At 63.9% G+C, this 110,681-nt stretch carries 106 protein-coding genes and 4 pseudogenes (2 of these 110 only partly in view); 48 read left to right on the forward strand and 62 right to left on the reverse strand.

Annotation, left to right across the window (positions count from 1 at the left end; genetic code table 11):
- Nucleotides 1-477, forward strand: partial view of an SGNH/GDSL hydrolase family protein gene (locus ACSQ3Q_RS20085; RefSeq protein ID WP_436136090.1) — the 3' portion only. Its footprint begins 321 nt before the window's first position; only the last 477 of its 798 coding nucleotides appear in the window; its start codon lies beyond the left edge, outside the window; it ends in the stop codon at nt 475-477.
- Between the two features lie 32 nt (nt 478-509).
- Here the strand turns inward: ACSQ3Q_RS20085 and ACSQ3Q_RS20090 are convergent, their stop codons facing one another.
- Together ACSQ3Q_RS20090 and ACSQ3Q_RS20095 are read right to left on the reverse strand one after the other, a co-directional pair.
- Entirely contained in the window at nt 510-1,274 is a 765-nt protein-coding gene (locus ACSQ3Q_RS20090) for an alpha/beta fold hydrolase (RefSeq protein ID WP_436136091.1), read from the reverse strand.
- A gap of 17 nt (nt 1,275-1,291) precedes the next feature.
- Nucleotides 1,292-2,305 (reverse strand): M14 family zinc carboxypeptidase, encoded by a 1,014-nt coding sequence (locus ACSQ3Q_RS20095; RefSeq protein WP_436136092.1) that lies wholly within the window; start codon nt 2,303-2,305, stop codon nt 1,292-1,294.
- A gap of 334 nt (nt 2,306-2,639) precedes the next feature.
- On the opposite strand from ACSQ3Q_RS20095, the gene ACSQ3Q_RS20100 reads away from it, so the two are divergent.
- Complete coding sequence (locus tag ACSQ3Q_RS20100; RefSeq protein WP_436136093.1) at nt 2,640-2,792, forward strand: hypothetical protein; 153 nt, start codon at nt 2,640-2,642, stop codon at nt 2,790-2,792.
- Between the two features lie 295 nt (nt 2,793-3,087).
- The gene (locus ACSQ3Q_RS20105; RefSeq protein ID WP_436136094.1) at nt 3,088-3,588 is read left to right on the forward strand and encodes an HU family DNA-binding protein; all 501 of its coding nucleotides are present in this window, start codon (nt 3,088-3,090) and stop codon (nt 3,586-3,588) included.
- 130 nt (nt 3,589-3,718) lie between these two features.
- Here the strand turns inward: ACSQ3Q_RS20105 and ACSQ3Q_RS20110 are convergent, their stop codons facing one another.
- The 3 genes from ACSQ3Q_RS20110 to ACSQ3Q_RS20120 all read right to left on the reverse strand — a co-directional run bounded on the left by ACSQ3Q_RS20110 (nt 3,719) and on the right by ACSQ3Q_RS20120 (nt 7,556).
- A complete protein-coding gene (locus ACSQ3Q_RS20110; protein ID WP_436136095.1) occupies nt 3,719-5,521 on the reverse strand; it encodes a feruloyl-CoA synthase in 1,803 nt (600 codons plus the stop codon).
- Between the two features lie 68 nt (nt 5,522-5,589).
- A complete protein-coding gene (locus ACSQ3Q_RS20115; protein WP_436136096.1) occupies nt 5,590-6,552 on the reverse strand; it encodes a 3-hydroxyacyl-CoA dehydrogenase NAD-binding domain-containing protein in 963 nt (320 codons plus the stop codon).
- Between the two features lie 11 nt (nt 6,553-6,563).
- Nucleotides 6,564-7,556 (reverse strand): Bug family tripartite tricarboxylate transporter substrate binding protein, encoded by a 993-nt coding sequence (locus tag ACSQ3Q_RS20120; RefSeq protein WP_436137043.1) that lies wholly within the window; start codon nt 7,554-7,556, stop codon nt 6,564-6,566.
- Between the two features lie 441 nt (nt 7,557-7,997).
- Between ACSQ3Q_RS20120 and ACSQ3Q_RS20125 the strand changes: the two genes are divergently transcribed.
- Entirely contained in the window at nt 7,998-8,690 is a 693-nt protein-coding gene (locus ACSQ3Q_RS20125; protein ID WP_436136097.1) for a Crp/Fnr family transcriptional regulator, read from the forward strand.
- A gap of 80 nt (nt 8,691-8,770) precedes the next feature.
- Here ACSQ3Q_RS20125 and ACSQ3Q_RS20130 read toward each other — a convergent pair whose 3' ends face one another.
- From ACSQ3Q_RS20130 to ACSQ3Q_RS20145, 4 genes are all read right to left on the reverse strand, one after another.
- Nucleotides 8,771-9,577, reverse strand: coding sequence for an alpha/beta fold hydrolase (locus ACSQ3Q_RS20130; protein ID WP_436136098.1), 807 nt, complete (start codon nt 9,575-9,577; stop codon nt 8,771-8,773).
- Nucleotides 9,574-11,124 carry a benzoate-CoA ligase family protein gene (locus tag ACSQ3Q_RS20135; protein ID WP_436136099.1) on the reverse strand — a complete coding sequence of 517 codons (1,551 nt, stop codon included), beginning with the start codon at nt 11,122-11,124 and terminating at the stop codon, nt 9,574-9,576. The genes ACSQ3Q_RS20130 and ACSQ3Q_RS20135 overlap by 4 nt, the downstream gene beginning before the upstream one ends.
- Nucleotides 11,125-11,190: 66 nt before the next feature.
- Entirely contained in the window at nt 11,191-12,741 is a 1,551-nt protein-coding gene (locus ACSQ3Q_RS20140) for a 3,4-dehydroadipyl-CoA semialdehyde dehydrogenase (RefSeq protein ID WP_436136100.1), read from the reverse strand.
- Between the two features lie 68 nt (nt 12,742-12,809).
- Nucleotides 12,810-13,277, reverse strand: coding sequence for a 4-hydroxylaminobenzoate lyase (locus tag ACSQ3Q_RS20145; protein ID WP_436136101.1), 468 nt, complete (start codon nt 13,275-13,277; stop codon nt 12,810-12,812).
- A 214-nt stretch (nt 13,278-13,491) separates the two neighbouring features.
- Here ACSQ3Q_RS20145 and ACSQ3Q_RS20150 point away from each other — a divergent pair, with 214 nt between their 5' ends.
- The 10 genes from ACSQ3Q_RS20150 to ACSQ3Q_RS20195 all read left to right on the forward strand — a co-directional run bounded on the left by ACSQ3Q_RS20150 (nt 13,492) and on the right by ACSQ3Q_RS20195 (nt 24,306).
- Nucleotides 13,492-14,424: a helix-turn-helix transcriptional regulator gene (locus tag ACSQ3Q_RS20150; RefSeq protein ID WP_436136102.1), complete on the forward strand. Its 933-nt coding sequence runs from the start codon at nt 13,492-13,494 to the stop codon at nt 14,422-14,424.
- A 195-nt stretch (nt 14,425-14,619) separates the two neighbouring features.
- Nucleotides 14,620-16,290 carry a 2,3-epoxybenzoyl-CoA dihydrolase gene (gene boxC, locus ACSQ3Q_RS20155; RefSeq protein ID WP_436136103.1) on the forward strand — a complete coding sequence of 557 codons (1,671 nt, stop codon included), beginning with the start codon at nt 14,620-14,622 and terminating at the stop codon, nt 16,288-16,290.
- 122 nt (nt 16,291-16,412) lie between these two features.
- Complete coding sequence (gene boxB / locus ACSQ3Q_RS20160; RefSeq protein WP_436136104.1) at nt 16,413-17,840, forward strand: benzoyl-CoA 2,3-epoxidase subunit BoxB; 1,428 nt, start codon at nt 16,413-16,415, stop codon at nt 17,838-17,840.
- Between the two features lie 194 nt (nt 17,841-18,034).
- On the forward strand, nt 18,035-19,330 hold the full coding sequence (gene boxA, locus ACSQ3Q_RS20165) for a benzoyl-CoA 2,3-epoxidase subunit BoxA (RefSeq protein ID WP_436136105.1): 1,296 nt from the start codon (nt 18,035-18,037) through the stop codon (nt 19,328-19,330).
- A 356-nt stretch (nt 19,331-19,686) separates the two neighbouring features.
- Nucleotides 19,687-19,920, forward strand: a complete 234-nt coding sequence (locus tag ACSQ3Q_RS20170; RefSeq protein ID WP_436136106.1) for a hypothetical protein — start codon at nt 19,687-19,689, stop codon at nt 19,918-19,920.
- Nucleotides 19,921-19,990: 70 nt separating this feature from the next.
- Nucleotides 19,991-20,710 carry a hypothetical protein gene (locus tag ACSQ3Q_RS20175; protein WP_436136107.1) on the forward strand — a complete coding sequence of 240 codons (720 nt, stop codon included), beginning with the start codon at nt 19,991-19,993 and terminating at the stop codon, nt 20,708-20,710.
- A gap of 391 nt (nt 20,711-21,101) precedes the next feature.
- On the forward strand, nt 21,102-22,190 hold the full coding sequence (locus ACSQ3Q_RS20180) for a DUF3182 family protein (RefSeq protein ID WP_436136108.1): 1,089 nt from the start codon (nt 21,102-21,104) through the stop codon (nt 22,188-22,190).
- Nucleotides 22,174-22,986, forward strand: a complete 813-nt coding sequence (locus ACSQ3Q_RS20185; RefSeq protein WP_436136109.1) for an alpha/beta hydrolase family protein — start codon at nt 22,174-22,176, stop codon at nt 22,984-22,986. Before ACSQ3Q_RS20180 ends, ACSQ3Q_RS20185 begins: the two co-directional genes overlap by 17 nt.
- Before the next feature lie 59 nt (nt 22,987-23,045).
- On the forward strand, nt 23,046-23,192 hold the full coding sequence (locus ACSQ3Q_RS20190; RefSeq protein ID WP_436136110.1) for a hypothetical protein: 147 nt from the start codon (nt 23,046-23,048) through the stop codon (nt 23,190-23,192).
- Nucleotides 23,193-23,292: 100 nt separating this feature from the next.
- A complete protein-coding gene (locus tag ACSQ3Q_RS20195) occupies nt 23,293-24,306 on the forward strand; it encodes an SDR family oxidoreductase (protein ID WP_436136111.1) in 1,014 nt (337 codons plus the stop codon).
- A gap of 158 nt (nt 24,307-24,464) precedes the next feature.
- Here the strand turns inward: ACSQ3Q_RS20195 and ACSQ3Q_RS20200 are convergent, their stop codons facing one another.
- Nucleotides 24,465-24,674 (reverse strand): hypothetical protein, encoded by a 210-nt coding sequence (locus ACSQ3Q_RS20200; protein ID WP_436136112.1) that lies wholly within the window; start codon nt 24,672-24,674, stop codon nt 24,465-24,467.
- Nucleotides 24,675-24,894: 220 nt separating this feature from the next.
- On the opposite strand from ACSQ3Q_RS20200, the gene ligD (ACSQ3Q_RS20205) reads away from it, so the two are divergent.
- A complete protein-coding gene (ligD, locus tag ACSQ3Q_RS20205; RefSeq protein WP_436136113.1) occupies nt 24,895-27,429 on the forward strand; it encodes a DNA ligase D in 2,535 nt (844 codons plus the stop codon).
- 39 nt (nt 27,430-27,468) lie between these two features.
- Here the strand turns inward: ligD (ACSQ3Q_RS20205) and ACSQ3Q_RS20210 are convergent, their stop codons facing one another.
- Nucleotides 27,469-29,055, reverse strand: a complete 1,587-nt coding sequence (locus tag ACSQ3Q_RS20210) for a methyl-accepting chemotaxis protein (protein ID WP_436136114.1) — start codon at nt 29,053-29,055, stop codon at nt 27,469-27,471.
- Between the two features lie 269 nt (nt 29,056-29,324).
- On the opposite strand from ACSQ3Q_RS20210, the gene ACSQ3Q_RS20215 reads away from it, so the two are divergent.
- On the forward strand, nt 29,325-29,825 hold the full coding sequence (locus ACSQ3Q_RS20215) for a flavodoxin family protein (protein WP_436136115.1): 501 nt from the start codon (nt 29,325-29,327) through the stop codon (nt 29,823-29,825).
- 40 nt (nt 29,826-29,865) lie between these two features.
- Here ACSQ3Q_RS20215 and ACSQ3Q_RS20220 read toward each other — a convergent pair whose 3' ends face one another.
- Entirely contained in the window at nt 29,866-30,729 is an 864-nt protein-coding gene (locus tag ACSQ3Q_RS20220) for a c-type cytochrome (RefSeq protein WP_436136116.1), read from the reverse strand.
- Between the two features lie 50 nt (nt 30,730-30,779).
- Here ACSQ3Q_RS20220 and ACSQ3Q_RS20225 point away from each other — a divergent pair, with 50 nt between their 5' ends.
- The 5 genes from ACSQ3Q_RS20225 (at nt 30,780) to ACSQ3Q_RS20245 (ending at nt 38,424) form a co-directional block, all read left to right on the forward strand.
- Nucleotides 30,780-31,193 carry a c-type cytochrome gene (locus ACSQ3Q_RS20225; RefSeq protein ID WP_436136117.1) on the forward strand — a complete coding sequence of 138 codons (414 nt, stop codon included), beginning with the start codon at nt 30,780-30,782 and terminating at the stop codon, nt 31,191-31,193.
- Complete coding sequence (locus tag ACSQ3Q_RS20230) at nt 31,190-32,113, forward strand: cytochrome c oxidase subunit II (protein ID WP_436136118.1); 924 nt, start codon at nt 31,190-31,192, stop codon at nt 32,111-32,113. Before ACSQ3Q_RS20225 ends, ACSQ3Q_RS20230 begins: the two co-directional genes overlap by 4 nt.
- Complete coding sequence (locus ACSQ3Q_RS20235; RefSeq protein WP_436136119.1) at nt 32,110-34,671, forward strand: cbb3-type cytochrome c oxidase subunit I; 2,562 nt, start codon at nt 32,110-32,112, stop codon at nt 34,669-34,671. Before ACSQ3Q_RS20230 ends, ACSQ3Q_RS20235 begins: the two co-directional genes overlap by 4 nt.
- An 83-nt stretch (nt 34,672-34,754) precedes the next feature.
- Nucleotides 34,755-36,098, forward strand: coding sequence for a PQQ-dependent sugar dehydrogenase (locus ACSQ3Q_RS20240; protein ID WP_436136120.1), 1,344 nt, complete (start codon nt 34,755-34,757; stop codon nt 36,096-36,098).
- A 190-nt stretch (nt 36,099-36,288) separates the two neighbouring features.
- Nucleotides 36,289-38,424 carry a TonB-dependent receptor family protein gene (locus ACSQ3Q_RS20245; RefSeq protein ID WP_436136121.1) on the forward strand — a complete coding sequence of 712 codons (2,136 nt, stop codon included), beginning with the start codon at nt 36,289-36,291 and terminating at the stop codon, nt 38,422-38,424.
- A gap of 75 nt (nt 38,425-38,499) precedes the next feature.
- On the opposite strand, the gene ACSQ3Q_RS20250 is transcribed toward ACSQ3Q_RS20245, so the two are convergent.
- Nucleotides 38,500-39,291, reverse strand: a complete 792-nt coding sequence (locus ACSQ3Q_RS20250) for a DUF2243 domain-containing protein (RefSeq protein WP_436136122.1) — start codon at nt 39,289-39,291, stop codon at nt 38,500-38,502.
- Nucleotides 39,292-39,491: 200 nt separating this feature from the next.
- Here ACSQ3Q_RS20250 and ACSQ3Q_RS20255 point away from each other — a divergent pair, with 200 nt between their 5' ends.
- Nucleotides 39,492-40,541 carry a patatin-like phospholipase family protein gene (locus ACSQ3Q_RS20255; protein WP_436136123.1) on the forward strand — a complete coding sequence of 350 codons (1,050 nt, stop codon included), beginning with the start codon at nt 39,492-39,494 and terminating at the stop codon, nt 40,539-40,541.
- Nucleotides 40,542-40,698: 157 nt separating this feature from the next.
- Nucleotides 40,699-41,301, forward strand: a complete 603-nt coding sequence (locus ACSQ3Q_RS20260) for an alpha-ketoglutarate-dependent dioxygenase AlkB (RefSeq protein WP_436136124.1) — start codon at nt 40,699-40,701, stop codon at nt 41,299-41,301.
- A 33-nt stretch (nt 41,302-41,334) separates the two neighbouring features.
- On the opposite strand, the gene ACSQ3Q_RS20265 is transcribed toward ACSQ3Q_RS20260, so the two are convergent.
- Nucleotides 41,335-41,751, reverse strand: coding sequence for a surface-adhesin E family protein (locus ACSQ3Q_RS20265; protein ID WP_436136125.1), 417 nt, complete (start codon nt 41,749-41,751; stop codon nt 41,335-41,337).
- A 248-nt stretch (nt 41,752-41,999) separates the two neighbouring features.
- On the opposite strand from ACSQ3Q_RS20265, the gene ACSQ3Q_RS20270 reads away from it, so the two are divergent.
- Entirely contained in the window at nt 42,000-42,182 is a 183-nt protein-coding gene (locus tag ACSQ3Q_RS20270; RefSeq protein WP_436136126.1) for a hypothetical protein, read from the forward strand.
- Nucleotides 42,183-42,251: 69 nt separating this feature from the next.
- Here ACSQ3Q_RS20270 and ACSQ3Q_RS20275 read toward each other — a convergent pair whose 3' ends face one another.
- On the reverse strand, nt 42,252-42,587 hold the full coding sequence (locus ACSQ3Q_RS20275; RefSeq protein ID WP_436136127.1) for a hypothetical protein: 336 nt from the start codon (nt 42,585-42,587) through the stop codon (nt 42,252-42,254).
- Between the two features lie 139 nt (nt 42,588-42,726).
- Here ACSQ3Q_RS20275 and ACSQ3Q_RS20280 point away from each other — a divergent pair, with 139 nt between their 5' ends.
- From ACSQ3Q_RS20280 to ACSQ3Q_RS20310, 7 genes are all read left to right on the forward strand, one after another.
- Nucleotides 42,727-43,626: a Ku protein gene (locus ACSQ3Q_RS20280; protein ID WP_436136128.1), complete on the forward strand. Its 900-nt coding sequence runs from the start codon at nt 42,727-42,729 to the stop codon at nt 43,624-43,626.
- Between the two features lie 29 nt (nt 43,627-43,655).
- Complete coding sequence (locus ACSQ3Q_RS20285) at nt 43,656-43,838, forward strand: DUF3606 domain-containing protein (RefSeq protein WP_436136129.1); 183 nt, start codon at nt 43,656-43,658, stop codon at nt 43,836-43,838.
- Between the two features lie 7 nt (nt 43,839-43,845).
- On the forward strand, nt 43,846-47,274 hold the full coding sequence (gene ligD / locus ACSQ3Q_RS20290) for a DNA ligase D (protein WP_436136130.1): 3,429 nt from the start codon (nt 43,846-43,848) through the stop codon (nt 47,272-47,274).
- A gap of 243 nt (nt 47,275-47,517) precedes the next feature.
- Nucleotides 47,518-50,016, forward strand: coding sequence for a diguanylate cyclase domain-containing protein (locus ACSQ3Q_RS20295; protein WP_436136131.1), 2,499 nt, complete (start codon nt 47,518-47,520; stop codon nt 50,014-50,016).
- A gap of 269 nt (nt 50,017-50,285) precedes the next feature.
- A complete protein-coding gene (locus ACSQ3Q_RS20300) occupies nt 50,286-52,442 on the forward strand; it encodes a hybrid sensor histidine kinase/response regulator (protein ID WP_436136132.1) in 2,157 nt (718 codons plus the stop codon).
- 293 nt (nt 52,443-52,735) lie between these two features.
- Nucleotides 52,736-53,539 (forward strand): alpha/beta fold hydrolase, encoded by an 804-nt coding sequence (locus ACSQ3Q_RS20305; protein ID WP_436136133.1) that lies wholly within the window; start codon nt 52,736-52,738, stop codon nt 53,537-53,539.
- A 1-nt stretch (nt 53,540) separates the two neighbouring features.
- Nucleotides 53,541-54,680 carry a PAS domain-containing sensor histidine kinase gene (locus ACSQ3Q_RS20310; protein ID WP_436136134.1) on the forward strand — a complete coding sequence of 380 codons (1,140 nt, stop codon included), beginning with the start codon at nt 53,541-53,543 and terminating at the stop codon, nt 54,678-54,680.
- A gap of 77 nt (nt 54,681-54,757) precedes the next feature.
- Here ACSQ3Q_RS20310 and ACSQ3Q_RS20315 read toward each other — a convergent pair whose 3' ends face one another.
- On the reverse strand, nt 54,758-55,861 hold the full coding sequence (locus ACSQ3Q_RS20315; protein WP_436136135.1) for a YihY/virulence factor BrkB family protein: 1,104 nt from the start codon (nt 55,859-55,861) through the stop codon (nt 54,758-54,760).
- Nucleotides 55,862-56,246: 385 nt separating this feature from the next.
- Here ACSQ3Q_RS20315 and ACSQ3Q_RS20320 point away from each other — a divergent pair, with 385 nt between their 5' ends.
- From ACSQ3Q_RS20320 to ACSQ3Q_RS20330, 3 genes are all read left to right on the forward strand, one after another.
- Nucleotides 56,247-58,070, forward strand: coding sequence for a RecQ family ATP-dependent DNA helicase (locus tag ACSQ3Q_RS20320; RefSeq protein WP_436136136.1), 1,824 nt, complete (start codon nt 56,247-56,249; stop codon nt 58,068-58,070).
- A gap of 249 nt (nt 58,071-58,319) precedes the next feature.
- The gene (locus ACSQ3Q_RS20325; RefSeq protein ID WP_436136137.1) at nt 58,320-61,277 is read left to right on the forward strand and encodes an MASE4 domain-containing protein; all 2,958 of its coding nucleotides are present in this window, start codon (nt 58,320-58,322) and stop codon (nt 61,275-61,277) included.
- Nucleotides 61,274-62,500, forward strand: a complete 1,227-nt coding sequence (locus ACSQ3Q_RS20330; protein WP_436136138.1) for an EAL domain-containing response regulator — start codon at nt 61,274-61,276, stop codon at nt 62,498-62,500. The genes ACSQ3Q_RS20325 and ACSQ3Q_RS20330 overlap by 4 nt, the downstream gene beginning before the upstream one ends.
- Before the next feature lie 73 nt (nt 62,501-62,573).
- Here the strand turns inward: ACSQ3Q_RS20330 and ACSQ3Q_RS20335 are convergent, their stop codons facing one another.
- Nucleotides 62,574-62,792 (reverse strand): hypothetical protein, encoded by a 219-nt coding sequence (locus ACSQ3Q_RS20335; RefSeq protein WP_436136139.1) that lies wholly within the window; start codon nt 62,790-62,792, stop codon nt 62,574-62,576.
- Nucleotides 62,793-63,186: 394 nt separating this feature from the next.
- On the opposite strand from ACSQ3Q_RS20335, the gene ACSQ3Q_RS20340 reads away from it, so the two are divergent.
- Nucleotides 63,187-64,002 (forward strand): alpha/beta hydrolase, encoded by an 816-nt coding sequence (locus tag ACSQ3Q_RS20340; protein ID WP_436136140.1) that lies wholly within the window; start codon nt 63,187-63,189, stop codon nt 64,000-64,002.
- Nucleotides 64,003-64,148: 146 nt separating this feature from the next.
- The gene (locus tag ACSQ3Q_RS20345; RefSeq protein WP_436136141.1) at nt 64,149-66,359 is read left to right on the forward strand and encodes an ATP-binding protein; all 2,211 of its coding nucleotides are present in this window, start codon (nt 64,149-64,151) and stop codon (nt 66,357-66,359) included.
- Between the two features lie 142 nt (nt 66,360-66,501).
- On the opposite strand, the gene trhA is transcribed toward ACSQ3Q_RS20345, so the two are convergent.
- The gene (gene trhA / locus ACSQ3Q_RS20350) at nt 66,502-67,113 is read right to left on the reverse strand and encodes a PAQR family membrane homeostasis protein TrhA (RefSeq protein ID WP_436136142.1); all 612 of its coding nucleotides are present in this window, start codon (nt 67,111-67,113) and stop codon (nt 66,502-66,504) included.
- Between the two features lie 318 nt (nt 67,114-67,431).
- Here trhA and ACSQ3Q_RS20355 point away from each other — a divergent pair, with 318 nt between their 5' ends.
- The 6 genes from ACSQ3Q_RS20355 to ACSQ3Q_RS20380 are packed head-to-tail and all read left to right on the forward strand — an operon-like array spanning nt 67,432 to nt 72,898.
- A complete protein-coding gene (locus ACSQ3Q_RS20355) occupies nt 67,432-68,283 on the forward strand; it encodes an STAS domain-containing protein (protein WP_436136143.1) in 852 nt (283 codons plus the stop codon).
- A 14-nt stretch (nt 68,284-68,297) separates the two neighbouring features.
- Nucleotides 68,298-68,672 carry an STAS domain-containing protein gene (locus tag ACSQ3Q_RS20360; RefSeq protein WP_436136144.1) on the forward strand — a complete coding sequence of 125 codons (375 nt, stop codon included), beginning with the start codon at nt 68,298-68,300 and terminating at the stop codon, nt 68,670-68,672.
- Complete coding sequence (locus ACSQ3Q_RS20365) at nt 68,662-69,066, forward strand: anti-sigma regulatory factor (protein WP_436136145.1); 405 nt, start codon at nt 68,662-68,664, stop codon at nt 69,064-69,066. Before ACSQ3Q_RS20360 ends, ACSQ3Q_RS20365 begins: the two co-directional genes overlap by 11 nt.
- Nucleotides 69,067-69,095: 29 nt before the next feature.
- On the forward strand, nt 69,096-70,070 hold the full coding sequence (locus ACSQ3Q_RS20370) for an ATP-binding protein (RefSeq protein ID WP_436136146.1): 975 nt from the start codon (nt 69,096-69,098) through the stop codon (nt 70,068-70,070).
- The gene (locus tag ACSQ3Q_RS20375; protein ID WP_436136147.1) at nt 70,063-70,923 is read left to right on the forward strand and encodes a sensor histidine kinase; all 861 of its coding nucleotides are present in this window, start codon (nt 70,063-70,065) and stop codon (nt 70,921-70,923) included. Before ACSQ3Q_RS20370 ends, ACSQ3Q_RS20375 begins: the two co-directional genes overlap by 8 nt.
- Nucleotides 70,924-70,933: 10 nt before the next feature.
- On the forward strand, nt 70,934-72,898 hold the full coding sequence (locus ACSQ3Q_RS20380) for a response regulator (RefSeq protein WP_436136148.1): 1,965 nt from the start codon (nt 70,934-70,936) through the stop codon (nt 72,896-72,898).
- A 42-nt stretch (nt 72,899-72,940) separates the two neighbouring features.
- On the opposite strand, the gene ACSQ3Q_RS20385 is transcribed toward ACSQ3Q_RS20380, so the two are convergent.
- From ACSQ3Q_RS20385 to ACSQ3Q_RS20400, 4 genes and pseudogenes are all read right to left on the reverse strand, one after another.
- The gene (locus ACSQ3Q_RS20385) at nt 72,941-73,153 is read right to left on the reverse strand and encodes a DUF3606 domain-containing protein (RefSeq protein ID WP_436136149.1); all 213 of its coding nucleotides are present in this window, start codon (nt 73,151-73,153) and stop codon (nt 72,941-72,943) included.
- 282 nt (nt 73,154-73,435) lie between these two features.
- Nucleotides 73,436-73,984: pseudogene (locus tag ACSQ3Q_RS20390) on the reverse strand (aldehyde dehydrogenase family protein); the annotation flags it as partial.
- A 9-nt stretch (nt 73,985-73,993) separates the two neighbouring features.
- Nucleotides 73,994-74,185 (reverse strand): annotated as a pseudogene (locus ACSQ3Q_RS20395) (succinate-semialdehyde dehydrogenase (NADP(+))); the annotation flags it as partial.
- A gap of 143 nt (nt 74,186-74,328) precedes the next feature.
- A pseudogene (locus ACSQ3Q_RS20400) lies at nt 74,329-74,565 on the reverse strand (ABC transporter); the annotation flags it as partial.
- On the opposite strand from ACSQ3Q_RS20400, the pseudogene ACSQ3Q_RS20405 reads away from it, so the two are divergent.
- Nucleotides 74,553-74,729: pseudogene (locus ACSQ3Q_RS20405) on the forward strand (Lrp/AsnC ligand binding domain-containing protein); the annotation flags it as partial. The pseudogenes ACSQ3Q_RS20400 and ACSQ3Q_RS20405 sit on opposite strands and share 13 nt — an antisense overlap.
- 82 nt (nt 74,730-74,811) lie before the next feature.
- Here the strand turns inward: ACSQ3Q_RS20405 and maiA are convergent.
- The 12 genes from maiA to ACSQ3Q_RS20465 are packed head-to-tail and all read right to left on the reverse strand — an operon-like array spanning nt 74,812 to nt 84,970.
- A complete protein-coding gene (gene maiA / locus ACSQ3Q_RS20410) occupies nt 74,812-75,462 on the reverse strand; it encodes a maleylacetoacetate isomerase (protein ID WP_436136150.1) in 651 nt (216 codons plus the stop codon).
- A 1-nt stretch (nt 75,463) separates the two neighbouring features.
- Nucleotides 75,464-76,177, reverse strand: coding sequence for an ABC transporter ATP-binding protein (locus ACSQ3Q_RS20415; RefSeq protein WP_436136151.1), 714 nt, complete (start codon nt 76,175-76,177; stop codon nt 75,464-75,466).
- A 13-nt stretch (nt 76,178-76,190) separates the two neighbouring features.
- Nucleotides 76,191-76,940 (reverse strand): ABC transporter ATP-binding protein, encoded by a 750-nt coding sequence (locus ACSQ3Q_RS20420; protein WP_436136152.1) that lies wholly within the window; start codon nt 76,938-76,940, stop codon nt 76,191-76,193.
- Entirely contained in the window at nt 76,940-77,962 is a 1,023-nt protein-coding gene (locus ACSQ3Q_RS20425) for a branched-chain amino acid ABC transporter permease (RefSeq protein ID WP_436136153.1), read from the reverse strand. Before ACSQ3Q_RS20425 ends, ACSQ3Q_RS20420 begins: the two co-directional genes overlap by 1 nt.
- 3 nt (nt 77,963-77,965) lie before the next feature.
- Nucleotides 77,966-78,886 carry a branched-chain amino acid ABC transporter permease gene (locus ACSQ3Q_RS20430; protein ID WP_436136154.1) on the reverse strand — a complete coding sequence of 307 codons (921 nt, stop codon included), beginning with the start codon at nt 78,884-78,886 and terminating at the stop codon, nt 77,966-77,968.
- Between the two features lie 3 nt (nt 78,887-78,889).
- On the reverse strand, nt 78,890-80,059 hold the full coding sequence (locus tag ACSQ3Q_RS20435) for an ABC transporter substrate-binding protein (protein WP_436136155.1): 1,170 nt from the start codon (nt 80,057-80,059) through the stop codon (nt 78,890-78,892).
- Between the two features lie 50 nt (nt 80,060-80,109).
- Complete coding sequence (locus ACSQ3Q_RS20440; protein WP_436136156.1) at nt 80,110-80,427, reverse strand: non-heme iron oxygenase ferredoxin subunit; 318 nt, start codon at nt 80,425-80,427, stop codon at nt 80,110-80,112.
- A gap of 11 nt (nt 80,428-80,438) precedes the next feature.
- On the reverse strand, nt 80,439-80,909 hold the full coding sequence (locus tag ACSQ3Q_RS20445) for an aromatic-ring-hydroxylating dioxygenase subunit beta (RefSeq protein ID WP_436136157.1): 471 nt from the start codon (nt 80,907-80,909) through the stop codon (nt 80,439-80,441).
- A gap of 1 nt (nt 80,910) precedes the next feature.
- Complete coding sequence (locus ACSQ3Q_RS20450) at nt 80,911-82,176, reverse strand: aromatic ring-hydroxylating dioxygenase subunit alpha (RefSeq protein ID WP_436136158.1); 1,266 nt, start codon at nt 82,174-82,176, stop codon at nt 80,911-80,913.
- Between the two features lie 27 nt (nt 82,177-82,203).
- On the reverse strand, nt 82,204-82,896 hold the full coding sequence (locus tag ACSQ3Q_RS20455; protein WP_436136159.1) for a fumarylacetoacetate hydrolase family protein: 693 nt from the start codon (nt 82,894-82,896) through the stop codon (nt 82,204-82,206).
- A 19-nt stretch (nt 82,897-82,915) separates the two neighbouring features.
- Nucleotides 82,916-83,962 carry a gentisate 1,2-dioxygenase gene (gene gtdA, locus ACSQ3Q_RS20460; protein ID WP_436136160.1) on the reverse strand — a complete coding sequence of 349 codons (1,047 nt, stop codon included), beginning with the start codon at nt 83,960-83,962 and terminating at the stop codon, nt 82,916-82,918.
- 15 nt (nt 83,963-83,977) lie between these two features.
- Nucleotides 83,978-84,970: a 2Fe-2S iron-sulfur cluster-binding protein gene (locus ACSQ3Q_RS20465; RefSeq protein WP_436136161.1), complete on the reverse strand. Its 993-nt coding sequence runs from the start codon at nt 84,968-84,970 to the stop codon at nt 83,978-83,980.
- Between the two features lie 109 nt (nt 84,971-85,079).
- Between ACSQ3Q_RS20465 and ACSQ3Q_RS20470 the strand changes: the two genes are divergently transcribed.
- Nucleotides 85,080-85,982: a LysR family transcriptional regulator gene (locus ACSQ3Q_RS20470; RefSeq protein WP_436136162.1), complete on the forward strand. Its 903-nt coding sequence runs from the start codon at nt 85,080-85,082 to the stop codon at nt 85,980-85,982.
- Nucleotides 85,983-86,057: 75 nt separating this feature from the next.
- On the opposite strand, the gene ACSQ3Q_RS20475 is transcribed toward ACSQ3Q_RS20470, so the two are convergent.
- Nucleotides 86,058-86,537: a guanylate cyclase gene (locus ACSQ3Q_RS20475; protein ID WP_436136163.1), complete on the reverse strand. Its 480-nt coding sequence runs from the start codon at nt 86,535-86,537 to the stop codon at nt 86,058-86,060.
- Between the two features lie 170 nt (nt 86,538-86,707).
- Between ACSQ3Q_RS20475 and ACSQ3Q_RS20480 the strand changes: the two genes are divergently transcribed.
- Together ACSQ3Q_RS20480 and ACSQ3Q_RS20485 are read left to right on the forward strand one after the other, a co-directional pair.
- Nucleotides 86,708-86,953, forward strand: coding sequence for a hypothetical protein (locus ACSQ3Q_RS20480; RefSeq protein ID WP_436136164.1), 246 nt, complete (start codon nt 86,708-86,710; stop codon nt 86,951-86,953).
- Between the two features lie 113 nt (nt 86,954-87,066).
- Complete coding sequence (locus tag ACSQ3Q_RS20485) at nt 87,067-87,312, forward strand: hypothetical protein (protein ID WP_436136165.1); 246 nt, start codon at nt 87,067-87,069, stop codon at nt 87,310-87,312.
- On the opposite strand, the gene ACSQ3Q_RS20490 is transcribed toward ACSQ3Q_RS20485, so the two are convergent.
- Nucleotides 87,301-88,176 carry a YihY/virulence factor BrkB family protein gene (locus tag ACSQ3Q_RS20490; RefSeq protein WP_436136166.1) on the reverse strand — a complete coding sequence of 292 codons (876 nt, stop codon included), beginning with the start codon at nt 88,174-88,176 and terminating at the stop codon, nt 87,301-87,303. The genes ACSQ3Q_RS20485 and ACSQ3Q_RS20490 overlap by 12 nt on opposite strands.
- Nucleotides 88,173-88,709 (reverse strand): pyridoxamine 5'-phosphate oxidase family protein, encoded by a 537-nt coding sequence (locus ACSQ3Q_RS20495; RefSeq protein WP_436136167.1) that lies wholly within the window; start codon nt 88,707-88,709, stop codon nt 88,173-88,175. Before ACSQ3Q_RS20495 ends, ACSQ3Q_RS20490 begins: the two co-directional genes overlap by 4 nt.
- Before the next feature lie 233 nt (nt 88,710-88,942).
- On the opposite strand from ACSQ3Q_RS20495, the gene ACSQ3Q_RS20500 reads away from it, so the two are divergent.
- A complete protein-coding gene (locus tag ACSQ3Q_RS20500; RefSeq protein ID WP_436136168.1) occupies nt 88,943-89,497 on the forward strand; it encodes an ATP-dependent Clp protease proteolytic subunit in 555 nt (184 codons plus the stop codon).
- A gap of 21 nt (nt 89,498-89,518) precedes the next feature.
- Nucleotides 89,519-89,758, forward strand: coding sequence for a hypothetical protein (locus ACSQ3Q_RS20505; protein ID WP_436136169.1), 240 nt, complete (start codon nt 89,519-89,521; stop codon nt 89,756-89,758).
- A gap of 363 nt (nt 89,759-90,121) precedes the next feature.
- Here ACSQ3Q_RS20505 and ACSQ3Q_RS20510 read toward each other — a convergent pair whose 3' ends face one another.
- The 25 genes from ACSQ3Q_RS20510 to ACSQ3Q_RS20630 form a co-directional block, all read right to left on the reverse strand.
- Nucleotides 90,122-90,526 (reverse strand): hypothetical protein, encoded by a 405-nt coding sequence (locus ACSQ3Q_RS20510; RefSeq protein WP_436136170.1) that lies wholly within the window; start codon nt 90,524-90,526, stop codon nt 90,122-90,124.
- Nucleotides 90,527-90,567: 41 nt separating this feature from the next.
- Entirely contained in the window at nt 90,568-91,164 is a 597-nt protein-coding gene (locus tag ACSQ3Q_RS20515) for a tetratricopeptide repeat protein (RefSeq protein ID WP_436136171.1), read from the reverse strand.
- A 107-nt stretch (nt 91,165-91,271) separates the two neighbouring features.
- Nucleotides 91,272-92,078 (reverse strand): sigma-70 family RNA polymerase sigma factor, encoded by an 807-nt coding sequence (locus tag ACSQ3Q_RS20520; RefSeq protein WP_436136172.1) that lies wholly within the window; start codon nt 92,076-92,078, stop codon nt 91,272-91,274.
- 26 nt (nt 92,079-92,104) lie between these two features.
- Nucleotides 92,105-92,869: a flagellar type III secretion system pore protein FliP gene (gene fliP / locus ACSQ3Q_RS20525; protein ID WP_436136173.1), complete on the reverse strand. Its 765-nt coding sequence runs from the start codon at nt 92,867-92,869 to the stop codon at nt 92,105-92,107.
- Nucleotides 92,866-93,216: a flagellar biosynthetic protein FliO gene (locus tag ACSQ3Q_RS20530; RefSeq protein ID WP_436136174.1), complete on the reverse strand. Its 351-nt coding sequence runs from the start codon at nt 93,214-93,216 to the stop codon at nt 92,866-92,868. Before ACSQ3Q_RS20530 ends, fliP begins: the two co-directional genes overlap by 4 nt.
- 47 nt (nt 93,217-93,263) lie before the next feature.
- Entirely contained in the window at nt 93,264-93,707 is a 444-nt protein-coding gene (locus tag ACSQ3Q_RS20535) for a FliM/FliN family flagellar motor switch protein (protein ID WP_436136175.1), read from the reverse strand.
- Between the two features lie 18 nt (nt 93,708-93,725).
- Nucleotides 93,726-94,247: a FliM/FliN family flagellar motor switch protein gene (locus ACSQ3Q_RS20540; RefSeq protein ID WP_436137044.1), complete on the reverse strand. Its 522-nt coding sequence runs from the start codon at nt 94,245-94,247 to the stop codon at nt 93,726-93,728.
- Between the two features lie 351 nt (nt 94,248-94,598).
- Entirely contained in the window at nt 94,599-95,774 is a 1,176-nt protein-coding gene (locus tag ACSQ3Q_RS20545) for a flagellar hook protein FlgE (RefSeq protein ID WP_436136176.1), read from the reverse strand.
- Between the two features lie 31 nt (nt 95,775-95,805).
- Nucleotides 95,806-96,204, reverse strand: coding sequence for a flagellar hook assembly protein FlgD (locus tag ACSQ3Q_RS20550; RefSeq protein ID WP_436136177.1), 399 nt, complete (start codon nt 96,202-96,204; stop codon nt 95,806-95,808).
- Nucleotides 96,201-97,301 (reverse strand): hypothetical protein, encoded by a 1,101-nt coding sequence (locus tag ACSQ3Q_RS20555; RefSeq protein WP_436136178.1) that lies wholly within the window; start codon nt 97,299-97,301, stop codon nt 96,201-96,203. The genes ACSQ3Q_RS20550 and ACSQ3Q_RS20555 overlap by 4 nt, the downstream gene beginning before the upstream one ends.
- Nucleotides 97,298-97,810 (reverse strand): hypothetical protein, encoded by a 513-nt coding sequence (locus tag ACSQ3Q_RS20560; RefSeq protein ID WP_436136179.1) that lies wholly within the window; start codon nt 97,808-97,810, stop codon nt 97,298-97,300. The genes ACSQ3Q_RS20555 and ACSQ3Q_RS20560 overlap by 4 nt, the downstream gene beginning before the upstream one ends.
- Nucleotides 97,807-99,228, reverse strand: coding sequence for a FliI/YscN family ATPase (locus ACSQ3Q_RS20565; RefSeq protein ID WP_436136180.1), 1,422 nt, complete (start codon nt 99,226-99,228; stop codon nt 97,807-97,809). Before ACSQ3Q_RS20565 ends, ACSQ3Q_RS20560 begins: the two co-directional genes overlap by 4 nt.
- Nucleotides 99,225-100,106, reverse strand: a complete 882-nt coding sequence (locus ACSQ3Q_RS20570; RefSeq protein ID WP_436136181.1) for a FliH/SctL family protein — start codon at nt 100,104-100,106, stop codon at nt 99,225-99,227. The genes ACSQ3Q_RS20565 and ACSQ3Q_RS20570 overlap by 4 nt, the downstream gene beginning before the upstream one ends.
- On the reverse strand, nt 100,103-100,798 hold the full coding sequence (locus ACSQ3Q_RS20575) for a hypothetical protein (protein WP_436136182.1): 696 nt from the start codon (nt 100,796-100,798) through the stop codon (nt 100,103-100,105). The genes ACSQ3Q_RS20570 and ACSQ3Q_RS20575 overlap by 4 nt, the downstream gene beginning before the upstream one ends.
- Before the next feature lie 2 nt (nt 100,799-100,800).
- Nucleotides 100,801-102,285: a flagellar basal-body MS-ring/collar protein FliF gene (gene fliF / locus ACSQ3Q_RS20580; RefSeq protein ID WP_436136183.1), complete on the reverse strand. Its 1,485-nt coding sequence runs from the start codon at nt 102,283-102,285 to the stop codon at nt 100,801-100,803.
- Nucleotides 102,286-102,329: 44 nt separating this feature from the next.
- A complete protein-coding gene (fliE, locus tag ACSQ3Q_RS20585; RefSeq protein WP_436136184.1) occupies nt 102,330-102,656 on the reverse strand; it encodes a flagellar hook-basal body complex protein FliE in 327 nt (108 codons plus the stop codon).
- Complete coding sequence (gene flgC / locus ACSQ3Q_RS20590; RefSeq protein ID WP_436136185.1) at nt 102,653-103,066, reverse strand: flagellar basal body rod protein FlgC; 414 nt, start codon at nt 103,064-103,066, stop codon at nt 102,653-102,655. The genes fliE and flgC overlap by 4 nt, the downstream gene beginning before the upstream one ends.
- Nucleotides 103,067-103,089: 23 nt before the next feature.
- On the reverse strand, nt 103,090-103,482 hold the full coding sequence (locus ACSQ3Q_RS20595; RefSeq protein ID WP_436136186.1) for a flagellar basal body rod protein FlgB: 393 nt from the start codon (nt 103,480-103,482) through the stop codon (nt 103,090-103,092).
- Between the two features lie 23 nt (nt 103,483-103,505).
- Nucleotides 103,506-104,648 (reverse strand): flagellar basal body P-ring protein FlgI, encoded by a 1,143-nt coding sequence (locus ACSQ3Q_RS20600; RefSeq protein WP_436136187.1) that lies wholly within the window; start codon nt 104,646-104,648, stop codon nt 103,506-103,508.
- Between the two features lie 2 nt (nt 104,649-104,650).
- On the reverse strand, nt 104,651-105,256 hold the full coding sequence (locus tag ACSQ3Q_RS20605; protein WP_436136188.1) for a flagellar basal body L-ring protein FlgH: 606 nt from the start codon (nt 105,254-105,256) through the stop codon (nt 104,651-104,653).
- Nucleotides 105,253-106,260, reverse strand: a complete 1,008-nt coding sequence (gene flgA, locus ACSQ3Q_RS20610) for a flagellar basal body P-ring formation chaperone FlgA (RefSeq protein ID WP_436136189.1) — start codon at nt 106,258-106,260, stop codon at nt 105,253-105,255. The genes ACSQ3Q_RS20605 and flgA overlap by 4 nt, the downstream gene beginning before the upstream one ends.
- Nucleotides 106,261-106,286: 26 nt before the next feature.
- A complete protein-coding gene (gene flgG / locus ACSQ3Q_RS20615; RefSeq protein WP_436136190.1) occupies nt 106,287-107,081 on the reverse strand; it encodes a flagellar basal-body rod protein FlgG in 795 nt (264 codons plus the stop codon).
- 53 nt (nt 107,082-107,134) lie between these two features.
- A complete protein-coding gene (locus tag ACSQ3Q_RS20620; protein ID WP_436136191.1) occupies nt 107,135-107,923 on the reverse strand; it encodes a flagellar hook-basal body protein in 789 nt (262 codons plus the stop codon).
- Nucleotides 107,924-107,958: 35 nt separating this feature from the next.
- Nucleotides 107,959-110,058: a flagellar biosynthesis protein FlhA gene (gene flhA / locus ACSQ3Q_RS20625; protein ID WP_436136192.1), complete on the reverse strand. Its 2,100-nt coding sequence runs from the start codon at nt 110,056-110,058 to the stop codon at nt 107,959-107,961.
- Nucleotides 110,055-110,681 carry the 3' portion of an EscU/YscU/HrcU family type III secretion system export apparatus switch protein gene (locus ACSQ3Q_RS20630; RefSeq protein ID WP_436136193.1) on the reverse strand. The gene runs 468 nt beyond the window's last position, so 627 of the gene's 1,095 nt are visible here — the last part of the coding sequence; its start codon lies beyond the right edge, outside the window — the gene reads right to left on this strand; it ends in the stop codon at nt 110,055-110,057. Before ACSQ3Q_RS20630 ends, flhA begins: the two co-directional genes overlap by 4 nt.

Here is a 110,681-nt window from a genome sequence, read left to right on the forward strand (position 1 = left end):
CTGGCCGCCAATGGCGCGAAGTTTGCCGATGTGGCGCAGCAGCTCAAGGGCGCCGTCGGCGGATACGACATGGTGCTGGTGCTCGCGGGCGGCAACGATGTGATCCGTTTCACGCCGATGTTTTCGCTGCGCAACGAACTGCAGCAAACCGTGGCCCTCGCCGCGCAAAAGGGCCGTCATGTGGTGCTGATGCCGTGTGGCAATGTCGGCCACGCGCCGTTCTTCGCGGCGCCGCTGACGTGGGTGTTCGCACGGCGCTCAGAGCGCCTGCATAGTGTGGTCCAGGAAGTTGCGGCCACCCAGGGTGCGCAGTACGTGCGCCTGCTCCGGCCGCGCGACGAAGACCCGTTTGTGATCCACCGCGACACGCTGAACGCGGCGGACGGCTTGCACCCCAGCAGTGCGGGCTACGCCGAGTGGTACCGCGAGCTCGTGGCGCAAGGCGGTCTTGCACCGCTTGTGCCTGCTACCCCCTGAGGGTGCGCACAGCTTGCCCGGTACTGAAATACTCAAGACTCTGTAGCGCCTTCGGCTACCCAGCGGCGCACCTGCTCGACCACCCATAGCGGGTCGTCCAGGGGCAGATCGTGCCCGGCAAAGGGATGGGACACCACGGGCCGCTGCCACGCGTTGGCGATGGCCGCAGAGCACTCGCCCCGCACCAGCCCATCGCTGCGGCTGGCCAGCAGCAACATGCGCTCAAGGGGCGCGGCCGCGGGCGCGCGGTAACGCGCTGCGGCCCACAGCTGGCGCAGGGCATTGGCTGTGGACACGGGGCGCTGTGCGCGCACCGCGGCCCAGTCCTGCACCACACTGCCATGCTCAGCCACCCGGTTGCTGGTCAGGCGCAGCACCGTCTCCTCGATCGCTTCGGCTGGCTGCGCGCGCAGTGCAAGCTGCAATAGCGCGGCGTAGTTGCGCGGGCGAAGGCGGTGGTGCAAGGGACTGAACGGGCGCACGCTGGTGTTGATCAGCACGCAGCCCGCAACCTCCTGCCCGCCGACACGCGACCATTCGATCGCCACCATGGCTCCCAGGGACATGGCCAGCAAGTGGTAGGGCGGCGCGATCCCGCGCACTGCCAGGGCCTCGCGGCACGCCTGCACCATGCCCGGCACCGACGCGGGCGAACGTTGGCGGTGCAGCTGTCCGTTGCCAGGCAAGTCAAGCGCCAAAACGCGGTCGTGCGGTAGGGCGTGTTCAAAGTCAGCCGCGAACGCGCCCCAATGCGCGGCCTCCCGCGTGAGCCCGCGCAACAGGATCCACTGGCGCATGGGGCGGTCCTCCGGGCTCATCCGTACCAGGCCGCCAGAGCGTCTGCGCGGCGCTGTGCGCGCTGCCCTGGCGTGGGTACCCAGCGCGCATGGCTGCAGGCCGCGCGCGCCAGGAAATCCAGCAGCGACAAATGGCGCCGCAACACCCGCTGCTGCCGGTGGTCGATGAGCGGATTGAAGATGCCGTTGCGCGAGAACAGCTGCCGCGGGTTTTTCTTGATCCACGCCCACGACCCCATCTCGAGCGTGAGTGGCAAGAACGTGTGCCCAGGGACGTCGCGGCAGGCCTGCAGGTACAGGTGGTCCCACAGATCGCCATGCGCAAGGTACTGGGCGCTTTGTGGCTCGATGATGTACTGGTGGTGGCTGTGCGCCTGAAGGAAGATCTCTTGCAGCGCATGCAGCTCGGGCAGGTGCGCAATCGGCTTGCGCGTGTGGGCGAACGGAAACCACAGCCGGTCTTTCAGGCCAAAGCCTGAATGGCAATCGATGGAGATACTGAACGGCCGCGCCAGCAGTTCCTGCGTGGCCACCTCGCACAGGGCCTGGCTTTCCTCTTCCATCGCATCGCCCACGCGCCCGCGATACCACGGCAGCCCGGCGCTCACGCGCTGCCCGCCGACGCCAATCGGCACGCGGTCGGTGGCGTCCACCGGTGCGTTGCGCATCAGGTCCACGCCGCGCGGGTTGGCGCGGGTCGCCGCCCACATACCGCCCGGGTTGACGGCGGGCATGAAAACGAGCCGCACCTGCTCCAGCTGGCGGTGCAGCGTGGTGTCCCACTGCAGGCGCATGACCACGTTTTGCAGGTAGGCGATGACCACTTCGGCACCGATGCGCTCCAGCCCATGCACGCCGCCAAAGAAACCAACCGCCGGCACATCGAGCGATGGATTACCGACCGCAATGGAATGGATGGGGAAACACTCGCCGGAGGGCAGCGAGACCTGTCGAACCACGCGCACCTCCAGATGGGGTGCGCCGAGTTCGATGATTTTTTCGAGCGCCAGCAGCTCTGGCAGCGTGTGCATGGGATGGGTAGCAAAAAGGCGGCGTGGGCCCGCGCGGCAGGCAATGGAGAGCAAGCATAGCCCCGGCGCCCGCATGCTGGCAGGGCCAATGCAGCAGTGTGTGAATTCCGCGAACCGACGCGAAACCGTCACACAAGGGCGATAACTTGCCCAACGAAGCTGTTCAGTGCCGGTGCCAAAACGACATTGAGAAGCTTCTCCCCGCACCACCTTTGTTTGAAAAGGGCCACGATCATGCTCTGGAAATGGCTTGGACTGCAGCGCTTGCTGGATGAACTCTTCGACGCGCCGGGATGGCCCAGTTTTGACTTGCCCCGCGCAGACGGGTGGTCTTATGACGATGCCGCAGCCGCACCGCAAGACTGAGCTCTATCGCCTCGCCATGCTGTGCAGCACCCTCGGCTGCGCACTGGTGTGGGGGGTGGTCGAATTGCTGGCCCTGCAGCGCCAGCGCTACCAACAACGGCGGGTTGGCAGAAGCCTCTAAGAACCTGTTCAAGGTCTTTTCGGGGTCGCACAAGTACCTTGCCCGAAGGGTTGGAGTGAAATCGGGCGATTGGACGCCCCGGCTGCTTGCATGGGCACGAGCCCATGCGGCGCATCCGAAGCATCCACTCCTCCCGATTGCACTCCAATGCGATCCCCGAAAAGATCTTGAACAGGTTCTACCAGCCCAGGAATTCTTCGCTTTTGCAGTGGATGCGCAGACGCACCTAAAATTGCGCACCTTCTCTTTTTGAGAGAGGGCTCATCACAACTCTGAGCAAAGAAGAATCACCATCATGGCAACTGCAAAAAAGACCGTGGCACCCGCCAAAAAAACCACCAAGGCCGCAGCACCCGCTGCCGCAAAGAAGGCCGCTCCCGCCGCCAAGAAGGCAGCAGCTCCTGCTGCCAAGAAGCCTGCAGCGTCCGCTGCAAAGAAGGCCGCTGCACCCGCAGCCAAGCCCGTGGCTGCTGCCGGCCTCAAGCCGATCAAGACGGCATTCAACAAGACCACGCTGGTCGCCCATCTGGCTGAGCAAGCCGGTGTCGAGCCCAAGGCCACCAAGGCCGTGCTGGCTGCACTCGAGGCTGCGATCCTGGGCTCCGTGCACAAGAAGGGCTCCGGCGAGTTCACGCTGCCCGGCCTGATGAAGATCGGCCTGCAGCAGATCCCCGCCAAGAAGAAGCGCTTCGGCAAGGACCCTTTCACGGGTGAAGAGCGTTGGTTCCCCGCCAAGCCAGCCGCGGTCAAGATCAAGACCCGCGCGCTGAAGAAGCTCAAGGACGCGACGGCCTAAGCAGCCCCGCGAGGGGGTGCGAGATGGCCGATGGCCACCCGGCGCCTCGTCCCGTAAAAAGGACCAGCAGCCCCATGGGCTCTGGTCCTTTTTTGTTTTGCGGAGCACGTATGCGGCGGCTGCGCCTTGTTCACGCCAGGGTGACCACCGCATCTCCCACAGGCTGGGCGTACAGCGCCGCGACATCCGCAGCGCGGCGCACGAGCACGGCGCCCTGGTTGATATAGCCCTTGTCTGTCATTTCGCCAGCGTCGGGGTCGGGCGGCGCGACCATCACCAAGGCGCGGGTGGGGCACTGCGATGAACCGGCACCGGCATCGCGCCGGGCCCGCATGGCGGCGCGGAGCGCAGCCTCCAGCCGCGGGCGGTCGGCGGCACCGGCGCCCGACGGGAACACCAGCATGCCGACCTCATCCCGATCATGGCCGGTGAGCACAATGTCCTGCACCAGCGGGGCGAGTTCCGACACCAACTCGACACGCAAGGTGCCCACCGACACCCAGCTGCCGCTCGACAGCTTGAAGTCTTCTGCGACCCGGCCGTTGAACACCACGCCGCGTTCCGGCCGCGCAGGGTCAACCAGGTACCCCGCATCGCCGATGCGATAGAAGCCCTCGCTGTCAAAAGCCGCCGCCGTCTCGACCGGCGCGTTGCGGTAGCCAGAAAAGACCGACACACCCTTGACCCGCATCTCGAGCTTGCTGCCACTGGGCACAAACTTGAGTTCGAGCCCTGGCAACGGGGCCCCGATGCACCCCGCCTTGTCCAGGCGCCAATGCGCGCTGGTGACGGCAGGCGCGGTCTCGGTCGCGCCCCAGGAAGTGGTCAGCCACAGCGGCTGCGACGGCCGCACGTCGGCCGCGATGGCTTCAAGCCGCTGCCAGGTCGACGGGGCCAGTGCTGCAGCAGCGTAGAACGCCAGGCGTATGCGCGACAGAACTTCGGCCGCCAGGGCTGGGTCTGCCTCCAGAAACGGCAGCAGCATGTCGAATCCGCGCGGCACATTGAACAGCATGGTCGGCTTGACGTCGCGCAGATTGCGCACCGTCTTCTCGATCAGCCCGGGCACGGGGCGGCCCTCGTCGATATAGAGCGTGCCGCCATGGCACAGCACCATGTTGAGGTTGTGGTTGCCACCAAAGGTATGGCTCCAGGGCAGCCAGTCCACCAGCACGGGCTTTTCGTGCTCCAGAAAAGGCCACACCTGGGCAATCATCTGCTGGTTGGCGCAAAGCATGCGGTGTGTGTTGATCACCACCTTGGGCCGGCCCGTCGATCCCGAAGTCAGCAAATATTTGGCATGGCCGTCAGGCGCGATGGTCTCGAACGCGCGACGGACCGCGGGGGTTTCGGTACCCATCAGCAAATGCGCGAATGACAGCGCGCCAGCCACCTCTTGCGCATTCCGGCTGAAGACTTTCACCGCGTCGGATTCGTACCCCACAAGGGCCGGTGCGAACACCTTGGCATCGGAGGCGTACACCAGCGCAGGGCCGAGCGCCGCCAGCATGCCGTGCAGCCTGCTTGGGTCCTTGGACCGCGAATACGCGCTCGACAAGGAGCACGATGCCAGGCCCACATGCATCGCTGCCAGCATGAGCACCGCGTGGTCCACCGCGTTGTCCGAAAGGATGGCAATGGGGCGGTCCGCAGGCAGGTTGAGGTCCAGCAACGACTGCGCAACAGCGCCAACGGCGCGGCGCAGCTCGCCGTAGCTCAGGGTGTTCCAGTGGTCTGCGCTGTCGTCGCGCTCCGCCAAGGCGGGTGCATCGGGTGTCTCTTGTGCCCACCGCTCTACCCATTCGCCGATGCAACGCGCATAGGCGCCCAGCGGCACCGGAGAGCGCAGCGTGAACGAGCCGTCGTCCGACCGTGTCTGCACCGTGAGCGGCAGCGCGATCTGGGTTTCGTCATCAAGGAATCCAGGTTGCATGGTGTTGTCTCTTGGGGTGGGTACGGGCGCACCTGTCCCGCCGGTTGCCCGGCGCGCAGGCGAAGAAATCAGTAATTCGGTCGGTCCGGTCCGTCGAGGATCGGTGTGGCCTGCTTGGCATGCAGAAGGCCGATCAGCAAGGCGTCGCGCGCATCGGCAAGTTCGGCGCTGGCACGCCCGGCCAATGCCTGCTTCATGCCGTCCACTACGCGTTGCTGCAGCACGGGCGTCATCTGCGGCGCGCCCAGGTCGTTCCACCAGTCTTCGATGGGCCCACCCAGATGGGCCAGCAAGTGGCCGATACCGCCATCGCCACCCGACAGGTGCAGGTTCATGAACGGGCCCATCAGCGCCCAGCGCAAGCCGGGGCCCTGGGCAATGGCGGTGTCGATGTCGGAGACACTGGCCACGCCCTCGTTGACGAGGTGAAAAGCCTCCCGCCAGAGCGCGGCTTGCAGTCGGTTGGCGATGTGCCCCTTGACTTCGCGCCGGACGTGGATGGGATGCTTGCCGATGGCCTTGTAGAAATCCATGGCCACGGCGATCGACTCGGGCGATGTCTTGTCGCCGCCGCCCACCTCGACCAGCGGGATCAAATGCGGGGGATTGAACGGATGCCCCAGCACGACGCGTTCGGGACGCAGGCACTGCGCCTGCATCGCCGAGACCGAAAGGCCTGACGAGCTCGATGCAAGAATCGCGTGGTGCGGCGCAGCGTCGTCCATGCGGCGCAGCAGGTCCACCTTGAAGTCAAGGCGCTCCGGCCCGCTCTCTTGCACAAAGTCCGCGTGGGCCAGCGCGTCCTCCAGCCGGTCATGAAAGCGCAGCCGTTCCATGCGCGCCCCGGGTGCCAGGCCGCTGCGCTCAAGCACGGGCCAGTGGCGGGCTACCGCGGCCTGCAGGCGCTCCCTGGCGCCAGGGGCGGGGTCGGTGGCGTCCACCTCCAGCCCCTGGGCCAAGAAGTACGCGGCCCAGCTGGCGCCAATGACGCCGGTCGCGACCACGGCCACACGCTGCACACGAAAGCCCATGTCGACGCCCTTCAGGACTCGGCGGTGAAGCCGATCTTCTTGACCAGCGGACCCCAGCGCTCAAACTCTGTTTGCTGGGATGCCGCCATCTCGGCCGCGGTGGAGCCCTGCGCAATCAGCCCGACCACGGCCAGGCTGTCGATCACGGCCTTTTCCTTGATCGCCGCGTTGATGGCGGCATTGGCCGCGGCTACCACGGTGGCCGGCGTCTTCGCTGGCGCGTAGAAGCCGAACCATTCTTCCGTGGTCAGCTCAGGGAAGCCCTGTTCGGCAAAGGTGGGCACTTCGGGCGAGAACGGCGAGCGGGCCTTGCCCGACGTGGCGATCAACCGCAGCTTGCCGGCCTTGTGGTTGGGGATGAAGTCGCCGCTCGGGGTCACCATCGAGGCGATCTGACCGCCCACCACGTCGGTCACGCCGGGAATCGATCCGCGGTAGGGCACGTGCTTCAAGTCCACGCCGTTGTTCATGCCCAGCAGCGCCCCAATGAAGTGCGGCGTGGAGCCTGCGGCAGGCGAGCCATAGTTGGCCTGGCCTGGATTGGCCTTGGCCCAGGCCAGGAACTCTTTGACGTTCTTGACCGATGCAGGAACCAGGGGTCCCACCGCCAGGCCGTGGTGCATGACCGCGCCGATGGACACCGGCACAAAATCCTTGGTCGGGTCGTAGCTGAGCTTGCTGTAGATGTGCGGGTAGATCGAAGTGCACGAGAACGGCGACAGCGTGAGGACGCTGCCATCGGTCGGCGCCCCCTTGAGGGCCTCCAGCGCGATGCGCCCGCCCGCGCCGGGCTTGTTTTCCACCACCGCGGCGTTGCGGGTGTAGGCCGAGCCAGCCAGCTTCTCGCCCACCCGGCGGGCCACGCTGTCGCCAGCGCTCCCCGCAGGGAAGCCATAGAAGATCTTGATCTGCTCCAGCGTCTGTGCCATGGCGCTCCAGGGAGCAAGCGCTCCGAGCGCGGCGGCGTAGCCGAGGTGGCTCACGAATTGGCGGCGTGTGGGCATCATCATCTGTCTCCTCTTTCTGGGTGGGTAAATCGCTATGCGGCTCACACCGCGGCCGTCGTGCAAGGCAGCCTGGCTGCTCGGTGAAAGCCAACAAAACTTGCACGCCGTTTGGCCGCTGCAGCGGGCCGGGTTAGGGGCACCACGCCGGGCATCGCGCCGACGCACGCATCAGCGGCACCGCGTGCAGAGGTTGCGAGGGGCGCGGCGGGCCGGTCACAACGCCGTAAAAGAAAATTCACTCGCAGCGCCCCACACAACAGCCGGGCCAGAGGTTTGGCGGTGGCGAAATCGTTGCGCTGGGTCATGGCCTTGTCCAAGAGAAAATGGTATGGCACGCATTATTTTTTTAGACGCTTGCATACTCAGTCATTGCGATGACATTTGGACTCAGGGTATACGAGGAATCGTGCCCGTTACCCCGTGGGAGAACGCTTCAGAATGCTGGTCAGAAAGGCTCCGCCAACGGTTGCCAACCTCTTGAACGACTCGCCATGGTTTCCGGCGCTGGACGAATCGGCCCGGCAACGCGTGCTCGACGAATTGCGCGAGGTCGACGTGCCGCAGGGCAGCGCGCTGTGCCGGCGCGGCGACGTGCCCCTGCACTGGTACGGTGCCATCGAAGGGCTGCTTAAATGGACCGTGACCTCGGACAACGGCCGGTCCGTCACCCTTGGCGGCTTGTCGGCCGGCAGCTGGTTTGGCGAAGGCACGCTGCTGCGCGGAGCGGCCCGCACGGCGGACATCATTGCGCTGCGCCCCAGCCGCGTGGCCCTGATGCCGCTCGAAACGTTTGAATGGCTGCACGCTACCCAGCGCAGTTTTGACCACTTTCTGCTCCGCCAGATCAACGAGCGCATGCACTGGTTCCTGGGCAACTTCACCGCCCACCACCTGCTGGACACGGACAGCCAGGTAGCGCGCGCGCTGGCCGGCCTGTTCCACCCCTGGCTTCACCCCGGCAGCGATCCCCACCTGCAGGTATCGCAAGAGGAAATTGCCAACCTCTCGGGCGTGTCGCGCCAGCGTTGCAATGCAGCGCTCCAGCGCCTGGAGGCCGAAGGTGTGTTGCAGATCGAATATGGCGGCATCACCGTGGTGAACCTGGAGGGGTTGCGGCGGCGGGTGGAATAGCCAAGCGGTGCGTCACAGGCCATGCGGGCAGCGGTGTGGCAACGCGCAGCGGCTGCGCTGGAACGCTGGGTAGATCGCTGTCAGCCCGGCTTGACTTCGCTGTCGGCAATGAACGCCACGGTGGCGGCAATCACTTCCGACGGCCGGTCGCGGTGCGGCGAGTGCCCGCAGTCGGGCAGCTCCAGGAGCCGCGTCCCTGGCACCGTCCGGGCGATGCCGCGGACCTGCTCCAAGGTGCCGTATTCATCGCCCTGGCCTTGCACGGCCAGCACCGGGGCGCGCACGGCGGCCACCTCCCGCTCGATGTTCCAGCTGCGAAACGCCGGGTTCAGCCAGATGCGGTTCCAGCCCCAAAAGGCAGAGTCTGGCTCGTCGTGGTAACGACCCAGCTTGTGCGGCAGGTCCGTATTCACATAAGCCAGCCGCGCCTGCTCGATGTTCTGGACCGTCACGTCTTCCACGAAGATGTGCGGGGCCAGGACCACCAGGCCGCGCACCGCCTCTGGGGCGAACGAGGCGTACAACAGGGCAATGGACGCGCCATCGCTGTGGCCAAACAGCCAGACCGGCTCGGTGATGCCCAGCGCGGTCATAAATGCCGGCAGCACCTCGTGCGCCTGGCGGTGCATGAAGTCGACGCCCCACCTCTCGCCGGCGTCGCGCGGCGTCGACCGGCCATAGCCGGGCCTAGAAAACACCAGGCCCCGAAAGCCCCCCGCCGCGCACAGCGCGTGCGGAAAATCCTTCCACATGGCCACCGACCCCAGCCCTTCGTGAAGGAACACCAAAAGCGGTGCATCCCGCCGGTCTGGTGCGATCCACTGGTATTCCACCTGCACCGGCCGGCCGCGCCAGTCGATGGTGGCGAATTCGCTGGCCGTGCTCATGCGCGGGCCTGCAGTTCACGCAGCCTGAAGCGCTGGATCTTGCCCGTGGCCGTCTTGGGCAGCTCGGGCACGAACTCGATGAAGCGGGGATATTTGTAGGGCGCGAGTTTTTCTTTCACAAAGGCCTTGAGCTCGTCCTCTGTGGCGGACTTGCCGTCCTTGAGCACCACAAAAGCCTTGGTCTTGGTGAGGCCGTCGGCGTCTTCCTTGCCGATCACAGCCGCCTCCAGCACGGCGGTGTGCTGCATCAGCGTGGCCTCGACCTCGAACGGCGAGACATAAATGCCGCTGACCTTGAGCATGTCGTCGCTGCGGCCTGCGTAGGTGTAGTAGCCGTCGGCATCGCGGGTGTACTTGTCGCCGCTTTTGGTCCAGCCGCCCTGGAAGGTGTCGCGGGTCTTGTCGCGGTTGTTCCAGTACATCAACGCTGCGCTGGGGCCGCGGATGTAGAGGTCGCCCACTTCGCCGTCCGGCACGCACTGCCCTTCTTCGCCGCGCAGCTCGACGTCATAGCCCGGCACGGGTTTGCCGGTGGTGCCGTAGCGGATGTCTCCCGGGCGGTTGGACAAAAAGATGTGCAGCATCTCCGTGGATCCGATGCCATCGATGATGTCGCAGCCGAAATGCGCTTTGAAGCGCTGCGCGATCTCGGCGGGCAGTGCCTCGCCCGCCGACGAACACATGCGCAGTGCCACGGCCGCGCGCGCTGGCAAGCGGGGCGATGCCAGCATGCCTGCGAACCCCGTGGGTGCGCCGTAGAACACCGTGGGCTGGTGCTCCACCCAGCGCTTGAAGGTCGCGTCGGGCGTGGGCCGCTCGGCCATCAGCACCACCGTGGCACCTACCGACAGCGGGAAGGTGAGCGCGTTGCCCAGGCCATAGGCAAAGTAGAGCTTGGCCGCCGAGAAGCAGACGTCCTGCTGCGTGAGGCCCAGCACCGGCTTGCCGTACAGCTCGGCCGTCCACCACAGGTTGCCCTGCGTGTGCACCGTGCCCTTGGGCTTGCCGGTAGAGCCCGACGAGTAGAGCCAGAAGCCCGGATCATCGGGCGTGGTGGGTGCTGGCGCGGCCAAGGCCGGTGCCTCGTTCAGCGCGGCCTCCAGGTCCCGCGCGCCGGCGTGCAGCTTGCCCACAGGCAGCGACACCAGCAGCGTCCCGACTTCGTGGGGTCCGCGCGCCATCGCTGCCGACAACACCGGCAGCAGCGCGCCCGACACCAGCGCCGCCTGGGCGCGGCTGTGGGCCAGCATGTAGGCGTAGTCGTCCACCGTCAGCAAGGTGTTCACCGCCACCGGCACCACACCGGCGTACAGACAGCCCAAAAAGCACACAGGCCAATCGCTGGTGTCGTGCATCAGCAGCAGCACGCGCTCTTCGCGCCGCAGGCCCGAGGCCACCAGCACACCGGCCAGCCGCCGGGCGCGGTCTTCCAGGTCGCCATAGCTCAGCCGGCCGCGGTCATCGATATAGGCGGTGCGCTCCGCATGGGCGCGGTTCAGGCTGAACAAGCGGTCCGCGAAGTTGAAGCGCTCTGGCAGGCGGGTCATGTCGATCTCTCCGTCGTTTTCGGTAAGGCACTGGGCCGGCAGGGCGCTCGCTCACTCGCTCAGGCGTCAGAGGCCGAGCGCGGCCAGCACAGCCGGGCTGGCCTGCACGGCACTGCGCTGGTGATAGAAGTCGAGCGCGCGCAGGCCGCCCAGCTCGGCGCCGCCGCCTGCGCGCCCTGGGCCGCCGTGCAGCGACATCGGCATCACGTTGCCGTGGCCTGTGTGGGCCTGTGCCACGTCGGGCGTGACCACGTGCACACGGCCGTGGCTGGCCGCCAGTTGCACAGCTGCCTGGGCCAACGCAGTCTCGTCGGCGCCATACAGCGACGTGACCAGCGACCCCTGCCCCCGCTGCGCCAGCGCCAGGGCGTGGTCCATGTCCCGGTAGGGCACCAGCGTGGCCACGGGGCCGAACACTTCCACGTCGTGCACCACCGCGTTCGCATCGGGGTCGCGCACGCCCAGCAGCACGGGGCCCATGCAGGCGGCCACCGCAGGGTCGGCGTCCACCAGCGGCTGCTGGCGGCCGTCGTGCAGGATCTCCGCGTGGGCGCTCAGCAGTGCCAGGCCCTCGCGCACCGCCTGCAGCTGCGCCGTGCTGACCAGTGAGCCCATGCGCACGCTGTCGTTGCGCGGGTTGCCCACCGTCACGCCTGCAAGCTTGGCGCCAATGGCCTCGGCCGCCGCGCCATACACGCCGGCAGGCACCAGGATGCGGCGGATCGCCGTGCACTTCTGGCCGGACTTGACGGTCATCTCGCGCACCACTTCGCGCACCAGCAGATTGAAGGCCTCGCTCCCCGGCGCCGCATCGGGCAGCAGAACGGCGCTGTTCAGGCTGTCGGCCTCGATGTTGGCGCGCACCGAGCGCTGCGCCACCGCAGGATGCGCACGGATGATGCCGGCCGTTTCCGCCGAGCCTGTGAACGAGACCACATCGAAGGGCTGCAGCTGGTCCATGAGCCCGGCCGAGCTGCCCGCAATGACGGACAGGGCTCCCGCCGGCAACACGCCGGCATCGACCACATCGCGCACCATGCGCTGCGTGAGCCAGGCGGTGGACGTGGCAGGTTTGACAATGACCGGCACGCCCGAGAGCAGCGCGGGCGCGGCTTTCTCCCACAGCCCCCAGGCCGCGAAGTTGAACGCATTGATGAACAGCGCCACGCCGCGCGCCGGCACCTGCAGGTGCTGCGACAGAAACACCGGCTCCTTGCCCAGCTTGATGGCCTCGCCGTCACGCAGCGCACGCACATCGCCCAGCGTTTCACCCCACTTGGCGTACTGCCCCAGCGTGAAGATGCCCCCGTCGATGTCCACGGCAGAGTCGTTCTTGACCGTACCGGAATTGGCCGTGGCAATCTCGTAGTAGCTGTCGCGGTGGGCCTGCAGCACCCTGACCACCGCGCCCAGCAGCGCTGCCCGCTCACGGTAGGTCAGCGCCCGCAATGCGGCGCCGCCGCGCTCGCGGGCAAACCGGAAGGCCTCGGGCAGGTCGAGCCCTGTTGCATCCACACGCACCAGGTCCTGGCCCAGCACGGGGTCTTTCAGCACGGTGCCCGGGCCGTGGCCGGTTTGCCAGCGGCCGGCAGCGTAGTTGGGCAGGAGTTCGGTCATGGCGTCTTTCTGGGGTGAGGCCGGCCCCTCCGCGGGGGCGCTGGCCATGTGTCGGGTGGGCTGCAGCCTCAGCGCGTGAACTGGATCTGCCCCTCGGGCAGCAGATAGAGCACCAGCGACCGGCCTTGGGCCACGGTGGGGCTATGGGCACTGCCCGGTGGGTACACACACCAACCGGCAGGATGGCCGTCAAACGTGGCGTCCCCTTCCAGCGGCATGATCAGGTCGATTTCGCCCAGCGGATGCGCATGGTGCGGGCCCGCGATGTCCTGCATGTCAACAACATCCACCGAGAAGCGCTGCAGCGCATCTTCTGCCTTGAAGACGCGGCCGTAGCGGATACCACCCCCTTCTCGCTCGCAGAGCCAGCCCTGCGCGATGCCGGCCAGGCACGCGGCCTTGATGTGCTGGTAGGCCGCACTGGTGGGGCCATGGGTCTGGTTGAGCCAGTCCTGCAAGGCGCCGTCCAGGGCGCGGCCCGCGATGTCCCGGGTCAGTTCGACCAAGGCCTGATGGAATGCAGCTTTTTCGGGCATGGCGACTCGCGGGTGACAGGGACAATAGGTGCAGCGCGCATGCTGCAGGTCCCGGTTCTTGTGGGATGAAGCGATGTGCAGTATCTTGCCTGCATGTGAACAATAAGTAATGTTTGATGTGATGTCAAGCACTATAGTGCATGAATAGTATTTTCGCTGAGCGGAGCACCTGCGCGCCGATGCTCCGCGCGGCGGGCTGTGAACGAGGACGAACATGAACGAACGAGAAGACACAGCGACCTCGGCGGGCGAAGGCGCGACGGAGCCTGCCGACGAAGCCCGCAACCCTCTGTTGGCTGCGCTCGGTGAGCGGGTGCGCAATCTGCGGGCGCAGCGCGGGCTCACGCGCAAGGCGGTAGCGAAGGCGGCCGACGTGTCGGAGCGGCATCTGGCCAATCTGGAATACGGCACCGGCAACGCCTCCATCCTGGTGTTGCAGCAGGTGGCGGGCGCACTGCACTGCTCGCTGGCCGAACTGGTGGGCGACTTCACCACCCGCTCGCCTGAAGGGCTGCTGATCCGCGAACTGCTGGAGCACCGCAGCGAGCCTGAACTGCGCCGTGCGCGCCTGGCATTGCACGAGCTGCTGAACAACGGTGCGGTCGACACGGCGCGCCACCGGCGCATTGCCCTCGTGGGGTTGCGCGGCGCGGGCAAGTCCACGCTGGGGCCGCTCCTGGCGCGCGATCTGGACGTGCCCTTCATCGAACTGAGCCGCGAAATTGAAACCCTGGCCGGCTGCAGCGTGCGCGAGATCCATGACCTGTACGGCACTACCGCCTACCGGCGCTATGAACGGCGGGCGCTCGAAGAGATCGTGCAGATCCACAGCGAAGTCGTGATCGCCACACCCGGCGGCATCGTGTCGGACCCAGCCACCTTCAACGAACTGCTGGCGCACTGCACCACGGTATGGCTGCGCGCCGCGCCCGAGGAGCACATGGGCCGCGTGCTCGCCCAGGGCGACATGCGCCCCATGGCCGCCAGCAAGGAAGCGATGGACGACCTGCGCCGCATCTTGGAAGGCCGGGCAGCGTTTTATTCAAAGGCTGACCTCACCGTCGACACCTCGGGCCAGAGCCTCGACCAAAGCCTGTTGCAGTTGCGCACGGGCGTGCGCCAGCTCATGGCCAACCGCCCCGACTGACGCGCAGGGCGCGCCGGGATGCTCCAGAGCGCGCGGTGCGTCCCGGCGCCCTGGGGCGCAGCCTCTCCCAACTTTCTAACCTCCTGCAAAAACTGAAGGATGCATTGACTTGCATAAAAACATGCAGCATGATGCACATCAATGAATTGGCAAATGCATTATTTTGCCTGTTAGTAGATTTGTTGGAGACGCCCCATGACCGCCCTGCCTACCACCTCTACCCGTGTGGACTACCGCACCGACCCTACGCAATACCGCCACTGGAAGCTCGCGGTGGATGGTCCGGTCGCCCGTTTGTCGCTCGACATTGCCGAAGACGGCGGCATCCGCCCCGGCTACAAGCTCAAGCTCAACAGTTATGACCTGGGCGTGGACATCGAGCTGCACGACGCGCTCAACCGCGTGCGCTTCGAGCACCCGCAGGTGCGCACCGTGATCGTCACCAGCGCCAAGGACCGCATCTTCTGCTCGGGCGCCAACATCTTCATGCTGGGTGTCTCCAGCCACGCCTGGAAGGTCAACTTCTGCAAGTTCACCAACGAGACGCGCAACGGCATCGAGGACTCCTCCAAGCACTCGGGCCTGAAGTTCGTCGCCGCCGTGAACGGCGCCTGCGCGGGCGGCGGCTACGAGCTGGCCCTGGCCTGCGACGAGATCGTGCTGGTGGACGACCGCTCGTCGGCCGTGTCGTTGCCTGAAGTGCCGCTCCTGGGCGTGCTGCCCGGCACCGGCGGCCTGACGCGCGTGACCGACAAGCGCCACGTGCGCCACGACCTGGCCGACATCTTCTGCACCAGCGTGGAAGGCGTGCGCGGCCAGCGCGCGGTGGACTGGCGCCTGGTGGACCGCATCGCCAAGCCGGCGCAGTTCGCGGCCGCCGTCGATGACGCGGCGGCGCGCCTGGCCCAAGGCAGCCCCCGCCCAGCCAACGCAAACGGCGTGGCCCTGACCCGCGTGGAGCGCGAAGAGAGCGCCGACAGCCTGCGCTACGCCCATGTCAGCGTCGACATCGACCGCATCCGCCGCACGGCCACGCTCACGCTAAAGGCTCCTACCGGCGCGCAACCCACGGACATCGCCGGCATCGAGGCCGCAGGCGCCGCCTGGTGGCCGCTGGCCCTGGCGCGCCAGCTGGACGACGCCATCCTGAACCTGCGCACCGACGAACTCGACATCGGCACCTGGCTGCTCAAGACCGAGGGCGATGCCCAGGCCGTACTGGCCAGCGACGCCACGCTGATCGCCCACCAAGGCCACTGGCTGGTGCGCGAGACCATCGGCGCGCTGCGCCGCACCTTTGCGCGGCTCGATGTGTCGTCGCGCAGCCTGTTCGCGCTGGTCGAATCCGGCTCGGCCTTCGCGGGCTCGCTGGCCGAGCTGGCCTTTGCCGCTGACCGCACCTACATGCTGGCCCTGCCCGACGATGCCGAGCGCGCGCCCAAGCTCACGCTCAACGAGTTCAACTTCGGGCTGCTGCCCATGGTGAATGACCAAAGCCGCCTGCAGCGCCGCTTCTACGAAGAAGCCGCCCCTCTGGAAGCCGCGCGCGCCGCGGCCGGCAAGCCACTGGACGCGGACGCCGCGCTGGCCCTGGGCCTGGTGACTGCCGCCCCGGACGACATCGACTGGGACGACGAGATCCGCATCGCCATCGAGGAGCGCGCCGCCATGTCGCCCGACTCGCTCACCGGGCTGGAGGCCAACCTGCGCTTTGCCAGCAAGGAAAACATGAACACCCGCATCTTCGGCCGCCTGACCGCCTGGCAGAACTGGATCTTCAACCGCCCGAACGCGGTGGGCGAGAAGGGTGCGCTCAAGGTCTACGGTACCGGTGAAAAAGCCGGCTTTGATCTGAACCGCGTCTGACCCTACCCCCCACCCAACCGATTGACCTCCCCACCCGTTCAGGCTGAGCTAGTCGAAGCCCTGCGCGAGCCTTCGACAAGCCCAGGCCGAACGGATATGAACCTCCACTTGAAGGACTGGCCATGAGCACGATCAACTACAGCGAGAAGATCCCCAACAACGTCAACCTGGGCGAAGACCGCACGCTGCAGCGCGCGCTCGAAGGCTGGCAGCCCAACTTCATCAACTGGTGGGACGACGTGGGCCCCGAGGGGTCGACCGACCACGAGGTGTACCTGCGTACCGCCGTGAGCGTGGACCCGCAGGGCTGGGCACAGTTCGGCCACGTGAAGATGCGCGACTACCGCTGGGGCATCTTCTTGAACCCGGGCGATGCCAACCGCGAGATCCATTTTGGCGACCACAAGGGCGAGAAGGCCTGGCAGGACGTGCCCGGCGAGCACCGCGCCAATCTGCGCCGCATCATCGTGACGCAGGGCGACACCGAGCCCGCGTCGGTGGAGCAGCAGCGCCACCTGGGCCTTACCGCGCCCAGCATGTATGACCTGCGCAACCTGTTCCAGATCAATGTGGAAGAAGGCCGCCACCTGTGGGCCATGGTCTACCTGCTGCACAAGCACTTCGGACGCGACGGCCGCGAGGAGGCCGAGGCGCTGCTGCAGCGCACCTCGGGCGACGTGGACAACCCGCGCATCCTAGGGGCCTTCAACGAGAAGACGCCCGACTGGCTGGCGTTCTTCATGTTCACCTACTTCACCGACCGCGACGGCAAGTTTCAGCTGTCTGCGCTGGCGGAGAGCGCCTTCGACCCGCTGGCCCGCACCACCAAGTTCATGCTGACCGAGGAAGCCCACCACATGTTCGTGGGCGAGTCCGGCGTCTCGCGCGTGCTGGCGCGCACCGCGCAGGTGATGAACGAGCTCAAGACCGACGACCCGGCCAAGGTGCGTGCCGCCGGCGCCATCGACCTGGGCACGGTGCAGCGCTACCTCAACTTCCACTACAGCGTGACCATCGACCTGTTCGGCGCCGACCAGTCGAGCAACGCGGCCATCTTCTACAGCTCGGGCCTCAAGGGCCGATACGAAGAAGGCAAACGGGGTGACGACCACATCCTCAAAGGGCAGACCTACAAGGTGCTGGAGGTCAAGGACGGACAGCTGCTGGAAAAGGACGTGCCCATGCTCAACGCCCTGAACGAGGTGCTGCGCGACGACTTCATCAAGGACTCGATGGCCGGCGTGGGCCGCTGGAACAAGGTGCTGGAAAAAGCCGGCATCCCCACGCGCCTGTGGGTGCCGCACAAGGCCTTCAACCGCCAGATCGGCGCGCTGGCCGGCATCAAGATGTCACCCGATGGCCGCGTGGTGAACGAGGTGGAATGGGCAGCCCGCAAGGCCGAGTGGCTGCCCACGCCCGAGGACTTTGCGTTCGTCGCGTCGCTGATGGGCCGCGTGGTGGAGCCGGGCAAGTTTGCCGGCTGGATCGCGCCGCCCGTGATGGGCATCAACCGCCAGCCGGTCGATTTTGAATATGTACGTTTTAACTAAGGCGATGCCATAGCGCCCGCATCAAGAACCTGGCCCCACCCGCTCGGGCTGAGCTTGTCGAAGCCTCGCGCGACGCTTCGACAGGCTCAGCGTGAACGGATTGCAGTGGTTGATGCCCGCTCGGCCAGCCAACATGTTGCGGATGCGAAGGCGGCGTGCTTCCAGGGGGAAGCCGCCATTTGCGGAAGAAGACCATGGACTCCACCACCACGCTGATCGACAACGGCATCCTGAAGCAGCACCTGATCGACCCCGAGATCTGCATCCGCTGCAACACCTGCGAGGCCACCTGCCCGGTGGGTGCCATCACGCACGACGACAACAATTACGTCGTGCGCGCGGACGTGTGCAACGGCTGCATGGCCTGCATCTCGCCCTGCCCCACGGGCTCCATCGACAACTGGCGCGCCATGCCGCTGGCGCGGGCCTACAGCATCGAAGAGCAACTAACGTGGGAAGAGCTGCCCGCAGAGCTCTCGCCCGAGCAGCTCGCGGCCGAGGGCGTGGCAACGGCGGCCCTCAATGCCGCCGCCCAGCAGCCCGCGCAATCCGCAGCGGCTGCAGTGGCAGAAGAACCTGGCGCACAGACTTTCAACTCGGCCCAGTACGGCGCCACGGTGCCGCCCTGGTCGGCCGCGCACCCGTATACCAACCTCTTCCCGCCCAAGAGCCCAACGGCGGCGACCGTGGTGGGCAACTTCAACTGCACCGAAGCGGGGTTCGAGAGCGAGACGCACCATGTGGTGCTCGACTTCGGCAGCATGCCGTTCCCGGTGCTGGAGGGGCAGTCCATCGGCATCATCCCGCCGGGCACCGATGCGCTGGGCAAGGCGCACCACGCGCGCCAGTACTCCATCGCCAGCCCGCGCAACGGCGAGCGGCCCGGCTACAACAACCTGGCGCTCACGGTGAAACGCGTGACCACCGACCACGACGGCAACGCCGTGCGCGGTGTGGCGTCCAACTACGTGTGCGACCTGAAGGTAGGCGACACGGTGCAGGTGGTGGGGCCGTTTGGCAGCTCGTTCCTGATGCCCAACCACCCGCGCTCGCACATCGTGATGATCTGCACCGGCACCGGCAGCGCACCCATGCGTGCGATGACCGAATGGCGCAGGCGGCTGCGCAGCAGCGGCAAGTTCGAGGGCGGCAAGCTGCTGCTGTTCTTCGGCGCGCGCACCCAGCAGGAGCTGCCCTACTTCGGCCCGCTGCAGAGCCTGCCCAAGGATTTCATCGACATCAATCTGGCGTTCTCACGCACCGCCGGGCAGCCGCGCCGCTACGTGCAGGACCTGATGCGCGAGCGCGCCGCCGACCTGGCCGCGCTGCTGCGCGATGGCAGCAGCCACTTTTATGTGTGCGGCCTCAAGAGCATGGAAGAAGGTGTGGTGATGGCGCTGCGCGACATCGCCACCGCCAGCGGGCTGGACTGGAGCCAGGTGGGCGCAGCCCTCAAGCGCGAAGGCCGGCTGCACCTGGAGACTTACTGACGGCTGCGCCGCCGAGGCTCGGCGTTGCTGCGGACGGGCTGGCGCGGCTGGGGGTCGTCGCCATTCCAAAAATATGGTCAAAATCGGCCCCAGCGCTTGATTCATAAGCACTTATAGCTATTGTTTTTATAGCACTCTGCATTTTTTGCATTCAGGGCTGGCGACCCCTGCCCTCGCACGCCAAGCCGCAACCCTTTGCGCAAAGGCACCGCAAATCTCGCTCATCGTCTGGCCGCTGGAGGACAACCGCCGACCCGCGGCATAGGACAGCGCCTACAGAAATCGCAAGGCCTCCTTTGACAATGAATTCATGCACAACCACCGTGCACGTTTTCGTTTCTTCCGAGGAGGCATTCATGCCCAACGACATCGACCCCCAGGCTGGCGACGGCTACAGCGACGACAGCCAAGCCCGCAACAGCTCCGCGGGGAGCCGCCAGCAAGCCCAAAGCACTCACAGCCCCGGCCGCGGACCATCGGGCCAGCCCGGCGAGTCAGGCCCGGCCGGGCCAGCCGGCAGCAGCGGCAGCCAGGCGGGGCAGCAACTGCAGGGCGACACATCCCAACGCACCTCTCAAGACCAGCGCTGACGCTGCAAGCAGCCGCGCGAGCACCGCGCGCCAGACCGGCACGCGTGGCCAACACATCAGGAGAACCGACATGGGCTATCGGGACAGCGAGGACAGCGGCGCAGCCGGACAAGGCCCGGCGCGCGAACACGACACCAGCCGGTACGCAGAACACAGCGCCCGTGGCAGCACGGAGAACGGGGCCGAAGCGCCGGGTGGCGGCTACGGCACCCGCTTTGCCGATCGCCCGGAGCATTACAGCGAGGGTGGCCCGTCCGGTCCGCGCGGCGTGGTGCATGACGATTACCGTGGCGACGCGGGGCTGAGCGCGCGTGCTCGCGAAGGCGGGCGGGACCGCTTGCCACAGGATGTGGAACGTTTTCAGGGCGGAAGCGGCTACCGCGCTGACGCTCGGCAGGCCGCCCCGCACGACGGCATGGACAACGACTACCGCGACTACCAGGAACTGGAGCGCGCAAGCTACGCCTGGGGCAGCGAGGGCCGGGCCGGCAGCAGCCAGCACGGCGCCCCACCGGGTCGCGCCACCCACCACGACCCCGACTACCACCAGTGGCGCGAAGAGCAGATGCGATTGCTCGACGAGGACTACCGTGCCTGGCGCAAAGAGCGGTACCAGAAGTTCTCGGAAGACTTCAACGCCTGGCGCGCAGCGCGGAACGCCCGTCCGAGCCCTGGTGGCACGTCTGGTGTGTCCAGCCCCACCGGGCCCGTAGCGCAGCCGGGCAGCGGGGAGAACAACGCCAACACGCCCAACCCTCCCACGCGCGGCCTGACGGACGAAGCGGGCTGACCGAAAGGTTTTTGCTGAAGTTCTGAAGCTGGTTGCAGACCTGGCTGCATGGGCAGCACCATTCGCCGATATGAAATTGGCGCGATCCCCCTGCCGCCTAGCACCCAGGATGAGGTTTTTCCGCGCCGACTCCCGGGCCACCTCCGCCGGCGGTTTTCATAGCGCCCTGCGCACCAGCCGGCACGTGGGCCCGGCGCCCGCTGCGGCCCGCGTGCTCGGTCGTCCTACACCGCACGGGCCCCGTCCAAAAATACGATGGATGCAAGTCCCTCGGCGATGGCGCCACCGGTCCCTCTCGCCGTTTGCAGAGAGCCAAGGAGCCCGCATGACGGCGTTGGCAGCATATGCAGCACTGAAACCGCAGCCCCGGACGCTGCAGACGGAAATCGTCATGCCGTTCACCCGCGGCCTGCGCGGGCACGCCAGCCTGCACGAAACCATGACCCGCGAGGAGATCGTTCACCGCGTCGCGGAACTCAAGGGCTGTCCTTTTGCCGAAGAAATGCCGCAGTCCCTGTGGCCCAAGCACACCTACCTGATCCCCAGCGACACCCTGCACGCTGATGCTGCGCAGCGCCTGGGTGTGCGCGGCGAAGACGACCTGCTCGGCGGCGTGGTGCCCTACCCTTTTGTGGCCACAAAGGCCATCACCCACCCCCTGGTGTCCCCCACAGCGCCGGCGCCCGAGGGGTGGAACGCGGAGTTCGCAGCGCGCGTGCACTCGGTGGTGCTGCCGGGCTATTCGGCGTATTCACCCCAGGATGTGATGACCGCAGGCGAAAAGCTCCTCGCGCTGGGGCCCGTGCGGGTCAAGCCGGTCTGCGAAACCGGCGGCCGCGGCCAGAACGTGGTGGCCGACGTACCTGCGCTCGCCGCATGCCTGGCCGAGCTGGACAACGCCGGCCTGGTCGGCCAAGGCGTGGTGCTGGAGCACAACCTCACGCAGGTAGAGACACTGAGCGTGGGCCAAATCCGTGTGGCGGGCATCCTGGCGTCGTACCACGGCCGCCAGCGCCTCACGCGGGACAACCACGGTGCACTGGCGTATGGCGGGTCTGACCTCACGGTGGTGCGCGGCGACTTCCACGCGCTGCTGGCCACGCTCCCGCCCGGCGCGGAGCGTACTGCGGTGGATCAGGCACTGGTGTACGACGCCGCCGTGCGCGCCTGCTACCCGGGCTTTTTTGCATCGCGCATCAACTACGACATTGCGCAGGGCGTCCGCAGCAGCGGCGAGTGGTGTTCGGGCGCTCTCGAACAGTCGTGGCGGATCGGTGGCGCCACCGGCGCAGAGCTGGCGGCGCTGGAGGCCTTCTACGACCAGCGCAGCCTTCGCACCGTGCGGGCCAGCACCGTAGAGGTCTTCGGCCCGCTCGAAGCCATTCCCCGCGGCGCCACGCTGTACTTCCAGGGCATCGACCCCGAGGTGGGGCCGTTGACCAAATACGCCCTGGTGCACACCGATGGCCACACGGCATAGGGCCATTCAAATCCCCTCGGGCGACCGCACGATTGCGGGCACGCTCGTCGCGCCCGACACGGTGGTGCCCGGCGTTCTGCTGGTCCACGGCTGGGACGGCAGCCAGGAGCAATACCTCGCTCGCGCCCACGCCATCGCGGCGCTGGGTTGCGTCTGCCTCACCATTGACCTGCGCGGGCATGCGCGCGACAAGGCACACCGCGATACGGTGACGCGCGAAGACAACCTGAACGACCTGCTGGCCGCGTACGACCTGCTGACGGGCCACCCGGCGGTGGATGCGCAATCCGTGGCGCTGGTGGGCAGCAGCTACGGCGGCTACCTTGCCACCATCCTGAGTGCATTGCGCCCGGTGCGATGGGTGGCGCTGCGCGCGCCTGCGCTCTACCAGGACGAGGATTGGCTGGTGTCCAAACAACACCTGGACCGCCAGCAGATCGCCCGCTACCGCGCACAAAAGCTGGAGCCCGACAGCAACCGGGCGCTGGCGGCCAGCGCGGTGTTTGAAGGCGATGTGCTGCTGGTGGAGTCAGAGCTCGACTCCATCGTCCCGCACGCGGTGATCGAAAACTACCGCGCTGCCTTTTTGCGCACACGGTCGATGACTTACCGTGTGATCGAAGGGGCCGACCACGCCCTGGCTAAGCCCGAGTGGAGCGAGGCTTACACCACCCTGCTGGTTCATTGGATGGCGGAGATGCTGGGCCATGCAAAAGCCAAGGCAGCCTCTGTGGCATCCGCCCAGCTGCAGCAGTCTTCCCCCTCTGATCCGATGCCGGGAATCAGCACTGTCTGACACCAGCGGGGTCCTAGGGGTGGGGTAATCAAGTCTCCCACGATGCTCTGGAGACTTTCATGTCCAAGACACACCGCTCCGGCCCCGACGCCCTCAAGCCCCGCGCCTTGAAGCGCATGCGCCAGTGGGAGGCCATGGCCCCGCCCCGCCGCGTGTTGCCGCGTTTTCCCGACCCCGAGCCGCCGGTGTGGAAGCCGTTGGGTTAAAGCGCTCTCCGCGTCGCTGCCCGCACCGGCTCGCCATCTGCCCCCCGCAGCGCGGCCTGCGGTTCTGCCCCATTTTTGTTCTTTTTACCGAGACCCTCACATGCCTGTATCCAACGACGACGCCAACCCAAAAAATTCAGCCAGCACCAACGCCACCGTCCAAAAGCAGCAGGAAATCCAGGCGCAGCAGGACAGGCTGGACAGCCAGTCCGCTCCATCCGAATCCCCCAAGACTGCCGCGCCCGGCCCTGGCCGCGCCGAGCCCGCGCCCAAGATGCCGAGCCAGCATCTCACCAAGCCGGGCATCGAAGAGGAGATGGAGTTAAAGCCCCGCTTTGAGGCGCCCCACTACCAGGGCAGCGCAAAACTCAAGGGCGTTGCCACCCTGATCACCGGTGCGGACTCCGGCATTGGCCGGGCCGTGGCGGTGCTTTTTGCCCGCGAGGGCGCGGATGTGGCGGTGGCGTATCTCTCAGAACACCAGGATGCCGAACACACCAAGGCATTGGTCGAGGCCGAAGGCGGCCGCTGCATCCTGCTGCCCGGCGACGTGAAAGACCCCGCCTATTGCACTGAGGCGGTACAAAAGACTGTGGCGGAGTTCGGCAAGCTCAATGTGCTGGTCAACAACGCGGCATTCCAGGAACATGCCACGTCGATCGAAGAGCTCACGGAAGAGCGGTTTGACGAAACGTTCCAGACCAACATCTACGGCTATTTCCGCATGGCCAAGGCGGCCGTGCCGCACCTGCATGCAGGCGACGCGATCATCAACACCGGCTCGGTGACAGGGCTGCGAGGCAGCAAGGAGCTGCTGGACTATTCGGCCACCAAGGGCGCCATCCACGCGTTCACCAAAGCGCTGGCCCACAACCTCGTGGAAAAGGGCATCCGCGTGAACGCCGTTGCCCCGGGCCCCGTCTGGACTCCGCTCAACCCGGCCGACAAGTCGCCTGAAGACATTGCCAAGTTTGGCGAACAGACCCAGATGGGCCGCCCCGCCCAGCCGGAAGAAATTTCGCCGGCTTATGTGTTTTTGGCAGCGCCCTGCTGCTCGAGCTACATCACCGGGATCGTGTTGCCCATCACCGGCAACGCAGGCGACGGCGGCTGAGGGGAGGGGCTGGCAGATCCACGGCTCGCTGGGACACGCGCGACAGCCATCGACCCAGCCCGTTTGTCCTTGGGGCGGTCAATTGCCGGATGAAGCGGCACGGCGCATCGGGGGCCAGCCGGTAGCTACAAGGCTCCCGGTGGTGCGGTGTGCGCGCGTCAGGGCTGGCGGTCGCCCTTGGCGTAGTCCTGGAGCGCCTTCACCGCCTCCTCACGGGTGGTCCACTCCCCGTGGGGCACCGGCACGTTGTGCCCGTCAATCAACAGGCTGTGCACCGTCAGGCGGCCGCCGGAGTTCGACAACACCGCCGAGTAGGTACTCCCGTCGGCCGTGCCAAAAACATTCTCTTGCTCGGTTTCCATCGGCATGGTGATCCTTCTGTGGCGTTGTCGCGTGATTGTGGGGATGCACAAAAGGCGCAAATGTAGGCCGATGGCGGTAGAGCATGCCACTGCGCTGGCGAAGCGGCGCTTTCCTACAGACGCTTTTGAAGCCGCGCGAAACCATCCCATCCCTGGCCGGCGCAGCGGACGAGCGTTATGCGCTGGCGCATCCCATCATCCTTCGCCACCTGCAAGAAAGCGCCCGATGAAAAGCAGCGATCCACTGTCTCGCTACAAGGAGAAGCGCGACTTTTCCATCACGCCCGAGCCCGACGAGGTAGGCCAGCCGAGCGTGGGCCCGCGCCAGTTTGTGATTCAAAAGCACTGGGCATCGCACCTGCACTACGACCTTCGCCTGGAGATCGACGGCACCATGAAAAGCTGGGCCGTGCCCAAGGGCCCGAGCCTCGACCCGTCCCACAAGCGCATGGCCGTGCAGGTGGAGGACCACCCGATCAGCTACAACAGCTTTGAAGGCGTGATCCCGCCCAAACAGTACGGCGCCGGGCGCGTGATCATCTGGGACAAGGGCACCTGGGAACCCGAGGGCGACCCCGCGCAGGGCTGGCGCGAGGGGCGCCTCAAATTTGCGCTGCATGGACACAAGCTCTCGGGACACTGGGCACTGGTGCGCATGGGTGGCAAGGCAAAGAGCGAAAAGCCGGCCTGGCTGCTCATCAAGGAGAAGGACAGTCACGCGCGGCCGGAGTCGGAATACAAGGTGGTGGAAGCTGCGCCGGACAGCGTGAAAGGGCTGGCGCCATCGGCCAGAAAATCAAAGGGCGCCCCCGCCGCTACCGCGCAAGCTCCGTCAAAAACGCCTCGCACCGCAAAGCCGGCAGCCACACCACCACTGCCCGAAGCCTTGTCGCCCCAGCTCGCAACCCTGGTCTCCGCACCGCCGCGCGATGCCGAGCCATGGATGTACGAGCTCAAGTTCGACGGCTACCGCATTTTGAGCCGGGTGGACGGCGCCCAGGTGCAGTTGGTCACCCGCAACGGGAACGACTGGACCCCCAAAATCGCACCCTTGGCCAGCGCCCTCAAGGCCCTGCGCCTCAAGGGCACGTGGCTGGACGGAGAAATCGTGGCCATGGATGCAGCAGGTAAACCAGACTTCCAGAAGCTGCAGAACGCGTTCGACGGATCGGACACCACCGAACTCGTCTACTACGTGTTTGACGCGCTTTTCGCAGAGGGAAAGGACTTGCGCGCGCAACCCCTGGAAGTGCGCCAGGAGCATTTGCGCAGACTACTGGCAAAAAACAAGTCTGCCGCCCTGCGGCTGAGCGAAGCCTTCGAAGCCCGCCCCGAAGACCTGGTCGCTTCGGCCTGCAAAATGGGCTTTGAAGGGGTCATCGGCAAACGCAAGGACTCGACTTACGCGAGCGGCCGGAGCAGCGACTGGATCAAGCTCAAGTGCGGACTGCGCCAGGAGTTTGTGATCGGCGGGTACACCGAACCCAAAGGGTCGCGGGTGGGGCTGGGGTCCTTGCTTTTGGGCTTCTATGACGAAAGCGGTGACCTGCAGTACGCGGGCAACGTGGGCACCGGATTTACCGAGGAAACCTTGCGCGAGCTGCACGGGCAGTTGAAGGCAGCAGCGGCCCCCTCCAGCCCCTTCGCCGCAGCCGCTGACGCGCCGAAGGGCGCGCACTGGGTGCGGCCAAAACTCGTGGCTGAGGTGGCCTTTGCGCAATGGACGAAGGGCCACCGCATCCGGCACAGCGTGTTCAAGGGCTTGCGCACCGACAAGCCGCCGCGCGATATACGGCGCGAGGAAGCGACTGCACCGCCCGCTGCCGCAGCAACCGCACCCAAAGCACCTCGCAGCGCCCCAACCGTCCAGCATGCGGCCTCATCCGAGCCTCGCATCTCACATGGAGAGCGGGTCATTGATCCGTCCACGGGCATCACCAAGATGGACCTGGTGGACTACTACGCGGCCGTCGGACCCTTGATGCTGGAGCACCTTAAAGCACGGCCTGTAGCGCTGGTCAGGGCACCGTCGGGCGTGAAGGGCGAGCTGTTCTTTCAAAAACACCAGGAGTCCGAGGCCCTCGCGGGCATGCAGATGCTGGACCCGGCGCTGGACGAAGGCCATGCCCCGTTGCTGGAGGTGTTGTCGCCACTCGGCCTTCGCAGCGGCGCGCAAATGAACGTCATCGAGTACCACACCTGGAACGCGCTCAAGGACAAAATCGAGCGCCCCGACCGCATGACCTTCGACCTGGACCCCGGCGAGGGCGTCGGCTGGCCGGACATTCAAGAGGGGGCACGGCTCCTGCGCGTCTTGCTGGACGAACTCGGCCTGCCCTCGTTCCTGAAAACCAGCGGGGGCAAAGGCCTGCATGTGGTGGTGCCCCTCAAGCGCCTGCGCGACTGGGACACGGTCAAGGATTTCTCCAAAGCCATCGTGCAGCATCTGGCAGAAACCATCCCCGAGCGCTTCGTCGCCAAGAGTGGCCCGCGCAACCGCGTAGGCAAAATTTTTGTGGATTACCTGCGCAATGGCCGCGGGGCTACCACCGTCAGCGCATGGTCGGTACGGGCGCGGCCGGGGATGGGCGTCTCGGTGCCGGTGGCGTGGGAGGAGCTTGATGGATTGACCAGCGCCGCTCACTGGAACGTGCAAAACATCGCAGGGCGGCTGGCGGCCGGCAATACCCCGTGGCAGGGCTACCGCGAGGCTGCGGTCAGCCTGGCACCGGCCATGAAACTGCTGGGGTTCAAGCCTTGATCGGCGGCGATGGGCGGTGCATGCCGCGCCGCCCGATGCTCAGGCCGCAATCAGCTTCTGCCCTGACGGGCCGGCGAGTTCCGCGTGCCGGCCCCCACCCGGCAACTTGAAGGCAGCGACGGTTTCCACCAGCTTCCTGGATTGAACGCTCAGGCTGCTGGCCGCTGCGGCCATCTCCTCGACCAGTGCCGCGTTTTGCTGGGTGGCCTGGTCCATCTGGTTGACGGCCACATTGACCTGGTTCACGCCCTCGCTCTGCTCCGTGCCGGCGGCGCTGATCTGCGCGACGGTCTCCGTAACCCGCTCGATGGAGGAGACAACCTCGGTCATTGTTTGTCCGGCGGTACCCACCAATGCGGTCCCGGCTGCCACGCGCTCGACACTGGTGGCGATGAGTGTCTTGATCTCCTTGGCTGCGGCGGCAGACCGCGCGGCCAGGCTGCGCACTTCGGACGCCACCACCGCAAATCCGCGCCCCTGCTCTCCGGCGCGTGCTGCCTCGACGGCAGCATTGAGCGCCAGGATGTTGGTCTGAAAGGCAATGCCGTCGATGACCCCGATGATCTCGGAGATCTTCTTGGAGCTCTCGTTGATGCCGCTCATGGTGTCCACCACCCTGGAGACCACATCGCCGCCCTGCTTGGCCACGGTAGAGGCATTCTGGGCGAGCACGTTGGCCTGCCGCGCGCTTTGCGCATTGGTCTGCACCGTGGAGTTGAGCTCCTCCATCGCCGACGCAGTTTCCTCCAGCGCGCTGGCCTGGTGCTCCGTGCGGGTCGACAGGTCGCTGTTGCCGATCGAGATCTGTGAGCTGGCCGCAGCCACGGTTTCCGAGCCACTGCGTACCTCGCTGACGATCTTGGTCAGCGAGTCCTGCATCACGGCCAGGGCCGCCAGCAAGGGGCTGAACTCGTCGCGGGAGGTGTCAACCACCGGTGTGGTGAGGTCGCCATCCCGAACCCGGTCTGCCACCGCCTGAGAGGCCGACACCCTGCGCTGGAGGGTGGCGCCGATGTGCCAGGAAAACAGCAGCAACCCCACCGCCACAGCCACCACCGCACTGACCAGTGCCCGCAGCGTAAGACGGACATCCCGCTCAATCTCTTCCAGGCTGGCCTTGAGCAGCTCGGCCTGGTGCGCCTTCTCCTTGCTCAGGAGAGCGAGCACCGCGTTGCGGGCGGGAATGGTGGAAGCCACCAGAAAATCAAAGGCCGGGTCCTTTTTTCCCTCTTTGATCAATTGAACGTTCTGCTCGGCAACGCGCCAGAAGGCTTCGAACCCCTTGGACAATTCGGCGTTCAGGGCTTTTTCAGCCGAGGTGTGGGCGTCTTTCGTGAAGCTGGCGAAGTCCGCGTCTATCAAGCGCTTTTTCTCGGCAATATCCCCCAGGGTGGCAGCCAACTCTTCGGGGGTGCGCACCAGCATCGCATGGCGCAGCTGCAGGGACGAACGCGTCATGTTCAATTCCATCGCACTGGCCTGGAGCTGCCGCGGAACCTCCTCTTGCGCCACCAGGTCGGTCTGGTGGGTCACCTCGCCCAGGTAGACCCAGGCCAGTACCGCAATCCCCGCAAGGCCTGCAATGAGCAGGAACGAAATGGCATGAAGGCGTCGTGCGATGCTCATGGTGTCACCTCTTGTGTTGTGGTCCCATGGTCTGGTCCTGACGCTGCCTTGTGCGCGACAAGGCCCCCCTCGCGCCAGGCTCCCAAACCCCCGCTTTATCGACAGAATTGAACGCGCATATCGGACACCGGTCAATGGGGGTGGACGCGGGTGCCGGCCGGGCAACTTTGGCGCCGTTCGCGGCTTCTGGGCCGCGTGGCGGGCCGTTCAAGCATTCATTGAGGCATCACGAAGGCGAGCCCCGCGGAGGAAGCCTCTATGCTGAGCGCATGGCCACCCCCAAGACTTTGCTGATCGTCTACCACTCCATGACCGGTGGCACCCGCCAGATGGCGCAGGCGGCGTACGCCGGGGCGTCCGCGGAAGCAGGGGTTGGCGTGCGGCTGTTACAGGCTGCGCAAGCGGGCGCGACGGACGTACTGGCCGCAGACGGGTTGATTTTTGCCACGCCCGAGAACCTTGCAGCCATCAGCGGGCAGCTCAAGGACTTCTTTGACCGGACTTACTACGCCGTGCTCGACCAGATCAATGGCCGCCCGTATGCCAGCCTGGTCTGCGCGGGAAGCGACGGGCACAACGCGGCCAGGCAGATCGAGCGCATTGCCACGGGCTGGCGGCTGCGGGCGGTGGCAGAGCCGCTCATTGTGTGCACCCATGCCCAGACGCCGGACGCCATCCTGGCGCCGAAGCAGATCCGCGATGAAGAGCTGGTGCATTGCCGGGCGCTGGGCGCCGCGATGGCTGCTGGTCTGGCGCTGGGAGTCTTCTAGCCGCGGTGCCGGCACGGCACGGACGGCTCCACCGGCGCGATCAGCGCAATGTAGCCAGGTAAGCAGCCATGTCCCGCGCGTCCTGCGGCGCCACGCCCAGCTCCGGCATCGCGGTGCCTGGCTTGACTTTTTGGGTGTGCATCAGCCACTGGACCATGTTGTCCGGCGTGTTGGACAGCGTGCCGGCAATAAGCCCGCGGGTGGAGAACCGGTCAAGTGGTGGCCCCACAAAGGCCGCGGGGCCGGTAACGCCAGGAATGCTGTGGCAGGCTGTGCACGCGTACTGGTGCAGCGCCTGCCGTCCCCGCTGCACATCCACCGCCGTGGTCGGCGCAACGGTCTCTGTGGTGCGGCCGCAGGCGGGCATCGCTGGCTCCGCCCCGGTGCGCTGCTGCCAGTGTGCGTACTGCGTGGCGTTCAGGGTCGGCAGGTGCTGCATGAAGGCGACCACGTCCCAGATCTCGCTATCGGCCAGGCGGTACTCCCAGGCCGGCATCCCCGTCATCTTGAGACCATGGCGCACCAGCCAGTACAGCTCGCGCGGACGCCAGTGCTGCCTGGCATCCACCAGCGGCCCGGGCAAGGGCTGCATGCTTTTGCCAATGTCACCCTGCGCAACCCCCGGCGCTCCGTGGCACTGCACACATTTGTCCCTGAAACAGGCCGCGCCGCGCAAGGCCATGCGCTCATCGGCGAGCGGCGGTTCAGCGATATCCCGTGCGCGCAACCGTACGGACTGGCGCATGGCCACCTCCAGCACCGAGTACATGGGCTGAGAGTGCTGCCGTGTGGCGGCGACGTCGTAGAGCCCACCGTACACGACCAGCGCTGCGCCCAGCAAGGCCGCCACGGCCAATGCGGAGGCGGTCGCGGCAACGATCAGAAACAACTTGGGCTGGGTCATCTGGCTTCATTTTGGGCCGTGTGGCGAACCCTGTGCGTCAGAATGCACCGATGATCTCCAGCGCACAGATCGCCGAGCCGCCGTTCTGCAGCGCATCCCGCGTGTGGGCAACGGCCGCTGTGTTGGTCCAGGTGCTGCTCGCGGGGGCCGTGCACGCGCAGGCGCCAGCGCAAGTGCCAGACAAGGCCCAGGTGGCCCGCGGCAAGGCGCTCATCGCGCAGTACCAATGCGGCTCCTGCCATGCCATCCCAGGCATTCCCGCGGCACGCGGCGAGACGGCGCAAACCCTCAGGGCCTGGAGCCGCCGCAGTTACATCGCCGGCAGATTGCCCAACAACGCCGACGTGCTCACGCGGTGGATCACCGATCCGCCAGCCCTGGTGCCCGGAACCGCCATGCCGCGCATGGGCGTCTCGCCCGATGAAGGGCAGGCCATGGCCGCCTATCTGTTTTCCCTCCGATGACCGCCGGCGGCGTACTGCAGTCGGCGGGCGACGCCGCCCACGCCATCGAGACGGTGACCTGGGTCCTGTTTGCGGGCGGCGGTGCCATCTTTGTGGGCGTGATGCTGCTGCTGGCGTGGTCGCTGCGCCGGCGCGCGCGAGGTGTGAACACACGCTGGTGGATCTGGGGCGGTGGCGTGGCATTCCCGGCGGCGGTGCTGGTCGCGCTGTTCGCATGGACCTTGCCGCACACGCCCGTCTGGCGGCCTACGCCCCCCGCGGGTGCACTCATCGTGACCGTCAAGGCCCACATGTGGTGGTGGGAGGTGCGCTACCGCGACCCCGCCACCGGCGCAGACATCGTGACGGCCAACGAGATCCGCATCCCCGTGGGCAAACCGGTGTACCTGGCGTTGACCAGCGCCGACGTGATCCACAGCTTCTGGGTTCCACAGCTCGCGGGCAAGATGGACATGCTGCCCGGCCGCATGCAGCACCTGCTGGTGACGGCAACCGCCCCAGGCACCTGGCGCGGGCAGTGCGCCGAGTTCTGCGGCGAGCAGCATGCACAGATGGCACTGCACGTGGTGGGCCTCGCGCCCCCCGATTTTGATGCCTGGCTGGCGGTGCAGGCGCAGCCAGCCCAGCCGCCCGCAACCCCGGCCCTGGCGCTGGGACGCGATGCGTTTCTGGCGCAGCGCTGCGACGCATGCCACACCGTGCGCGGTGCGGGTGCCGCAGGCCAACTGGGTCCGGACCTCACGCACATCGGCAGCCGGCCGTACCTGGGCGCGGGCACGCTCGCCAACACGCCGGACGGCCGCGCGCGGTGGCTGGCGCACCTTCAGCACATCAAACCCGGTGCCCGCATGCCCTCGTACGACCGGCTGGACACACCTACGTTGAACGCCATGGGCGCATGGCTGGGATCGCTGCAATGAACCGTACCCCGGCCACACCACTTCATACAGCGCCGGCGCTGGATGTTGCGTTGGGCGAAGCGTTGGCCAACAGCCTGCCTCGCCCCCCAGGGGAACTCGAGGCGTTACAGCGCGCGTGGGAGCCGCCGAAAGGATGGCGCCGGCTGACGGCGGTCAACAACAGCCACATCGGCGTGTATTACCTTGCCACGGCGCTGATCTTTTTTGTGCTCGCCGGTGTGCTTGCGCTGGTCATGCGCACACAGCTGGCGCTGCCCGGCAATGCCCTGGTGGGCGCAGGCACGTACAACCAGCTGTTCACCATGCACGGCTCGGTCATGATGTTTCTGTTCGCGGTGCCGGTGGTCGAAGCGGTGGCCGTCTGGCTGCTGCCCAACATGCTGGGCGCGCGGGACCTTCCCTTCCCTCGCCTGTCTGCCTATGCGTTCTGGGCCTATGCCATCGGCGGGGCCGCCTTCTTCTGCACGGTGTTCTTTGGCGCATCGCCCGATGGCGGCTGGTTCATGTATCCGCCGCTCACCGGCAAGGAATACTCCCCGGGCATCGGTGCCGACTGGTGGCTGCTGGGCATCGGCTTCATCGAGATCTCGGCCATTGCGGGCGCCATTGAATTGATCATCGGCATCCTGTTCACGCGCGCGCCGGGCATGACCCTGGCCAAGATGCCCGCTTTTGCCTGGGCCGTGCTGGTGGCAGCGTTCATGGTGATCTTTGCGTTCCCGGCGCTGATTGCGGGCACGCTGCTGCTGGAGCTGGAGCGTGCGTTCGACTGGCCCTTTTTCATCCCGGCGCGCGGGGGCGACCCGCTGTTGTGGCAACACCTCTTTTGGTTCTTCGGCCACCCCGAGGTCTACATCATCTTTTTGCCCGCGGCCGGCATGGTGTCGATGATGGTGCCGGTGATGGCCGGCACCTCGCTGGTGGGCCACCGGGCCATCGTCGCGGCGCTGATCGCTGTGGGGGCCATCAGCTTTTTGCTGTGGATGCACCACATGTTCACCGCCGGCCTGGGCCCGCTGGCGCTGCATGTCACGTCCATCGCCAGCTTTGCGGTGGCCATTCCCAGTGGCGTGCAGGTGTTTGCGTGGATCGCCACCTTCTGGCAAGGCCGTGTGCGCATGTCGGCGCCTTCGCTGTTTCTGCTGGGCTTTCACTTCATCTTTGTGCTGGGCGGCCTGACGGGCGTGATGCTGGCCGTGTTGCCGTTTGATTGGCAGGCACACGACACCTACTTTGTGGTGGCGCATTTGCACTATGTGCTGGTGGGCGGGCTCGTCTTTCCCCTGTTTGCCGCCATCTACTACTGGGCACCGCTGTACAACGGGCACCAGCTTTCCGAGCGCTGGGGCCGCTGGGTTTTTGGCCTGATGTTTGGCGGCTTCAATCTGGCGTTCTTTCCCATGCACATTGCGGGCCTGGCCGGGATGCCGCGGCGGGTGTACACCTATGCCGACGGACTGGGCTGGACGTTGTGGAACTTGCTGTCTACCGCAGGCGCCTACGTGTTCGCGGTGGGCGTTCTGCTGTGTTTGATCGACCTGGTGCGCACCTTGCTGCGCCCCCATCGCGACCACGGCAATCCCTGGAAGGCCGATTCGCTCGAATGGCTGCCTCAGGGCGACTACGGTGTGCGCAGCATTCCGCAGGTGGCATCGCTCGAGCCCCTATGGGCCCGTCCATCCCTGCCACAAGAGGTGGTGGCAGGCAGGCACTGGCTTCCCGGCACCGTGTTCGGCGGGCGCGAAACATTGGTCACCAGCCCGGTGAACGCGCAAATCCGCCACCTGTTGCGCCTGCCGGGTGATGGCTGGGCACCGTTTGTGGCGGCAGCAGGCACCGCAGGCTTCTTCCTCTTGCTGACCGTGGCGTGGATCGTGCCGGCTTTCATCGCGGGCGCCGTGTCCGTGGCGGCGATGCTGGTCTGGCTGTGGGGCTCGGACCGACCGCCTCCAGCGCCCATGGCCACCATCGGCGACGGAGTGAGCGTCCCTGCCAGCGCGTTTGGGACGGCATCGCATTCGTGGTGGGCCACCGTCATCCTGCTGGCGGTGGACGCAACAATCTTTGCGTCCTTCGGCTTCGCGCACATCCACGTGTCCATGGCGCTTGATGTCTGCCCGCCGCCCGGTGCGCGGCTGCCGGCCGGGGGCATGTGGTCCGTGGCTCTACTGCTTGCGGCCTCGGCGCTGATGGTGGGGGCCGTGCAGTGCCTGCAGCGCGGCCGGCAGGGCCTGTTGCGCTTGGCCGTCGCGCTGGCCATGGTGACCGCGTTGGGCGCCCTGGGCCTGGACCTGGCCACGCACCTGCAGGCGGGCTTGGACCCACGCGCCAACGCCTGGAGCGCCACGGTGGCCGCCTTGGTGGCATGGCAGGGGTTTCACGCCCTGGTGTTGCTGGTGATGGGCAGCTACGTGCTGGTCCGATCGTGGGCTGGCAGGCTGAGCCCCAATGCAAGGGCCACCTTGGACAACACCGCCCTGATGTGGCACGGCACCGTGGCCCAGGCCATCGTGGGCATGGCGTTAGTGCGCCTGCTACCCGCATTGATGAGCGGCTGACGAGCCGTGGACGGGATGCGCTAGAGCCGGTTTGCGGTGTTGGCCTACAGCTGTCCGGGCAGCTGCCTGCCCATACTGCGCCGATGAACGCGCAAGACGGCTCCAAGCTCCCAGCACCCCGGCGGCCGCTCCTTGCGCTGCTGGCCGGCACCATGGTCCTCGCCAACGCCCAGCCGCTCACCCCACCGGGCGTGGGACCGAACCCCCAACTGCCCGCACCCGATGCGGTGCGCCTCTTGCCCACGGTCAACATCGCACCCGCCGAGGGATGGCCGCAGGGTGCCATGCCGCATGCCGTCACCGGCTTCAAGGTCACGGCCTTGGCCAAGGGGCTGGACCATCCCCGCTGGGTCTATGTGCTTCCGAACGGCGACGTGCTGGTAGCCGAAAGCAACAAGCCAGACCCCGAACCCGGCTCCAAAAATGTGCACGCTGACGGCCTGCGCGGCAAGGCGATGGGCATAGTGCAAAAGCGCGCCGGCGCGGCCACGCCCAGTGCCAACCGCATCACCTTGCTGCGCGATGCCGATGGCGACGGAGAGGCTGAAACCCGCTCCGTTTTCCTCAAGGACCTGGTGTCACCCTTCGGCATGGCGCTGGTGGGCAACCAGCTCTACATTGCCAACGCCAACGCCATCGTCAAGGTGGCTTACGAGGCCGGCCAGACGTCGATCACATCGCCCACCACCAAGGTCACCGACCTGCCCGCCGGCGCCAATCACCACTGGACCAAGAACATTCTTGCGAGCCCCGACGGCAGCAAGCTCTACGCCACCGTGGGCTCCAACAGCAATATCGCGGACAACGGCATGGAGGCCGAACAGGGCCGTGCCGCCATCTGGGAGGTCGACCTGGCCAGCGGCAGCAAGCGGCTGTTTGCCAGCGGCCTGCGCAACCCCAATGGCTTGGGCTGGGAGCCTCAGACCAAGGTGCTGTGGACCGTGGTGAACGAACGCGATGAGCTGGGCAACGACCTGGTGCCCGACTACCTGACCTCGGTGAAGGACGGCGCCTTCTATGGCTGGCCCTGGAGCTACTGGGGCCAGAAGGTGGACACGCGAGTGAAGCCCGCCAACCCCGACATGGTGGCCAAGGCCATCGCGCCGGACTACGGCCTTGGGTCTCACGTAGCGCCGCTGGGCATGACCTTTTCGGACACCCGCATGCCGGCCGCGTACGCCAGTGGCGCCTTCATCGGCCAGCACGGCTCGTGGAACCGCAAGGAGCTGACGGGCTACAACGTGGTCTTTGTGCCCTTTGCGGGCGGGCGGCCTTCGGGTCCGCCGGTGGAGTTCCTGGGCGGATTCCTGAGCAAGGACGGCAAGGCGCACGGGCGTCCGGTGGGCGTGGCGCTGGACGCCAAAGGCGCGCTGCTGGTGGCCGACGATGTAGGCAATACCATCTGGCGTGTGGTGCGCACGGACTGAAGCACCGCCCACGGCGGAACGCGCGACAAACCGGTCTCGTGCAGTACTACCTCCGGCGCCGAGGGGCCTACCCTGGGCTTGTCGGTAGCACCACACGATCCTCGGTTGTCGCGCGTTTCGCTTCGATGCCTTGCCGCGCAGGCTCCTCGCCGCCGCCACCTGACCTGAAAACCTAGCGCATTGGAACGCCGTGCCGCACAAACTGCCTTCGCCTTTCTCTCGCTGGCAAAGCCTGGCCCCCATCGTGGTCAGCTGCATTGGCATCGCAGTGCCCGCAGATGCCGCCGCACAGGACAACGCCACCGCGCCATCCCCTGCCGCGCCACCCTCCCTGGGCACTGTTGAAGTGATCGACAGCGCGCAGGCCCAACGCCGCTTTGACAGCGCGGCCAGCCACAGCAGCGTGACGGTCGACGGGTTCTCAACCCCCTCGCCGCTCGTCCACTTGTCCGAATTGCTTGCCGGGCAAGCCGGCGTCGTCACACAAGACCGCGGCAACTATGCGCAGGATCTGCAGATCGCGGTGCGGGGCTTTGGCGCCCGCTCTACCTTCGGCGTGCGCGGTGTGCGCATCCTGGTCGATGGCATTCCCGCCACCATGCCCGACGGGCAAGGCCAGGCCGCCACGGCGCACCTGCCCTCCGCCGCACAGGTGGACGTGCTGCGCGGCCCGCTGGCCCAGCTCTACGGCAACGCCGCCGGGGGCGTGGTGCAGGTCACCACGCGCGATCCGCGCCCTGGCGGCGGCGCCCAGGCCGGCATGGCCTTCGGCACCTACGGCCAGCGGCTGGTGGATGCCTCGCTCGACTTTGGCGACCAGGAGCTGGGCGGCCTGGTGGACCTCTCGCACTTTGAGACGGAAGGCTGGCGCACACACAGCGCCGCGCGGCGGACACATTTCAACGGCAAGCTGGTGGCCCGGCCCGATGGTCGCACGCGCATCACCACACTGCTCAACCTGTACGACCAGCCGCTGGCGCAAGACCCGCTGGGCCTGACGGCGGCGCAACTGCAAACCCAACCGCGCCAGGCCGCAGCGGTGGCCACGGCTTTTGACACCCGCAAGTCGGTCACGCAGAGCCAGCTGGGCGTGGTGGTGGAGCGCCAGTTCAATGACACCGATAGCGTGCAGCTGCGCGCCTACGGCGGTGCCCGCGAGCTGACGCAATACCTTTCCTTCAGCGGCGCGGCCGCCAACAGCGCCGGCGGGGTTGTGGACCTGGACCGTGGGTACGGCGGCCTGGGCATGGCCTGGACGCGCGCCACACGTTCGGCCTCGGGTCTGCCCCTGACCTGGACGGCGGGCGTGGAAGCCCACCGCATGTCCGAACACCGCCAGGGTTTTGTGAACCAGGCCGGCGCCCGCGGGGACTTGCGCCGAAACGAAGACGACCGCGCGACCAACACCGACGTGTATGCCCAGGTGGATGCCTGGCTGTCGCCGCAATGGCGCGCCGTGGCGGGCTTTCGCGCCAGCCAGGTGCGTGTGCAGGTGGACGACAAATACATCACCGCGGCCAACCCCGACGACAGCGGCGCCCGCAGCTGGCGCCACACCAGCCCGGCCGTGGGACTGGTGTGGAGCGCCACCGACCAGCTCAATCTGTACGCGAATATCGGCCGCGGGTTTGAGACCCCCACGCTGGCAGAGATGGCGTACAGCCCCGGCAACGCCGGCCCCAACTACGGGCTGTCGGCCGCGCGCAGCCAGCAGTGGGAGATCGGCGCCAAATGGCGCGGCAACAGCCACCAGTGGGAGGCCGCGTGGTTCGACACGCGCAGCCGCGGCGAGATCGTGCCGGTGGAAACCGTCGGCGGCCGCTCTGTCTACCAAAACGTGGACAACGTGCGCCGCCGCGGCCTCGAACTGGCATGGCGGGGCACGCTGGGCGCTTGGTCGCCCCGCGCCAGCTACACCTACCTCGACGCCCACTTTGGCTCTGGCTACCAGGGCGCAGGCGGCGCCACCGTGGCCGCGGGCAACCGGCTGCCCGGAACGGCACGGCATGTGGCGCAGCTGGCCATCGACCATGCGCCGGCGCCACAGTGGCGCGTGGGCGGCACGCTCAGCGTCTCTGGCGCTGTGTTTGCCAACGACACCAACACCAACTCCGCCGCAGGCTTTGCAGTGGCAGGCCTGCATGCAAGCTACCAGGTGCGCGGCGCAGCGGAGGGTGCCCCCCGCTGGCAGTTCTGGGCGCGCCTGGACAACCTCTTCAATCGGCGCTACGCCGGCACGCTGATCGTGAACGACGGCAACGGCCGCTTCTTCGAGCCCGCAGCCGGCCGGCGCTTGATGGTGGGTGTGCGGGCGCAGTTTCTCTGAGCGTGCTGGAGTAGCGGTGCGGTGGCGGACAGTCAGCGCACGCCAGCTGCTGTCGTGCCAGATGGAGCGCTCACCCTACCCACGCAACGCAGCCTTTGTCCACGTCAGGCACCCCAGCGAAAAACCGGTGTTGCTCACCAGCAAGGCTCCGTGCCGGTACAGCGTGCTTGCGGCCTTGGGGTCATCCATCTGCACGGCCCACATCCCCCCCGAGCGGTCCACCCAGACCACCCTGGCGTCGACGCTCGCCAATGCGTTGAACGCCTGGTGCCCGGGCACCCCGGGCGCGAACAACACCACGATCTGTGAAGGGTCCGAAGCAGCGGGTACCGCGGCGATCGGCCCCGCCACCAGCGCCGCCGCGGCCAACGTCGCGGCAACCCTCCGTCCATCGCTGCCGCCACTCCCCGTTGCGCCGCGGCGCAGCAGCATCCAGGCGATCCATGCCGGCACGATGCCAAACGCAATGAACCAGAACAGGTCCCACGCCAAGGGAGAGGGCGAGTCGATCTTGATGCGATGAATGCCGGTGATCCAGTGCGAGACAACGCTGTCGACGATGTGCCAAACGCCAAAACCCAATAGCGCGTAACCGCACAGCTGGCGGCCGGCTCCGGGCCCGTTTGCGGCTGCGCGTGCCTTCCACAGCTTGGCCAACGCGACGGCCGCGACCACGTACATGAGGGCGTGGAAAAGCCCGTCGAACAGCACCTGCATGCGCATGTCCCGCACCGCGTCCACGTTCGACAGCAGGTGGTGCCACTGCAGGACCTGGTGCAGGAGGATGCCGTCGTAGAAACCGCCGAGCGCGAAGCCAAGCAGGATGCCGGCCCATCGGAGCGGCGACGATGAAGCGGTGGTGACCATCAGCAAACCTCCTGGGATTGGCCGATCAACGTAGCAGAAGGCCGGGCTAATGGGGGCCGCGGTTTCACACTGTTTCCGTGCGGTGGTCCGGCAGCTAGGCGGCCCTGTGTGCATCTGGTTTTGCCGGTCGCGGGTCGGGGTGTTGGCTGACAGGCCGCGCGCAAGCCGTCCGTAGCATGGGCGTTTTCAGAAAGACTGCCATGGCAAAAGAGAAACGCCGCGCCGCGCCCACACGTCGAAAGCTGAACTTGGCCTTGCAGGGCGGTGGCGCGCAAGGCGCATTCACCTGGGGGGTGCTCGACCGCCTGCTGGAGGAGGAGCCCATCGACATCGGCCGTATCAGCGGCACCAGTGCCGGCGCCCTGAACGGTGCGGCGCTGGCCACGGGCCTTGCGCGCGGCGGCCGTGCCGGGGCCAAGGAGCACCTGGCCATGCTGTGGGAGCAGGTGGCGCAGGCAGGTTCGCTGATGACTTTTTTGATGACGCCGCTGCGCAAGCCGGGCATGGGCGTGTGGGACGACATGCTGCCGCTCTTGTCGCCCTACCAGGTCAACCCCTTGGGGATGGCGCCCCTGCGGCACATCCTGGACACGGTTGTGGACGAGGGCCTGCTGCGCGAGGCGGCCGCCGCACCCAGGCTGTACGTGAATGCGCTCCATGTGCAAACCGGCAGCGCCCGCATCTTCGGCCCCGCAGACATGAGCATCGATGCCATCCTGGCTTCGGCCTGCGCGCCGCTGTCCTACCAGGCGGTCGAGATTGAGGGCGAGGCGTACTGGGACGGCAGCTATTCGGCCAACCCCGCGCTGTGGCCGCTGTACGAGGACAACCTGGACAGCGACATCCTGTTGGTAGAACTCACGCCACTGCACCGCGCCGAAACGCCGCTGTCGGCCAAGAACATCCTGAACCGCATCAACGAAGTGGCGTCGGTCAACGGGCTGGTCTCCGAACTGCGTGCTCTGGACGCCGTGAACCGCCACGTCCCCAGCGCAGACATCCGCATGCACGTGCTGAGCATTGCCAACCAGCCCGCCGGCAAGCTGGCGACCGAGCCCTCGATCAAACGCACGGTCGGGCGCGTGGTGTTTGAAATGCTGCGGCAAGACGGCCGGCGGGCGTGCGATGCGTGGCTGGATGAACACGGCGACCAGCTGGGGCAGCAGGCATCGGCGGACATTGCGGCGCTGTACCTGCAGCCCTACGCCAGCGGCGCAGCGCTCGGAAAATTGAGTGAAATTGGCCTTTAGAGCTTAATCCATAAGCGCTGATAGCTATGTTTTTCATAGCAAAACATCTTGGGCCCTTGCGCGAAAAGCGCCCGCGCGCTGCGCACAGGCCCAAAGCGCCAAAAGCGCCCAGGGCCGCTGGGGCACGCGGCGGCGCCGCCGTTTTCCAGTGACGGCGATGGTGCGTCCGGCATCTCCATCGCAGTCCCAGTCGCAGCTGTTTGGCGACGCGCCCATCGCGGCTTCCATCGATGGGCTGATCTATCAGGCAGAGTTTCTGAGCGCTGCGGAAGAACAGGCGCTGATCGGCGTCATTGCCACGCTACCGCTCCAGGCGGCCCAGTACAAGCAGTACGTGGCGCGCAGGCGCGTGGTGAGTTTTGGCGGCTCCTACGACTTTGACACCCACCGCCTCCTCCCCGCGGTGGCGCTGGACCCTCGCCTGCACGGGCTGCGGGAGCGGGTGGCCCGCTGGCTCCACGTTGCACCGCAAGCGCTGGTGCATGCGCTGGTGGCCGAATACGCGCCGGGCACGCCCCTGGGCTGGCACCGTGATGTGCCCGACTTCGAGACCATCGTGGGCGTATCGCTGGGCGGCCACGCCCTGCTGCGCTTTCGGCCGTTTCCGCCCGAGACTGCGGCGCGCAAGATGGTGCAGCTCATGGCCGCCCCCAGGTCGATCTACCAGTTGGCGGGCGACGCCCGGTGGGGCTGGCAGCACAGCGTGGCACCGACCCGGGAGCACAGGTGGTCGATCACCTTCCGCACCGCCCGCCAGTGACCTAAGCGTATTCGTCTGCCCCGGCGCCAGCGCCTACCCGCGCACTTTGCAGGCGGCCGAGATCATCCCCTTGTAGGGCTCGCCCGGGACATCCTTGAAGAGCACGGGTGCCTTGCCCTGCGCATGCTCCTCGCGCCCCACCACGTCGCCTTGCCAGTTCGGCAAGCTGTAGTAAGAAAGCCAGAGGTAGGACGCGGTACGCGACGGGCAGTGCACCACCACCTTGGCGTAGTACGAACGGTACTTGTGCCCTTTGAACGACGTGCGCGTCTGGTCCCTGGACACGCGCAAATCCAGCACCACGCGCTGGTCCATGCCCACGGGTTCGGGCCGCACTTCAATCAGGTTCTTGCCGGCCTCGTGCGGGTCTCCATGCAGCGTGAACCACGGATCATTGCCGGGTGCCGCGTGGGACGCCGCGGCAAGGCACAACAAGGTGGCACAGATCATCTGAGAAGCCCCGGTTCGGAGGAAAGGCTGGGTGGGGGATGGGCATGACGCGCCACCCACGGATTCGGCGTCGCCCGGGGTATGCACGGGCGCCGATGCCGGGGAGTCTACTTTGCCAGCGCAGACGGGTGCGGGGAGCACGGCACGGCCACCTACGTCACCCACATGCGCCATCCGACCGCAGACGGTGCCTCGGCGGCGCTCAAATGAGGTCCCCTACGTTGACCGTCAATGACCGGAGGCTTCCAATGACTGCCGCAGCATCGAACCCCACCGACCCCACCACCCGGCCCGCGCACCCCGATCCCGGTGCGACCGAGCAACCGCCGCAGGACAGCCCGCAGCGCACGCAAGAGGATTCCAACCGGCGACCTCAAGAGGTGGAAGACGAGGACGCCGACCCGGTGGGCGAACGCCACAGCGGCCATTGAATCGGCGGACGGCGCGGCAGGCGCGGCAGGCGCGGATGCAGGCGGTGCCTGCTTCGCAACGCTGAGTGCCTACCGAGCAGGCCCAAAGCCAAAAAATGGCTTGGCACGGGCGGGTTGCACCGTCTCCGCGGCGTCGTCGGCCTTGCTCTCGTCTGCAGAACCTTTGGCAGGCTTACCAGAAGGCCGCACGGGCCGGCGAGGCCCCACCTTCAGATCGTCCACCATCGCCTGCAAAGCCATCAGCCCAGCGGCCATCGCCGCCTGGTAGGTATGCTCGGCCGACTCGGCACGGTCTATTTCCGCCCAGCTCTGGTGGCTAGCGCGTTCGATCATCACCCATACAAAGTCGCCCTCGGTCGGCTCATCAACGTGCAATGCAATCGGGCGAAGCGTGGTGTCGGGCATGCCGCAGCATAGGCGGCAAGCCTGGGCAAAGAAATAGTACGAACGCCTACCAATCCGGTAAGCAACGGCCTACAGGGCCCTCGGCGGGTCCATTGCAGACTTCGGCCTAACCCCGATATCTGCACGGAGAAAATCCACCATGGCCACAGGAAGTCGAACCCTCTGGAAAGGCGCCATCACCTTTGGCCTCGTCCACATCCCTGTCGGTCTGCACACCGCGGCGAGCAGCGACGGGGTCGATTTCGATTGGCTCGACAAGCGCACGATGGACCCCGTGGGCTACAAGCGCATCAACAAGCGCACCGGCCGCGAGATCGACAAGGACAACATCGTCAAAGGCGTGGAGTACGAGGATGGCAAATACGTCATCATCAGCCCCGAAGAGATCGAGGCCGTGTTCCCCAAGACCACGCAGACCATCGAGATCGAGCGCTTCATCGACGCCAACGAAATGCCCTTCATCTTCCTGGAGCGGCCCTATTACGTGGCGCCGCTCGCCAAGAGCGAGAAGGTGTATGCGCTGCTGCGCGAGACCTTGATCGAGACCGGCAAGATCGCCTTGGCCAAGGTCGTGATTGCGACCAAGCAGCACCTGGCGGCCCTCGTGCCCTCCGGCCCGGCGCTGGTGCTCAACCTTCTGCGCTGGGGCGATGAGGTCAAGACCCTCGATTCGCTGGACCTGCCTGCTGCGGGCAAGAAGAGCGTGAGCGCCGCCGAACTCAAGATGGCCAAGCAGCTGGTCGACGAAATGTCCGGCCAGTGGGACCCGTCGGACTTCAAGGACGAGTTCCGCATCCAGGTGATGAAGCTGGTTGAGAAGAAGGCCAACGCCGGCGAAGGCAAGACCGTGCTGGAGCCTGAGGAGCAAGCGCCGCAGTCTGGCGAGGTGATCGACCTCACGGCGCTGCTGCAGCGCAGCCTCAAGGGCGGCAGCAAACCCGCACGCAAGTCGGCAGACGCAGCCCCCGCCAAGAAGGCCAGCGCCAAAACCGCTGCCGCAAAAAAATCGAGCACCACCCCCCAGAAAAAGGCGGCCTAAACACAACCCGCCACCCATAGGAGAAAACCATGGCAGACGACAAAACCAACTCTGGCGGCCAGGACCGCACACGCATCAGCCTGAGCGAGGACTACGAGGTGCGCGACTGGGCCAAAAAGTTCGGCGTGACGCCGGATGAACTGAAGGCCGCAGTAAAAGCGGCCGGCAACGACGCGAAGGCGGTAGAAGCACATCTAAAGGGCAACCGGTAACGCAGTTGTGCGCGTTGCCACCTGGAATATCAACAACGTCAACAAGCGGATCGATCTGCTTGTCGATTGGCTGCAGCGCACGCAGCCCGAAGTGGTGGCGCTGCAGGAGCTCAAGTGCCCTACCGCAGACTTCCCCACCGCGGCGGTTGAAGCCGCCGGGTACCACCCGGTGGTGGTGGGGCAGCGCACGTGGAACGGCGTCGCGTTGCTGAGCCGCGGGCATGAGCCGTTGACCGTGGTGACCTCGCTGCCGGGGGACCCGGCAGACAAGGAGGCGCGGTACGTCGAGGCCGCCATCAACGGCGTGCTCTGCGCCTGCCTGTACCTGCCCAACGGCAACCCCCAGCCGGGCCCCAAGTTTGAGTACAAGCTGCGCTGGTTCGAGCGCATGAAACGCCGCGCGCAAGAGCTGTGGGATTCGGGCTACCCCGTGGTGCTGCTTGGCGACTGGAACGTGGTGCCGACCGACGCCGATATCTACAAGCCGGACACATGGCGCGACGACGCGCTCCTGCAGCCCGAGCCCCGCGCGGCCTACGCCGACATCCTGGCCCAGGGCTGGACGGACGCCATTGCCCACACGCACCGCCGCAAGGCCGTGCCCTTCACCTTCTGGGACTATCGGCGCAAGCGCTGGGAGCGCGACGCGGGTCTGCGCATTGACCACATCCTTGCGGGCCAGCAGTTCAAAGTCGTGGACGCCGGCGTGGACCGCGAGGAGCGCGGCCATGAGGGCGCCAGCGACCACGCCCCGGTGTGGGCCGAGCTGGCGCTCAAGAAGACGGCCGCGCCGCGCAAAACCGCTGCCACCGCCGCCAAACGCGATGCCGCGCCAACGCGCGCCTCCAAAGCAGCGCAGGCATCGGATGCCGCCCCGCCGCCGCTGGCGCAATACCACGCCAAGCGCGATTTCAGCAAGACGGCCGAGCCTGCCGGCGCGGTGGCTCGTCGCAGCAAGGCCGTCACCGCCGATCACCCGGAGCCGCTTCAATTCGTCATCCAGAAACACTGGGCGTCGCGCCTGCACTACGACTTCCGGCTGGAGCTCGATGGCGTCATGGTCAGCTGGGCCGTACCCAAAGGCCCCTCGTACGACCCGGCGGTGAAATCGATGGCAATCCATGTCGAGGACCACCCCATCGACTACAACAGCTTTGAGGGCAACATCCCCAAGGGTGAATACGGCGCCGGCACGGTCATCGTCTGGGACCGCGGCACGTGGGAGCCCGTGGGTGACCCGCGCGAGGGCCTGGCCAAAGGCAAGGTCATCTTCCAGCTCCATGGCCAGAAGCTGGCCGGCCTGTGGGAGCTGGTACGGATCTCCAAGCCCGGCGAAAAAAAGCAGGACCAGTGGATGCTGTTCAAAAAGCGGGGCGACGCATGGGCGCTGCCGAGCACCGAATACAACGTCATCACCGCCCTGCCTGACAGCGTGGTGGAGAAGCCACTCGGGTTGATTGAAGAGCGCGAACCCAGGGGTGCGGGGTCGGCCGGAAAAACCGGGGGCCTCAGCAAGAGCAGTTCACCTGGCGCCGCGTCGGCACTGGCGGGCGCAAAGAAAACCCGCCTGCCTGCCAAGCTCGCACCGCAGCTGGCCACGCTGGTCGCATCCATCCCCGAAGGCGACTGGGTCATCGAGACCAAATTCGACGGCTACCGGGTGCTGGCGCGCATCGAGGGTGATGACGTGCGGGTCTTCACCCGCAACGGCAACGACTGGACAGACAGGCTTAAAACCATTGCCGACGCGGTGGCGGCCCTGGGCCTGAGCAGTGGCTGGCTGGACGGGGAGATCGTGGTCCTCAATGACGCGGGTGTGCCGGACTTCAACGCCCTGCAAAATTCCATCGACAGCGCGCGCACACGGGACATCGTGATGTTTGTATTCGATGTGCCGTTTCTGGGCGACATGGATCTGCGCTCGACGCCCCTGCGGGCGCGGCGGGCGGTCCTCAAGGACCTGTTTGACGCACGCCAGAGCGAGACCATTCGGTTCAGCCCGTCGTTTGAGGTGGCACCAGCGCAATTGCTGGGTGCAGCGTGTGCGATGGGGCTCGAAGGGGTGATCGTCAAACGGGCCGATGCGCCCTACGTCTCTGGGCGCACCGAGACGTGGATGAAGCTCAAATGCCAGCACCGCCAGGAGTTTGTGGTGCTGGGCTTTACCAACCGCACGGGCGCGTCCAAGGAAGTCGGCAGCCTGCTGCTGGGCTACCACGAGGACGGCCAGCTCCACCATGCCGGTTCGGTCGGCACCGGCTGGGACTCAGCCGGCGGCAAGGAGCTGCATGCCCGCCTTGTCCCGCTGGAAACCACCACGCCCCCCGTGAGCGCGGCTGAAGTCAAACCCGGCAGATGGTCCAAGCGCAGGGCCGGCAGCGAGCGCTGGGTGAAACCTTCGCTGGTGGTGGAAGTGGCCTTTGGCGAGTGGACGCCGGACAGACGGGTGCGCCATGCCGTGTTTCGCGGCATCCGCACCGACAAGCCCGCCAGCGAGATCGTTCGGGAGCGCCCCCAGTCGCCCCCCGCCCCGGCGCCCGCAGCGCCAAAACCCAAGGACACGACGGGCGCGGTCAAGATCACACATCCTGAACGGGTCATCGACCCCACGACGGGCTTGCGCAAGGTCGACCTGGTGCGGTACTACGAGAGCATTGCCGAGTGGATGCTGCCGCATTTGAAGAACCGACCGGCGTCGCTGGTGCGGGCGCCCACGGGCATCACCGGCGAGCTGTTTTTTCAGAAGCACCTTGAAAGCAAGATGCCCGGGGTGAAAGAGCTTGACCCTGCGCTGTGGCCCGAGCACGCCGCGCTGCTGGGCGTGGATTCCGTCCGGGCGCTGCTGTCGGCCGCGCAGATGAACGTGGTGGAGTTTCACACCTGGAACTCGAAGGTCGCGCGCATCAACCAGCCCGACCGGTTCATCCTGGACCTGGACCCTGGCGAGGGCGTCACCTGGCCGATGCTGCAGGAGGCGGCCGAGCTCACCCGGGTGATGCTGACGGAGCTGGGCCTGGAAAGCTGGCTCAAGACCAGTGGCGGCAAAGGGCTGCACGTCGTAGTGCCCATCGCACCCAAGTGGGATTACACCGAGGTCAAGGCGTTCTCGCAGGCGGTGGTGAAACACATGGCCAAGGTCATCCCGTCCAAGTTCGTTGCGGTGATGGGCGGCAAGAACCGGGTGGGCAAGATCTTCATCGACTACCTGCGCAACGGCCACGGGCAAACCACGGTGTGTGCGTTTTCGGCACGCTCGCGGCCGGGCATGGGGGTGTCCATGCCCGTAGCGTGGGAGCAGTTGCGCGAGCTCAAGGGCGGAGCCCAGTGGACCATTGCCACGGCGCGGGAATATCTGAGCTTTCAGAAGGACGACCCGTGGAAAGCGTACTGGAATAAGAAGCAATCCATCCAGCAGGGGATCAAGATGCTCCAGTGAGCGCTCCGCCGGCCCCCCTGTCACGCCCGACTACGGGAATCAACCAGCCGTCCGGGCACTCCGACACCCCCCGCGCCAGGGTAAATCCGCCTCCGGCCGGGTCCTGTCTGGTTACCATTCTTCATGCCCTTGAACTCTGCGATCTCTCTGAGGCGCGCCGAGCAGCAGCGCCGTCAACTGAGGTGGCTGTTGATCGGCGGCAATGTGCTGCTCGGAGCGGCGTTGACTGCCTTGGTCATTTCCGTGCTCGCATCCTCCCGCGAGATCCATGAGAAACAGGCGCTGTCGACCGCCGAGCAGTTTGCGGCGATTGCCAGCGCCAATTTGCAGTCCGAGCTCGGCGTGATCGACACCGCCCTGCGGATATCGGTGGACGACCTGCAGCGGGCAGGTTTCGGGGCCGGCGCCAGTGCCAAAGATATCAATACCAGCCTGGCTGCAAAACACAGCGTTCTGGACACCGTAGAGGGCTTTCGCCTGGCCGACGAGAACGGCTTGGTGCGCTGGGGAAACCTCGCCGAGAGCTCCGAGCCGCCCAACATCACCAACCGCGACTTTTTTCACCAAGCCAAGGAGTCGGCGTCGAGCAAACCCGTGGTGTCGGGGCCGGTCCAGTCCCGGGTGTCGGGCAATTGGGTGGTGATCGTCGCGCGGCCCCTGGCGTGGGGCGGAAAGTTCCGGGGCGTGCTCTACGCCACCGTCACGGTGGACCACTTTGTCGACATCTTCAAGCGCTACGAGCTGAACGACGGCGACGTCGTTTCCTTGCGCAGCGACGACCTTCGGCTGTTGGCCCGATGGTCCCCCGGCAGCGCTGCCACAAGCGAAGTGGGGAACCAGCAGGTGCCGCAAGAGTTGCTCACGGCACTGAGCCACAACCGGTCAGGGGGAAGCTTCATGGCCACCTCGAGGATCGACGGGCGCAAGCGCACCGTGGCCTACCGGCAGGTGGATGGGTGGCCGTTCCTGGTGATGGCGGGGCTCGACAACGAGAAATTCTTCGCGCAGTGGGTCGAGGAGATGCGAACCGTCTCGATGCTCGCCAGCCTGGTGTGGGCGTTGAGCTGCGCAGCGGCTGTGGTCGTCTACCGGTTCAGCCTGCGCGAGCTGTCCGCAGTGAGTGCGCTCGGTGTGCAAATACGTCACATGCAGACCCTGCTGCGCGTGGCGGGCGACGGCATCCACATCGTGAATCCGGACGGAAAGCTGATCGAGCTGAGCGACTCCTTTGCGGAGATGCTCCAGTCTTCACGCGAGAAGCTGCAGGGCCAGCATGTGTCGAACTGGGACGCCAACCAGGACAGCGCTCGCATCGGTGCGTGGCTGAGCAAGATCAAGGACGGGGACCGGCAGCGTGTGGAGGTGCAGCACCGGCGCGCCGACGGCAGCATCATCGATGTGGACCTGCACTGGCACGCGGTGGAAATCGACCAGCAACTTCTGATCTTCGCGTCCGCCAGGGACATCACCGTACAGAAGCATCTGCTGCAGAGCCTGGAAGAGTCTTCCGCCCGGATCCGCGACCTGTACGACCAGGCCCCGTGTGGCTACTTTTCGCTCGATGCCGAGGGCCGCTTTGTCCATGTCAACGCAGTTGCGGCCCAGTGGCTGGGCGGGCCGGCACTGGGGGCCGATCATCAGTTTGCCGAGATCCTGGATGCGACCACCCGGCAGCACTTCAGGGACCATTTCATCGCGCTGGCCACCCAGGACCACGCGCCCGAAATCGACATCTGCCTGTCCCCCGCCCACGCCGAGCGGCGCTACGTGCGCATCCACTCCACAGCGGTGCGTGATGCCGACGGCAATTTCATGATGAGCCGCACCGTGGCCCTGGACATCACCGCACAGCGAGAAGCACAGCAGCAGGTGCAAGCGCTGCTGCGGGACCAGTCGGCCATGCTCAACAGCGATGTGGTCGGAATGGTCAAGCTGCGGGATCGCAAGGTGAGCTGGAAGAACGCAGCCTTTGAAAAGATGCTGGGTTACGGAGCGGGCGAGCTGGACGGGATGGACATCGAACAGTTGTGTGCGGAACCGGACGAGCAGCATGCGCTCGCGCAGGACACGCTGCTGCTGATGGGCCGGGGTGAAAACTACCGCGACGATGTGCGCCTGAAACGCAAAAACGGGGAGGCCCTCTGGGTGGACCTCAACGGTGTGCAGTTGTCGGACGAAGAGTCGTTCTGGATGGCCGTGGACATCTCCGAAGCCAAGCGTGCCCATGCGCAGATCAGCCACGTGGCCTTTCACGATGCGCTCACACAGCTCCCGAACCGGCTGCTCCTGCTCGACCGGATGCAGCAGGCCCTGGCAGGGGCCGAACGGTTCCGGCATGAGGTCGCGGTGTGCTTCATCGATCTGGATGGATTCAAGGCTGTCAATGACGCGTACGGCCACGAGACGGGCGACCGGCTCCTCGTCGCCATCGCCGCGCGGATCTCGGGCAGCATCCGGGCGACGGACACCGCAGCGCGGTTGGGCGGCGACGAGTTTGTGCTGCTGCTCGCGCCTCTGTCAGGGGATGAGTGGCGCGCCATCCTCGAGCGACTGTTGCGATCCGCAGACACGCCGATTCAGCTTGCCGAGGGCCTGGAGGTCAGCGTGGGCATGAGCATCGGGGTGGCGTTGTCCAGGGGGCGTACGCAGGCCGAGGTGCTGCTGGCCGAAGCCGATGAAGCGATGCTGCATGCCAAGCGGTCTGGCAAGCGCCAAATTCACCTCGCGGATGGACCGCTGTGAGCGGTCCGGCGTGCAGGCCTCCCCGCTTCACGTGGGTGCCGGCAACTTACGCCAACGGCCCTCACACCGAAAGGAGGCTACGTTGGGCTCGGTCCTTTAAACACAGCCGAGATCCATTGAAAGAACATTCGGATGTTGGAATCCGAACACAAAACCGACGGCCACCGAGGGTCGTGACGAATGGGTTTTAATCTGAACCGCAACGTATCGCGTGCTGGCCCCGCACGCCGGATTTACTTCACAACAGGAACGTCATTCAAGGACTGAACATGCGGGACAGCCCACGCACAGCCAAAAACGCTCCCGACCAAGCCGGTGCATCAGTTCGATGGCTCCGGTTGCTGGCCATCCTCAGCATCGCAGTGCCGTTGTTCATCTATCTCGTCGTGGGGGCCGCGCGGTATGTGTCCGCCCGCGACGATGCTGCGGTGCGGGTGAGCCGCTCGCTGCGCGTGGCCCACGAACATGCGTCCAAGGTCATTGCCGCGTCGGAAGCGCTGCAAGACAAAGTGTTTGCGCTCGTGAACGGCCGGAACGCGACGGACTTGCGCCGCAACGAATCCGCCTTGCACGAGGCCTTGCGCAACCGAACAGTGGACCAGCCGCAGATCCAGTCCATCCTGATCCTGGATGCTCAGGGCAAGACGGTGGCGAGCAGCCGCCTCTTGCCGTTTCCGGTGCTGGACCTGTCCGATGGCGAGTACTTCCGTGTCCACCAGCAAGGCGCTCAGGGTACGCACCTCTCCAAACCCATCATCACCAGGACGTCCAAGGAATCGGTGCTGAACTTGAGCATGGCGTTTCGCGACGACCAGGGAAACTTCGGCGGGGTGATTAACGTGAGCCTGCTCACGTCATATTTCGGGGCTTACTACAGCGATCTGGTGGCGGACGACCCAGGGCTGGCAGTCAGCGTGTTCAGGGAAGGCGGGGAGATCTATACCCGCTGGCCCAATCTCGGCAAGGCGCCCGACAAGCTGTCCCCCGACGGCCCGGTGATGACAGAACTGAGCAAAGGGGCAGAGTCGGCGCAACTGCGCGGAATTTCGTCCTTGAATGGAGAAGACAGCTTTCTGGCCTATCGCAAGGTGGGCAACTATCCGCTGTATATCGGCGCCGGCATGAGCCTGGCGGCGCTGCGCAACGAGGTGCTTTCCGAGCTGGGAGTATTGTTTGCAATGGGTGCGCTGCCGGTCGCGGCGCTGTTCCTCACCGCCACCATCGCACTGCGCAACGCCAGAACCGCGCTGGAGACCATGGAAAGCCTGGAGCGCGAGATTGAAACCCGCCGCCGCGCCGAAGAGGCGCTGCTGCAGGCCCAGAAGCTCGAGGCGCTGGGGCGCCTCACCGGAGGCGTAGCGCACGATTTCAACAATGCGCTGATGGTCATCAGCAACAACCTGCACCTCATCAAACGCACCACGCCCGGCGTGGCCACCAAACAGGTGGATTCCATCGCGCGCGCCGTGAAATCCGCCACCAACCTGACCCGCCAGCTGCTGGCCTTCTCGCGCCGACAACCCCTGGTGGCAGAGCATGTGGTGCTGCAAGAAAAACTCCCCTCCATCAAGGACCTGATCAGCCCTGCGGTCGGCAGCCAGATCCAGCTGGACGTGCAGGTCGACCCCGACACCGCGCCCGTGACCCTCGACTTGGCAGAGCTTGAACTGGCCCTGCTGAACCTGGCCATCAACGCCCGGGATGCAATGCCCAAGGGCGGCTCGCTCACGATCCGCGCGCGCAACGCCACCGAGTCCGACGCCAGCGGCCCCACTGCAGACATGGTCCTCATCGAAGTCGCCGACACGGGGACTGGGATTGCGCCCGAACTTCTCAGCAAGGTTTTTGAGCCGTTCTTCACGACCAAAGCCGTGGGCGAGGGTACGGGCCTGGGCCTGAGCCAGGTGTATGGCATGTGCCAGCGGGTGAACGGGCGGGCGGAGATTGCCAGCGAGGTCGGTGTCGGCACGCGCGTGCGCCTGCTTCTGCCCAGGGCCGACGAGCAGCCAGAAACGGAGGCCGCGCCCGACCCGACACTGTCGTCGCTGGACAAGTCTGTGCTCATGGTCGAGGACAACGAGGACGTCGCCGCATCGCTGCTCCCGATCCTGGAGTCCCTCGGATGCCGGGTGACGCACGTGGACCGTACCGCTAAGGCCCGCAACCTGCTGGAGCAAGGCGTGCGCCCGGACATCGTGCTGTCCGACGTCGTGATGCCCGGTGACATGGATGGGGTGGGCCTGGCGCAGTACATCCGCAAGACATGGCCACAGCAGCAGCTGTTGCTGATGACGGGCTACGCCGAACAATTGGACAGCATCCGCAACCTGGGCTTCGAGGTTCTGCCCAAGCCGTGCACGCCGCAGATGCTCTACACGGCGCTGGCGAAGCTGGTCAAGAATGGGCCGCCCCGCGCCCTGGCTTGAGAACCTCGGCGAGGTGTCAGGCCCGTTGAGAAACTGCTTGCCAAGATCAAAGCAAGGGCGTGTTGTCTGACACGGCCGCAGGCCGCCGTCTGTCAGACCGATGGCGTGCACGTCCTTCATCATCGCGGGCTTGCCGATGCAAGACGGATCATTCCGCTCCCCCACACCCGTCAGCAGCATCTCCGCCTGCGTGGGCGTAGGTTTCCATCTCCGCAATGCCGACGGGCCCGCGAACTCCCGAGGAGCCCGGACTCTTCCTCGCGCCACCCTCAAGCGCAACCCGAGAAAGCAGAATGACAACAACAGTACGCAACAACGTGCGAGTTTTAGGCTCGGGACCGGCGACCTTATTCTTTGCGCACGGTTTCGGGTGCGACCAGAACATGTGGCGCCTGCTAGCGCCCGCCTATGCGGAGCGCTATCGCACAGTGCTGTTCGATCTGGTGGGCAGCGGCAATTCGGACCTGAAGGCGTTCGATCCCGTTAAATACGGCAGCCTGCAGGGCTACGCAGATGATCTGCTGGAAATCATCCGGGAGTTCGGTGAAGGGCCCTCCATCGTGGTGGGGCACTCCGTGAGCGCAATGATCGGCATGCTGGCCGATGTGGCGGCGCCGGGGAGCGTTGCTGCACACGTCATGGTGGGGCCATCGCCGTGCTACATCAACGACGGCGACTATGTCGGCGGCTTCTCGCGGGAGGACATCGAGTCGCTCCTGGACGCCCTCGAAAGCAACTACCTGGGCTGGTCCAGCACCATGGCGCCGGCCATCATGGGCGCACCCGAGCAGCCTGCACTGGGGCAGGAACTGAGCAACAGCTTTTGCCGGACCGACCCCGAGATCGCCAAGCATTTCGCCCGCGTGACTTTTCTTTCAGACCATCGGGAGCAGTTGCCCCTCCTGGCCAGCCCGACGCTGATCTTGCAGTGCGACGAAGACATGATCGCGCCCATCGCCGTTGGCGAGTACATGCACCGCGTCCTGCCGCGCAGCACGTTGAAGATCATCGAGAACGTGGGGCACTGCCCCCACCTCAGCCAGCCCAGCGCCAGTGCCAGCGCCATGGACGCATTTTTGGTGGCACAAGGTCTCTGACATGGCCCAGGAAGGCGGTGGCATCGACTTCGACCCGCTCGAGGACCTTCCTTGCGGCGTGCTCACCACCGACTCCAAAGGCCTGATTCTTCACACCAATTCCACGTTCTGCGAATGGACGGGATACCACTGTGACGAAGTGATCGGGCTGCGCCGACTGCAGGACTTTCTGTCCATGGGTGGTCGGATTTTTTATCAGACCCACTTGGCGCCCTTGTTGGTGATGCAAGGCTCGGTGTCCGAGGTGAAGCTGGACATTCAGCACCATGACAAGACGACCATCCCCGTGGTCATCAACGCCAAGCGCTACCAGCGCAATGGCACCTGGTTCCTCCGCGTGGCAGCGTTCGTGGCGAGGGACCGCGACAAATACGAACGTGAGCTGCTCGTGTCCCGCCAGAACTTGGTCGGGATGGTGGCCGAAGCCACACGGCTCAAAAAACAATCGGAAGACCGCGCGCTTTTTGCCGAGCAGATGATCGGCATCGTGAGCCACGACCTCCGCAATCCGCTGTCCACCATTCGCCTCGGTATCCAGCTCCTGGAAAAGCGCGGAGTGACGCCGGACCAGAAAGAAACGCTTGGCCGGGTTCACCGCGCGGCCGACCGGGCCAGCCAGCTCATCAAGGACCTGCTGGACTTCACCTCTGCGCGCATCGGCAGCGGCTTGGCGGTGGCGCTCAAGCCAGTCGACTTGCACCACGTGGTCGCGCTTGCTGTCGAAGAGCTTTCGCTCGCCTTTCCCGACCGCCGGATCGACCACGTCCTCTGCGGCGAAGGAGCGTGCGAAGCGGATGCGAACCGGGTGACGCAGGCCCTGGGCAACCTGGTGGCCAACGCCGTGGCCTATGGGCAGTCCGATACCGCAGTCACGGTCACATCCACCGTGGGCTCGGCCGGCTGGCGGGTGAGCGTACACAACTGGGGCGTTCCGATCGCCCCCGAAGCGATAGATCAGTTGTTCATGCCCATGGTGCGCGGCGTGGCAGAAGACAGCGGAAACCGCAATGTGGGCTTGGGCCTTTTTATCGTCAATGAAATCGCCAAGGCGCATGGCGGTGCATTGCACGTGACATCAACCCAGGAACTGGGCACTGAGTTTTCAGTGGCAGCGCCTCACGCGGGCGAGGCCTCCGGCTGACCGGCCAAGCCATCCGCCCCTGTGGGGCGAGGGTCGCTGAAAAGGCCTATGGTGGGCCCGCGCGCTGGCGGGCCCGTTCAAAGGCGCCCATCCGAGCGCGCAGCAGGCGGTGTGGGGCCCGGCCCGGCACTCCTGCGGGCACGCAACAACCACATGCCCGCCATGACCACCGCAACCCCGACCTGAAGCGCAGGCGGCAGGTCGTCCACGCTGCTGGTGGCTGCTGGCTGCGGCTCCTTCGCAGGCAGCCCCACCCTGTCGAGCTTGGCCTGCCACTCGGGCGCCAGGGCCTGCGCGCCCTCGCCCGCGCCTTGTGCGGCAGCTCCCGAAGCGGGCCGGTGCGAACCCCGCTCAATCGCATACACCTTGGTGAACTCGGCCCCGAAGAGAAAGATCTGCGCCGCGTAGTAAACCCAGATCAACAGAACGGCAATGGACCCTGCGGCCGCGTACGTCGAGCTGACGCCTGCTTTGCCCACATACAGCGCGATCAACACCTTCCCGATCTCAAAAAGCGCAGCGGTGACGGCAGCGCCAATCCACACATCGCTCCACGCGATCTTGACGGACGGCATGAGCTTGAAAATCATGGCGAACAATGCGGCCTCGACACACAGCGATAACGCCAGATTCAAGCCTTGCAGAAGAAGCTCCCAGCCGGGCATCAGGCCTGAGAAATAGGATCCTGCGGCCGCCACTGCAGCACTCACCACCAGCGAGGCGCTCAACAAAAAAGCAAGCCCTAGGATCAGGCCAAACGACAGAAACCGCGCCCGCAGAAGGCCCCACAGGCCGCTGGGCTTCGCCTTCTCAGGCACATGCCAGATGCGGTCCAGCGCGCTTTGAATTTCGGCGAACACCGTCGTTGCGCCCACGATCAGCAGACCGATGCTGATCCCACTCGCCACAACGCCCTCGGTGGGCTCACGGGCGCTGCTGATGAGCCCCTGGATCGCTGTGGCGCCGTCGTTTCCTACCAGCCCTGAGATCTGGCTGTGCAGCGAACCGCGCACTGCCTCTTCGCCAAATACGTAACCGGCCACCGCAATCACGATGATCAACAGCGGCGCAATCGAAAACACGGTGTAGTAGGCAATGGCGGCACCCATGCTGGGCGCGTAGTCGTCAATCCACTCGTTCACCGATTTTTTCAGGATAGCCAGGATGGACTGCAGTTTCATGGTCAGGTCACGGTAGATCGGATGCTGGCGAGGGCACGGCCGAAGTCTGGTGCAGCCGCGCCCATGGAGGCCTTGCAGACCGCTCCGGGCTAGCTCGGCAAGGAGATGCTCCAAACGCCATGCCATTTTTTACGCAGGGGAAACCATGGCGCGTAGGACGGCTTCACTGAACATGTCCGTCCGGCAGGCAGGCAGCTCCCATTTGAGGCGCGCATGGACGCTCTGGAACGGAGCCCTTGTGCTCCCTCTACCGAACGCAGGGAGCCGCACTGGTTCGCGGTGTCCGACAAAGGCACGCGCCCCGGTCCGTCGGACGGCCTGTCGGGCCCGCGCCCATGATCACCGTGCCTGCCGCCCTTCGGGTGGCCGCAAACCCCCCTTCACAATGACCACAGCCACCCGCCCCGCGCCCCCCCGCACCCGCCCTGTCAACGCCAGCCCTGCCAGTACCGAAAGAATCCAGGAGACCCTCCGAAAGGCTTTTGGACTCAAGCGCCTGCGCCCCCGGCAACTGGAGGTAATGCAGCGTGCGCTGCGGGGAACCAACACGCTGGCCGTCATGCCCACAGGCGCGGGCAAGTCCTTGTGCTACCAGTTGCCGGCCTTGCTGCTGCCGGGCACCACGGTGGTGGTATCGCCCCTGGTAGCGCTCATGAAAGACCAGTGCGACGCACTGCAGGCGCTTGGGATCGCCGCGGTCCAGGTCAACAGTGCCATCGGCAGCGAAGCGTTGGCGGCCGCGCGCGAGGCCATCGACCAAGGCACTGCGCGGATCGTGTTGACCACCCCAGAGCAGATCGCCGACCCGGCCCTCACCGCAGCGCTGGCGCACCACACCGTCAGCCTGCTGGTGGTGGACGAAGCGCACTGCATTTCGCAATGGGGGCACGACTTCCGGCCCGCCTTCCTGGAGATCGCCCCCGCCGTGCGGGCACTCGGCCGTCCTCCAGTCCTTGCGCTGACCGCCACCGCCAAGCCGGAGGTGATGGAAGAAATCGTCGCCCAGTTCGGTATCGCGCCTGGGGATGTGGTTCAAGCCGGTGCATACCGACCCAACCTGCAGCTTGCTGTGGAGCAACTGGCGCGCACGGCAGACCGCTTGCCCCGCGCGCTGCAGTTGGTGGCTGAGAACGAAGGCACTGGCATCGTCTACACATCCACCGTCAAGAGTGCCGAGGAGCTGTACACCAAGCTTGCGGCCGCGGGCGAAAACGTAGGTCTGTACCACGGGCGCCTTCCAGCGGCCCAGCGTGCGCAGGCTCAGGACGCTTTTATGAACGCCAGCGTGCGCGTGATGGTGGCTACGAATGCATTTGGCTTGGGCATCGACAAGCCGGACATCCGCTTTGTGCTGCACTACCAGATGCCCGCCAGCATCGACGCCTACTACCAGGAGGCCGGGCGGGCGGGTCGCGACGGCCAGGACGCGCAGTGCACGCTGCTCTATGTGCGGCAAGACCGCGCGCTGCAGCAGTTTTTCATGTCAGGGCGATACCCCACTCTGGAAGACCTGCAGGCCGTGCACGCCCTGCTGCTTCAGCCCGCGCCCGACGGGGGCTGGACATCCGGATGCATCGCCGACGTCGCCGCACGGCCACGCGGAAAGACGCTGGTGGCACTGAGCCTGCTGCGAAGCCACAAGGCCGTCAAGCGCGACCGCAGTGGCCGTTTTACTCTGCAGCGCGAACTGGAGGGCGCCGCACTGGAACAACTGCTGGACGGTTACCGAAGCCGCCGCGAGCAGGACAACGCCACGCTTGAGGCCATGGTCGCCTATGCGCAGGGCGGCCGCTGCCGTTGGCACGGCGTGCTTTCGGCGTTGGGCGAAGAACCAGCGTTTGCCAGTTGCAGCCGCTGCGACAACTGCGTGCGCATGGCCGCCTTGTCACGCCTTGCGCCCGCTATCGCTGTGCCCGAGGAACCTATCGAGGTCAGGCCGCAAGCAACGCCCAAACCGGCCTTTGGCGGCGGCGACGCGGTCCGTGCGCGGCGCTACGGCGCGGGCCAAGTCGTAGACGCGGACGCTCACTCCGTGACGGTGCTCTTCCCCAATGGCGAACGCCGCACCTTCCTGCCGGAGTTTGTGCGTGCGGTGCAGCCAGGGCGAGGGGCTGCTGCCGCGTCCCGGGCCGCCGGGGGGAGCCTGACGGCCTGCGCCCGCAGTGCGGCGCCTCCCTCGGCGTCAACGTCGGATCCAAGGTCCTCGTAGCACGCCACGTAACGTTCCACACCACCATTCTTCAGCCCACACCCGTGAGCACCGCGTTCTACGGGCCGCCACGGCCACCGAGAACCTTCACCCTCTGCGCTCATTTCCCTTGCCCGCGTCCAATACTTGAACTAAGCTGATTTCACTCGAATAGACGACCTACCCCGCGCACGCCAAGGCCCGCTCAGAGGCAGCTGCAGCGCCGGGAGCAATTGCAGAGGGGAGGCTGCGTTGGGCATTTCGCATTCTTTGGCTGGCTCTTCCGGCAGCGGGTCGGAATTCCTGTCCACGCTATCGGCCGACTCGCGCCAACGCCGCACGGCCCGCATTGCGTTGTTCGCGTCGTTGCTGATCTTTGTGGCAGCTGCGCCTTTTTCGCGCGTGGCCTTGCCACAGGTCAGCGCATTCATTCCCGTTTATCAGACTGCGCTGGTCACCAATGACCTGATCACGGCGGTGCTGCTCCTCGGGCAATACCGCTATCTGCGGTCCCGTGCGCTTCTGGTGCTGGGAGCCGGTTATTTATTTTGTGCCTGCATGGCCGTGGCGCACGGACTGAGCTTTCCTGGACTCTTTGCTCCCGGCGGCGTGCTGGGCGCAGGGCCGCAAACCACGGCCTGGTTGTACTTTTTATGGCACGGTGGTTTTCCGCTGTTCGTTTTTGCCTATGTCCGATTGAAGGAGCCCGCGGACGGCGCTGCCAGCAGCCGGGCGCAGGCACAGGGTTCGGTGCGTCGGGCTATTGTGTTGGCGATTTTGGGCGCCATGGGGCTGGCGGCGGCCCTGGTGCTGCTGACGACAGCGGGCCACGATGCACTGCCGTTGCTGATGCGCGGCAACCGGGACGATTCGGGCAAGCTTTTTGTGGCTTTGTGCACCTGGACGTTGTCGCTGGCGGCGCTGCTGTACCTGTGGCGCAAGGCCCGCAGCGTGCTGGACCTGTGGCTGATGGTGACGCTGGTGGCCTGGCTGCTGGACATCGCACTCGCCTCGGTACTGAACGCCGCACGTTTTGACCTGGGCTTTTATGCCGGACGCGTCTACGGGCTGCTGGCATCGTCCTTCGTGCTGGCCATCCTGCTCCTGGAAAACAGCCGGCTGTACGCCGATCTGGCCAACGCCAATGTGCGCGAACGCCAGCGCAGTGCTGAGCTAGAACTCGCACGCAACGAAGCCAATGCCGCAGCGCAGGCCAAGTCCAATTTCCTCGCGGCCATGAGCCATGAAATCCGCACGCCCATGAACGGTGTGATCGGGATGATCGACGTGCTTGCTCGCTCGAGCCTCAGAAGTCCCCAGGTCGCCATGGTGGACCTGATCCGCGAGTCCGCGTTTTCGCTCTTGAGCATCATTGAAGACATTCTGGATTTCTCCAAGATCGAGGCTGGCCATCTCGAGGTGGAAAGCGAGCCCATGGCAGTGGGCGAGGTGGTCGAAAAAGTCTGCGCCATGCTCAACCGCCTGGCAGAGAAACAGGGTGTCGAGCTGACGCTGTTCACTGACCCCGACATTCCCGCCACCGTGCTGGGCGACGCTTTGCGACTGCGCCAGATACTGATCAACCTGGTGAACAACGCCATCAAGTTTTCGGCGGGTGGGCGCACCTCTGGACAGGTGGCCGTGCGCGCGGTGCTGGTGCAGCAACAAGCTGGGAGCGTCACACTCGAATTCCAGGTCATCGACAACGGGATCGGGATGGGCGAGGCCACACTGACCACGCTTTTCACCGCGTTTACCCAGGCCGACGTGTCCACCACCCGGCGCTTTGGCGGCACAGGCCTCGGGCTGGTCATCTCGGCCAATCTGGCGCAGCGCATGGGGGGCAGCATTGCCGTCGTCAGCGCTCCGGGCGCAGGCTCCACCTTCACTTTGCGTCTACCGTTCACCTGTGTCGGGCCTTCCCATGGCGAGTCGCAGGCCGCCCTGTCGCAGGTAGCGGGCCTGGCCTGCCTCATCATTGGCAATGGAAAGACGAGAAGTGGCGACCTGGTGACCTATCTGGCGAATGCCGGGGCGCACACCCAGCAGGTGGTCAATCTGGATGCGGCCGCTGAACTGGCCCCCCGCCTGGCGCCCGGCCCCTGGGTGTGGGTGGTCAATACCGAAGCCGAAAGGCCTCCGTCACTGGACAGCCTGCGCGCCATTGCGCGTTCCAACCCGGGTCTGGAGCCTCATTTCGTGCTCATCGGCCACGGGCCGCACCGCTACCCGCCACAGTTCGACGCGGACAGCGTGTCGGTCGATGGCAATGTGCTGACCCGCGGCGCGCTACTGCGTGCAGTGGCCGTTGCTGCGGGCAGGCTGCCGTACCAGGACGAAGAAAACACGCTGGTGCCGGTGCGGTACGCGCCTGTGCCGATAGCGCTGTCACGGGAAGAAGCGCGCCGCCAGCGCCGGCTGATCCTGGTGGTGGAGGACAACGACATCAACCAGAAAGTCATCATGCAGCAGCTGTCGTTGCTGGGGCTCACCGCCGACCTGACGGGCGATGGCCTGCAGGCCTTGATCCGCTGGCGCAGTGGCGACTACGGTCTCATCGTGACCGACCTGCACATGCCTGGCATGGATGGCTACCAGCTCGCCTCGGTCATCCGCGCCGAGGAGCAAGAGCGCGCCAATGCGTGCGTGCATGCAGGCAAGGCGGTGGAGCCGCCGGTGCGCATTCTTGCCCTGACCGCCAACGCACTCAAGACCGAAGCCCAGCGCTGCAAGGATGCGGGCATGGACGACTACATGAGCAAGCCCGCACCGCTGTCCGAACTGCAGGACTTGCTGGAACGCTGGCTTCCCAAGGCGGAGTCCCACGCGCTTGTTCCACAAGAGCGATCCACCGTCATGCCATTGTTGCCAGGGCCCGTGGACACAGAGGTTCTGCGCAGCCTGGTGGGAGACGACCCGGAGCTCATCCGTGAATTCCTGCAGACGTTTCGCAGCAGCGCAGCGCGCATTGCGCAGGAGGTCAACCAAGCCTACTGCGCAGGAAGTGCGGCCAAGACTGTGGCGGCGGTGCACAAGCTCAAGTCGGCCGCCCGTTCGGTGGGGGCCATGGCGTTGGGCGACCTGTGCGCAGACATGGAGCAGGTTGGCGCAGCTGGGCAGATCGACGCGCTGGGGCTGGCGTTCGAGCACTTCAAGCTGGAGATGGCTGCGGTGGACACGCACTTGGCGCAGCTACTGGCCACCGACACGCCGGGAGGTGCGCCATGAGTACCAACCCTGGCGTCCGCATTCTGGTGCTCGACGACGAGCCCTTCATGCTCAAGCTGCTGGCCCGGTTGTTGACGAACCTGGGCTTTACCGATGTCGCCACGTGCGACAACGGTCACGCCGCTCTGGAGCGAGTGGACGATGCAGTGCACATGCCTCAACTCATCCTGTGTGACCTCAACATGCCGGGCATGGACGGCATAGAGTTCGTGCGCAAACTGGTGGAGCACAGGTATGCGGGCAGCTTGATACTGGTGAGCGGTGAGGATGAACGCACCTTGCAATCGGCCCGGACACTGGTGCAGGCCCACCACATTGAAGTGTTGGGAAGCCTGCAAAAGCCGGTCTTGCCCCAGGCGTTGCACCAGCTGGTCGAGCGGTGGGTGCCGCCAGCGCGGGCAACCACCCGCGCGCCAGGCAGAGGCTACGTCGTCGAGCGCCTGGCCCAGGCCATCCGGACGGGGGAGCTGGTCAACTACTACCAGCCCAAAGTCTCCGTCGCCACCGGCGAGGTGATGGGGGTAGAGGCTCTGGTACGGTGGATCCATCCGCAAGACGGCATGGTGTTTCCGGACCAGTTCATCGGCATGGCCGAAGCCCATGGGTTGATCGACACGCTCACCCAGGTCGTGCTGACAACGGCATTGCGGGATAACGCTGCATGGGAGCGCCAGGGTTTGAAACTCAAGGTGGCCGTCAATGTATCCATGGGGAATCTGACGGCGCTGGAGTTCCCCGAGCAGACCACGTCCGCTGCCGCCGCTGCCGGGGTGGCACCACAGTCCATCGTGCTGGAGGTGACGGAAAGCCAGTTGATGATGGACTTGCGGGCGCCCCTGGAGATTCTGACCCGCTTGCGCATGCGCCGATTCACGCTTTCAATCGACGACTTCGGCACGGGCCATTCATCGCTCGCACAGCTGCGCGATGTACCGTTCGATCAACTCAAGATTGACCGAAGTTTCGTCCACGGCGCACACCACAACGAAACCTTGCGCGCCATCTTTTTTGCGAGCCTGCGCCTTGCGAAGGAGCTGGGCATGGAGGTGGTCGCCGAAGGGGTGGAAGATGCGGACGATTGGGCGTTCTTGCAGGGAACGGGATGTGACTTGGCCCAGGGCTACTACATCGCACGGCCCATGCCCGAAGACCGGGTACTGAAATGGGTTGCCGATTGGCGACTGCGCTGGTCTGCAGAGCAGCGCGGTAGGCCGTCCGTTTGATGGGTAAGTCAGCCAGCCCGCGCCCGCCCCACCCTACGGCCGCGAGCACTGGCAGACGGCTTGAAGGCGGGGGCTAGCCGAAGACGGCATCGCCTGCGTCGAACAGAGGCGGGCGCAGAAGGTCTTCGTTGATGCCCATCGCCTGGCTGGCACGCTCTACGGCCTGCCACAGCTGGGCAGGCATTTGCAATATCTCTTCTGGGGAGGCAGAGCGTGCGATCCACGCGCTGATTTCCAAGTGCTGTTCGCGGGTGAGCAGGTCAAGGTGCAACATCTCATCAATCGTCTTCATCGCGGGTACTCGATCCTGTGGTCGGGGCGCTTGAGCGAGCGCTCAAGGCTGTGTATAGAACATATTGCCGAACAAAGCGAAGTCAAGTCGGCCGCGAACGCTAAATTTCCGCAGCGCGGAAGATCCTTAGGGGAACGGGTGCTACGTTGGTCAAAACATTACTCCGATTACGCACTGCATCAGCTCTTGGCGCGCGCGGTGATCTCCGGGGCTTGTCTGCATCCTGGGTACCCACCGCGGGGCACTCCTGCCTTTTATACGAAGTACCATGGACGCGGCGGCACAGGCCGCGCATAACGCGTTCGGCCACTGCACACGCAGCGGCGCCGAGCACCCAGCACCCGGTGCCTCAGGCACACACGCACAGCGTCTCATGACCCCACAGGAGAAACGTATGGTCAAAGGATTCCAGCCCTCGCGCCGCACTGCGCTCGTCACGGTCGCAGCTGCATTGACAGCGTGCGGCGGCGGAAGCTCCGGCGATGCCGACCCGCCTGCGGCGGTAGGCCAGGTGATCAACTCCACCCTGAAGTCGACTTCCAACGGCAATACCTACCCCATTCAGGTCTATTTGCCGCAGACCTATGCCACCGGCACCACCCTACTACCGGTCATCTACGCGACCGAGGGCGATGCGCAGTTTGGCGGCCCCAATCGCTCCCGCTTCGAAGTCTTCAAGGAGGTGATGCAGCGGCAGGGCACGCAGGCCATTCTGGTGGGCATCGGAGGCACGGCTTGGCGGGGCAGCGACTTCCTCATGCCCGGCGCAGCCAAGTACCTCGACTTCATCGTCAAAGAACTGGCGCCCACCATCGAGCGTGATTACCGGGCCGACCCCAAGCGCCGGGCGTTGTCGGGCTTGTCCCACGGCGGGTACTTCGTGGTGGCCGCACTGATCCTGGAAGCGCGCGCAGGTGTGCCACCCAGCTTTTCGTACTATCTGGCCACCGAAGGCAGTGTGGGTGAGCACACCAGTCCTGCCGGAGTCCTGGCATTCGAAAAGCAGATTGACGGCAAGCCCTTGCCCACGACCTTGTTCCTGGCAGGCGCCAGCGGCGGCAATCACCCGCTGATCGGCATCCCGCTCTACAACCAGATGGCCTCACAGAACCTGCCCGGCCTGGTGCTGCTCAAGGCCGAGTACAACACCTCACACGTGGGCGCAGATCTGCCAGCCTTTGAAGAAGCGTTGAAGCGGTTTTTGCCTTAGCGGCGTCGGTCGGCTGCAGCGCAGAAGTGCGCTGCAAAACCCCAACGCGGCGATATCCTCAGCCGCTATAGTGGGAGACCATCCCGCGCCGTCGACACCCGGGATGTCCACCCTCGGTCCCATTGAATATTTCTTTTCGATTGGCCATGCGCTTCAAAAGTCAACTGTTCGCGCTCGTCCTCTCGGTGGTCGTGCCCGCGTCCTTCGCGGCGATGCTGGCCATCTGGTACGTGTATCAGGAGGAGCAGGCAACGCAGGAAACCGGGTTGAAGGAGGCCGCGCGGACCTTCTCGCTCCTGGTCGACAACGAACTGCAGTCGCGGCAACGGATTTTGCGCACCCTCGCCAACGCGCCGTCGCTGGCCCGCGGAGATCTGCGCGAGTTCTATGAGTTCGCCAAAAAGAATGCGCCCACGCCAGACACAACGATCATCCTCATCGAAAAAAGCGGCCGGCAATTGCTCAACACCCGGGTGCCCTGGGGCTCGGGGCTTCCCACACAACGCGCAGCCAGCATCAACGAACTCATGCAGCGCGATGGCGGCGTCGACCCGCTGGTGTCTGACGTATTCATGGCGCCCATTGGCAAGCGATACGACTTCATCATCCAGGTGCCTGTGATGGAGGGCAGTGAAGTCCAGTACTTTGTCGTGATGGGCGTGAACGTGACCGCCATCCAGACCTTGCTGGCGCAGCAGAAGCTCCCTTCGACCTGGCTTGGCGCGATCGTTGATCGCAAAGGGACGGTGCTGGCGCGCTCGAGGGACCCCGACACCTTCGTCGGCAGATCGTCCGACGAAACCCTGCAAAAACTCTTTGCATCGACAAGGTCGGGCGTCACCCGGTCGATCACCCTGGACGGGGTACCCGTCAAAACTTTCTATCACCGTATCGCGGCCTCGGACTGGACGGTCGTCCTCAGCATTCCAGAGACGGACATTCGGCGTTCCGCACTGGAGGGTGCCGCCATTTTTGGCTTGATCGCCGCGCTGCTGCTGGTCGTCTCGATGCTGGTCGCGCGGCGCATCGGTGGCGGTGTGATTTCTCGGATGCAGCGGCTTGAACTGGCGGCCGACGCGCTGGGGCGCGGCGAGCAGGTCCACTATTCGCCCCAGGGCCTGGTGGAAGTGGACGCGGTCGGCATGCGGATCGCACAGGTCAGCCAGCAACTGCTTTCAAGCCAGCGTGAACTGGAGCTGCGTGTCGCCCAGGCGGTCGCTGAGGCTGAACGGGCTCAAAGAGCGCTGCTGCAGGGCCAGAAAATGGAGGCTTTGGGCAGGCTCACGGGCGGGATTGCCCATGAGTTCAATAACCTGCTGCAGACCCTGACCACCTCCCTGCAGCTGGCCAAGCGCGCCACCAACTCCGAACGTGTCCAGGCGCTGCTTGACACCTGTACCAAGGCGCTCAAACGCGCGAAAACATTGACAGGGCAGTTGAGTTCCTTTGGCCGCACGCAGGATGCGCGGCTGGAAACCGTGAGCCTGCACAAACACATTCACGAATTTCGCCAGCTGGTGGACAACGTGCTCCCGGCCAGCATCACACTCGACGTGCAGATCCCCGACGATGCCTGGCCCGTCACCATCGACCCGACCCAGTTCGAACTCGCTTTTCTTAACCTGGCCATCAACGCAAAAGATGCCATGCCTTCCGGCGGCAGCATCCGCGTGATGGTCACCAATGAGCCACACATATCCCCCGCCGATGGCTTGCCGGTGGGCGACTATGTGCGCATGGGCTTTCTGGATTCCGGAATCGGCATGACGGCCGACGTCATGGCCAAGGCATTGGACCCGTTCTTCACAACCAAAAAGGTGGGCGAAGGCACGGGCCTGGGTTTGCCCCAGGCTTTCGGCTTCGCCCGGCAATCCGGCGGCACGCTGCTGCTCCACAGCCGTGAAGGTCAGGGAACGCAGGTGGATATTTACCTGCCCAAGGCCTCCGGGGCGACGACTCACCCGCACACGAATGTGGCGGGCGCACCAGACGTGACAAGCACCGCCGGTGGCACGCTCTTGTTTGTAGAAGACGACGCCCTGGTTCGCGAAAGCGTCGCACCCGCGCTGGAGGGCGGAGGGTTCTTTGTGATCATGGCTGAAAGTGCCGACGCGGCGCTTGCATGCCTTGAAGCCGGGACCAAAATCGACTTCGTCTTCTCTGACGTGGTGATGCCCGGCACGCTCAATGGCATCGATCTGGCCAAGACGATCCTCCACCGGTTCCCCCACGTCAAGGTGATCCTCGCCACCGGGTATTCGGAGAACCGGGTTTCCATGCCCGGCGTGCAGGTGCTGGCCAAGCCTTATGACGTGGCGGATGTGTTGAAGGTTTTGAGCAGGTCAGCAGAACGGTAGAAGACGCGGCGGCGGCCAGCCCATCCCGGTTCGCTGCGCACAATTCCAAGCCCCACTCTGCCGAGCGGCTTCAGACCGTTTTGCAGCAACTCTGCGAGCGTCAAGTTCTTTGCGCTGCAGGACAACAATCTGTAGACCACACTCATGCAACGAGCCCGACCACCGCCACATAGTGGCTCGCCGTTCCTCCGAGAACGAACAGATGCCAGATCCCGTGGGCGTGTCGGTAGCCCGCGCGATTGACATAGAAGACCGTGCCGGCGGTGTACGAAGCGGCACCCAATAGCAGCCACCGCAGTTCTGCTGTGGCCACCTGCAACAGCAAAGGGGCGGCAGCCACCACCATGACCCAACCCAAACCGATGTAGAGCACCAAGGGCGGCTGGGCCGAGGTAGATCGAACTTCACGCGCAACCCCCAAAAAGGCCACGCACCAGACGGCGGCCAACAGAACCCCGCCCCAGACCCCCGGCACCCTTACCAGGGCGAACGGGGTGTAGCTGCCCGCAATGAGCAAGTAAATGGCGCAATGGTCCGCGCGTTGCCACAAGAGCCTCGCGCGGCCTTGCGTGCCGTGAAACAACGTCGACGCCGCGTACAGCGCGACGCAGCACAACGTGAACACCAGCCCTCCTCCAATCCTGCCCGCGTCACCACTGGGCAAGGTCTTCGCGAGCACGAACGGAACGCCAAGGACGGCCAGGACAAGCCCCAGGAAGTGGGTGCAAGTATTGAAGCGTTCACCGGCAGGCATAGGGACCAAAGAGTGGGTTGCCGCCAGTAAATCCACCGCGTATGACGTGCGAGTGAACCCCGTGCAGCCACCCGGACAGGCCTAGGGACATGTGCCCCCAAGAGGCTCACGGAGAGACTCATCCGGCGTGATGGCTTGGCTTCCTTGCGCCGTCATGGGCCGTGGTTTGCAAGCAAAGGCAATTCAATAAACAGGAGCACGCGCTCCACGTAGGACAAAGGCCCGAGGTCTCAAAACAGTGCTAAGGCATACCTAAAATGCCTTTTGGCCCGGGTACACATCAGTCTGGTACGGGTAATGAATTAACAGCGCAGCTCCATGAACATCCTGACCGCCCAGCTACTAGACACAGTACAGAACGACGCCACAGCCACCCTCGTCAACGATTGGATCGCTGAAGCCAAAACCAGCAATGTGAGCCTGCCCCGTTCGGCAACAGGGGACGCCGAGGAAATTGTGGCGGCCTTGACTGCGGCCTTGCGCAACGGCGCCAGCATGGAGTCGTTTACCGATTCCCAATGGGCACCGCTGCAGCTGGTGCTGGCGGAGTTGTCGCGGTCCGGCGCTGCGCAGGGCCAGACCGCCGGAGAGACCAGCCTGTTCGTGCTGGCGCTCAAGAAGCCATTGCTCGACGTGCTGCGCCGGCGTGAAGGCACCGACAGTGTTGCGCTCGTCGACGCCTTCTGGGGTTTGTCGAAGCTGGTGGACGGCATGGCCCAGTTCACCGCCACGACCTTCCAGCGCGCACGTGAAGAAATCATCATTCGACAGCAAGAAGAATTGCTCGAGCTGTCCACCCCCGTCGTCAAGCTGTGGGAGGGTGTGCTCGCCGTTCCCATGATCGGCACGCTGGACAGCAACCGCACCCAGGTCGTGATGGAGACCTTGCTGCAGAAGATTGTGGAGACCGGCTCGGAGATCGCCATCATCGACATCACGGGCGTCCCCACGGTCGATACCCTGGTGGCGCAGCACTTGCTCAAGACCGTCACGGCCATCCGCCTGATGGGTGCGGACTGCATCATCAGCGGCATCCGGCCGCAGATCGCGCAAACCATCGTGCACCTGGGCATTGACCTGCAGGGCATCGTGACCAAGGCCACGCTGGCCGACGCCCTGGCGCTTGCCCTGCAGCGCTCGGGCTGGCGCATGACGCGGCAAACCGCGTGATCCGGGGTCCGCACATGGAACGCATCCCGATCCTGCGCATGGGCGCAACCCTGCTGGTCACCATCCAGGTGGACATGCAAGACCAGACCGCCTTGGCCCTGCAAGACGACCTGGCCGACCGCATCGCCAAGACCGGTGCCAGCGGCGTGATGATCGATATCTCGGCGCTGGAAATCGTGGACTCTTTTGTCGGCCGCATGCTGGCCAGCATTTCAGGGATTGCGCGCATCTTGTCGGCCACCACTGTGGTGGTGGGCATGCAACCGGCGGTCGCGATCACTTTGGTGGAGCTCGGCCTCTCGCTCGAGGGCGTGAGGACCGCGCTCAACGTCGAGCGCGGCCTGGCGCTCCTGGAGCGCGCGCGCAAGGAGAGCGGCTTTGTCGATTGAGCGCACCGGCACCTTGCCGCTCCAGAACGAGCAGCACATCGTGATCAGCCGGCAGACCGTGCGCTCGCTGTGCCAGCTGCTCAAGTTCTCTCTGGTGGAGCAGACCAAGATGATCACGGCCGCGAGTGAACTCTCGCGCAATACCCTCATTCACGGCGGTGGCGGCAGCATGCGTTGGGCCGTGGTGGAAGCGGGCGTCAAAAGCGGCCTGCAGCTGCATTTTGAGGACCAGGGGCCAGGCATCCGTGACATCAAACTCGCGATGACGGACGGCTGGACCTCGGGCGGGGGCATGGGCCTCGGGCTTCCTGGCAGCAAGCGTCTGGTCAGCGACTTTGAGGTCGAGTCGACACCTGGCCAGGGCACCCGTGTGAGCATTACCAAATGGAAGTGACGCGCGGTACCAGCCACCGTCCCTTTGCCATGACCGACGCCAGCTGTGTGGGGGAAGTGCGGCGTTTTTGCACCCGCACGGCGAGTGACTGGGGTTGGGGTGAGGTGGACATCGGTCGCGTGGCGCTGGTGGTCACCGAGTTGGGAACCAACCTTGTTCGGCATGCGCACCAGGGAGAGCTGTGGGTTGCTGCCCAGCCGGATGCCCAGGAGGTGGAAATCCTCTCACTGGACAACGGCCCGGGCATCGTCGACGTGCAGCGTGCATTCCAGGATGGTGTCTCGACGGGAACCGGATCCCCCGGAACGGGCCTCGGTGCCATTCGCCGGTTGGCCTCGGACTTTCATATCCACTCATCACCGCGGGGAACGCTGTGCCTGGCGCGCGTGCGGGCCGCTGGCGGGCCCTCTGTGTCCGAGCGCCGCTGGGGCGCTGTGAGCATCGCCGCACCGGGCGAGACCGTGTGTGGCGATGGCTGGGCCGTGGCCATTGATGGCGCGCGGCTCTCGGCCGTGGTGGCCGACGGGCTCGGTCATGGACCACAAGCCGCCCTGGCGTCCGCCGCTGCGCTCGACGTGTTCGCGGCAGAGCCCTTTGCTCCAGTCACTGCACTGGTGCAGCAGTCCCACGCGGGGCTGCAGGGCACGCGCGGAGCGGCATTGTTCGCTTTGCAGGCCGATGCCGGCACACAGCTGCAGTACGCCGGGGCCGGCAACGTCATGGGCCGGATCATTTCGGGCGTGTTTGACCGCTCGATGCTTACGCAGCACGGCACCGTGGGAGTGCAGGTGCGCAAGCCCGAAGTCGTCGTGCAGGACTGGCCCGACCATGCGCTGGCGGTGGTGCACAGCGACGGCATTGGCTCCCGCTGGAAGGCGGACGAAGTGGTGCCGCTGCTGCAACGCGACCCCGTACTCATCGCGGCCAGTTTGCTGTGGCAGCAACGCCGCGGGCGCGATGACGCCACGGTGTTGGTGGTGAAGCAGGGAGGCCCGCATGACTGAGGATCTGAAAGCCCAGCTGGCGCAAAGCCAGGCCGAAGTCGAGGGACTGCGCTCTGAACTGGACGAGACCAACCGGGGCGTGCTGGCGTTGTACGCTGAACTTGACGAGCAGGCCGAGCAACTCAAGCACGCCACGCAGCTCAAGAGCCGCTTTCTTTCGTACATGAGCCACGAGTTCCGCACGCCCATTGGCGCTACGCTGAGCATCACGCGCCTGCTGCTCGACCATGTGGACGGCCCGCTCACCGCAGAGCAAGAGCGCCAGGTGCGCTTCATCCAGAGCACTTGCGAGGAATTCTCGGGCATGGTGGATGACCTGCTGGACCTGGCCAAGATCGAGGCCGGCCGGCTGGACGTGTCGCCTGCCTGGTTCGAGATGATGGACCTGTTCTCTGCCCTGCGCGGCATGTTCAAGCCCATTCTCGACAACCAGGACCTCCACCTGGTTTTCGAAGAGCCGGTGGGCGTGCTGCGCCTGTTCACCGACGACCACAAGCTCTCGCAAATCCTGCGCAACTTCATCTCCAACGCGCTCAAGTTCACGGCGCGGGGAGAGGTGCGGGTGTCCGCCACGTTGCTGGACGATGGCATGGTCCGGTTTGCGGTGTCTGACACGGGCGTCGGCATCGCGCAGGAGCACCTCCCGGCGCTGTTCAATGATTTTTCTCAGGTGGGCTCACCCATCCAGAAGCGCCTGCGTGGCACGGGCCTCGGCCTGGCCCTGTCCCGGCAGCTGGCGACCCTGCTGGGCGGCTCCATCGAAGTCGAAAGCGTGGTCGGCAAGGGCTCGGTTTTTTCGGTCATCCTCCCCGCACAAATCCAGCAGGAGGTGCAGGCCCCCGTGCCTGGGTGAGTGAGGATCTATGACGCCATCCGCCATCATTGCGCCGACCATCGACCGCTCCCTTCACACCGTGTTGGTGGTCGATGACAACCCCGTCACCCGCTACGCCACGGCGCGTGTTTTGCGGGCAGCCGGGTTTCAGACCGAAGAGGCTGCCACGGGCACGGACGCGATCCAGGCTGCGCGGCAAAACATCTCCGCCGTGGTGCTCGACGTGCACCTTCCCGACATCGACGGGTTTGAGGTCTGCCGGCTGCTGCGCGCGGACGCAGCCACGGAACTCACCCCCATCGTCCATCTGTCGGCCACGTACATGGAGAGCGAGCACAAGGTCGCGGGCTTGAACGCGGGCGCTGACGCCTACCTGGTCCACCCCGCCGAACCCACCCTGATGGTGGCCACGCTGCAGGCCTTGATACGCGCCCGGACCGCCGAAGAAAAACTGCGGCGCAGCGAGACCCGGTTTCGTGCCATCTACGACCACGCGCCGGTGGCGATGATGCTGATCGATGCCGCGGGCTGCTTTGCGGACTTGAACCCGTCCGCCGAATCGCTGGTGCAAAGATCCAGGGCCGATCTGCTGGGCAGGACCGTGGCCTCCCTCGCGCCCGATCACTGGCAGGAATTTGTCGCTGAGCGCATGGCGATTGGCGCCAACGCCAGCCCGGCCATCATCAACTGGCAGGGCCAGTTCCCCCTGGTCCGCAGCGATGGCACGGAGATGCTGCTCGACTGGAGCATGTCGGACCATGTGGAGCCCGGCCTGCGCATCGGCATTGCCACCGACCTGTCTGAGCGCATCGATTTCGAGCGCCGACGCGAGGACCTGCTCGAACGCGAACAGGCCGCGCGGGTCCTGGCCGAGCGCCACAGCCGCACCAAGGACGACTTTGTGGCCGTGCTCTCGCACGAGCTGCGCACGCCGCTCACGCTCATCACCGGCTGGGTGCACATGCTCAGGCGGTCCAACAACAACCCGGAGACCATCAAGCGCGGTATCGACGCGATTGACCGGGGCGCAAAAGCGCAGGGGCGCATCATCTCGGACATCCTGGATGTCTCGCGGATTGCCTCGGGCAAGCTGCGCCTGCACCGTGAATGGGCCGACCCGGCCGAGCTGGTCCGCACGTCGCTGGATGCGCTGCGTGACGTAGCGCAGGCCAAGAACATTGCGATGGAGATCAGCGCTGCCAACTCGGCAGAGCCAGCCTGGCTGGACGCCACGCGCTTTCAACAGATCGTGTGGAACCTGATGACCAATGCCATCAAGTTCTCCGACAAAGGGGCGGCGGTGCAGGTGCGCCTGACACGGGAGGGCGACGAAATCACCCTCGCCGTACAGGACCATGGCGTCGGTATCGACGCGGGATTCCTTCCCCACCTGTTCCAACGCTTCACCCAGAGCGGCACGCCGGGCAACCGCGCCCATGGCGGGCTGGGCCTGGGCCTGTCCATCGTGAAACATCTGGTGGAATTACACGGGGGAACCATCTCTGCCTACAGTGCCGGCGCCGGCCAGGGCACGACCATGACCGCACGGCTGCGCGTGGCCCACGAGGAGCCTGCGGCCGCGCAGGAGGATGCCGCGGCGAGCCATGCCTTCCGGGAGGTTCGCTTGCTCGAAGGCAAGGACATTCTCGTGGTCGACGACAACGCCGACACCAGTGAAATGCTGGCCATCGTGCTGAGCGATGAGGGTGCCAAGGTGCGGGTGGCCGATTGCTACGACGCCGCCATCGCGCAGCTGGAATTGGCATGGCCCGACCTGCTGGTGAGCGACATCGGGCTGCCGGGCAAGGACGGCTACGACCTGATCGCCACCACGCGCGAGATGGAGGCCGCCGCCGGCCGCCCCCGCCTGCGCTCCATTGCGCTCACGGCATTCGCCCGGCCGCAGGACCGGGACCGGGCGCTGGCCGCGGGCTTCGATCTGCACCTGGGCAAGCCGCTCCAGCCGCACCTGCTTCTTCAGGCGTTGGTGTAAGGCCAAGGCGGGGGCGGGCGGGCCTGTGGCACGCCACGCCCACTACCCTGCGCCGCCAGCTTGCTTCATGCGGTCCACATTGGTGGTGCTGCGTGCGCCCTTGAGGTGCATCTCCACGTCAGCCGCCTTGTCGCCCACTTCAGCGACCGCGTCCTTCAACTGGGCTTCTGTGGTGTCCAGCTCATCCACCCAGCGCGCGAGTGAATCTGCGTTCCGGATGTCGATGCGATCGGGTGGGCTATCGGGTGTAGGCATGGGGACCTCCTGCACATGGTTTACGGGCTTAAGCGTGCAAGGTAAAGCGTTGCAGGCGCCGGCCATGTAGGCCGACAGCCAGTTGATGCGCAGCACATAACGGCGATGCTGGTAGAACGAAGGCGGCTGTGCATTGCCTCTGCCGCTGCCTCTGCCGCTGCCTCTGCCTCTGCCGCTGCCCAATCCTGCTCGACATGATGGCTTGGCAATAAGCGCCCGCAAGACAGTCGCCATCGCCACCGCGAAGAGGCCCACCGGTGCGACGGGGAAGCGCCTCGCCGATCAGTCCAGCTGACCTTGGCACACGTACTTGGTATGCAGGTAGTCATCCAGTCCATGGGTCGATCCCTCGCGCCCATAGCCTGACTCCTTCACACCACCAAATGGTGCGGCCTCGGCCGCCAGGGCGCCTTCGTTGATGCCCACGATGCCGGTCTCCAGGGCATCCACCACGCGCCAGATGCGGCGCACGTCGCTGCTGTAGAAATACGCGGCCAGGCCAAACGGCGTGTCGTTGGCCGCGGCGATCACCTCGGCCTCGTCGTCAAAGACCGTGAGTGGCGCCACCGGCCCGAAGGTTTCCTCGCAGGCGCAGGCCATGGTGGCGTCGGCGCCGGTGAGCACGGTGGGGGCGTAGTAGGTGGCGCCGAGTTCGGTCAGGCGCATTCCGCCGGTGAGCACCTTTGCGCCGCGGGCCACGGCGTCGTTCACGTGGCGCTCGATCTTCTCGACCGCGCGGTCATTGATCATGGGGCCGATCTGCGAGGCGGGGTCGCTGGCCGGCCCCACCTTCAATGCGGCCACGCGCGCAGCCAGCCGGGTGGCGAAGGCCTTGCGCCACGTTGAGAAGGCGGCGTGCGCGGCATCCAGTGCGGCGCGGGCTTCAGCAGCGCCGGAGTCCGGGACATGGGTGATGGTCTCGCCGGTGGCCGGGTCGATGGCGGCCAAGCGAAACGCGGGTGTGTCGGTCCACGCGCCGGCGATGAAGTTGGCGCTGCGGATCAGGTCGGGGCGGACTAAGGTGAGAGGCATAGGATCAAAAATATGAACGAAAATGGCCGCCAGCGCTTATCTATAAATCGCTTACAGCTATTAAAACAATAGCAATAACATCAGATGACCGTGTCACCGCCGTGCGGTATGCGCTGCCAGCCGGGCCGTGGGCGCCCGGCGTGTCACACCGCCGCAGCAGCCACCGCGTGGCCGCGCTCCGCATCGCGCTCCTCCAGCCACCCTTGGCGCAACTCGGGCACCGAGCGCGCGAGCAGGTCGTAGTACGGGTGATGCGGGCCCTTGTCGAAATTGGCGCGCACGACATGGTCGAGCTTCACGCCGTGCTGCATCACGATGATCTCGTCGCGCACGGCGCGCACCGTGTGCAGGTCGTGGCTGATGAACAGGTTACGACTACCTGCTGCGATTTCTCACGCGCGGGGTGAACCACTACCAGGAAGTGGTCGAGGACCTCCTGGAGCGCAACCTCGGCATCTCGAAATACTTCAGCTACATCGTCATCAAGTCGCCGTTCATCAAGACGCACTGCCCCATCGAACGCCTGTTTCCGCTCCAGCATTGAAGGTGCGCCGCTTCATCCGGCACGCCTTCTCCGGCGAGCCCCGATGAGGGAGGCGGCAGCCTCGAAGAGGCTGGCCGAATCGTTACACCGAATCTGGCTGCACTGAAGGGTGCGCAAGCTGGAATGCCGGTAGAGCCTGGCACTTCTCGTCAATCGCAGCCAGGATGGGATATTTCGACATCCCCACGCCAAACCGCGTTGCATTGAAGATCTGCGGGATCAGGCAACAGTCGGCCAGAGTCGGTATGTCGCCCACGCAGAAGCCGTCCCTCCACCCCGCACTCTGGAGCTCCTTTTCAATCGCATCAAAGCCCAGTGCAACCCAATGGCGAACCCATTCCGCTTTGGCTTCTTCGCTCAGCCCGAGTGGACCGGTGAGGTACTTCAAAACACGCAGGTTATTAATGGGATGGATGTCGCAGGCGATGGCCAGAGCAATCTGGCGCACCCGGGCTCGCTCCACGGCATCCGCAGGAAGCAACGGAACACCGGGATACTTTTCGTCCAGATATTCCAGGATCGCCAACGACTGGCTGAGGCGGACGCCAGGCTCGGTGAGCACGGGCACGAGCGCCTGCGGATTCACCTCGCGGAACGCTGGCTGAAATTGCTCTCCGCCGTCCTTCAGCAAGTGCACTGGCACATGCCGAGCCTCCAGCCCCTTGAGGTTCAGGGCGATGCGGACACGATAAGAAGCCGAGCTTCGGTAGTAGGTATGCAGGACGCGGTCCATGTCAGATTCCCAGGTATTGATGAACGATCTCTGGCTGGCTCCGCAGCTGCTGCGAATCTCCTTTCCAGACGACGCAACCTTTCTCGAGGACGTAGTGCCGGTCTGCCAGGTGCAGGAGTGATCGAACGTTCTTGTCCACAATGATCTGCGACAGGCCGTCACGCTTGAGTTGCGCCAGCGCGTTCCATATCTCCTGCCGAATCACTGGCGCCAGGCCCTCTGTGGCTTCGTCCAGCACAAGTAGGCGCGGGTTGGTCATCAACGCACGGCCAATGGCCAGCATCTGCTGCTCGCCGCCAGACAGTTGCGACCCGAAATGGCTTTGGCGTTCGCGGAGACGGGGGAAGAGGTCGTAGGCACGCTCCAAGGTCCAGCGCCTTCCTTTGGTGGGCTCGTCATCGCGCGCTGTTGCCACCAGGTTCTCTTCCACGGTGAGGTTAGGAAACACCTGTCGCCCTTCGGGCACCAATGCCAGACCGCGGCGCGCAATGCGATGGGACGGCATGGCGTCTGTGCGGGTGCCTTCGATGGCAATGCTCCCCGCCTTGGACGGCATCATCCCGAACAGGCATTTGATGGTGGTGGAGCGCCCCATTCCATTGCGCCCCAGCAAGGTGATGACCTCGCCCTCCTCCACCTCGAAGCTGATGTCAAAAAGCGCCTGGGCGTGACAGTAGGACGCCTGCAGGCCTTTGACGGAAAGAAGAGTGGTCATGTCGCTTCGCCCTTCAGATTTCTTCTTCGCCGAGGTAGACCGCGCGCACCTGGGGGTGGTTGCGGATCTCTTCTGGCTTGCCCGTGAACATGACCTTGCCGTAGACCAGCACACTGATGCGGTCTGCCAGCGCGAAGACCGCGTCCATGTCATGTTCAACCAACAAAATGGTGTAGCGGCCTTTCAGCCGCTGCAGCAAGGCAATCACGGCCGATGACTCCTGGACACTCATGCCTGCCATGGGCTCATCCAGCAGCAAGAACCGGGGCTCTGCCGCAAGGCTCATGGCTAGCTCCAGCTGGCGGCGCTCGCCATACGCAAGGTCGGCCGCCAGCGTGTGGAGCCGGTGCTCCAGACCGCATGACGCCAACGACGCCTCAGCCGGAGCGCGGGCCCGCGGGTTGGCCACCATCGGGCGCCAGAATTTGAACGCGTGGCCTTTCGCGGCCATGGCGGCGAACACGGCGTTTTCGAGCACCGTGAATTCATCAAAAACCGAAGTGATCTGGTAGGAACGCAGCAGTCCCCTGCGTGCGCGCTGATAAATGGGCAGAGACGTCACGTCGCTGCCGGAGAACCATATCTTTCCGCTGGCAGGCGCCAGTTCACCCGACAGTTGGTTGATGAGTGTGGTCTTGCCTGCACCGTTGGGGCCGATCAGCGCGTGGATCTCGCCCTCGCGGACGTCGAGCGAAACCGAATCGGTCACCAGGAGTCCGCCATAGCGCTTGGTCAGCGCCTCTGTACGCAGGGTCGCTCCCATTACGCCACCTCCTTCTGGATTCGCTGCTCCACCCTGCCGGTGGCTATGGCGTCGTCCTGCAGCGACTGCGGCCTGCCATGGTCCAGCTTCTGAAGCAGCCCCACGATGCCTTTCTTTCCTGCCAGGGACATGAGAAGGATCAGGGGGCCGAAAATCACCATCCAGTGCTCGGTATAGGCTTTGAGAATTTCTTCTCCCCCCAGGAAGGCCAATGCGCCAAGGACTGGGCCGAAGACACTGCCCATGCCTCCCAGCACGACCATCACGATGAGCTCACCCGAGACCGTCCACGACAAGGTGCTGGGCGACGAAAACGCATTGAGATTGGCTAGCAGCATGCCTGCCAACCCACACACCATTCCCGAGATGACATAGGCGGCCAGTTGGTAGCGAAGAACGGGCAACCCGACGGCATTGACGCGACGGGCGTTGGTCTTCGCCCCGCGCAGCACCATTCCGAAGGTTGCAGTTCTCAGGCGCGCAAGCCACCAGGTGGTGAGGGCCAGCACGCCAAACGCAACCGCGTAGATTCGCTCGGGGGAACCCAGGTCCAGTGGGCCGAAGCGGCTCGCCTGCGCGATGGTCATGCCGTCGTCACCACCATATTGTTTGAGGCTCACGACCAGGAAGTAGCCCATCTGGGCAAACGCCAGCGTGATCATGATGAAGGCAATGCCCGACGTTCTGAGGCTGATGGCGCCGATGACCAGCGCCACGGCTGCGCAGACCCCCAAGCAGAACGCCAGATGAACCCACCCGCTGCTGATCCCGTAGAAGGCCGGTAGCGACACGCAGTAAGCACCGAGGCCGAAGAACAGGGCATGGCCGAAGCTGACCATCCCGCCGTATCCCAGCACCAGGTTCAGGGCGCTTGCAGCGATGGCATAAATCAGGATGCGTGCGAAGAACGCAATGTAGAAGCTCTGGTCCAGTGCGTTCGCCACGAAGGGCACCACGGCCAGCAGGGCGAACACGGCCAGGGGAACCCAGGTGCTGACCCGGGGAAGATTTCGCAGTTTCATGACTTAGCCTCGCTTGGCAGGGAAAAGCCCTTGGGGTCGCCAGGCGAGCACCGCGGCCATCAGCACGTAGATGAGCATGGATGCGGTGGCCGGGCCGGCAGCGTCGGCGAAGGACCGCTCGGTCACCTGGCGCAGAAACATCGGCAGATAGGCGCGCCCCAGGGTGTCCATCACACCCACGATCAGCGCCGCGTAAAAGGCGCCGCTGACCGAGCCCACGCCCCCGATCACGATGACGACCAGGGTGGTGATGAGCACCGGCTCGCCCATGCCGGATTGGACAGACAGGATCGGTGCCGCCATGGCGCCTGCCAGCCCGGCCAGCATGGCACCCAGGGCAAAGAGCCCGCCGTTGAGCATTTGGATGTTCACGCCAAGGGCCGCCACCATCTTGGGATTCACCGCACCGGCCCGTATCAACATCCCCAGCCGCGTCTTGTTGATGAGCCAGTACGAGCCCACAGCAACCAGCAATCCCACGGCGATGATGGCAAACCGGTACGACGGGTAGTTGAACCCAAAGAGATTGATCGTCCCGGCCAACGCCTCAGGCACCTGGATGAAGTAAGGCTGGGGGCCCCAGATCAGACGCGCGGCTTCGTTGAAGAACAGCACCAGGCCGAACGTCGCCAGCACGTGGTCCAGGTGGTCCCGCTGGTACAGACGAGACACGGCCACCCGCTCCAGCACAAAGCCGAGCACGCCGGTGGCAAGCACGGCGGCCACCAATGACAGGCTGAACGAGTCCGTGAGCCGGAACGCTGTGGCTGCGGCATACGCCCCCAGCATGTACAGCGAGCCGTGCGCCAGGTTGACGAAGCTCATGATGCCGAACACCAGGGTGAGGCCGGCGGCCAGCAAAAACAGCAACACGCCGTATTGCAGCCCGTTGAGCACCTGAGCAAGTAGCAGTGCGGTGCCCATGGCTTACTTCATGGCGCACTGCGCTTGATAGGCGTCGGCATGCAAGGGCAGCGGCGTGCCAACCTGCTTGATGACGACCTTGCCCTGCTCCTTGACCGCCTCGAAGGCGTAATAGTTCTGGATGGGGAGGTTGTTGTTGTTGAAGCGGAACGGCCCGCGGACCGACTTGAATTCACTGCCAGCCGCCTTCACCGCGGCGGCCAGGGCTTTGCGGTCGGCCAGGTTCTGGCCCTGCTTTCGGAACGCCACATCGATGATGTGGGCGGCATCGAACGCCGTTGCGGCGTACTCGCTGGGCGTGCGCTTATATTTGGCTTCGAACGCTGCAACAAACCTGCGGTTGTCAGGCGTGTCCAGGGCCGCGTCCCACATCGCACCGCTCACGGTGCCCACGGCCGCATCGCGCAGCGATGGCAGCGTTGTGCCATCGACGGTAAACACCGAATACAGCGGCAGCTTCCCCAGCAGGCCCGCCTGGCTCATCTGCTTGACAAAGTTGACCCCCATGCCGCCGGGATAGAACACGAACACCGCGTCGGGCTGCGTCACCTGGAGCTGCGTGATTTCTGCGGAGTAGTCGGGCTGATTGACCTGGGTGTAGGTCTCGTCAACGATCTGGCCCTTGAAATAGCGCTTGAACCCCGCGAGCATGTCCTTGCCAGCCTGGTAGTTGGGCGCGAGCAGGTAGACCTTCTTCAAGCCCTTGTCCTGCGCAAACTTGCCCATGGCCTCCGCTGCGCCGTCGTTTTGCCAAGCCGCCGAAAAAACATTCGGCTTGCAGCCCACACCCGCCAGCGGGGACGGCCCGGCATTCGTCGCAATGGCCACCGTCCCGCTTTCGACAATCCGGGGCAAGCTGGCCATGAGGACGTTGGAGAAGCTCAGTCCCACGATGACATCGACCTTGTCCTTGTCAATGAACTTGCGGGCAATCTGACTGCCGACGTCGGGCTTGAGCTGGTCGTCCTCTGTCAGGACCGTCACCGTCTGCCCACCCAGCTTGCCGCCCAGCAGAGACAGCGCCAGCATGAAGCCATCGACCTGGTCCTGTCCGACCGCCGCCTGCGGACCGGAGAGGGGGGCCATCAGGCCGATGGTCGCCGCCGTGGCCGTGCCAGCGAGGCTGATTGCGGCTGTGGCGGCCGCAGCCAGCGTGGTGTGTTTGAAGCTCATGATTTGTCTCTCAATGTGTTCTGTTTGGATGTTGAAACGCTCTGCGCCTGCTACTTGATAGAAAGAAACACGCGCCCGCCTTCGATCCTTACGGGATACGTGCGTATGGCGTCGGTGACGGGGTCACACATCGGGCGTCCGTTGCGGACATCGAACTTGCCCTGGTGCAGCGGGCACTCGATCTCATGCCCCTCCAGGAAGCCATCGCAAAGTCGGGCATGGCCATGCGTGCAAAGGTTGTCCGAAGCAAAAACTTCGCCGCCGACGCCGTAAAGCGCGATGTCGTGACCATTCACAAAAAGACCGATGACGTCGTCCTGCGGCACGTCGTCAAAAGCCGCTGCGTCTACCCACTGGTTGGTATTCATTGCCGTGGCTCCTAGATGGGATAGATGATGGAGTTGGGGATCATTTCGCTGTCGTACACGACCAGCTTGGATGCGAACTTCATGCCCTCGGCGGTTCGTTCCACGACGTCGATGTAGCGGCCCACGTTGAACACCGTGGACTCTTGAGAAAGCTTCGTTCGAAAGACGGCGTAGTTCGCTTCGCAGTGAATGCGCTGGCCCTCCTCCTTCCTCACCACCGGGGCGGAAATGACGTGCCGCTGGTAGTAGGGGTCATGGAACAGCGTCTCCTTGATCCCGTAGACGCGGTCGCGCAACATGCCCTTGCTTTCAAAAGACAAGGTGGCAAGAGGGAAGCCCCGTTCATGGTTCTCACGCGGTTGCAGCCGATAGCTGCAGTCGTCGGTGAAGAAGTCGGGCCAGAGATCCCAGTTCCCTGAGTCCACGGCGATGGCGTAGTCTGCAAACAGCCGATGGAGGTCGTAGTAGGTTTGGAAGTCCATGTCAGTCGCTCGCCTCCATGGTCTCGCGCCAGTAGCGGTACATGCCGCGGATGAGCGTCTCGGTCACCATGTGATCGGTGTTCTCGACTTCGCGCCCACCGAGCTCCGCCAGCGCACGGTGAAACGGCTTTTGCTCAAAGCCCTGTTGAGAGAACTCGATGACCTCGCCGTCGTCCGCAGAAACGAAACCCGCCGGACCAAAAAGATTGGCTTGGCGCAGGCGCCGTTGCGTCATCGCTTCGGAGTCGTCCTCAAAGCCAAAGTGCGTCCAGACGAAGTCGAATGACCCGTTCCCGGACGGCTGGATGTGCCGCGTCGAGACGCTGTTGACCTGCTGCTGGAAGATGACACTGGGGAACACGGTCATCATCACGGCCGTGGGACCCTTCCACCAGTCCTCCGGCACGATGTCGAGGAAGCGCGGATCTTCCAGCGACATGCTCTCCTTGAAGCTGGAAACCTGGGTCACTTGGTCCGCCTTTCCGGCCTGGCCCCGTGTGGAAACCATGGCGGCATGGCGGTGGTGCGCATCCATCTTGAGCTCGGACTTGTTGTCGGCCCGCCAAAGGCCGAAGGTCACAAACCAGGTGTGCAGCAGGCCTGGGTGATAAGGGTCCTTGATGTTTTCCTGCATCAACTTCCAGTTGCCGGGGATGCGCTGGCGGTTGTAGCCCAGGATGGTCAGCTTGCGCCCATTGAACAGGCGGTCGAAGTACCCCAGGATCTCCGGCCCCAAGAAGTCCTCGAGCGATTCGACATCAGGGTCGAACGAGGCAAACACAACACCACCGCGTGTGGCGACTTTCAGTTTGTTGAGGTTGTGGTCTGAGGTCTTGAAGTCGGCGGGCATGCCACCGTTGACCTTGCCGTCCTGCTTCACGCCGCGGCGGAATGGCACGCCTTGAAGATCCCCTTTGAGCGTGTAGTTCCACTGGTGGTAGGGGCAGACCAGCTCCTTGCGATTGCCCGAGCGTTCGCGGCAAAACTGCATGCCGCGGTGCGCACAGACGTTCTCGACCACGTTGATGCCACCTTCAGCGTCTCGCACCATGATCACCGAGCGCTCGCCGACCACCGTGCGCTTGAAATCGCCAACGTTGGGGATCTCGGCCTCCAGGCCGACATAGCACCAGTGCTTGCGATAGAAGAAGCGCTCCAGCTCCTTGCGATGGTTGGATTCGTCGGTGTAGACCTGGAACGGTACGCGGCTGGTACCTGCAGATTCCCACCGGATCTCTTGGGGAAAGGTGCCGGTTGGCTGAGTCATGGTTGTCTCCTCTGCGGGCGTTGCATGTCAGGACACGGCGACCGTGATGGCGCTCAGGCCCGCGATGGACCCGTGCATCACATCGCCAGCAACGACGGAGTTCACGCCTGCTGGGGTGCCGGTCATGATCAAGTCACCCGGCTCCAGCTCCTCATATTCAGAGAGGTAGGCAACACATTCGGCTACCGACCAAATGAGCTGGGTGATGTCCGACGTCTGGCGCGGCTGCCCATTGACCGTGACGGAGATGGCGCCTTGGCGGATGTGGCCGATGTCTTCAGCGCGGTGCACTGCGCCGATCGGTGCCGACTTCGAGAATGACTTCCCGAACTCCCAGGGACGACCCTTGTCGCGCGCTTCCAATTGCAAGTCCCGGCGTGTCATGTCCAGGCCCACGGCATAGCCATAGACGTGGTCCAGCGCGGACTCGATAGGAATGTTCCTGCCACCGCGAGAGATGGCCAGCACCAGCTCGATTTCGTGGTGGAAATTACCGGTTTTGGGCGGGTAGGGAATGCTGTGGACGCGCGTCGCGTCCACAGCGGCGTTGGCAGGCTTCATGAAGAAGAACGGCGGCTCGCGGTCAGGGTCCCTGCCCATCTCACGGGCATGTGCCGCGTAGTTGCGGCCGACGCAGAAAATCCGATGGACCGGAAAACGCTCATCGCGGCCGGCAACGGTGAGCGTAGGGACGGGAGGGGGAACAATGGCGTAGGACATGATTTTTCTCATCGGAGGATCAAAGCCGCTCGTCGCGCCACAGGCCCAGGGCCCGCTGCACAGGACGGTCGGAAAAGCTGAACAAAATGGTGTCTTGCCGCGCGCGCAGACACAGCGTGTGCCACGGCGGAACCACGAACACATCGTTCTCTTCAAAGCGATAGAGCTGGTCACCGATTTCGGCCTCGCCTGCACCTTCCAGGCACACGTAGACCGTGCCGTCTGTGCTTCGATAGGGCCGGGTTTCAAAACCTGCCGGCAAGCGCTGTGTGAACGCGCCGATGGTGGGCATGGGCGAGCCGCCTGTGGCTGGGTTGACGAACTTCTGCTTGAAGCCCAGGTGGGCGTCCGGGACGCCGTGTGAAATCGCTAGCAAGGCGCTGCGCGTCTGCGCGAACGGATAGACAAAGACTTTTGTCGGAGCACTCTGCGTTGGCTCGTAGTCGATGGGCAGCATGTTCGAGCCGTAGCGGGCCAAGGCATCGCCTTCAGGCCTGACCGTGCGCTGCGACTCCTCGGGGCTCTTCTCGGAAAAGCCCGCGTCCAGGAAGCGAACCAGCGGAATGTCCAGGCCGTCCAGCCAGACAACGGGTTGATTGCCGAGGTTGCCGTGGTCGTGCCACGTCCAAGCGGGCGTGATGATGAAGTCGCCTCGCGACATCGTGACCCGCTCGCCGTCTACCGCTGTGTAGGCCCCCTCCCCGTCCAGGACGAGCCGCAAAGCCGATTGCGCGTGCCTATGGGAAGGTGCAACTTCGCCCGGAAGGATGAGCTGCAATCCTGCGTAGAGCGACTGCGTGATGCACGACTGACCTCGCAATGCGGGGTTCTCGAGGATGAGCACGCGGCGCTCGGCCTCTGCCGCGGTGATGAGTTCGCCCGCCTCGGCGACACGCTCACGCACGTCCGCGTAGTGCCAGATTGCCGGAGCCACCGGGCTGTGGGGGAACGGGGGCACCAGCGCGCCAAGAACCTCCCACAGCGGGGTCATGCTCTGCGCACCAATCCGGTCATAGAAGTTGCGCCGCGCCGCCGCGACCTCGGGCGCAATGTCGGGTCTGTTCACGTTTTTGTCTCCTTGTCAGGTGCCGCTGGAATAGAAGGCGTCGGCATAAATTTGCTCGGCGGCGATGCCCTTTCGCTTCACGAGAAGCGAGGCCGCCTCCACCATCGGCGGGGCACCACACAGGTAGGCGCGCCAATCCTTGAGAGCGCCCCAATCGGCGTCGATGGCCTCGGTGACCAAGCCGGTGCGGTGGCCCTTTTGCACCTGCCCGTTGCTGCTCGCAACCACCACGTGAACGTGCAGATCGACGTAGTCGCGCTTCAGGTCTTGCAGCCATTCAAGGCCGTAGACGTCGCGCGGTGACCTCACGCCAAAGTAGAGGTGGATGGGATTGCCCATGCCCTCTGCCAGGGCACCGCGGACGATCGACAGGATCGGGGCCAGGCCCGTGCCGCCTGCCACGCAAAGCATTGGCCCTGCATGCTTGCGGCGCAGGTAGGCCGAGCCCAGCGGGCCACTGACCCGCACTGCGTCACCCACCTTCAGGGTGCTCGCGATGAAGCCCGTGACCCGGCCTTGCGGGACCAATCGGACGTGGAACTCCATCTCGCCATCGCCACACAACCCGGCCATGGAGTAGGGCCGGATGTGTTCTGGCGAGAACTGGAGGTGGGCGTATTGGCCTGGCGAAAATTCAAGCGGCTTGGCCGGCTTGAGCCGCAAGCGCTTGATGTCGTGGGTCACATCCTCGATGGCCACCACCGATGCCTTGATGGCCCGGGCCGGATGGACCACGATTTCGTCTGGCTCCGGAATTTCGATGGTGCAAGGCTCGGTCACGAAGGTTTGACAGGCCAGCACATACGGGTCGCCACTTCCACCCGGCTGAAATGAGTCGGCACTGCCCGCCAGCACCGTGCCCTCCACCACCTTGCAGCGGCAGGTTCCACAGCGTCCCGCCATGCAGCTGTAAGACATCGGCACCTGGTGGTCTCTCAGTGCTTCCAGGAGATTGGCGCCCGATTGCACGCTGATGCTGCGGTTCAAAGGACGGATGTGGATTTCCATGGGAGCGGGCGGTGGCTTGCAAGATTGAGCGCATCATTCCGCCGCCACAACAATCACACAATAGAATCAAATCGATACGCACCATCACTGATGTGAATAGAGGTGAGCCATGGAACTGGGCGACATTGACCTGAATTTGCTGATTGTTTTCAATCAGATGCTCAACGAGCGGAGCGTGACCGCGGCCGCAGACAAGCTCGGCATCACCCAGCCAGCGGTGAGCAATTCATTGGCACGGCTGCGCAAGCTGTTCGGCGACGAGCTGTTTGTGCGCACGGCCCGCGGCATGGAGCGCACAGCGTTTGCGGACCAGCTGGCTGAACCGGTCTCGTACGCCCTGGGGATGATCCATGGCGCGATCAATCAACGGAACGTATTCGATCCGATGGTCAGCGAGCGCTCATTCAGGATCGGCATGTCCGACGTCGGAGAGATCTTTTTCTTGCCAGCACTGATGGAGCTGCTCGACAAACTGGCGCCGCGCGTATCCATCACCACCGTGCGCAACGCCGCGGTCAATCTGAAGGACGAGATGGAGAGTGGCCGCATCGACCTGGCCATTGGCCTGCTACCGCAGCTCAAAGGCGGTTACTTTCAGCGGCGGCTGTTTTCGCAGCGCTACGTCTGCATGTTCCGCAAAGGCCACAAACTCGACAAACGAAAGATCTCGCGGGACGAGTTCTCCAAAGCGGAGCACGTGGGCGTGATCTCTACCGGGACAGGGCACGCGCAGATCGATGAAATGCTCAAGCGCAACGGCGTCGAGCGCAAGGTCAGGCTGGTGGTGCCGCACTTCGTCGCCGTCGGGCACATCCTTCAGGCGACGGACCTCGTGGCCACGGTGCCGGAGCGATTTGCAGAACGGATGGCGAAGCCTTTTGGCCTCGCGTATGTGGCCCACCCTGTGAAGTTGCCCGTGACGGCCATCAGCCTCTTCTGGCACGCGAGGCTTCACAAGGACCCGGCCAATCAGTGGTTGCGCACGCTGATGTTTGATGAATTTTCTGGGTAGGCGCGTGCAGACCTGGACGGGGCCGCTTGCGCCTGCGATTTCACTGCCCCGAGTGCGTCGACTCAGAGCCGTCCACTAGCTCGCGGTGCGAGTGCGCCCGAGGTAGCGCGGCAGCACCTTTGCCGCCTGCTTCAGGACTGCGAATTCGTGGTCGCTTAGATCGTGCGCATCAATGTCAAAGTGACAAATCGTGCCGTACAGCTCGCCGAAATTGTCCACCAGTGGAAGGCCATGGTAGGAGCCGACAACCCCCTGGTACTTGTGGCCCAAGAGTCGGGCATCGATTGACGTGTTGGTGGTTTGGAAGATGCCTTCGCGCAACACGAATTGGCAAAAACTGTCCCCAAGGGGCACAACCTGCAGGAATTCCGGAGTCAGCTGCCCGAGCTTGTCAAAGACAAACTCGTTGCGGAGCGTGCCACCTTCCAGCCGATAGACCGCTGAATACCTGTGCGGCACACGCTCATTCAAGAATTGAAGGCCGGCAGGGCCTTCCGCTTCCAACACTGCAAGGTAGCGCTGGATGACATCTGAAACGGAATTGAAGGCACTCATGAAGGCAACCTGGGACGAATAACCCCCAGTCTACAATCGATGCTCCCTTGTGAGAGTCGCTAAATTTGCCTCCCTGATCGAGTCCGCCACCGATACACGAGCAGCGATTTCAGTGGGGTGCTGATCAAGCAGCAACGACACCCGATACCGCTACGCAAAGCCTCCGATCCATGCCTCTTCGCATCATCGTTCCGCACTCAACTCCCAGCGACGCTATGGCGCGCGTCGTCTCGCTTGCCCGTCTTTTGTGCAACACGGATGCCAACTTCAGCGCAGTTCAGATGGAGACCGTGTTGGGAGACGGAGACACCGTTGTGATTGAAGGCTCCGAAGACCAGATGCAGGAGGAATTGCTCCGGATGTTGGTTACCCAGGCCCTGGAGGGCGATCCAGACTCGGTCATGGGTGCCCTCTGAATTTTTCCGCACCGGCTCTCGTACCTATTGCAGCGACGCCTGTAGGAAACACTGACGCTGTTTCGGTGCACGCTGGTACATCCTCGGCATGTGTGCAGTTCAATAGTTTCTACATGAGCATCACCGTCACCATCTCGAAAGCAGCGTCTGACCGAGATATCGACCAAGTCCAGTTGCTGGTCCGTCACCTTCAAGATTTTGATTTGAACTTCAAGGGTCGCGCCATTCGGATTCAGCGAGGGTTTATCACTTCCGTGGTTGACACCGATGATCTTCTGCGAGGTGCATTGCTCAAACTGATGGTGGACAGTTTGTTGAGTCGCCCCGACCAGCGAGCCAGGGTCGCCTCAGATGTTTGACGGGGATTTCTTCTCCCGCAGCACGGCATTGATCTCTGCGCCATAAATCAGCGTGGTGGCGCTCACGTAGAGGAGCACGAGTGTGCCGACCACCCCCGCAAAGCTCCCATAAATCAGGGCCAACTTACCCGCTGTGCGGAGCGTGTACGACAGCGCCGCCGCGGCGGCCACCCACAGGCCCGCACCCATTAACGCACCAGGGAGTACCGTGCTGACGCGCTGTGAAATATCGGGCAACCAGCCATAGAGCAACGCATACAGCACCACTAGCGTGAGGTAGGCTGCTCCGTACCGCACACCGTCGTAAAGCCAGATCACTTCTTCACCGTCGGCAGCCACGTTGGTGACTACGAACTGCCAGATGCGCGGCATGACGATCACGGAGCTGAAGACGAGCAGCAGCCCTGAGCCCACCACCACCGTGAACAACGTGGATTTGATGCGTGCCTTCCAAAATGGCAGACCTCTATCGATGCCGTAAGAGCGATTCAGCGCCGAACGTACCGCCTGCATGCCAGAGGAACTGGTCCACAACGTGATGGCCAGTCCCACGGTGAGAAGTGCTTCGTTGCGCTGAGCGAGCACTTGATGCACTACGGGTTGCATCACATCCCGCACAAGCTGCGGCGCATAGCCCAGCACCCGCTCGGCCAGTGCGGCTGCGTCGCCGGGTTGGCCCACGAAGCCCGCCGCAGCCGATAAAAGCAGCAGCAGCGGAAACATCGCCAGCACGGCAGAGAACGCCAGGCTGCCCGCCTGGTTGGCGCTCTGGTGAAGGATGTAATTGCGCACTGCCAGTGCCAGCACCCCTACCACCGGAAGGTCCGCAATGGCGCGCCCCAAGCGGCGCAGCCTTTGAATCATGGACGCAGCTGCCCTTCCACCGAGTCGTCCAGCGTCTCCCCAATGGCAGCGCCGATTACCATTTTTGTTGCGGCTACCAGGCTGCCATGTTTGGTGTCCCAGTAGTAGCCCGACACGGGCGCGACTTCAATCACCGTGATGCGCGGATCATCCTTCCCGTCGGTAAACCAGGTTTTCATGATCGGGTCCCAGAGCTCGTCGATCAGAGCCCGGTCGCGGTGAATCGTTGCCATGCCGTCCAACACCAGAAAGCCCGAATGCTTGGAGCTCTGCATGAAGATCCGCACCTGGGGATCGGCTTCGACTTCACGGTTCTTATGACTATCGGAAGCACTCAAGAACCACAGGTGACCTGCCTCGTCCACCTTCTCCACGCCCATCGGCCGGGTTCCACGGGTTTCGCTCTGGGGGGCGTTGGTGCAGAAGAAGCACGACTTGGCGTCCTCGGCCATTTCTCGGATGCGCTCCGTGGCTTCTGCTCCGCTCAGGTGTTTGTGCGTGTCCTCGGGCTGGTTCCGGTTGATCGAATCCATGGCAATCTCCGCTAGTGAATTGGAAGACCCCGATTGAGCATGTTTCGTCTGGCAGGCACTGTAGGAGCCGGGCCATTGACTTTGCGCTCTCGCGCCACTTTACTGACTGATCACGAAGAGCAGTGGCCTGGTGCGCAACCCGCGTCGGCCATGCGCCGTCTCACGCCTGGATCAGCGCGCACTCGGCAGCAGCTGCCAGCGCGCGGCACCCAGTCAACCTCACGTAATCTGCAATGACAAGTACCCTTCCTTCACTCGCCCCTGACATACGCCTTTTTGGAAACGTCAATGAAGCCATGCTTTCTGAATTCTTTCGCCAGCAGGCAGAAGCAAAGACCAGCGGGCCGATCGTCTTTGAACTGAGCACCAATGGCGGCGATGCTGAAGTAGGTCGTCGCATCGCAGAAGAGCTACGCCTTTGGCAGCGGAAAGACACCGATATCTACTTCCTTGGCAAGACTTATGTTTTCTCTGCCGGCATCACCATCATGTCCTCAATCCCCAAATCCCGACGCTTCCTCACCCGGGATTGCGAGCTCCTTATCCATGAACGCAAGATGACCGCTACGATCAACCTGGACGGGGCACTGCGCAGCTGCAGAGCCAAGGTCAATGACGTGCTGGCGGAAATCGAATCCGGTCAGCGCCTGCAGAGCGAAGGCTTTGCGAAGCTGGCTGAGGGCACGTCGCTCACCGCCGAGGAGATCGATAACCGCGTACTGGATAAGGACTGGTACCTCACAGCACAGCAAGCGGTGGACCATGGCCTGGTCGAGGCCGTGATTTGAACTCCGCCGGCTGTGAACAACATGAGTAACTGGATCGACCTCATGCAGTGGCCGGCTTTCACGGCCTCCGTCATTGCGGCTTGGCTAGTAGGCTCGACCAGTGAAGGCCGCAGAAAGATCGGCTTCTGGGTCTTTCTGTTGAGCAACGTCCTGTGGGTGTGCTGGGGCATACCGGCAGGAGCGAACGCGGTCATCGGGTTGCAGGTGTGCCTTGCGGTAATGAACATTCGCGGGCTGGTGAAAGCGGACAAAGAAGGCTGAGCGGTGCTTACCCCTTGGCCAATGCGCCGGGCGCATGACGCCGCTCCACGAACGCCAGCGCCGCGCTTCGCAGCCCTGATGACCGGACCGTGCCTCCTCCTGTACAAAGCTATTCTGGCCAATTAAAGTCGTAAACACGGGCCTAGCATCCATGCGGCTTTGCACGCGCCTTCGCGATGCAGCCTTCAACCTAAAGTCGTAAACACCGACCGCTGGATCGCTAGGTCATCAAACGGATTTCCGTTGGGTAAGCCGGCCTATGGCAAGCTCAAAGCCGCAGAATGATCTAGCGAGTTCGTTTGAAATTTTTCAGGCGTGTTGGAAGCCAGTTCGGATCATCATCCCTTCAACGCCAGCTTGGCTTCAATCTTCACCTGAGTGTTCGATAAGGACGGTAGCGGCCAACGAGCTACTCTCACGAAGCTCGGGGTCTTCGTCAATACGCTGCAAAACCATATCCACAATTCGGGCGAATTCGCCGTCCATTGCAAGCGACGGCCCAAGTTGTTTTAGCAGGACAGACTCAACAAACATCCGAAAGACTTTGCGCGGACGCTGCGGATCGTCTTCGGCAATGGTTCGCATTCGAAGCCGCAACGAGCGCTCAAGTAGAAGCGTGCCGTCTGCGATCCCCAGCGACTCGTCACCCTCGCCGGGCCCCCTGGCAGTGCCGGCCTTGTCGCCAGAATTCATCTTTGAACGGCGTGTCGAGTCAGCCTGAAATTTCAGCAACGCATTTATTGCAGCGGCTGTATCAATACGCGTCATTGGGAGGATAGCTTTAGCGAAATTACACCGATCAACTCGTGCTAGTGCACCGTGCCCTGGCGCTCATAGTTCGAGACTAAAAAATGTGATGACGCGTCAGCCTCGTCCGTGATTGCCGAGGGTGAAGGCTGACTGTGCGCTCCTAGATTTTTCCTCTGCACAGCGTCTATCTCAGCAAGGATTTTGAGGATATCTGACGACATGGGCGGGTTAACTTCGTTGAGTTGCACTCCGGTTTCAAAGTGCTTCCGAGCGACCTCAAACTGGTCTTGAGCAAGAGCTCCGAACCCCCGAACCCAGTGCGGAAATGGACTTGCCTCTCCCTGATCTAGCAACGGCTGCCACGTCACAAGAGCAGCGGCGGGGCGCCCACTACTGTATTGGAGAAGACCAAGTTGGTATCGGGCGATCACCATCCCTGGCTCCAATAGCACAGCGTTTGAGAATGAAAGTTCGGCTTGCTCCACCTGCCCCAGGGACGCAAATTCTGCAGCCATTAAAAAATGAGGAATTCCCGAAGACGGGTGAATCTGGGAAGCTTGGTCTAACAGGGCTAAAGCGCGCACACTATCTCCACGCTGACTGGCCGCCAGAGCGTCGTCGATTAAGGTGGACGACAATTCATTTGTATTTGACATTCGGACCTCGATATTTGGTTGACATGTCATAGAGACACATTCAATGGAGCGAAGAAGAGATCAAACCTCATTCAAGCAAAATCGCACTCTTGCAAAGTAGGCACAAACTACCAAGCCACGTCACACGGAGGACCCTGGCCTAGCGAATCTCTTAGCTTTCCTAGGGCCTGCCGATGCAATTGGGAAACCCGGCTTCGTGATACACCGAGCAATCTACCGACTTCCTCGAACGCGACTTCCTGCCGGTAGTGATACCAAATAACTCGCCGCTCCTGAGGGGGAAGGCGATCAATGGACGCGTGCAACAGTTCTCTCAATCGCAGAGTCTCGCTCTTGCGAAAGTAGCTCACCTCTGGTGACGCCAACTCCGACGTATCCTCTGGCTCCCCCGTAATCATCATCGCAGAGTCTTCGAGCAGTACTCCCAGGGCTAAGCCTATGCTGATCTGCGTTAAATAGCTCAATAGATCTTGTTTAGCTTTCAGCCCTACCGGCGGTGACTCAAGTTTTGCGGAGCCTAGCGAGGTTCGGGCGCCTTCTTTCAAAGACTCTACGCGGCCTTTGCGGATTCGTTTCTGAGCAGCGATCTGTTGGCTCTTCTCGGTCTCGCGCTCCAGTCCGTTGAGAATCGCACCACGAATGCGATGCGCAGCATAGGCCTTGAAAGGAGTTCCAAGAAGAGGGTCAAATCGATCTACCGACTCCAACAGGCCTACGCATGCGAGTTGCATATAGTCGGCAAATTCCACGTCGTCATTAAATCGACCTTTGAAACAAACAGCTGCCAGCGTTTTCGCGAGCGGCATAAAGATGCGAACGATCTCATCTCGTGCCCCTGCATCTTGCGAATCGCACCAGCGCGTCCAGAGCTCAGCCTCATCAGGCGATTCCTCGAACAGGATGGGACTTTGCATGCTCAGCGGACGGGGGTTTAACGCAGTCAGTGAAAACTACCCACCAGAGCTTTGAGCAGCAAGCTCCAGCCATCGATGAGGATGAACATCAAAATTTTCACTGGCAACGCGATAGTCGTCGGCGGCATCATCATCATGCCAAGTGTCATCAGCACGCTCGAAACAATGAGATCGATCAGGAGGAACGGCAGAAACACGACGAAGCCGATCTGAAATGCCGCGCGCAACTCGGAGAGCATGAAGGCAGGAATCAGTTGAACGTTGCTGATTTCCTCCATGGACTTCGGCGGCGGAGCTTTCGACAGCTCCACCATCAACGCAAGATCCTGCTCCCGGGTTTGGCGCACCATGAACTCCCTTAGGGGCGAAATCCCTTTTGCGTATCCCGCCTCCATGCTGAGCTTGCCGGACATGAACGGTTGAAAGGCGTCCTGGTTCACCTTCTCAAAAACGGGCGCCATTGTGAAAACCGTGAGGAAAAGGGCCAAACCGATCAGCACGGTGTTCGGTGGAGTCTCTGTCATGCCGATCGCGTGCCGGAGCATCGACAGTACGATGATGATGCGCAAGAACGCGGTGATGCAGACGAGCAGAGCGGGAAGCACCGCCAGCACTGTCAGTCCGAGGACGATGCGCAGTGCCTGCGAAGTTTCGGCACTCGCCGAAGACGCTGCCGATTGCGCGTGAGCGACTTCGCACAATGAAAACGCAATGAGTGCCCCCCCCATCCAAATGCTGCGGCCCCCGCCCGAAGGCATGAGAGATGACCAAAGTTTCCACACGCCCGTCATGTTGGATTACCAGAAGAGGTGGGGGAAGGGGTTGCCGATTGCTGCGTGGGTGAGGGCATCTCGCCCAGCACCGTGATGGACTGACTGCTGCAGCCGATCAAGAGAGTTTGCCCACGCCATTCGACCTCGTGGACGCTATGGGTTTGCGTGAGGCGGCGGCTCTCACGCACCGTCACTCCGCCGTGTACCCCCCCTTTCAGCCATCCCAGCATCGTTTTTGACGTTTCCGATGTCCCGCCATTTGCAGCGGAGTTGCGCTGCTTCTGCATGCGGCGCAAAACCAAAATCGCGACGATAGCGAACGGAATAAGCAGCCCGAGCCAGGCAAGCTCTGCGCCTGCAGTCATGGGCGCTCCTTGCGGCTCACGCCGCAGTGGAATGCTCTCAGGCAGGCTCATGATAAAGCGGCGCCTTCGATGTTCATTTGCAGCGGCAGATCGGTGATGCGAACCGCGAAGCGATCGCCTACGGCAACCAGCTGTCCGCGCGCGACAACATGCCCTTCTAAAAGCAAATCCACGGGTTGGTGAATGTCGCGATCAAGCATGAGTACCTGCTGCTCCTGCGCCCCAAGGAGTTCGCCGACCGTCAAGGTTGCAGAGCCCACACAGACCTGCAAGGTGGTCTTGACCTGGTGCAAGGGATGAAGGTTTCGGACGAGCGGCGCGCCTTTTTCCGACGCTTGCGGTCTATCTGCGGCGGGAGGGGTAAGGTCGCTCAGTTCAATGCGCTGTGGTTGTGACAGGCTTTCACCTGCGGCTGCTGGAGCGCCGACCGAGATCTGGTGGGGATAAAAACCCGGTTCGATGGAACCTGCGGGTGACGTTGGTCGTGACATGGTTTCAAAAATTCGTGTTCAGGAAAGCGGGAGGAGCTCAACGGCCATGTGACCTGAGCTCTGGCCCAGCCAACTGGCGCAAAGTGGGACGGCATTCGTTTGACCGGGAGTACCGTCGCCTTCTGAAGGAACGAGATACATCGCCGCCGGGGTGTCTAACGCATGGTCGAGGGTGACCACGTCGCCCGCCGAAAGCGACCACAGCTGGCCGAGATTCAAGGTCAATGAACCCAATTCAACGCGAACCATCAGTGGGTGGCCATCCATCGCTCTTGATAGTGGGGTGAGACGTGCGGAACTTGATGCCTTCGGCGCGCCCGGAACGGGTTGGGCACGGCGCCGCCCAAGTAGCCGGTCCACTTGGACCGCGCTCATATGCAATACCCACTCGCAGTTCGTCCAAGGAAATGCGATGTGCAGGCCTCCGGACCAAGGGTCGACACGTCCAGAAGAAACGCTTGCACGGCTCGATCCTTCCAAGAAGGGGGATAGCGCAGCTTGCCATGCGTCCCACGCTTCGCTCGCTAGTTCTTCGCTCATTGCCCAGCCAAGACCCGGGCCGGCTATGAGATCGGGTCGCGTAACCCGCTCTCCGAACAACGCTACCTGCGTCAAGTCCCTGGCCTGCTCATCACTGAGCGCGGATTCCGGTACCACGTCCAAAAGGCGGACGTTTCCGAGCGCGCCAGCTCTTATGGACGGCAGCGCCCATTGAGCATGCCAATCGGAATAGACTCGCTGAAAAGTGTCCCGTACGAGTTCACGTTCTGCATGGGTGCGAGAGCGCAATGTCCTTGCGAGGCGGCGCGAATCGTCAAGGGACAGCAGCGCGCCACCTGTGGCGACGCCCTCTGCGCTCAAAGGTCCTTCTGGCAACTGACTATTCACGGTTTAACGGCTCTTCATCGAGAACAGCTCCTGCAGCATCTCGTTCGCCGTCGAGATGACTTGCGAGCTCGCCTGATAGCCTCGCTGCACGATCACGAGATCGCTGAATTCTTGCGAAAGATCTACGTTGGAAAGCTCCACGTAGCCCGAGCGCACAGAGCCAAATGCTCCGCCGGCGACGCCAGTGTGCCAAGCACGGCTGTCCAAGGCTTCGAACTGGTTGTCGCCAATGGCACCGACCGCGTCGGCCGTATCAAAGCGGGCCAGCGACAGGCGGGGGCCCTTTACCGTTTGCCCGTTTGCATACGTCATAACCAAAGCGCCGCTGGAGTCAAAGGATGTTCCGCTGAGTTCGGCCGGAGGGCTTCCATCCTGGGAAGCGAAAGCGAGAGTCGATAACGTGCCGGAGGCAAACGACGTGACATCGGCGCTGAAATCCAGCGTGAGCGGCATGGCCGCCTGACCCGACGGTGTATAAGAAAACGACAGTTTGGATGTCCCGGCCGTTGGTCGTCCCGTTGCGAAGATCAATTGCTGAGTAGCAATGACGGTCGTCCCCTCTAGCAATTCCACCTTCCAGCTGCCAGGGGTAGTGGCATTGGTGTTGGTGAACTTGGCCGTCAGCAGGTGTTCGCCTCCAGCCGCATCGATGACGCGCACGCCGTTGATTGTCTGGTCGGTACCGGCGGAGGAAAGGTTTCCTGTGAACTTCACTGTGGTGGTGGGCTTGCCGGCGTTGGTCTTGGAGTTGGCAACAACAATCTCTGTCTGGCCACCATCCGCCCCAACCCCCATTACTTTTGCGCCTGTCGCCTGATCCACGAGGACACCGTCACTGTTGAACTGGAACTGTCCCGCTCGCGTGTAGGTGATCTTGCCGTCCTCACCTTTGAGCGTGAACAGGCCTTGCCCATCAATGGCCAGATCCAGCCCCTTGCCTGTCTGGCGAAGCTCGCCGGCCTTGAACGACATCGTCGTGCCCGCGGTGCTGACACCATAGCCCATCTGTCCAAACTGCCTTCCGGAATAGCCACCACTCGAATAGAACGCGTCCGAAAATTGCAGAGAAGAACTCTTGAAACCAGGGGTGTTCATGTTGGCCGTGTTGTTGGCGATGACGCGCAGGCCTCTGGAAAAGCTGGACAGGCCCGTCATTCCGACATAGATGGAATCGATCATTTTTTATCCTTGGCGTTGGAGTTGTGCTTACTTAGCGCACTGCAGTGACTTGGCTGAGGCTGATGTTCGACAGGGTGACGCCGGCGGGCGTCTTCACCGTGATGAGCGGTGAATCACCGGCGAGAGACAGAGCGGTGACCGATCCGGTCACAGTCGCCCCGTTGGAGTTGATGTCTACTGTCCGTCCGATTAGCCCGACAGATTGGAGGGCTGCCTGGTTGCTAATGAGCACACCGATTCTGTCGTTCAACTGCTGGGTCTGCTCCAAACTCGTGAACTGGGCCATCTGCGCCAGGAACTGCTGGTTGTCCACCGGTTTCATGGGGTCCTGGTAGGTCAGCTGCGTCAGAAGAATCTTGAGGAAGTCCTCCTGATTCAAGCTGTTCGCCCGCAGGTTCGTGCTCGTGGAAGCAATGCTATCGATGCTCATGAAATCTCCTTCTGGGACAGAAATGAACGGGGTTCAATGGATGGCGAACTCGAAGCATGGCGTTCAAGCTCAGCAGAAAAATCGCGCAGGGTCACGCCCGAGGAGGCGGAAGCGTCAAACACAACGCTTCCGTTGCAGACCACTCGGTTAAGGCGCTGCCCATGACCCTTCAACGTTTGCTGCAGGGTGCTCACGATCATGGCGGCCTGGGCTCTCACCTGCTGAGCCGAGCCATCCATGCCAAGCCAGAGATTGAGGCCCTCGGCAGTCCACGCCGAATGCAGGCGCGTCGCAGTTTGGCCGGAGAGAAGAGCCCGAGGCAGGCTCGAGCTGTGCAGCGCCCCATCGACACCGTCCGTATGCTGACTTGGAGCAGTTGCGTTCAAACTCGTCGTGTTTTGCGGTGTTAGCGAAGAAAGTGCCACGGATAGCGAAGCCGCTTGTGGAAAGATTGGCACAAAGGAAGCAACTGCAGGTCGGTTGAGCGGTCCAGTCGCATCGGCGATGCGCGAAGCATCGCCCTGAAGCGCTGCGGCTCTGAAACCCAAAACACCCTGAGACATCAAGGCGGAGCCCGAGCCAAGCTCAGGCGTGACTGCGTCCTGGATCCCCACAGCGAAACCGAGCGCAATTTCTTGAACAGCGGCTGCCAGGGCAGCGTCGTCGGCTCCCTCGGCCGCAGCACTCTCGGCTGTAGGCTGAAGCGACTCTGCAGCGGTAGCTAGCGCTGCATCGCCCTGAATCGATGGCTGTTGCATGGCAAAGGGACTCTCGGTTGCACCGCCGATACCTGTATCACGCTGCGTCAGCTGAGCAAATGCCAGTGGCGTTCGCGTTGCAGCAAGTGGACGTGGCAACGTGAATTCGCTTGCGCTGCCATGGCCCAAAAGGGACTCATTGAAAGGCTGGAACCACCCAGAAGCCTGGGCCCGCTCCATCTCCCGCATCCAGGCCTGCCTGCCTGCCCCCTTGTTGGTTGGATAGCTCTGCTCTGAGGTTCCTGCGGAAGCCCACTGTGCCCCTGTGGAGCTCGGCTGTTGCCGAGCGAGTGTGCCCGTTGTGAACGGGCCGATTTGTTTCATGTCGATTGAGGTCATGCCAGACCACCCTCCCATTCTCCCAACCGGGGGGACCGAAACAGCGAACGGCCGATCCAGTCCCGATCCGCTTCGGCTGACTGGCGCCGGGTTTCTTCGTCAACGAACTCCTTGAGTGCGTCGGCGCGGTGCTCGACCATGCCGTCGATCGTGCGCTGCTGCGCTACCAGTTGCGCCTTGACCTCATCTCGCCGTGCACGAAGCTTCGCGACCTCGTCGTCGTGGGCCTTCATCCGGCTGCGCAGGTTCGCCAGATACCCGATCCCGCGACTGTGCATCTGCGGGTTCGGACGCGACTGCGACTGCACCTGGAGATGCACGAGCTGATCGGCAAAGACAACGTCCAGACATTCGCGCTCCCTGCGCGCTGTATCCAGCGCTTTCTGGGATTGAGCTAACCGGTTCTCCAAGAGCTCCCGTTGCCATTCCTGTTTGCGCATGTAGGGCGTCAAGGCGTAGACAAAGCCTCGGATATCGACCTGGGAACTCTGAGTCTGGTCTTGGCTCACGGTGTTCCTCGGACAGGCAGCTGCTGAGCAGCAGCAGACAACGTGGAAGCGGCACGACCAGTCCAGAGCACCTCCTTGAGTCGCTCCATCGACGCGGTGCGCGAGATACCACCCTCGCGCTGGCGCAACCAGAGCTGAAGATCGGGCGCCAGCAACAGCGCACGATCGAGCTCAGGGTTGGCGCCCTTTTCATAAGCGCCGATGTCCACCAGCTGACGGTTTCTGTCGAGCAGTGCCAAGCATTTGATTGCGTCGGAGATCAACTCTTGCTCCTCCTTGGTCGTGAGGTCCGGCAAAAGGCGGCTGGCGCTGCGCAAAACGTCGATAGCGGGGTACTGGCCTTCGTGCGCTAGGTGGCGAGATAACACGATGTGCCCATCAAGTATGGAGCGCAGGCTGTCTGCGATAGGCTCATTCATGTCGTCCCCCTCCACCAGCACGGTGAGGAGTGCGGTGATCGAGCCTCCGGAAGGCGCGGTGCCACACCGCTCGCACAGCTGCGGTAATTCTGCAAACACCGAGGGCGTGTAGCCACGTGCCGTCGGCGGTTCGCCTGCGGCCAACCCCACCTCTCGCCGAGCCATGGCCAAACGCGTAATGGAGTCCATGGTGAGCAGTACCTGCTTGCCCGCGTCCCTGAAGTACTCAGCGATAGTGACTGCGGCATGAGCGGCCCGAATGCGCGCCAGCGCGGGCTGGTCGGATGTGGCCACCACTACGACGGACCGCCGTAAACCTTCGACGCCGAGTTGCTTGTCAATGAATTCGCGAACCTCTCGTCCCCGCTCGCCGATCAATGCGATGACGTTCACGTCCGCGACCACGTGTCGGGCGATCATGCCCAACAGGGTGCTCTTGCCCACGCCGCTGCCTGCAAAAATTCCAACGCGCTGCCCCAGCCCCAGGGTTAGCAACCCATCCAGGCTGCGCACTCCGGTTTGAAGCACCTTGTGGATGCGGGGGCGCTGCATAGGATTCAGTGGCGCTGCATGTAATGAGCGCTGCACTGCGATGTCGGGGTCGGGAAGCTGATCCATGGCTTTGCCGAAGCCATCGATCACCCGCCCCAGCAACTCGGGCCCCACTCCGAACGACGACTGGCGTCCGAGTGCGACGACCTGGGAACCCACTGCCACGCCCTGCATGGACCCATACGGCATCAAAGTGATAGATCCACCGCGCAGGCCCACAACTTCCGCCAATACGCCATCCGACTCGTTGCTTGCTGCTCGGGTAGACGCTCGCGACCGTGGGTGTATGCGGCACAGCTCTCCCACTGTGGCATCGGGACCTTGTGCCTCAATGGCCATACCTTGCAGTTGGCGGACCCAGCCGATCCTGCGTGTGAACTCTACCTGGCCCAGTGCTGCACGGTAGTCCCGCAGCGCTCCGGCTTGAACTTGGAGCGAGGGGATCATGCCGGACCCTCCTGGGCGACGAGGCTTTCCACCCTCTTGCGTTCTGCGCGAGTTCGCAGAAGGCTGTTGCGAAGCAATTCAGTTTGCAGCTCAAGGCGGGCATCCAGGGCCCCCTCCGAGGACTGGAGCAAACAACCTCCCATCACCACTTTCGAGTCGGCTACCCACCTCACTTCAAGCCCATCCAGGCCAAGCCTTTCAGCCGCCAGTTGTTCTGTCACCTTGAATTGGACTTGAAGCATCTCCAAGTCGTCCGGGTGCAGATGGATCTCGAGCGGCAACCTTCCGTGCCAGTTTTTCGCCGCAGCCTTGATCATTCCGGCCAAACCTTCCGGTGTGGCCGCCTCATCTCCCATCACCCTGCAGATGACCTCGAAGGCCAGTGCCACGATATCCTCCTCGGCATCCGCCAGCCGACGCTCAAGCTCCATCGGCATCTTGCGGAGCAAGGACATCAGCAGCTCGTATTGCGGGGTCAGCTGTGCGTGCAGCTGTTCGATCTGTAGGTTGGCCTCCCGCTGGAAATGCGTCTGAGCCTGCTGGATGCGCTCTTCCGCAATGGATTTAGCGAGCAGCTCCGCCCGATGTTCCAATTGCTGTTGCATTTGAGCAATGCCTTCTTGCACGCCTTCCTCACGGCCCAACGAACGGCCTCGCTCAAACTCGGTCGCAGCATCCGACCGCAAATATCCCGTCTCAGCTGGATGCAAGCGCGACTCCACGCCCAGCTCTGGGTGATCATCCGGAGACAGCGACGGATCGACACTCACCGTCAACGGAGCGGACGGCGCAACTGGCAAGCCAGGCTTCGGGCGGCGCAAACTGCGAGACTCCGTGTGCATCGCGACATCGCGCAGGATTTGCGGTGTCGTGTTCATGGGACCTCGCGCCGCAGGCCGGCTGTCCAACGCTGCCATCCCCGAATCAGAGACTGAAGAGGTTGTGCCGCAATGCCACTGCCTTTGCCCGGCGCGCTGGAAGTGGAATCATGAGAGGTCGGCGCTACATTGCGACCGGAGACTTCGCAGCATTTGCGCATCCGACTCATCACGGCGATTGCCAGCTTCGATTCACCCGACAGATTCGACATCGATTCGAACGCACCTTGAACCCGGCCGCGTTGCGCCACTGGCAGGCGCTCAAGTAAAGCACCCTGCCATGGCCATGTGTGAATCTTCAGCGCGTAAGCGACCAGCTCAGGGTGCTCCACGGACCATACGCGCGCCAGAGAGGCCACATCTTCAGATTCGAGTGCCTTCAAAAACTCGATATCGCTCAATGCAGCCTTCTCCGCCGAAACGGCGCTCCCAGCGACTGAGGGCCTGTCCAAGGCCGATAAGCCGCCACCGTCATCCACGCCACGTGCCAAGGCCTCGCGGTTCAAGGCAGTGAGTGGGGATGAAAGCCCCATGCTATCGAGCTCAGCAATGAGGGGCAGCAGTTCACTGTGTTGGTCCGCATCCAGCTTCGTGAGCACCCAGGCGCGGTCAGCCGGTGCCAGGGAGTGCAGCAAGAGGGCGGCCTGCTTGGCGCCGTCAACGCGAATCGAGGCGAGTTCCGAGAACATCATGCTTATCGCTTCGCGCCGGCGGTGTCGAACGCAACCTGACCGTGATCGCCATCCTGCATCCAAGCCTGTACTTTCCTGAGGGCGGCCTGCCGCTCCGCTTCACTCAGGGGAGCCGGCTGATTCAGGCGTCGGCGGGCGGCGTGAATGATGACGACAAGAGCAACGACGATCAGTAGCAGCACGCCCAGAATCCTCGCGTAGCTCCACGGAAACTCTGAAGGGGCGATATTTGCCGTCCTGGAGGTCTGCGAAGGACCGTCCTGAAGCTCCGTCGGAAGTTCGGTCGCAACCGAGCCCCCACCACTGCTCGCCGCCGCACTCGGAACCAGCGCATTGAGGGACTGCACAACCACCAGGTCGCCGCGCTCCGCACTCGCGCCGACTGCGGCCGCCAGCATCCGCCTCACTTTATCTTCCTGCGCCGCGTCCAGCGACTGCCTCACCACAGCCACCACCTGAATCTTCCGGATGGAGCCGGCTTGGCTGGTCACCTGTTCAACCCGTCGACCCACTTGGTAGTCCACCTCACGCTGAGTGCTGGAGCCGGAACCGTTCAATGGACGCGATGGCTCTATGGACGAGGCAGAGGCGGTATCCCTCACCGACTCTCTCTCCTTCACGATCACGCCCCGGCTATCGGAGCTGCGCGATGGGGCCGGAATGACATCCTCTGTCGTGACGCGCACATGGTCCATGTTCAGGGTTACATCTACGCTGGCCAGAGCTTGGCCCTTGCCGAACGCTTGCTCGAGCACAGCGGTGGCTTTCTTCGCCAACTGTTGCTCGGTGTCCTTCTTGAGTTCCAGACGGACACCACCAGTGCTTGCCACCGTGCCGTCTGCCGGCTCCTCCGGTGACCGGCTCAGCGCCATGCCCTGCTTGTCGACGACGGTCACGTCCTGGGCCGTCATTCCAGGAGTGGCTGCAGCCACCAGGCGCTGGATTCCATTCACCTGGGCAGGTTGCAGGGTTTGCCCCTCCTTGAGGCTCAGAGTAATAGCGGCCTTAGGGCGCACAGTGGCCTGCTTGAACAGTCCTTGCTCGGGAAGCGCGAGGTGCACACGGACGTCCCGGATTTCCGAGAGGGAGGAGATTGTGCGCGTCAGTTCACCCTGAAGCGCGCGCTGGTAGTTGATCTTCTGCGCGAACTCCGTCATGCCGAAGTCCGTGTTGTTGAACAGCTCGAAGCCTACCGCTCCTTGCAGCGGCATTTCCTTGCCCATGAGCTTGATGCGCGTGGGGTGAACCTGCGCCTTGTCGACCAGGATGGCGCCCGTTGCCTCGTCCAGGCGATAAGGAATCTTGAGCTTTTCCAGCTCAGCAGACATGGCTGTCGCGTCCTGAGGTTTCAAGTCGGAAAACAGTACCTGGTAGTCACTGCGCAAGACCCACCAGGCAAACACCGAAGTCGCCAGCAGAATGCTGACGACCCCCACGATCAGGCCCACGCGCGCGGAGCGGCCCAACCCCTCCCAGAATTCATTCATTTTCTAATCTCAAGTACGGTAAATATGCAGCAGAACGGAGCCACCTAAAGCTGCATTTTCATGACGTCCTGGTAGGCCTCGAGCAACCGACTGCGAACCTGCATCATCAATTGGAAAGACATCCTGCTTTCTTCCAGGCGGATCATGATCTGGTGAAGGTTCTGGACGTTGCCCACGGAAAGCTGCTGCAAATCCGTCTGGCTGACCATGAGCTGTTGGTTCACATGGTTGAGCCCCTGTGTCACCAGATCACCAAAGCCTGGAACGCCCGCCGCGCCACCGGTTGCAGCCGCTCCTGAAAATGCGTTGGGCGTCGTTTCCTGGACTGCCGTCGCAATCGAGGGCAACGCTGCTATTGCTTCTGCGCTCATTGGTTGCCTCCGATCTCCAGCGCCTTCAGGGCCAGGTTGCGCGACGTATTCATGGCCGCGACGTTCGCTTCGTACGAGCGCATGGCGCTCATCAAGGTGACCATTTCGGTGGCAGTGTCGACTGAGGCGTACGCCACGAATCCAGTCGCATTGGCCAGCGGGTGACCTGGCTCGTACACCATGCGGGGCGCCTGCTGAGCGACTTCGAGCGACATGGTGGGTGCAGCCAGGCCCTGGGTCACGGCGTCACTGAATGCGGTTGTCGCGACCACCCGCCTCGGCTGGTAGACAGTCCCGTCGGGACCCGCCACCGTATTGGCATTTGCCAGGTTCAAGGCAGCAATCTCGACCCGCGTGCGCTCCAGCGTCATTGCGCTGGCGCTGATTGCGAACGTGCGCTCATATTCCATGGTGTGTACTTCCTTGATCAGCTTCAGCGTTTTCCGTCGGCCACAGCCAACGAGAGGATGCCCATATGCCTGGACAGCCCCTTGAGCAATGCCTGGTAGTGAACGGCGTTCTGCGCCATCTGTGCGACTTCGGAATCGAGCCGTACCTGTTGCGTGAGGCCTTGTGCCAAGGGCGCTGGCTCCAGAGAGGTCGATGCTTCCGCCATCGCGGCCAGGTGGCCCTTTTCCAGCCGCCGACCTTCGCTCAACTGTCGGCGAGCTTCTTCCATTTGCGTTGAAAACTTCACCTGCATCGGGATGAAACCCTCCGCACTGGAGTTGGCGATGTTGTTGGCGATCACTTGATGGCGCAGACTCGCTGCGTCGAGTGCCAGCGAAAGGCTGGTCTGGGTGATGGCTTCGATTCCGTCCGTCATGGGCTCAGTCCGTTAGATGAAGGTTATTGGATGATGAGTTCGGCGTGCAGCGCACCCGCGGTCTTAATGGCCCGCAGGATGGAAATGATGTCGCGCGTGGGAGTCTTCATGCGCGCGAGCGACTGCACCAGATCGGATACCGTGGTCCCACCAGAAATAAAACCGGTGCCTGCGTTTTGCTCGTCCACATCCACGCGAGTATTGGTGACCAGGGCCGTGCGGACTCCATCGCCCGCATTTCCAATGAACACCGGCTGCGAGGCTGCCACCTCATTGCGGATCGACACCTTGATGTCGCCGTGGGAGACGGCCACTTTGGAGATGCGTACGTCGCCTCCTGAGACCACTGTGCCCGTGCGCTCGTTGAGAACCACCTTGGCCCGCCGATCCGGCTCCACAGTCACCGACTCCAGCTTGGCCACAAAAGACACCACTTGACGCCGCTGGTCCTCGGGCACGTACACCTCGATCCCGGAGGCGTCGCGTGCCTGCGCCAAGCCCGCTCCCAGCCGAAGATTGATCGCGTCCGCCACCCGGTTGGCGGTGGTGTAGTCGGGCTCGCTCAACACAAAGGTCATGCGCGAGTGTTCTGACAACACCTGTGCCTGCACGCCAACTTCCACCGTGGCGCCGCCCGGCACGGAGCCCACGGTGGGATGGTTTTTCTGAACCACGTTGCCATTGGCGTCGTAGCGATAGCCACCGACAGACAGCGGCCCCTGCGCCAGCGCATAGATGCGTCCGTTGACCGCTTTCAGCGGTGTCAGCATCAGGCTGCCACCGACCAGGCTGCGCGCATCGCCCACGGAGGCTACGGTGATATCGAGCGTATCCCCCTCGCGCGAGAAAGGAGACAAGGACGCGCTCACCATCACCACCGCTACGTTGCGGCTCTGGATCTGCTCAGGCGCGATGTTCAGGTTGAACTGCGACATGGCGTTGGACAGCGCCTGCCGTGCCCCGCGATTGGACGGGGAGTCACCCGTGCCCGCCAAGCCAGTGACGATGCCAGTGCCTACCAAGGCGTTTTCACGCCAGCCCTGCAGCTTGCCAAGGTCCTTGACGCGGACAGGCTGTGCGTTTGCGCTGCCCAGCAACGCCACCATGCCAAGGACAGCGCAACCGAGCAGTGCGCCGAAGCGGCTTATTGAGAAAACACTGTGCATGTTCAAAGCCCCATCGCATCCAGCAAGTTGCGCCACCAGGGCCTGCGGTTGCGCTCGGCGATGTCTCCGTCGCCCACGTAGCTGATCTTGGCGTCAGCCAATCGCGTGGAAAGCACGATGTTCCCATCAGAGATGTCGAGCGGCCTCACACGGCCTTCAAGGGTGACCTTTTGCGGCTCCTGGTTCACGGTGAGCAACTGCTCGCCCGCTACCTTGAGTTCTCCGTTGGGCAGAACCTCTGTCACAGAAACGGTCAAGGTGGCCAGCACACGATTCGTGCGCTGCGTCCGTCCCCCGCCCTCAAATTCACCGCCGACGGACAGGCCCATCTGCGATGCGGCTCCAGAGCGGTGCGACAGCTCAGTGGAAATTCCATTCTTGCGACGCGTACCTGTGTCGGCACTGGAGGTCGCGCTAGAGTTTTCGAAGACCTGCACGGTGAGCATGTCACCCACACGGAACGCCTTGTTGTCGCCCGTCAACGAGCGGAAATTCTGCTCCTGGTACAGGCTCTCGGCATGCACCACATCTGCCTGCCACGAGGCGAATGCCAACAGGAGCACGGCGAGCCCGCGAGCCCCCCCATCAAAGATCTGGCGCGCGTTCATTGCTGTAACTCCAACTGACCAGGCCCCATCACTTTGGCCATCACGGGAGCGGTGCTGTTGTTGGCGCGCACGCGCACCACCTGCCCCACCTCACCGGCCTGCAAAACTTCCACCTTGCTCTCTAAAGACACCAGCCCGCTGTGCGCGACCAGGGTCACGCGATCCCCGCGCGATACGGCTGCCGCTGGGCGCACCTGCTCTGCGGTGAGTACCTCGCCTGCCCTGACTGCCGTTCGGGAGTGTGACGGTGCCAAGGGTGGTTGATCAAAGGTCAACGGCGCAAGCATGCCGGCGCCTTTCCTGGAAAGGAGATGTGCAACGTCGATCTGTTCCCTGAACGTGTCTTGCACCCCGATGGCCTCACCAGAGCGCAGCGGTTTTGCCGCGACAGTCGCATCCGCGTAGACGCTGACTTCGAAACGTACGGGAATCGCCTTCACGTGGCGTTGGCCTGCAAAGATGTCGACCCAGACCAGCATGCGCTTGCCGGGTACGACCGAAGCCAGAGGCCTCACACGGTACTCAGCGTCGCCCAACGGGACGAATACGCTCAAAGGCACGGAAACAGGATTCAGCTCCACACGCGCCTCGGGTATTCCTTTGGCGCGGATGACTGCAAGCAGATGGTTCTGAAGCGCTGGTTGCGCCAAAGCCACCAGGGAATCCCCTGCCAGTTCGCGCGAGGCACTCTGAACCACGGTGGCGCCAACGCCCTCCCATTGGATCTTCTCGACCGGCACACCCAGTCGTGTGGTGACCCAATTGGCCAAGCGGTCCCGCTCCAGGACCGTCGATTCGCCGGCCCGCGGGGCCATGCCTACCGGCAGCGCCACTGCACGGCGCAGAAGCTGCAGATCAGGGCTGCTCAGGTAGGCGATCTCGCCCAGAACCACCTGGGACTGTGACACCTGGGAGGACGACACCATCTCCACCCGCAATGAAGGCGGGGTTCCTTGCGCGCGCAGGGCCAATGGCCCCAGGCACAGGAGCAATATCGCCAGCATAGGGCGGGTGAACTTCCAACGCAGGCTCATCGACGCAGCCCGTTGACCATGCCCATGATGTCATCCGCAGCCTGCACGACCTTGACGTTCGCCTCGTAGGTGCGCTGCGCGACCATGAGATTCACCATCTCTTCGACCATCTTGACGTTGGAGCCTTCCAGGTATCCCTGGGCAAAGGTGCCCATACCGTCCTCGCTGGGACGCGCAGAGATAGCCTCCCCTGACGCGCTGCTACTGCGGTAGAGGCTGTCCCCTTGCGCGGCCAAGCCCTGGGGGTTGGCAAAACGGACCAAATCGATTTTCCCGATCTCCGCCGGCGTGGTTTGCCCCGGAACACGCACCTGCACCCTGCCATCGGCGGATACGGTGAGAGCCTGCGCACCGTCGGGAATGCTGATGCTGGGCTTGAGGGCGTAGCCTGCCTGCGTGGCAAGGTGCCCATCTTTGTTAATTTTCAGAGTGCCGCCACGGGTATATGCGGTAGTGCCATCCGGCATCACCACCTCCATGAAGCCGTCGCCCTGCACGGTGACGTCGAGCGCCGAGTCGGTTTTCTTCAGATCTCCCATGTCGAACAGCTTGGACAGACTAGCGACGCTCACGCCAGCACCCGCACGCACGCTTGGCGCCAGCAAACCCGCCTCAGCATTGGCCTGGATGGATGCAAGCCGGGTCGGATCCTTCGCCACCATCTCGGAAAATCCGATGCGACCTTTCTTGAAACCCGTAGTGTTCACATTCGCGAGGTTGTTCGCGATGGTGTCGACATTGAGCTGCTGTGCCTGCATGCCCGTGGCACCGATATAAAGGGCGTCAAACATGAAAGTTCCTGTTGAAAAAAGAGATGTGTCTGAAGGCAGATGGATGTGAGATATCAGGAGAGTTCGCCCAGCTTGCGCACTGCTTGCCCTGTCATGTCGTCGTAGCCCACAGCGATCTTCTGCATGGACTCGAAGTGGCGCATGGTCTGCATGAGCTGGACCATCTCCTGCATGGAGTTGACGTTTGAATTCTCAAGAAAACCTTGGCGAATCTGAATGTCGGAATCCTTCAAGGCAGTGAACGAGCCGTCCGCAGAGAACAGGCCATCTCCCAAACGTCGCATCGCCTTGGTGTCTTCCGGTTGCAGTACTTTGATCTGGGCCACCGGAGTAGTGCTGTCCGCTACGCCCGTGCGCGACTCGAAGACGTTGCCGACAGAGTCGATGAAGGGGCGGTCGCCGTTGAGAACGATTTCGCCACCATTGCCCATCACTGGAAGCCCCTGGGCCGTCACCAAGCGCCCCCGGGCATCCACCTGGAACGCCCCCTGACGGGTATAAGCAGGACCAGCCTCGGTCATCACTTCGAAATAGCCGGGGCCAGCGAGCGCCACGTCCAGACTCTGGCCTGTGGATCTGACGGTCCCTGGGCGCACGTCGGTCTGGACGAGCAGCGAAGGCATCCTCATCGCCAAAGCGGCCGTCCTCGCTCCGGCGGGCTGGGCCTGCATGCCATCAATCACCGCAGAAAAGGCTTGTGCGGAAAAGCCGACCGGCTGACTGGCAATGGTTTCCCGCTGGTAGCCTGCTGTGAGTGCGTTGGCAAGGTTGCTACCGACACGGTCGATCTTCTGCATGTCCGTGTGCATGGACTGCAAAGCGAGGGCCAGGACTTCTTGCATAGATTCGTGTTGGTTAAGAGATTGACGCCCACTGCTTACTGAAGGCTCACTACCGCGTAGGACTTCAGTTCAATGGTGTGGGGAATTTCCGCCATGGACAGCACACGCAAGTGCGGCATTACCCGTTCCGAAAGCGAACGGACGTGCCTGCGGAGCTCCGGCGCGCACAGCAGCACGGGCAGCATGTTGCCCTTCATCATGCGTTCAGCCTGCTGCATGAGCCTGACCATCAACTGCTCGGCCATCTTCGGCTCGAGAACAAACGAACTTGTCACACCAGCGCCGCCTTCGGCGCCAGCGGCCTGGGCCGTTTGCACGCTTTGCAGGAACTGGCTTTCGACGACCGGGTCCAGGGTAAGCACGTGCAAAGCGGTTGCTTCACCAATCAACCCCTGACAGATTGCGTGGCCCAGCCGCAGGCGCACCAATTCGGTGAGATAACCCGCGTCCTTGGATTGGCGCCCCGCATCCGCCAGGGTTTCCAGGATGGCCTCGATGTGGCGAATGGAAACCTTCTCGCGCAGCAGGTTCTGTAAAACCTTTTGCACGTCGCTGACCGACAACACGGTCGGAATCAGCTCCTCCACCAGGCTCGCGTGGTGCTGGCGCACACGCGCCAGCAGTTTGTCGACCTCCGCACGGGTAAGAAGTGCCGCAGACTCGCGTCGCAAAACCTCAGTCAGGTGGGTCATAAAAACCGTGGGCGCATCCACCAACGTGAACTTACCGGCCATGGCGGCTTCGCGCTGGTCTTCCTCTATCCACAGCGCAGGCAGTCCGTAAGTGGGATCGCGAGTAGGTTGCCCTGCAAGGCCATCGGTCTTGCCGGATGGGTGAATGGCGAGGATACGGTCTACCCGGGCGTCGCCACGGCCACAGATCACCCCATCCAGGTGAATCTCGTAGCGGTCCGCGCCCAGGCGCACTGCATCCTTGAAGCGCACCCGCGGAAGCACAAAGCCCAGTTCCTGCGCATGCTGCTTGCGGAAGGTAACGATGCGCTCCATGAACGCACTGCCGGGCTGATTTACCAGCGCAGCCCATTGGCTGCCCACGTGGATCTCGATCGGCTCCACCTGCAAGACCGCATACGGGTCTTCGGCATTTTCTTCGGCAGTGCCTTGCGCACTTCCATCGCCATCCGCCTTGTCGGCCCCGGCCGTTGATTCCGCCTGCGCCTTGACATTGCGATAGCAGAACCACGCGACGGCGGCCACGAAGACAATGAGCACAGATGTGGGCAACAGCGGAATCCCAGGCAGCAGAAGCAGCCCCGAGAGCGCGGCCCCCACCAGCACCAGTGTCTTTGGGAACGACGTGATCTGCCTCAGTACTTCCTGGCTGAGGTTTCCATCGGACGCCGAACGCGTCACGATGATGCCGGTACCCACGGCAATGATGAGCGCAGGCACCTGCGTGACAATACCGTCGCCGATGGTCAGCAGCGAATAGGTTCGCAATGCCTGGTCCCACGGCATCTTGTGCTGCAGGATCCCGATTACCAAGCCGCCCACGATGTTGATCAGCAGGATGATGATGCCCGCGATCGCGTCACCCTTGACGAATTTGCTGGCGCCGTCCATGGCGCCGTAAAAGCCCGCTTCCTTCTCGATGTTCTTGCGGCGCCGTTGGGCTTCTTCCTGGTCGATGAAACCCATGTTCAGGTCGGCATCGATACTCATCTGCTGACCGGGCATGCTGTCCAGCGTGAAGCGCGCCGCGACTTCGGAGATGCGCTGCGCGCCATTGGTCACCACCACGTACTGCACGACGATCAGGATCAGAAAGACGATCAAGCCGATCACGTAGTTGCCGCCGACCACATACGCACCGATGGCGCCGATCACTTGGCCAGCATCACCGTCCGACAGGATGAGCCGCGTCGCCGCTACGTTCAACGATAGGCGGAACAGCGTCGCAATGAGCAGCAGCGAGGGAAAGGTTGAGAACTCCACCGGCCGCGCCATATAGAAGGTCAGCAGCAGGATCAGGAACGCGAAGCTGAAATTAGTGAGGATCAGAAAGTCCAGCAGAGGGCTTGGTATGGGCGCAAAAAGCACCACGAGCACGCCCAGAACCACCAGCACCATCGCGACATCGCTGTGCTTGCCAAAGAAACGTTGCAGCGAGTTCATGCCGCCGTTCCCGTGTGCTCGCCACCCGCACGCCGGTCGCGCATCGCAAACACCCATACGATGATCCGTGCCACCTCAACGAACATCTGGGGCGGCACATAGTGCTCAATGTCCAGTTCCTTGAACAGCTTGCGCGCAAGCGTGGGACTCTGAACGATAGGGATGTTGTTCCGCGCTGCGATCTGGCGCATGACGGCGGCAAGATGCCCGGCCCCCTTGGCTATCACCTGGGGCGAATCCATTTCACCGTGGACGTAGCGCAGCGCCACGGCAACGTGCGTGGGGTTGGTTAGCACGACGTCTGCATTCTTGGTTTGTCGCAAGGACTGGCTGCGTTTGCGCGCTTCGTTGCGCAGTTCTCGCATGCGGGCACGTACACGGGGGTCGCCATCTCTGTTCTTGGACTCGTCTTTGATCTCGCGCTTGCTCATGCGCATCTTTTTGGAAAACTCATGCTTGGTGAACAGCAGGTCCACCAGCGCAATCAACCCCAGGATCATTGACATCTTCAACCCGAGACTGGCCATATCTCCGAGAAGCGTGTGAACGTAGCCCAACGGAGACAGCCCGGATAAGTTGTAGAACTGCGGGGCGAGAGCAATCAACGCGTAGTACGCCGTGAT

The sequence above is a fragment of the Acidovorax sp. LjRoot129 genome, assembly GCF_964253765.1.
Taxonomy (GTDB): Bacteria; Pseudomonadota; Gammaproteobacteria; order Burkholderiales; family Burkholderiaceae_C; genus Acidovorax.

What these genes read in the sequence shown, in the direction of transcription:
- ACSQ3Q_RS20090 (WP_436136091.1), bottom strand. Translation starts at nt 1,274, where the DNA reads ATGCGCCAGTGGATCCTGTTGCGCGGGCTCACGCGGGAGGCCGCGCAT.
- ACSQ3Q_RS20440 (WP_436136156.1), bottom strand. Translation starts at nt 80,427, where the DNA reads ATGAATACCAACCAGTGGGTAGACGCAGCGGCTTTTGACGACGTGCCG.
- flgC (WP_436136185.1), bottom strand. Translation starts at nt 103,066, where the DNA reads ATGGAATATGAGCGCACGTTCGCAATCAGCGCCAGCGCAATGACGCTG.
- ACSQ3Q_RS20190 (WP_436136110.1), top strand. Translation starts at nt 23,046, where the DNA reads ATGTCCAAGACACACCGCTCCGGCCCCGACGCCCTCAAGCCCCGCGCC.
- ACSQ3Q_RS20605 (WP_436136188.1), bottom strand. Translation starts at nt 105,256, where the DNA reads ATGAACGCGCGCCAGATCTTTGATGGGGGGGCTCGCGGGCTCGCCGTG.
- ACSQ3Q_RS20175 (WP_436136107.1), top strand. Translation starts at nt 19,991, where the DNA reads ATGGGCTATCGGGACAGCGAGGACAGCGGCGCAGCCGGACAAGGCCCG.
- ACSQ3Q_RS20130 (WP_436136098.1), bottom strand. Translation starts at nt 9,577, where the DNA reads ATGAGCACGGCCAGCGAATTCGCCACCATCGACTGGCGCGGCCGGCCG.
- ACSQ3Q_RS20385 (WP_436136149.1), bottom strand. Translation starts at nt 73,153, where the DNA reads ATGCCTACACCCGATAGCCCACCCGATCGCATCGACATCCGGAACGCA.
- ACSQ3Q_RS20225 (WP_436136117.1), top strand. Translation starts at nt 30,780, where the DNA reads ATGATCTCCAGCGCACAGATCGCCGAGCCGCCGTTCTGCAGCGCATCC.
- ACSQ3Q_RS20500 (WP_436136168.1), top strand. Translation starts at nt 88,943, where the DNA reads ATGACAAGTACCCTTCCTTCACTCGCCCCTGACATACGCCTTTTTGGA.
- ligD (WP_436136113.1), top strand. Translation starts at nt 24,895, where the DNA reads ATGAAAAGCAGCGATCCACTGTCTCGCTACAAGGAGAAGCGCGACTTT.
- ACSQ3Q_RS20200 (WP_436136112.1), bottom strand. Translation starts at nt 24,674, where the DNA reads ATGCCGATGGAAACCGAGCAAGAGAATGTTTTTGGCACGGCCGACGGG.
- ACSQ3Q_RS20415 (WP_436136151.1), bottom strand. Translation starts at nt 76,177, where the DNA reads ATGACCACTCTTCTTTCCGTCAAAGGCCTGCAGGCGTCCTACTGTCAC.
- boxA (WP_436136105.1), top strand. Translation starts at nt 18,035, where the DNA reads ATGGACTCCACCACCACGCTGATCGACAACGGCATCCTGAAGCAGCAC.
- ACSQ3Q_RS20565 (WP_436136180.1), bottom strand. Translation starts at nt 99,228, where the DNA reads ATGATCCCCTCGCTCCAAGTTCAAGCCGGAGCGCTGCGGGACTACCGT.
- flhA (WP_436136192.1), bottom strand. Translation starts at nt 110,058, where the DNA reads ATGAACTCGCTGCAACGTTTCTTTGGCAAGCACAGCGATGTCGCGATG.
- ACSQ3Q_RS20105 (WP_436136094.1), top strand. Translation starts at nt 3,088, where the DNA reads ATGGCAACTGCAAAAAAGACCGTGGCACCCGCCAAAAAAACCACCAAG.
- ACSQ3Q_RS20125 (WP_436136097.1), top strand. Translation starts at nt 7,998, where the DNA reads ATGCTGGTCAGAAAGGCTCCGCCAACGGTTGCCAACCTCTTGAACGAC.
- ACSQ3Q_RS20475 (WP_436136163.1), bottom strand. Translation starts at nt 86,537, where the DNA reads ATGAGTGCCTTCAATTCCGTTTCAGATGTCATCCAGCGCTACCTTGCA.
- ACSQ3Q_RS20370 (WP_436136146.1), top strand. Translation starts at nt 69,096, where the DNA reads ATGACCGACGCCAGCTGTGTGGGGGAAGTGCGGCGTTTTTGCACCCGC.
- trhA (WP_436136142.1), bottom strand. Translation starts at nt 67,113, where the DNA reads ATGCCTGCCGGTGAACGCTTCAATACTTGCACCCACTTCCTGGGGCTT.
- ACSQ3Q_RS20265 (WP_436136125.1), bottom strand. Translation starts at nt 41,751, where the DNA reads ATGATCTGTGCCACCTTGTTGTGCCTTGCCGCGGCGTCCCACGCGGCA.
- ACSQ3Q_RS20430 (WP_436136154.1), bottom strand. Translation starts at nt 78,886, where the DNA reads ATGGGCACCGCACTGCTACTTGCTCAGGTGCTCAACGGGCTGCAATAC.
- fliE (WP_436136184.1), bottom strand. Translation starts at nt 102,656, where the DNA reads ATGAGCGCAGAAGCAATAGCAGCGTTGCCCTCGATTGCGACGGCAGTC.
- ACSQ3Q_RS20555 (WP_436136178.1), bottom strand. Translation starts at nt 97,301, where the DNA reads ATGACCTCAATCGACATGAAACAAATCGGCCCGTTCACAACGGGCACA.
- ACSQ3Q_RS20215 (WP_436136115.1), top strand. Translation starts at nt 29,325, where the DNA reads ATGGCCACCCCCAAGACTTTGCTGATCGTCTACCACTCCATGACCGGT.
- ACSQ3Q_RS20375 (WP_436136147.1), top strand. Translation starts at nt 70,063, where the DNA reads ATGACTGAGGATCTGAAAGCCCAGCTGGCGCAAAGCCAGGCCGAAGTC.
- ACSQ3Q_RS20140 (WP_436136100.1), bottom strand. Translation starts at nt 12,741, where the DNA reads ATGACCGAACTCCTGCCCAACTACGCTGCCGGCCGCTGGCAAACCGGC.
- ACSQ3Q_RS20480 (WP_436136164.1), top strand. Translation starts at nt 86,708, where the DNA reads ATGCCTCTTCGCATCATCGTTCCGCACTCAACTCCCAGCGACGCTATG.
- fliF (WP_436136183.1), bottom strand. Translation starts at nt 102,285, where the DNA reads ATGAATGAATTCTGGGAGGGGTTGGGCCGCTCCGCGCGCGTGGGCCTG.
- ACSQ3Q_RS20145 (WP_436136101.1), bottom strand. Translation starts at nt 13,277, where the DNA reads ATGCCCGAAAAAGCTGCATTCCATCAGGCCTTGGTCGAACTGACCCGG.
- ACSQ3Q_RS20335 (WP_436136139.1), bottom strand. Translation starts at nt 62,792, where the DNA reads ATGAAGACGATTGATGAGATGTTGCACCTTGACCTGCTCACCCGCGAA.
- ACSQ3Q_RS20575 (WP_436136182.1), bottom strand. Translation starts at nt 100,798, where the DNA reads ATGATGTTCTCGGAACTCGCCTCGATTCGCGTTGACGGCGCCAAGCAG.
- ACSQ3Q_RS20450 (WP_436136158.1), bottom strand. Translation starts at nt 82,176, where the DNA reads ATGACTCAGCCAACCGGCACCTTTCCCCAAGAGATCCGGTGGGAATCT.
- ACSQ3Q_RS20445 (WP_436136157.1), bottom strand. Translation starts at nt 80,909, where the DNA reads ATGGACTTCCAAACCTACTACGACCTCCATCGGCTGTTTGCAGACTAC.
- ACSQ3Q_RS20240 (WP_436136120.1), top strand. Translation starts at nt 34,755, where the DNA reads ATGAACGCGCAAGACGGCTCCAAGCTCCCAGCACCCCGGCGGCCGCTC.
- ACSQ3Q_RS20220 (WP_436136116.1), bottom strand. Translation starts at nt 30,729, where the DNA reads ATGACCCAGCCCAAGTTGTTTCTGATCGTTGCCGCGACCGCCTCCGCA.
- ACSQ3Q_RS20470 (WP_436136162.1), top strand. Translation starts at nt 85,080, where the DNA reads ATGGAACTGGGCGACATTGACCTGAATTTGCTGATTGTTTTCAATCAG.
- ACSQ3Q_RS20300 (WP_436136132.1), top strand. Translation starts at nt 50,286, where the DNA reads ATGCGGGACAGCCCACGCACAGCCAAAAACGCTCCCGACCAAGCCGGT.
- maiA (WP_436136150.1), bottom strand. Translation starts at nt 75,462, where the DNA reads ATGGACCGCGTCCTGCATACCTACTACCGAAGCTCGGCTTCTTATCGT.
- ACSQ3Q_RS20535 (WP_436136175.1), bottom strand. Translation starts at nt 93,707, where the DNA reads ATGTCACGACCAACGTCACCCGCAGGTTCCATCGAACCGGGTTTTTAT.
- ACSQ3Q_RS20595 (WP_436136186.1), bottom strand. Translation starts at nt 103,482, where the DNA reads ATGACGGACGGAATCGAAGCCATCACCCAGACCAGCCTTTCGCTGGCA.
- flgA (WP_436136189.1), bottom strand. Translation starts at nt 106,260, where the DNA reads ATGCTGGCGATATTGCTCCTGTGCCTGGGGCCATTGGCCCTGCGCGCG.
- ACSQ3Q_RS20435 (WP_436136155.1), bottom strand. Translation starts at nt 80,059, where the DNA reads ATGAGCTTCAAACACACCACGCTGGCTGCGGCCGCCACAGCCGCAATC.
- flgG (WP_436136190.1), bottom strand. Translation starts at nt 107,081, where the DNA reads ATGTTTGACGCCCTTTATATCGGTGCCACGGGCATGCAGGCACAGCAG.
- ACSQ3Q_RS20540 (WP_436137044.1), bottom strand. Translation starts at nt 94,247, where the DNA reads ATGAGCGAAGAACTAGCGAGCGAAGCGTGGGACGCATGGCAAGCTGCG.
- ACSQ3Q_RS20115 (WP_436136096.1), bottom strand. Translation starts at nt 6,552, where the DNA reads ATGGGCTTTCGTGTGCAGCGTGTGGCCGTGGTCGCGACCGGCGTCATT.
- ACSQ3Q_RS20345 (WP_436136141.1), top strand. Translation starts at nt 64,149, where the DNA reads ATGCGCTTCAAAAGTCAACTGTTCGCGCTCGTCCTCTCGGTGGTCGTG.
- ACSQ3Q_RS20260 (WP_436136124.1), top strand. Translation starts at nt 40,699, where the DNA reads ATGGTGCGTCCGGCATCTCCATCGCAGTCCCAGTCGCAGCTGTTTGGC.
- ACSQ3Q_RS20505 (WP_436136169.1), top strand. Translation starts at nt 89,519, where the DNA reads ATGAGTAACTGGATCGACCTCATGCAGTGGCCGGCTTTCACGGCCTCC.
- ACSQ3Q_RS20120 (WP_436137043.1), bottom strand. Translation starts at nt 7,556, where the DNA reads ATGCCCACACGCCGCCAATTCGTGAGCCACCTCGGCTACGCCGCCGCG.
- ACSQ3Q_RS20255 (WP_436136123.1), top strand. Translation starts at nt 39,492, where the DNA reads ATGGCAAAAGAGAAACGCCGCGCCGCGCCCACACGTCGAAAGCTGAAC.
- ACSQ3Q_RS20250 (WP_436136122.1), bottom strand. Translation starts at nt 39,291, where the DNA reads ATGGTCACCACCGCTTCATCGTCGCCGCTCCGATGGGCCGGCATCCTG.
- ACSQ3Q_RS20360 (WP_436136144.1), top strand. Translation starts at nt 68,298, where the DNA reads ATGGAACGCATCCCGATCCTGCGCATGGGCGCAACCCTGCTGGTCACC.
- ACSQ3Q_RS20485 (WP_436136165.1), top strand. Translation starts at nt 87,067, where the DNA reads ATGAGCATCACCGTCACCATCTCGAAAGCAGCGTCTGACCGAGATATC.
- ACSQ3Q_RS20195 (WP_436136111.1), top strand. Translation starts at nt 23,293, where the DNA reads ATGCCTGTATCCAACGACGACGCCAACCCAAAAAATTCAGCCAGCACC.
- ACSQ3Q_RS20600 (WP_436136187.1), bottom strand. Translation starts at nt 104,648, where the DNA reads ATGCACAGTGTTTTCTCAATAAGCCGCTTCGGCGCACTGCTCGGTTGC.
- fliP (WP_436136173.1), bottom strand. Translation starts at nt 92,869, where the DNA reads ATGACGGGCGTGTGGAAACTTTGGTCATCTCTCATGCCTTCGGGCGGG.
- ACSQ3Q_RS20495 (WP_436136167.1), bottom strand. Translation starts at nt 88,709, where the DNA reads ATGGATTCGATCAACCGGAACCAGCCCGAGGACACGCACAAACACCTG.
- ACSQ3Q_RS20520 (WP_436136172.1), bottom strand. Translation starts at nt 92,078, where the DNA reads ATGCAAAGTCCCATCCTGTTCGAGGAATCGCCTGATGAGGCTGAGCTC.
- ACSQ3Q_RS20185 (WP_436136109.1), top strand. Translation starts at nt 22,174, where the DNA reads ATGGCCACACGGCATAGGGCCATTCAAATCCCCTCGGGCGACCGCACG.
- ACSQ3Q_RS20275 (WP_436136127.1), bottom strand. Translation starts at nt 42,587, where the DNA reads ATGCCCGACACCACGCTTCGCCCGATTGCATTGCACGTTGATGAGCCG.
- ACSQ3Q_RS20235 (WP_436136119.1), top strand. Translation starts at nt 32,110, where the DNA reads ATGAACCGTACCCCGGCCACACCACTTCATACAGCGCCGGCGCTGGAT.
- ACSQ3Q_RS20095 (WP_436136092.1), bottom strand. Translation starts at nt 2,305, where the DNA reads ATGCACACGCTGCCAGAGCTGCTGGCGCTCGAAAAAATCATCGAACTC.
- ACSQ3Q_RS20570 (WP_436136181.1), bottom strand. Translation starts at nt 100,106, where the DNA reads ATGAACACGACACCGCAAATCCTGCGCGATGTCGCGATGCACACGGAG.
- ACSQ3Q_RS20210 (WP_436136114.1), bottom strand. Translation starts at nt 29,055, where the DNA reads ATGAGCATCGCACGACGCCTTCATGCCATTTCGTTCCTGCTCATTGCA.
- ACSQ3Q_RS20515 (WP_436136171.1), bottom strand. Translation starts at nt 91,164, where the DNA reads ATGTCAAATACAAATGAATTGTCGTCCACCTTAATCGACGACGCTCTG.
- ACSQ3Q_RS20285 (WP_436136129.1), top strand. Translation starts at nt 43,656, where the DNA reads ATGGCAGACGACAAAACCAACTCTGGCGGCCAGGACCGCACACGCATC.
- ACSQ3Q_RS20180 (WP_436136108.1), top strand. Translation starts at nt 21,102, where the DNA reads ATGCCGTTCACCCGCGGCCTGCGCGGGCACGCCAGCCTGCACGAAACC.
- ACSQ3Q_RS20510 (WP_436136170.1), bottom strand. Translation starts at nt 90,526, where the DNA reads ATGACGCGTATTGATACAGCCGCTGCAATAAATGCGTTGCTGAAATTT.
- ACSQ3Q_RS20530 (WP_436136174.1), bottom strand. Translation starts at nt 93,216, where the DNA reads ATGACTGCAGGCGCAGAGCTTGCCTGGCTCGGGCTGCTTATTCCGTTC.
- ACSQ3Q_RS20170 (WP_436136106.1), top strand. Translation starts at nt 19,687, where the DNA reads ATGCCCAACGACATCGACCCCCAGGCTGGCGACGGCTACAGCGACGAC.
- ACSQ3Q_RS20455 (WP_436136159.1), bottom strand. Translation starts at nt 82,896, where the DNA reads ATGTCCTACGCCATTGTTCCCCCTCCCGTCCCTACGCTCACCGTTGCC.
- ACSQ3Q_RS20110 (WP_436136095.1), bottom strand. Translation starts at nt 5,521, where the DNA reads ATGCAACCTGGATTCCTTGATGACGAAACCCAGATCGCGCTGCCGCTC.
- ACSQ3Q_RS20150 (WP_436136102.1), top strand. Translation starts at nt 13,492, where the DNA reads ATGAACGAACGAGAAGACACAGCGACCTCGGCGGGCGAAGGCGCGACG.
- ACSQ3Q_RS20420 (WP_436136152.1), bottom strand. Translation starts at nt 76,940, where the DNA reads ATGGGAGCGACCCTGCGTACAGAGGCGCTGACCAAGCGCTATGGCGGA.
- ACSQ3Q_RS20310 (WP_436136134.1), top strand. Translation starts at nt 53,541, where the DNA reads ATGGCCCAGGAAGGCGGTGGCATCGACTTCGACCCGCTCGAGGACCTT.
- ACSQ3Q_RS20380 (WP_436136148.1), top strand. Translation starts at nt 70,934, where the DNA reads ATGACGCCATCCGCCATCATTGCGCCGACCATCGACCGCTCCCTTCAC.
- boxB (WP_436136104.1), top strand. Translation starts at nt 16,413, where the DNA reads ATGAGCACGATCAACTACAGCGAGAAGATCCCCAACAACGTCAACCTG.
- ACSQ3Q_RS20230 (WP_436136118.1), top strand. Translation starts at nt 31,190, where the DNA reads ATGACCGCCGGCGGCGTACTGCAGTCGGCGGGCGACGCCGCCCACGCC.
- ACSQ3Q_RS20425 (WP_436136153.1), bottom strand. Translation starts at nt 77,962, where the DNA reads ATGAAACTGCGAAATCTTCCCCGGGTCAGCACCTGGGTTCCCCTGGCC.
- ACSQ3Q_RS20315 (WP_436136135.1), bottom strand. Translation starts at nt 55,861, where the DNA reads ATGAAACTGCAGTCCATCCTGGCTATCCTGAAAAAATCGGTGAACGAG.
- ACSQ3Q_RS20465 (WP_436136161.1), bottom strand. Translation starts at nt 84,970, where the DNA reads ATGGAAATCCACATCCGTCCTTTGAACCGCAGCATCAGCGTGCAATCG.
- ACSQ3Q_RS20330 (WP_436136138.1), top strand. Translation starts at nt 61,274, where the DNA reads ATGAGTACCAACCCTGGCGTCCGCATTCTGGTGCTCGACGACGAGCCC.
- ACSQ3Q_RS20100 (WP_436136093.1), top strand. Translation starts at nt 2,640, where the DNA reads ATGACGATGCCGCAGCCGCACCGCAAGACTGAGCTCTATCGCCTCGCC.
- ACSQ3Q_RS20490 (WP_436136166.1), bottom strand. Translation starts at nt 88,176, where the DNA reads ATGATTCAAAGGCTGCGCCGCTTGGGGCGCGCCATTGCGGACCTTCCG.
- ACSQ3Q_RS20355 (WP_436136143.1), top strand. Translation starts at nt 67,432, where the DNA reads ATGAACATCCTGACCGCCCAGCTACTAGACACAGTACAGAACGACGCC.
- ACSQ3Q_RS20545 (WP_436136176.1), bottom strand. Translation starts at nt 95,774, where the DNA reads ATGATCGATTCCATCTATGTCGGAATGACGGGCCTGTCCAGCTTTTCC.
- ACSQ3Q_RS20550 (WP_436136177.1), bottom strand. Translation starts at nt 96,204, where the DNA reads ATGAGCATCGATAGCATTGCTTCCACGAGCACGAACCTGCGGGCGAAC.
- ACSQ3Q_RS20340 (WP_436136140.1), top strand. Translation starts at nt 63,187, where the DNA reads ATGGTCAAAGGATTCCAGCCCTCGCGCCGCACTGCGCTCGTCACGGTC.
- ACSQ3Q_RS20620 (WP_436136191.1), bottom strand. Translation starts at nt 107,923, where the DNA reads ATGCAAGAAGTCCTGGCCCTCGCTTTGCAGTCCATGCACACGGACATG.
- ACSQ3Q_RS20270 (WP_436136126.1), top strand. Translation starts at nt 42,000, where the DNA reads ATGACTGCCGCAGCATCGAACCCCACCGACCCCACCACCCGGCCCGCG.
- ACSQ3Q_RS20135 (WP_436136099.1), bottom strand. Translation starts at nt 11,124, where the DNA reads ATGACCCGCCTGCCAGAGCGCTTCAACTTCGCGGACCGCTTGTTCAGC.
- ACSQ3Q_RS20280 (WP_436136128.1), top strand. Translation starts at nt 42,727, where the DNA reads ATGGCCACAGGAAGTCGAACCCTCTGGAAAGGCGCCATCACCTTTGGC.
- ACSQ3Q_RS20320 (WP_436136136.1), top strand. Translation starts at nt 56,247, where the DNA reads ATGACCACAGCCACCCGCCCCGCGCCCCCCCGCACCCGCCCTGTCAAC.
- ACSQ3Q_RS20305 (WP_436136133.1), top strand. Translation starts at nt 52,736, where the DNA reads ATGACAACAACAGTACGCAACAACGTGCGAGTTTTAGGCTCGGGACCG.
- boxC (WP_436136103.1), top strand. Translation starts at nt 14,620, where the DNA reads ATGACCGCCCTGCCTACCACCTCTACCCGTGTGGACTACCGCACCGAC.